At 50.8% G+C, this 113,850-nt stretch carries 96 protein-coding genes; 56 read left to right on the forward strand and 40 right to left on the reverse strand.

What is annotated here, in order from left to right:
- Window positions 1–112: 112 nt before the first annotated feature.
- The 4 genes from I0P70_RS17290 to I0P70_RS17305 form a co-directional block, all read right to left on the reverse strand.
- Window positions 113–556: a hypothetical protein gene (locus tag I0P70_RS17290; RefSeq protein WP_196120412.1), complete on the reverse strand. Its 444-nt coding sequence runs from the start codon at window positions 554–556 to the stop codon at window positions 113–115.
- Between the two features lie 442 nt (window positions 557–998).
- Window positions 999–1,634: a phosphatase PAP2 family protein gene (locus I0P70_RS17295; protein WP_196120413.1), complete on the reverse strand. Its 636-nt coding sequence runs from the start codon at window positions 1,632–1,634 to the stop codon at window positions 999–1,001.
- 53 nt (window positions 1,635–1,687) lie between these two features.
- A complete protein-coding gene (locus I0P70_RS17300) occupies window positions 1,688–3,043 on the reverse strand; it encodes a PAS domain-containing sensor histidine kinase (protein WP_196120414.1) in 1,356 nt (451 codons plus the stop codon).
- Window positions 3,033–4,391 carry a sigma-54 dependent transcriptional regulator gene (locus I0P70_RS17305; protein WP_196120415.1) on the reverse strand — a complete coding sequence of 453 codons (1,359 nt, stop codon included), beginning with the start codon at window positions 4,389–4,391 and terminating at the stop codon, window positions 3,033–3,035. Before I0P70_RS17305 ends, I0P70_RS17300 begins: the two co-directional genes overlap by 11 nt.
- A 288-nt stretch (window positions 4,392–4,679) precedes the next feature.
- On the opposite strand from I0P70_RS17305, the gene I0P70_RS17310 reads away from it, so the two are divergent.
- The 7 genes from I0P70_RS17310 (at window position 4,680) to I0P70_RS17340 (ending at window position 13,502) form a co-directional block, all read left to right on the forward strand.
- The gene (locus tag I0P70_RS17310; RefSeq protein WP_196120416.1) at window positions 4,680–7,106 is read left to right on the forward strand and encodes an ABC transporter permease; all 2,427 of its coding nucleotides are present in this window, start codon (window positions 4,680–4,682) and stop codon (window positions 7,104–7,106) included.
- Window positions 7,107–7,400: 294 nt separating this feature from the next.
- Entirely contained in the window at window positions 7,401–9,851 is a 2,451-nt protein-coding gene (locus I0P70_RS17315) for a TonB-dependent receptor domain-containing protein (protein ID WP_196120417.1), read from the forward strand.
- 178 nt (window positions 9,852–10,029) lie between these two features.
- Window positions 10,030–10,596 (forward strand): RNA polymerase sigma factor, encoded by a 567-nt coding sequence (locus I0P70_RS17320; RefSeq protein WP_196120418.1) that lies wholly within the window; start codon window positions 10,030–10,032, stop codon window positions 10,594–10,596.
- The gene (locus I0P70_RS17325) at window positions 10,593–11,405 is read left to right on the forward strand and encodes a HEAT repeat domain-containing protein (RefSeq protein WP_196120419.1); all 813 of its coding nucleotides are present in this window, start codon (window positions 10,593–10,595) and stop codon (window positions 11,403–11,405) included. Before I0P70_RS17320 ends, I0P70_RS17325 begins: the two co-directional genes overlap by 4 nt.
- A gap of 4 nt (window positions 11,406–11,409) precedes the next feature.
- Window positions 11,410–12,279, forward strand: coding sequence for a DUF4097 family beta strand repeat-containing protein (locus I0P70_RS17330; protein WP_196120420.1), 870 nt, complete (start codon window positions 11,410–11,412; stop codon window positions 12,277–12,279).
- A gap of 45 nt (window positions 12,280–12,324) precedes the next feature.
- A complete protein-coding gene (locus tag I0P70_RS17335) occupies window positions 12,325–13,212 on the forward strand; it encodes a DUF4097 family beta strand repeat-containing protein (RefSeq protein ID WP_196120421.1) in 888 nt (295 codons plus the stop codon).
- 83 nt (window positions 13,213–13,295) lie between these two features.
- Window positions 13,296–13,502 (forward strand): hypothetical protein, encoded by a 207-nt coding sequence (locus I0P70_RS17340; RefSeq protein WP_196120422.1) that lies wholly within the window; start codon window positions 13,296–13,298, stop codon window positions 13,500–13,502.
- A 206-nt stretch (window positions 13,503–13,708) separates the two neighbouring features.
- Here I0P70_RS17340 and I0P70_RS17345 read toward each other — a convergent pair whose 3' ends face one another.
- Window positions 13,709–14,143, reverse strand: coding sequence for a hypothetical protein (locus I0P70_RS17345; RefSeq protein ID WP_196120423.1), 435 nt, complete (start codon window positions 14,141–14,143; stop codon window positions 13,709–13,711).
- Window positions 14,144–14,214: 71 nt separating this feature from the next.
- Between I0P70_RS17345 and tcmP the strand changes: the two genes are divergently transcribed.
- From tcmP to dacB, 4 genes are all read left to right on the forward strand, one after another.
- Entirely contained in the window at window positions 14,215–15,339 is a 1,125-nt protein-coding gene (gene tcmP, locus I0P70_RS17350) for a three-Cys-motif partner protein TcmP (RefSeq protein ID WP_196120424.1), read from the forward strand.
- Window positions 15,340–15,943: 604 nt separating this feature from the next.
- Window positions 15,944–16,507 carry a DUF1543 domain-containing protein gene (locus tag I0P70_RS17355; protein WP_196120425.1) on the forward strand — a complete coding sequence of 188 codons (564 nt, stop codon included), beginning with the start codon at window positions 15,944–15,946 and terminating at the stop codon, window positions 16,505–16,507.
- A gap of 138 nt (window positions 16,508–16,645) precedes the next feature.
- Window positions 16,646–17,395: a hypothetical protein gene (locus I0P70_RS17360; protein WP_196120426.1), complete on the forward strand. Its 750-nt coding sequence runs from the start codon at window positions 16,646–16,648 to the stop codon at window positions 17,393–17,395.
- A 124-nt stretch (window positions 17,396–17,519) separates the two neighbouring features.
- Window positions 17,520–18,914: a D-alanyl-D-alanine carboxypeptidase/D-alanyl-D-alanine-endopeptidase gene (dacB, locus tag I0P70_RS17365; RefSeq protein ID WP_196120427.1), complete on the forward strand. Its 1,395-nt coding sequence runs from the start codon at window positions 17,520–17,522 to the stop codon at window positions 18,912–18,914.
- 90 nt (window positions 18,915–19,004) lie between these two features.
- Here the strand turns inward: dacB and I0P70_RS17370 are convergent, their stop codons facing one another.
- A complete protein-coding gene (locus tag I0P70_RS17370; RefSeq protein ID WP_007660316.1) occupies window positions 19,005–19,343 on the reverse strand; it encodes a hypothetical protein in 339 nt (112 codons plus the stop codon).
- 232 nt (window positions 19,344–19,575) lie between these two features.
- On the opposite strand from I0P70_RS17370, the gene I0P70_RS17375 reads away from it, so the two are divergent.
- Window positions 19,576–20,001, forward strand: coding sequence for a DoxX family protein (locus I0P70_RS17375; protein WP_196120428.1), 426 nt, complete (start codon window positions 19,576–19,578; stop codon window positions 19,999–20,001).
- A gap of 49 nt (window positions 20,002–20,050) precedes the next feature.
- The gene (gene msrB / locus I0P70_RS17380; RefSeq protein WP_196120429.1) at window positions 20,051–20,509 is read left to right on the forward strand and encodes a peptide-methionine (R)-S-oxide reductase MsrB; all 459 of its coding nucleotides are present in this window, start codon (window positions 20,051–20,053) and stop codon (window positions 20,507–20,509) included.
- Between the two features lie 86 nt (window positions 20,510–20,595).
- Here msrB and I0P70_RS17385 read toward each other — a convergent pair whose 3' ends face one another.
- The 6 genes from I0P70_RS17385 to I0P70_RS17410 all read right to left on the reverse strand — a co-directional run bounded on the left by I0P70_RS17385 (window position 20,596) and on the right by I0P70_RS17410 (window position 27,437).
- Window positions 20,596–21,714: a tetratricopeptide repeat protein gene (locus I0P70_RS17385; RefSeq protein ID WP_196120430.1), complete on the reverse strand. Its 1,119-nt coding sequence runs from the start codon at window positions 21,712–21,714 to the stop codon at window positions 20,596–20,598.
- Between the two features lie 68 nt (window positions 21,715–21,782).
- Entirely contained in the window at window positions 21,783–22,244 is a 462-nt protein-coding gene (locus tag I0P70_RS17390) for a tellurite resistance TerB family protein (RefSeq protein WP_196120431.1), read from the reverse strand.
- Window positions 22,245–22,324: 80 nt separating this feature from the next.
- Window positions 22,325–23,128: an alpha/beta hydrolase gene (locus I0P70_RS17395; protein ID WP_230392271.1), complete on the reverse strand. Its 804-nt coding sequence runs from the start codon at window positions 23,126–23,128 to the stop codon at window positions 22,325–22,327.
- 27 nt (window positions 23,129–23,155) lie between these two features.
- Entirely contained in the window at window positions 23,156–25,921 is a 2,766-nt protein-coding gene (locus I0P70_RS17400; RefSeq protein ID WP_196120432.1) for a cation-transporting P-type ATPase, read from the reverse strand.
- A 136-nt stretch (window positions 25,922–26,057) separates the two neighbouring features.
- Window positions 26,058–26,828, reverse strand: a complete 771-nt coding sequence (locus tag I0P70_RS17405; RefSeq protein ID WP_196120433.1) for an SDR family NAD(P)-dependent oxidoreductase — start codon at window positions 26,826–26,828, stop codon at window positions 26,058–26,060.
- Between the two features lie 147 nt (window positions 26,829–26,975).
- Window positions 26,976–27,437, reverse strand: a complete 462-nt coding sequence (locus I0P70_RS17410; protein WP_196120434.1) for a DUF2267 domain-containing protein — start codon at window positions 27,435–27,437, stop codon at window positions 26,976–26,978.
- A gap of 226 nt (window positions 27,438–27,663) precedes the next feature.
- On the opposite strand from I0P70_RS17410, the gene yjjX reads away from it, so the two are divergent.
- A complete protein-coding gene (yjjX, locus tag I0P70_RS17415; RefSeq protein ID WP_196120435.1) occupies window positions 27,664–28,224 on the forward strand; it encodes an inosine/xanthosine triphosphatase in 561 nt (186 codons plus the stop codon).
- Window positions 28,225–28,232: 8 nt separating this feature from the next.
- On the opposite strand, the gene I0P70_RS17420 is transcribed toward yjjX, so the two are convergent.
- Window positions 28,233–29,159 carry a gamma-glutamyl-gamma-aminobutyrate hydrolase family protein gene (locus I0P70_RS17420; protein ID WP_196120436.1) on the reverse strand — a complete coding sequence of 309 codons (927 nt, stop codon included), beginning with the start codon at window positions 29,157–29,159 and terminating at the stop codon, window positions 28,233–28,235.
- On the reverse strand, window positions 29,140–30,150 hold the full coding sequence (locus tag I0P70_RS17425) for an amidoligase family protein (protein ID WP_196120437.1): 1,011 nt from the start codon (window positions 30,148–30,150) through the stop codon (window positions 29,140–29,142). The genes I0P70_RS17420 and I0P70_RS17425 overlap by 20 nt, the downstream gene beginning before the upstream one ends.
- A gap of 276 nt (window positions 30,151–30,426) precedes the next feature.
- Here I0P70_RS17425 and ggt point away from each other — a divergent pair, with 276 nt between their 5' ends.
- The 7 genes from ggt to I0P70_RS17460 all read left to right on the forward strand — a co-directional run bounded on the left by ggt (window position 30,427) and on the right by I0P70_RS17460 (window position 41,078).
- Entirely contained in the window at window positions 30,427–32,019 is a 1,593-nt protein-coding gene (ggt, locus tag I0P70_RS17430; RefSeq protein ID WP_196120505.1) for a gamma-glutamyltransferase, read from the forward strand.
- Window positions 32,020–32,274: 255 nt separating this feature from the next.
- Window positions 32,275–33,351 carry an efflux RND transporter periplasmic adaptor subunit gene (locus I0P70_RS17435; protein ID WP_230392272.1) on the forward strand — a complete coding sequence of 359 codons (1,077 nt, stop codon included), beginning with the start codon at window positions 32,275–32,277 and terminating at the stop codon, window positions 33,349–33,351.
- 2 nt (window positions 33,352–33,353) lie between these two features.
- On the forward strand, window positions 33,354–34,613 hold the full coding sequence (locus I0P70_RS17440) for an FtsX-like permease family protein (RefSeq protein WP_196120438.1): 1,260 nt from the start codon (window positions 33,354–33,356) through the stop codon (window positions 34,611–34,613).
- Between the two features lie 29 nt (window positions 34,614–34,642).
- Window positions 34,643–35,323, forward strand: a complete 681-nt coding sequence (locus tag I0P70_RS17445; RefSeq protein WP_196120507.1) for an ABC transporter ATP-binding protein — start codon at window positions 34,643–34,645, stop codon at window positions 35,321–35,323.
- 147 nt (window positions 35,324–35,470) lie between these two features.
- On the forward strand, window positions 35,471–36,670 hold the full coding sequence (locus I0P70_RS17450; protein WP_196120439.1) for an anhydro-N-acetylmuramic acid kinase: 1,200 nt from the start codon (window positions 35,471–35,473) through the stop codon (window positions 36,668–36,670).
- 52 nt (window positions 36,671–36,722) lie between these two features.
- Window positions 36,723–39,734: a SusC/RagA family TonB-linked outer membrane protein gene (locus I0P70_RS17455; protein WP_196120440.1), complete on the forward strand. Its 3,012-nt coding sequence runs from the start codon at window positions 36,723–36,725 to the stop codon at window positions 39,732–39,734.
- Between the two features lie 27 nt (window positions 39,735–39,761).
- Window positions 39,762–41,078: a RagB/SusD family nutrient uptake outer membrane protein gene (locus I0P70_RS17460; protein WP_196120441.1), complete on the forward strand. Its 1,317-nt coding sequence runs from the start codon at window positions 39,762–39,764 to the stop codon at window positions 41,076–41,078.
- A gap of 83 nt (window positions 41,079–41,161) precedes the next feature.
- On the opposite strand, the gene I0P70_RS17465 is transcribed toward I0P70_RS17460, so the two are convergent.
- Entirely contained in the window at window positions 41,162–41,683 is a 522-nt protein-coding gene (locus I0P70_RS17465) for a hypothetical protein (protein ID WP_196120442.1), read from the reverse strand.
- A 215-nt stretch (window positions 41,684–41,898) separates the two neighbouring features.
- On the opposite strand from I0P70_RS17465, the gene I0P70_RS17470 reads away from it, so the two are divergent.
- Window positions 41,899–42,657, forward strand: a complete 759-nt coding sequence (locus I0P70_RS17470; protein WP_196120443.1) for a hypothetical protein — start codon at window positions 41,899–41,901, stop codon at window positions 42,655–42,657.
- A gap of 12 nt (window positions 42,658–42,669) precedes the next feature.
- On the opposite strand, the gene uvrA is transcribed toward I0P70_RS17470, so the two are convergent.
- Window positions 42,670–45,213, reverse strand: a complete 2,544-nt coding sequence (uvrA, locus tag I0P70_RS17475) for an excinuclease ABC subunit UvrA (RefSeq protein ID WP_196120444.1) — start codon at window positions 45,211–45,213, stop codon at window positions 42,670–42,672.
- Window positions 45,214–45,451: 238 nt separating this feature from the next.
- Between uvrA and I0P70_RS17480 the strand changes: the two genes are divergently transcribed.
- From I0P70_RS17480 to I0P70_RS17490, 3 genes are all read left to right on the forward strand, one after another.
- Window positions 45,452–45,631: a DUF1059 domain-containing protein gene (locus I0P70_RS17480; protein WP_196120445.1), complete on the forward strand. Its 180-nt coding sequence runs from the start codon at window positions 45,452–45,454 to the stop codon at window positions 45,629–45,631.
- Window positions 45,632–45,882: 251 nt separating this feature from the next.
- Window positions 45,883–47,034, forward strand: a complete 1,152-nt coding sequence (locus I0P70_RS17485; RefSeq protein ID WP_007654013.1) for a zinc-dependent alcohol dehydrogenase — start codon at window positions 45,883–45,885, stop codon at window positions 47,032–47,034.
- Window positions 47,035–47,047: 13 nt separating this feature from the next.
- Window positions 47,048–47,536 (forward strand): hypothetical protein, encoded by a 489-nt coding sequence (locus I0P70_RS17490; RefSeq protein ID WP_196120446.1) that lies wholly within the window; start codon window positions 47,048–47,050, stop codon window positions 47,534–47,536.
- A 63-nt stretch (window positions 47,537–47,599) separates the two neighbouring features.
- Here I0P70_RS17490 and I0P70_RS17495 read toward each other — a convergent pair whose 3' ends face one another.
- The 6 genes from I0P70_RS17495 to I0P70_RS17520 all read right to left on the reverse strand — a co-directional run bounded on the left by I0P70_RS17495 (window position 47,600) and on the right by I0P70_RS17520 (window position 56,568).
- Window positions 47,600–47,968 (reverse strand): hypothetical protein, encoded by a 369-nt coding sequence (locus I0P70_RS17495; RefSeq protein ID WP_196120447.1) that lies wholly within the window; start codon window positions 47,966–47,968, stop codon window positions 47,600–47,602.
- 86 nt (window positions 47,969–48,054) lie between these two features.
- Complete coding sequence (locus I0P70_RS17500; protein ID WP_196120448.1) at window positions 48,055–48,885, reverse strand: hypothetical protein; 831 nt, start codon at window positions 48,883–48,885, stop codon at window positions 48,055–48,057.
- 154 nt (window positions 48,886–49,039) lie between these two features.
- The gene (locus tag I0P70_RS17505) at window positions 49,040–50,734 is read right to left on the reverse strand and encodes a murein L,D-transpeptidase (RefSeq protein WP_196120449.1); all 1,695 of its coding nucleotides are present in this window, start codon (window positions 50,732–50,734) and stop codon (window positions 49,040–49,042) included.
- A 56-nt stretch (window positions 50,735–50,790) separates the two neighbouring features.
- Window positions 50,791–52,209, reverse strand: coding sequence for an efflux transporter outer membrane subunit (locus I0P70_RS17510; RefSeq protein WP_196120450.1), 1,419 nt, complete (start codon window positions 52,207–52,209; stop codon window positions 50,791–50,793).
- Between the two features lie 10 nt (window positions 52,210–52,219).
- On the reverse strand, window positions 52,220–55,396 hold the full coding sequence (locus I0P70_RS17515; protein WP_196120451.1) for an efflux RND transporter permease subunit: 3,177 nt from the start codon (window positions 55,394–55,396) through the stop codon (window positions 52,220–52,222).
- A 29-nt stretch (window positions 55,397–55,425) separates the two neighbouring features.
- Window positions 55,426–56,568, reverse strand: a complete 1,143-nt coding sequence (locus I0P70_RS17520; protein WP_196120452.1) for an efflux RND transporter periplasmic adaptor subunit — start codon at window positions 56,566–56,568, stop codon at window positions 55,426–55,428.
- A gap of 548 nt (window positions 56,569–57,116) precedes the next feature.
- Here I0P70_RS17520 and I0P70_RS17525 point away from each other — a divergent pair.
- The 3 genes from I0P70_RS17525 to I0P70_RS17535 all read left to right on the forward strand — a co-directional run bounded on the left by I0P70_RS17525 (window position 57,117) and on the right by I0P70_RS17535 (window position 59,140).
- On the forward strand, window positions 57,117–57,620 hold the full coding sequence (locus I0P70_RS17525) for a hypothetical protein (protein ID WP_196120453.1): 504 nt from the start codon (window positions 57,117–57,119) through the stop codon (window positions 57,618–57,620).
- A 74-nt stretch (window positions 57,621–57,694) separates the two neighbouring features.
- Window positions 57,695–58,417 carry a hypothetical protein gene (locus I0P70_RS17530; protein ID WP_196120454.1) on the forward strand — a complete coding sequence of 241 codons (723 nt, stop codon included), beginning with the start codon at window positions 57,695–57,697 and terminating at the stop codon, window positions 58,415–58,417.
- A 267-nt stretch (window positions 58,418–58,684) separates the two neighbouring features.
- Complete coding sequence (locus tag I0P70_RS17535; protein ID WP_196120455.1) at window positions 58,685–59,140, forward strand: PepSY-like domain-containing protein; 456 nt, start codon at window positions 58,685–58,687, stop codon at window positions 59,138–59,140.
- 94 nt (window positions 59,141–59,234) lie between these two features.
- Here I0P70_RS17535 and I0P70_RS17540 read toward each other — a convergent pair whose 3' ends face one another.
- Complete coding sequence (locus I0P70_RS17540; RefSeq protein ID WP_196120456.1) at window positions 59,235–61,661, reverse strand: outer membrane beta-barrel family protein; 2,427 nt, start codon at window positions 61,659–61,661, stop codon at window positions 59,235–59,237.
- Window positions 61,662–61,973: 312 nt separating this feature from the next.
- On the opposite strand from I0P70_RS17540, the gene I0P70_RS17545 reads away from it, so the two are divergent.
- From I0P70_RS17545 to I0P70_RS17580, 8 genes are all read left to right on the forward strand, one after another.
- Window positions 61,974–62,450 carry a DinB family protein gene (locus I0P70_RS17545; RefSeq protein WP_196120457.1) on the forward strand — a complete coding sequence of 159 codons (477 nt, stop codon included), beginning with the start codon at window positions 61,974–61,976 and terminating at the stop codon, window positions 62,448–62,450.
- 128 nt (window positions 62,451–62,578) lie between these two features.
- Complete coding sequence (locus I0P70_RS17550; RefSeq protein WP_196120458.1) at window positions 62,579–63,346, forward strand: DoxX family membrane protein; 768 nt, start codon at window positions 62,579–62,581, stop codon at window positions 63,344–63,346.
- 105 nt (window positions 63,347–63,451) lie between these two features.
- A complete protein-coding gene (locus I0P70_RS17555) occupies window positions 63,452–63,820 on the forward strand; it encodes a hypothetical protein (protein WP_196120459.1) in 369 nt (122 codons plus the stop codon).
- A gap of 99 nt (window positions 63,821–63,919) precedes the next feature.
- Window positions 63,920–65,281, forward strand: coding sequence for an HTTM domain-containing protein (locus I0P70_RS17560; RefSeq protein WP_196120460.1), 1,362 nt, complete (start codon window positions 63,920–63,922; stop codon window positions 65,279–65,281).
- Between the two features lie 116 nt (window positions 65,282–65,397).
- Window positions 65,398–66,843, forward strand: coding sequence for a S41 family peptidase (locus I0P70_RS17565; RefSeq protein WP_196120461.1), 1,446 nt, complete (start codon window positions 65,398–65,400; stop codon window positions 66,841–66,843).
- Window positions 66,844–66,952: 109 nt separating this feature from the next.
- Window positions 66,953–67,810: an alpha/beta fold hydrolase gene (locus tag I0P70_RS17570; RefSeq protein WP_230392273.1), complete on the forward strand. Its 858-nt coding sequence runs from the start codon at window positions 66,953–66,955 to the stop codon at window positions 67,808–67,810.
- Window positions 67,811–67,932: 122 nt separating this feature from the next.
- Window positions 67,933–68,550, forward strand: a complete 618-nt coding sequence (locus tag I0P70_RS17575; protein WP_196120463.1) for a hypothetical protein — start codon at window positions 67,933–67,935, stop codon at window positions 68,548–68,550.
- A gap of 92 nt (window positions 68,551–68,642) precedes the next feature.
- A complete protein-coding gene (locus tag I0P70_RS17580) occupies window positions 68,643–68,915 on the forward strand; it encodes a hypothetical protein (RefSeq protein WP_196120464.1) in 273 nt (90 codons plus the stop codon).
- A gap of 25 nt (window positions 68,916–68,940) precedes the next feature.
- On the opposite strand, the gene I0P70_RS17585 is transcribed toward I0P70_RS17580, so the two are convergent.
- Complete coding sequence (locus tag I0P70_RS17585; RefSeq protein ID WP_196120465.1) at window positions 68,941–69,891, reverse strand: NADP-dependent oxidoreductase; 951 nt, start codon at window positions 69,889–69,891, stop codon at window positions 68,941–68,943.
- Between the two features lie 259 nt (window positions 69,892–70,150).
- Between I0P70_RS17585 and I0P70_RS17590 the strand changes: the two genes are divergently transcribed.
- Together I0P70_RS17590 and I0P70_RS17595 are read left to right on the forward strand one after the other, a co-directional pair.
- A complete protein-coding gene (locus I0P70_RS17590; RefSeq protein WP_196120466.1) occupies window positions 70,151–72,358 on the forward strand; it encodes an acylase in 2,208 nt (735 codons plus the stop codon).
- Window positions 72,359–72,579: 221 nt separating this feature from the next.
- Window positions 72,580–74,388: a hypothetical protein gene (locus tag I0P70_RS17595; protein ID WP_196120467.1), complete on the forward strand. Its 1,809-nt coding sequence runs from the start codon at window positions 72,580–72,582 to the stop codon at window positions 74,386–74,388.
- Between the two features lie 234 nt (window positions 74,389–74,622).
- Here the strand turns inward: I0P70_RS17595 and I0P70_RS17600 are convergent, their stop codons facing one another.
- Window positions 74,623–75,459, reverse strand: coding sequence for an alpha/beta fold hydrolase (locus I0P70_RS17600; RefSeq protein ID WP_196120468.1), 837 nt, complete (start codon window positions 75,457–75,459; stop codon window positions 74,623–74,625).
- A gap of 233 nt (window positions 75,460–75,692) precedes the next feature.
- Here I0P70_RS17600 and I0P70_RS17605 point away from each other — a divergent pair, with 233 nt between their 5' ends.
- Window positions 75,693–76,310 carry a hypothetical protein gene (locus I0P70_RS17605; RefSeq protein WP_196120469.1) on the forward strand — a complete coding sequence of 206 codons (618 nt, stop codon included), beginning with the start codon at window positions 75,693–75,695 and terminating at the stop codon, window positions 76,308–76,310.
- 120 nt (window positions 76,311–76,430) lie between these two features.
- Window positions 76,431–77,234: a hypothetical protein gene (locus I0P70_RS17610; RefSeq protein WP_196120470.1), complete on the forward strand. Its 804-nt coding sequence runs from the start codon at window positions 76,431–76,433 to the stop codon at window positions 77,232–77,234.
- Between the two features lie 111 nt (window positions 77,235–77,345).
- Here I0P70_RS17610 and I0P70_RS17615 read toward each other — a convergent pair whose 3' ends face one another.
- Window positions 77,346–77,522 carry a hypothetical protein gene (locus I0P70_RS17615; RefSeq protein WP_196120471.1) on the reverse strand — a complete coding sequence of 59 codons (177 nt, stop codon included), beginning with the start codon at window positions 77,520–77,522 and terminating at the stop codon, window positions 77,346–77,348.
- Window positions 77,523–77,630: 108 nt separating this feature from the next.
- Entirely contained in the window at window positions 77,631–78,650 is a 1,020-nt protein-coding gene (locus I0P70_RS17620; RefSeq protein WP_196120472.1) for a proline iminopeptidase-family hydrolase, read from the reverse strand.
- A 195-nt stretch (window positions 78,651–78,845) separates the two neighbouring features.
- On the opposite strand from I0P70_RS17620, the gene I0P70_RS17625 reads away from it, so the two are divergent.
- Window positions 78,846–79,934, forward strand: a complete 1,089-nt coding sequence (locus tag I0P70_RS17625) for a DUF3616 domain-containing protein (RefSeq protein WP_196120473.1) — start codon at window positions 78,846–78,848, stop codon at window positions 79,932–79,934.
- Between the two features lie 77 nt (window positions 79,935–80,011).
- On the opposite strand, the gene I0P70_RS17630 is transcribed toward I0P70_RS17625, so the two are convergent.
- Window positions 80,012–81,337 (reverse strand): DUF2254 domain-containing protein, encoded by a 1,326-nt coding sequence (locus I0P70_RS17630; RefSeq protein WP_196120474.1) that lies wholly within the window; start codon window positions 81,335–81,337, stop codon window positions 80,012–80,014.
- 333 nt (window positions 81,338–81,670) lie between these two features.
- Between I0P70_RS17630 and I0P70_RS17635 the strand changes: the two genes are divergently transcribed.
- The 3 genes from I0P70_RS17635 (at window position 81,671) to I0P70_RS17645 (ending at window position 83,014) form a co-directional block, all read left to right on the forward strand.
- Window positions 81,671–82,015 (forward strand): DUF6152 family protein, encoded by a 345-nt coding sequence (locus tag I0P70_RS17635; RefSeq protein WP_196120475.1) that lies wholly within the window; start codon window positions 81,671–81,673, stop codon window positions 82,013–82,015.
- Window positions 82,016–82,017: 2 nt separating this feature from the next.
- Window positions 82,018–82,503 carry a DUF6644 family protein gene (locus tag I0P70_RS17640; RefSeq protein ID WP_370583252.1) on the forward strand — a complete coding sequence of 162 codons (486 nt, stop codon included), beginning with the start codon at window positions 82,018–82,020 and terminating at the stop codon, window positions 82,501–82,503.
- A gap of 139 nt (window positions 82,504–82,642) precedes the next feature.
- Window positions 82,643–83,014: a hypothetical protein gene (locus I0P70_RS17645; protein WP_196120476.1), complete on the forward strand. Its 372-nt coding sequence runs from the start codon at window positions 82,643–82,645 to the stop codon at window positions 83,012–83,014.
- Window positions 83,015–83,046: 32 nt separating this feature from the next.
- Here I0P70_RS17645 and truA read toward each other — a convergent pair whose 3' ends face one another.
- The 8 genes from truA to I0P70_RS21490 all read right to left on the reverse strand — a co-directional run bounded on the left by truA (window position 83,047) and on the right by I0P70_RS21490 (window position 92,901).
- Entirely contained in the window at window positions 83,047–83,832 is a 786-nt protein-coding gene (truA, locus tag I0P70_RS17650; protein WP_196120477.1) for a tRNA pseudouridine(38-40) synthase TruA, read from the reverse strand.
- Between the two features lie 82 nt (window positions 83,833–83,914).
- Window positions 83,915–85,453 carry an alpha,alpha-trehalase TreF gene (gene treF / locus I0P70_RS17655; protein WP_196120478.1) on the reverse strand — a complete coding sequence of 513 codons (1,539 nt, stop codon included), beginning with the start codon at window positions 85,451–85,453 and terminating at the stop codon, window positions 83,915–83,917.
- A 217-nt stretch (window positions 85,454–85,670) separates the two neighbouring features.
- Window positions 85,671–87,995, reverse strand: coding sequence for a DUF262 domain-containing protein (locus I0P70_RS17660; RefSeq protein WP_196120479.1), 2,325 nt, complete (start codon window positions 87,993–87,995; stop codon window positions 85,671–85,673).
- 3 nt (window positions 87,996–87,998) lie between these two features.
- The gene (locus I0P70_RS17665) at window positions 87,999–89,291 is read right to left on the reverse strand and encodes a putative phage abortive infection protein (protein WP_196120480.1); all 1,293 of its coding nucleotides are present in this window, start codon (window positions 89,289–89,291) and stop codon (window positions 87,999–88,001) included.
- A gap of 333 nt (window positions 89,292–89,624) precedes the next feature.
- The gene (locus tag I0P70_RS17670) at window positions 89,625–89,930 is read right to left on the reverse strand and encodes a hypothetical protein (RefSeq protein WP_196120481.1); all 306 of its coding nucleotides are present in this window, start codon (window positions 89,928–89,930) and stop codon (window positions 89,625–89,627) included.
- A 120-nt stretch (window positions 89,931–90,050) separates the two neighbouring features.
- Entirely contained in the window at window positions 90,051–90,752 is a 702-nt protein-coding gene (locus I0P70_RS17675; RefSeq protein WP_196120482.1) for a hypothetical protein, read from the reverse strand.
- 3 nt (window positions 90,753–90,755) lie between these two features.
- On the reverse strand, window positions 90,756–92,576 hold the full coding sequence (locus tag I0P70_RS17680; protein WP_196120483.1) for a hypothetical protein: 1,821 nt from the start codon (window positions 92,574–92,576) through the stop codon (window positions 90,756–90,758).
- A gap of 193 nt (window positions 92,577–92,769) precedes the next feature.
- Window positions 92,770–92,901 carry a hypothetical protein gene (locus tag I0P70_RS21490; RefSeq protein WP_255531078.1) on the reverse strand — a complete coding sequence of 44 codons (132 nt, stop codon included), beginning with the start codon at window positions 92,899–92,901 and terminating at the stop codon, window positions 92,770–92,772.
- A 235-nt stretch (window positions 92,902–93,136) separates the two neighbouring features.
- Here I0P70_RS21490 and I0P70_RS17685 point away from each other — a divergent pair, with 235 nt between their 5' ends.
- A complete protein-coding gene (locus I0P70_RS17685; protein WP_196120484.1) occupies window positions 93,137–93,976 on the forward strand; it encodes a hypothetical protein in 840 nt (279 codons plus the stop codon).
- Window positions 93,977–94,330: 354 nt separating this feature from the next.
- Here the strand turns inward: I0P70_RS17685 and I0P70_RS17690 are convergent, their stop codons facing one another.
- Window positions 94,331–94,939: a c-type cytochrome gene (locus tag I0P70_RS17690; RefSeq protein ID WP_196120485.1), complete on the reverse strand. Its 609-nt coding sequence runs from the start codon at window positions 94,937–94,939 to the stop codon at window positions 94,331–94,333.
- A 297-nt stretch (window positions 94,940–95,236) separates the two neighbouring features.
- Here I0P70_RS17690 and hrpB point away from each other — a divergent pair, with 297 nt between their 5' ends.
- Window positions 95,237–97,690 carry an ATP-dependent helicase HrpB gene (gene hrpB, locus I0P70_RS17695; protein WP_196120486.1) on the forward strand — a complete coding sequence of 818 codons (2,454 nt, stop codon included), beginning with the start codon at window positions 95,237–95,239 and terminating at the stop codon, window positions 97,688–97,690.
- A 231-nt stretch (window positions 97,691–97,921) separates the two neighbouring features.
- On the opposite strand, the gene I0P70_RS17700 is transcribed toward hrpB, so the two are convergent.
- Together I0P70_RS17700 and I0P70_RS17705 are read right to left on the reverse strand one after the other, a co-directional pair.
- Window positions 97,922–99,397, reverse strand: coding sequence for a sodium:alanine symporter family protein (locus tag I0P70_RS17700; protein ID WP_196120487.1), 1,476 nt, complete (start codon window positions 99,395–99,397; stop codon window positions 97,922–97,924).
- A 305-nt stretch (window positions 99,398–99,702) separates the two neighbouring features.
- Entirely contained in the window at window positions 99,703–100,836 is a 1,134-nt protein-coding gene (locus I0P70_RS17705) for an MFS transporter (protein ID WP_196120488.1), read from the reverse strand.
- Window positions 100,837–101,173: 337 nt separating this feature from the next.
- Between I0P70_RS17705 and I0P70_RS17710 the strand changes: the two genes are divergently transcribed.
- Complete coding sequence (locus tag I0P70_RS17710; RefSeq protein WP_196120489.1) at window positions 101,174–101,464, forward strand: isoamylase early set domain-containing protein; 291 nt, start codon at window positions 101,174–101,176, stop codon at window positions 101,462–101,464.
- 33 nt (window positions 101,465–101,497) lie between these two features.
- Here I0P70_RS17710 and I0P70_RS17715 read toward each other — a convergent pair whose 3' ends face one another.
- Window positions 101,498–101,920: a hypothetical protein gene (locus tag I0P70_RS17715; protein ID WP_230392274.1), complete on the reverse strand. Its 423-nt coding sequence runs from the start codon at window positions 101,918–101,920 to the stop codon at window positions 101,498–101,500.
- 159 nt (window positions 101,921–102,079) lie between these two features.
- On the opposite strand from I0P70_RS17715, the gene I0P70_RS17720 reads away from it, so the two are divergent.
- From I0P70_RS17720 to I0P70_RS17760, 9 genes are all read left to right on the forward strand, one after another.
- Window positions 102,080–102,580, forward strand: coding sequence for a (2Fe-2S)-binding protein (locus I0P70_RS17720; RefSeq protein WP_196120491.1), 501 nt, complete (start codon window positions 102,080–102,082; stop codon window positions 102,578–102,580).
- Window positions 102,577–103,572 (forward strand): xanthine dehydrogenase family protein subunit M, encoded by a 996-nt coding sequence (locus tag I0P70_RS17725; protein WP_196120492.1) that lies wholly within the window; start codon window positions 102,577–102,579, stop codon window positions 103,570–103,572. Before I0P70_RS17720 ends, I0P70_RS17725 begins: the two co-directional genes overlap by 4 nt.
- On the forward strand, window positions 103,569–105,788 hold the full coding sequence (locus I0P70_RS17730; protein ID WP_196120493.1) for a xanthine dehydrogenase family protein molybdopterin-binding subunit: 2,220 nt from the start codon (window positions 103,569–103,571) through the stop codon (window positions 105,786–105,788). Before I0P70_RS17725 ends, I0P70_RS17730 begins: the two co-directional genes overlap by 4 nt.
- Before the next feature lie 827 nt (window positions 105,789–106,615).
- Window positions 106,616–107,794: an XdhC family protein gene (locus I0P70_RS17735; protein ID WP_196120494.1), complete on the forward strand. Its 1,179-nt coding sequence runs from the start codon at window positions 106,616–106,618 to the stop codon at window positions 107,792–107,794.
- Complete coding sequence (locus I0P70_RS17740; RefSeq protein WP_196120495.1) at window positions 107,782–108,387, forward strand: NTP transferase domain-containing protein; 606 nt, start codon at window positions 107,782–107,784, stop codon at window positions 108,385–108,387. The genes I0P70_RS17735 and I0P70_RS17740 overlap by 13 nt, the downstream gene beginning before the upstream one ends.
- 78 nt (window positions 108,388–108,465) lie before the next feature.
- Complete coding sequence (locus I0P70_RS17745) at window positions 108,466–108,927, forward strand: (2Fe-2S)-binding protein (RefSeq protein WP_196120496.1); 462 nt, start codon at window positions 108,466–108,468, stop codon at window positions 108,925–108,927.
- Between the two features lie 3 nt (window positions 108,928–108,930).
- Complete coding sequence (locus I0P70_RS17750; protein WP_196120497.1) at window positions 108,931–111,075, forward strand: xanthine dehydrogenase family protein molybdopterin-binding subunit; 2,145 nt, start codon at window positions 108,931–108,933, stop codon at window positions 111,073–111,075.
- A gap of 412 nt (window positions 111,076–111,487) precedes the next feature.
- A complete protein-coding gene (gene moaA / locus I0P70_RS17755) occupies window positions 111,488–112,468 on the forward strand; it encodes a GTP 3',8-cyclase MoaA (RefSeq protein WP_196120498.1) in 981 nt (326 codons plus the stop codon).
- Between the two features lie 17 nt (window positions 112,469–112,485).
- A complete protein-coding gene (locus I0P70_RS17760) occupies window positions 112,486–113,691 on the forward strand; it encodes a molybdopterin molybdotransferase MoeA (protein ID WP_196120499.1) in 1,206 nt (401 codons plus the stop codon).
- Window positions 113,692–113,850 lie beyond the last annotated feature (159 nt).

Genomic DNA, 113,850 nt, shown 5'->3' on the forward strand with positions numbered 1-113,850 from the left:
TTACATAAGATTTGAACAAGCCGATGATATAGTAATTATGCCAACGGATTTGTGCAGCCGAAGCACGAAGCGTAGCAAGGGTTAAGGCTGAACTGGGTTGTAGGATGTTTTTCTATTTTAATTGTTTGATTTTATCCCACGGCCCCAATCTCGTTACTTCTTTGATAGCCCCGCTAAACAAGTTTGAAGGACCTTGATTATTCATATCGAAGATTCCTTCAAGAATTACATACTGCTGGTTATATCCTTTATACCTTTCTACTGAATCGCCACTTATTCCTTTAGGGAAAAATATCCAGAAGCTATTTTTCAAGATTGATTTTTCAGAGTCTTCCTTGTGCAAGAAGATATTCCGTAAGTACGCTTCGTCATATTGAAAATAGCCGATTACACGCACTTTCTTTTCATGATACTTTTCAGGGGTCGCAATTAAACTGATAATAGACACATTTACTACATCACTTCTTTCTTGTTCCATGTTACCTTCGTTGGCTTGAGCAAAAGTTGTAGAAAATCCCAGTAATGACATCAAAGTCAAAATAAACAGCAACTTCATATTTTTTGTATTATATAACCTACAACTATAGTATAAACGGAAGTCTATTCCGTTTATCGGCCTTATAAGCAAAGGTGGTTTTATCTGCTTAAACACACTTATTTCTGTACACCTTTGCATGATCGCCTTCATAGCGCTTTACTAATATAGTGATTTTACAGAGACTTGACAACTAATCCAATATTTTCCCAGCATAAAGCTAACCGTAGAAGTAAAGCTTATGTAAATCACTTTATTATGGTGAAATAATAGATTTTTTTCAAGGTGTATTGGGCAAGTTATCACGCATGAAACGACTCTGTGTTATGTTCAACTGATGTAAGAAAAGCCTGGAAGCGTTTATAAACGCAACTAAACGTTTCAAAAAACGGATGTTTCAATTAGCAGAGCTGGGCTTGGTCGATTTTCGTCTGACAGGTTGCACCTCAAAGCAATGCTATACCTATCGCACTAGCCTTAAATTCCGACTCCGTCTAAGCAAGGTATAGAACTGTTCCCGGTGTTTCCGAAAGGTGTAAGTAGACAGGAATGCAGCCCCAGATCCGAGAAGCATGGAACCGAGTACATCGCTAGGATAGTGCACGCCTAATGCCAGTCTGGAATAGGCGACGAGCAAGGCCCAGGTCAGTATGAGGCCGCGCAGAGCTGAGTTGCGGAACATCAGTACAAGCACGACGGCTGCCGTAAAGGCAAAAGCTGTATGCCCGGAAGGGAAGGAGGGGCTGCTGGCCTCTGCAATCTGCTCAATCGATTCGTGGGTGATAAAGGGGCGGGGACGATCTACCGTGTATTTCAACAAGCCGATAAACAAAATATTCAAACCCATGGCAAATACATATTGGTAGGCTTTCAACTTGAGCGAAACCATCCTCCTGAAATGCCCCGCCAGGTATAGGCAAAGTGGAACCAGGGCTCCGAGTCCGTAGGCGGTAATTGTTAGGGTGAGTAGCAGGAAGTCCAGGTCTGTTACCCGGTTGCCATTCAGCAGTTGCAGCGTGGCCAGGTCCAGGTTGCCGAAGGTTTCGAAGAGGGTAGTCGTGAGTATGAGCAGTGGCGCCAGATGCAGAAGCAGAAACATGGGTAAGCTTTAATATTTTCAGGTTCTGATTCCTATACGAGTCTTTTAAAATTTCATTGCCCAAAACGGAGCATAAAAGTAGTGCCTTCTCCCGGAACCGATTGTACTTGTATCGTCCCGCGGTGCAACAGCACGATCTGTTTACAAAGGCTCAACCCGATGCCGCTGCCTTGCTTGCGTGTGCTAAAGAAAGGTATAAAGATTTTTTCCTGCACTTCCTGGGACATGCCGATGCCGTTGTCCATGACCTTGATGACCGTTTTCTCATCAGGTGAGGTATAGGCCGCAAGGGTGATTTGTGGAGCTTCCACCGTTTTCACTGCTTCCATGGCATTGACCAGTAGGTTAATCAGCACCTGATCCAGCAGGGTAGGGTCGGCGTGCAGCGTTATGTAGGGGTTAGCCAGATTCGTCTCCAGATGTATCCCCTTTTGCGCCAGGGTCGGGAGCATCAAACGCTGCAGGTTAGCAAAAAGGTCTTTCACGTATACCGTGTCCAGGTTCAGCTTTGTGATCTTGTTCAGGTTACGGTAAGTTTCGGCAAAACGGAGCAGTCCTTCGCTTCGCTGCTTGATCGTGCTTATGCCTACTTCCAGGTCCTCCAAGTCTTCTGCAGTTATACCTGTGGACTGGGTTTCCTGGAGGCGATTTTTGAGGGTGTCTGCAAGGGAGGAAATAGGCGCTACGGAGTTCATAATCTCATGTGTGAGCACATTCAGCAACTTCTGCCAGGCCTGCGATTCTGTCTCGTCCAGTGCTTCGTTCACATTCTGAAAAGCAACCAGCTTATACCTGCTTCCTTCGTTCTGTAATGCCGTAGCGGAAAGCAGGACTTTCGTCGTGTTCTTCTCGAAATGGGAGGTATGCGCCGTCGCGATGCGGGTATGGCCGGGCTCAAGGGCCAATATGGATTCATACAATTCTTTGTCCCGCTTCGACAGGTAATGGATCGTTTTCATGAAGGGCACATGCAGCAACTTCCGGAGCGATTCGTTCATAAGCACCACTTCCCCGTTATCCATATTATAAGACAGAATGCCGGTTTCCACCAGCTCCATCACCTTCTGCAGATTATGATACTGGGTTTCTTTTTCGAGCGTAATGGTCTTAAAAGTGGAGTTAATTTCGTTGAAGCCCTTGCGAAGTGGCTGCAGTTGGGTATAGGCATGGCGTTCATCAAAGTGCCGGGAGAAATCACGGTAGTGCACGGACTCGATAAACTGATTGAACTCCGACTGGGTCTTGCGCAGAAAGCGGAGCAGGTCCACCACCTGGAGCATAAAGACCGGCAGCCAAAATACCAGTGCCTCCGACCAGCCCTTAACGATGACAAAAGCCGGTACGCTCAAGGTCAGAAGCAAGAGCATGACCCTGGCGATCAGCGCCCATTCTAGATTCTTAAAGCCCATACTTGTTCATGCGTCGGTAGAGCGCCGTTCTGGTAATGCCGAGTTCTTTGGCGGTTCGGGTCAGGTTGCCATTGTGTAGCTGCAGCACTTTATTGATGGTCAGCTTCTCGAGCTCCTCCAGGTTGGTGCCGTGCTCTAAGGCTTCGCCAGCAGGTGCCGCTTCTATGGGGGAGAAAAGAATATCATCGGCATCCAGAAGCGCCCCATCGGCCATAATCACCGCTCTTTCAATGGCATACTGCAGTTCCCGCACATTGCCGGGAAAGTGATAGTGCAGCAGTTTATCCTGCGCGGCCTTGCTGAGTTCCGGTACCGGTTTCATGTATTTTTGCGCGTATACCTGTGCAAAGTGCGTGGCCAGCAGCACAATGTCTTTCCCTCTTTTGCGAAGTGGCGGTATCAGGATCTCCACTGTGTTGATGCGGTAGATCAGGTCCTTTCGGAAGCGTGACTCGTTTGCCAGTTCGCTCAACGGTACGTTGGTGGCGCAGAGCAGGCGCACGTCGATGTTCACCGGTTCATTTGCTCCTACCCGAATCACCTGGCGGTTCTGGAGCACACTCAGCAACTTAGACTGCTGATGCAGCGAGATGTTGCCAATTTCATCCAGGAAGATGGTACCGCCCTGTGCCGCTTCAAATCGTCCGGCACGGTCTTCACGGGCGTCGGTAAAAGCGCCTTTTTTGTGGCCGAACAACTCACTCTCGAAGAGCGAATCTGTGAGGGCGCCTACATCTACTTTCACAAAGGGTTTGGCAGCCCGCAGCGATTGCTCATGAATGGCTTTGGCTACCAGTTCCTTACCCGTTCCGTTTTCGCCCAGTATCAGGATGTTGGCGTCGGTGGGAGCTATTTTCTTTATTTTGAGTTTAATGTCCTGCATGACATCCGACTCGCCTAGCAGTTCAAAGTCGCTGGAAGGAATGTTGGTACCTGAGGCCGTTGCTTTGCTGCCATTTACCTTCTGACTTACGGCATTGGTAATGGTGCTGAGCAGTTTCTCGTTATGCCAGGGCTTTACTACAAAGTCAAAGGCGCCTTCTTTCAGGGACCTGATGGCCAGGTCAATGTCGCCATAGGCCGTGATCATAATGACAGCCACCTCCGGACGCAGTTCCTTTATTTTCTGTAGCCAGTATAAACCTTCGTTGCCGGTATGGATGGCGCTCTTGAAGTTCATGTCGAGCAGAATAGCATCGAAGCTATATTGCTTCAGCAAAATGGGGAGCTGTTCGGGGTTCTTTTCCGTCACAATCTCTTTCACCTGTGGCCGGAGCATCAGACGGACAGCCGTGAGCACATCGGCATCATCATCAACAATCAGTATGGAGGCCTTTTTTAACAGCATAAGCAAGTATGATATAGTACCGAAAGAAACTATAATTATGCCATTAATACAACTCGCTGATTACGAAGCTAAAACAGACTTTTCTGTAAATAAAGGCGTGCGATATCGCACACCGGCTGAGCGAAAATGTACGCAATTAAGTTGTTGTTATTAGGTAAGTTATTGGTAATCAATAATATAAATTTATGGCATTTGCTCTGTATTAAAAGCAGCGGACAGGCAGTTCTTTTCTAAAAATTAGAATTGCTGAAGTCATACTATATCGCATCATCCACTAAATTGAGCGTCATGTTCAGGAACTACGTCAAAACCGCTTACCGAAACCTGCTTCGGCACAAAGGCTTTTCCTTCATCAATATAGCTGGCCTGGCCCTGGGTATTACAGCCTGCCTGCTCATTGGCCTGTTTGTGTACGACGAACTGCAGTACGACAAGTTCCTGCCGGAAGGCGAACAGGTATACCGGGTGTATAACGATAAGTCTGCCAAAGAAGCTGGAGAGATGGTGGCACCAGTGCCGCCTACTTTTGCTACTACACTGGAGCAGGATTTCCCGGAAGTAGAGCAGGCCGTGCGTATCTTAATGGTGCAGTTCGATGCCAATAACCTGATAGAGGCCGGAGACAAGCGGATCTATGAGAAAGGCAGGTTTTTCTCCGACCCCGGCTTTTTTGAATTGTTCCAGTTACCCTTTATCTACGGTTCACCCGATAAGGCGCTGGCAGATCCCTCTTCTATCGTGATCTCTGATGAATTTTCGCAGCGGGTGTTTGGGGACACCAACCCTGTAGGCAAGCAGGTATCCGTAAACAAGCTGCCTTACATCGTGCGGGGAGTCTTCAGCACCAAAGAACGATTCCATCTTCCTGTGAATTTTATACACTCGCTGGAATCCGCCGAACTGCCGGCAGAGCGTATGAAGAGCTGGAACTGGCAACAGTTTTATACTTATGTTAAGCTGAAGGATGGGGCCAACCCGCAGTTCCTGCAGACGAAATTCAGGGAGATAGTGGCAAAGCAGCGCAATCCTGATACCAATGAGCCGTATGATTACAAACCGGTCCTGCAGCCGGTCGATGAGGTATACCTGCATTCAGCCAGTTTTAAACACGACCAGGCTATCCGTGGCAACATTACCTATGTCAAAGCGCTGAGTATCATTGCCGTGTTCATTCTGCTGATCGCCTGTTTTAACTTCGTAAACCTGGCTACTGCCAAATCTATGCAGCGGGCAAAAGAGGTAGGTGTGCGGAAATCTATTGGGGCCAGCCGCGGGCAGCTCGTGATGCAGTTTCTGGGCGAAACCCTGCTGCTCACCCTTATCAGCGTGATCTTCTCTGCTGCGCTCACTTCCCTGCTGCTACCTTCGCTCAACGCCTTCACGAGCAAGGAAATGAGCTTCAATATTTTCACAAACCCTGAGCTGTTGTTCCTTTTGCTGGCCCTGACACTGTTGGTTGGATTGCTGGCAGGCTTCTACCCGGCCCTTGTGCTCTCTGGTTTCCAGCCTGTTAAGGTGCTGAAAAGTGCCGTGGTGGTTGACAGCAAGGTTGGCCGGATACAGTGGCTGCGCCACGGACTGATTGTGGTGCAGTTCGCCCTCTCTATTTTCCTCATCATCTGTGCCTTCATCGTTTATCAGCAGGTATCTTATCTTCACAACAAGGATTTAGGTTTTAACAAAGATCAGATCATGTTTTTCCAAATGCGGGGCGAGAACATGTTCGATAATTATGAGACTTTCAAAAATGAGCTGCGGAATGTTCCTGGTATTAAGAATGTATCCATTGGCTATGGCTTCCCGGGCGATGCCACGGCGGGTGACGGAATCATTGTGCCCCGAAACGGGGAGCAGGTGCACCACGGCGTGACGCATCTGATGGTCGACTATGATTACATCAACACCCTGGACGTGGAGGTGGTGTCCGGAAGGCCTTTCTCCAAAGCGCATAGAACCGATGCCGACCATGCTTTCATGATCAATGAGACAGCAGTGCGGGAGCTAGGCTATGGCTCACCTGAGCAAGCGCTGGGCCAGACGCTGCGCTGGAATGTGTGGAACGACTCTGATAAGGATACGCTGAAGGAAGGAAAGATCATCGGCGTAGTAAAAGACTTCCATTTCAAGAGCCTCTACGATAAGGTAGACCCAACAGTGCTGCAGATCTTCCCGGGCGCCAATTGGAAAGTGGCTGTGAAAATAGATGCGCAGCATATTGCAGGTGCCATAGAGCAGGTAGAAAAAGTATGGAACAAATTTGCGCCTGACTACCCGATCGAATACATTTTTATGGACGAGAACTTCGAAAAATTGTACAAGGCCGAAGACAAACTCAAAACGCTGCTCTGGATATTTACAGGCATAGCCATTTTCGTGGCCTGTCTGGGGCTGCTCGGACTGGCTGCCTACGCTGCTGAGCGCAGGAAAAAAGAAATCGGTATACGCAAGGTGCTGGGTGCCGACAACAGCGCCATTGTCGCCCTGCTCTCTAAAGAGTTTTTGGCCTTGATCGTTATATCGGCTCTCATCGCTTTCCCGCTGGCCTGGTACGCTATGCGGAGTTGGCTGCAAGACTTTGCTTATCGCATTGATATGCCGGTATGGGCCTTCTTGCTGGCAGGCATAGCTGCTGCAACGGTAGCACTCATCACCATCAGTTATCAGGCACTGAAGGCAGCCATGGCCAACCCTGTACGTAACCTACGCTTTGATTAACCTGAGGCGCAGCTTATACCTGAGAAAAAGAACAGGAAATTCTGTAACCTTCCTCAAAATTGAAGTTTCCTTCTATGAAGATTATCCGGAGGCTGCTCAGCCCTTAGCAGCTTCTGAAAATAAAACTGGAAATACCTGTAAGGTTTTTGAGACTCGGTCGTCTCCTTTAAGAGGGGGCGCAGTAGCATGTAAGATTAAATTGGTGCCGGATGCAACTGTGCACAGAAAGATGTGTCTTTAGCTTGTACCCCACGCATACAAAGGCGAATAAATAAAATCATAAATCAATAAACTATGAAAAAAAGTGTACTTTTTTTGATGGGATTGCTATGCCTTTTCCTATCCGTTTCAGGTGCCGCGCGGGCGCAGGAAGCAGGTAAAATCACCGGTATTCTTTCCGACTCTCTTACTGGCAAGCCCATTGAGTATGCTACAGTCGCCTTGCTGCAGCCAGGTTCCACACAAGCACTTCAGAGCTCCCTCACCGACGCAACGGGCCGCTTTTCCTTCACGGGTGTGCCTATGGGGAATTACCAACTGGCCATCAGCTTTCTGGGTTATCAGAAGAAGTTCATCAGCCAGATAGCGGTAAGTGCAGCAAAACCAGAGGTAACTGCAGGAATAATCAAACTGGTGCCTACCGCAACCCAACTCAAAGAAGTGACAGTGGAGACGCTTCGACCTACAATCACACAGGAGGCTGACCGCATGGTAGTCAGTATTGAAGGAACGGCGCTGGCAGCTGGAAGAACAGCTTATGATGTGCTGGCCACTTCTCCCGGCGTATACATTGATCAGGAAGGTAACATTCAGCTGAATGGTCGTGCAGGCGTAACCGTGATGCTCGACGGAAAGCTGACCTACCTCTCTGCCCGTGACTTGCGCTCTTTACTCGAAGGTATGGCTGCCGAGAATATTCGTAATATCGAGATCATCACCAACCCATCAGCGAAGTATGATGCGGAAGGTTCATCGGGTATACTGAACATCAACCTGAAAAAGAATACGGTACAAGGTTTGAATGGCAGTGTGTATGCCGGTGGAAACTACAACTTTAAGCAGTATGGCTACAGCACAGGAGCCAGCGTTAATTATAAGACCGGACCGTGGAGTTCTTTCCTGAACCTGGATCAGGCTCGACGTGTTGGAGGGCGTGATGCCACCTTCACCCGTGTGTTCAAAGGAGATGAATCCTCTACCTACTTCGACCAGGTGGCAGATGGCAATTTTGAAGTGGAGGGCCCGCCAGCTGTTCGCCTGGGAACAGACTACAGCTTTAATGATAAGCATAGCGTAGGCGTCATGGGGTACTATGCCACCAATCAGTTGCATGCGGACTTCCTGACAGAAACTTACATTGGTCCTTCGCCTGACCAGCCAACCCAGTTTATAGATGCGGACAATTTCAACCAGAACCGCTTTTCTAACAGAACGGCCAACCTGCATTACATGGGCAAGTATGACACCCTGGGTACGACACTCACCGCCGATCTGGACTTTGTGAAGATCAAGAACAGGGGAGACGCCAACTTCTACAACTACTACTACGATCTTACCGAACCGGGTGCCGTTACGCAGGATTTCCTGTATACCAACACCCCTAACGAGTTCGATATTTATGCTGCCAAAGTAGATTTTACGAAACCACTGGCACAAGGCCGCAGGCTGGAAATAGGAGCAAAGGCCAGCCGGGTGATATCCGACGCCGACTCCCGCTTTTACTTCAATAACAGCGAAACGCTGGTGCTGGACACCAGGCGTACGAACCATTTTGTGTATGACGAGAACATATATGCTGCCTATGTGAATTTCAACACCAAACTGAATGAGCGGTTTAGTTTACAGTCAGGTTTGCGGGCAGAGCAGACACAGTCGAAGGGGGAGTTGCTGACCACGGGGGATGTAACAAAGCGCAGTTACCTCAACTTTTTTCCGAGTTTGTTTCTGCAGCAGAAGGTGAGCGACGACTACCAGATCAACTATAACTACAGCCGCCGCCTGCAGCGCCCTAATTACGGACAGCTCAATCCTTTTTTCGCCTACCGTGACCCTTATACCTATTGGCTGGGAAATCCAAACCTTAAGCCACAGTATACCAACGCGTTCAGCATCTCTCAGGTGTTTAAGAAGACCTATAACCTGACCCTGAGCTATCAGCACACGCAGGATGTCATTGTAGAGTTGGTTGCTATTGATCCCGAAACGGCCACCACCGTGTATTATATCGGCAACGCAGACGACTCCAGAAATCTGAGCCTGACAGCTAATATACCCTATAGCGTCATGAAAAACTGGGAGTCGAACAATACGCTGATCGTGGCTTATAACGAGTACAATGTCGCGGTTGACAATGGACAGACTGTAAACGACCAGGTCTTCTATATGCTACAGTCTAACCATACTATCCTGTTACCTAAAAAAGTAAAGCTGGAGCTGAACGGAGTATACCAGGGGCCTAGTGTGTACGCCCTCTACCGTGCCGATCCTCGCTGGTGGTTAAATGTGGGTGTCAAGAAAAGCTTTATGGATGAGAAACTGGACCTGAGCATCAACGCCAACGATATTTTTGGAACGCAGCATCTCATTATCGGAGCTAGGCTGGGAGAGGGCAACGTGAGTGACTGGGATCAATATTTCCGACAGCGTAACATCGGGTTTACCCTGCGTTACAAGTTTAGCAGAGGCGCTAAAGTAGAAGAGCGCCGCCGCAACAACCTGGAAGAACTGAACCGCACCGGCGGTTGATCGAATTATTGCTTGTTTGTAAAGGTGAGATTAATGGGGCTTTCTGAGCCCCATTATCTTTTGTAGGCAGGCAGTGTTCATCATGTGTATTTATTTTGCTCAAAAATAAGTGCCCGAATGTTGTAACTTTTCCTGAAACCTGAGTTTCTATAGATGAACACCAAAACAACCTGCTCTTTTGGAAATACTGACTGACAATGCTTTGATGCTCCAGGTAAAGTCTGGCGACCTTGACAAGCTCAGCCTGCTTTTTAAGCGGTATGGCAGAAGCCTGTACGGCTTTTATTTCCGCTTCACCCGGAACGCTGAGCTGAGCGAGGATTTGGTGCAGGATGTTTTTGAGCGGGTGCTCAAGTACCGCCATACCTTCCGGGGCGACGGCAAGTTTGTCACCTGGCTGTATCACCTGGCCCGCAACGTGCTGGCCGACCACATTAAAAAGTCAAAGAAAGCCGGCATTTCCACGGATATCGACGAGAAACAGGATGTGCTGGCAGACTTATCGGTGCCGGGAGAAGCGAAGCAGAAAGAAGAGCACCTGCTGCTGATGGAAATGGCCCTCGACAAGTTGAGTCACGACAAGAAGGAACTGCTTCTGTTGAGCAAGCTGCAAGGGGTGAAGTACAAAGACATTGCAGAACTACACAACTGCACTGAGGCAAATGTAAAGGTCCGGGTGTTTCGGGCAATCAACGACCTACGGGAGGTCTTTTTAAAACTACAGGCGAAAGGTATAAGCATATGAACACTGAGCGACACGAAGAACTGATTTTGGATTACCTGACAGGAAACCTGGACGAGATACAACGGAAGGAGTTTGAAACAATGGTAGCATCGGGTGTTATACCTGTTACCGAACTGGAGGCGACACAGGCTGCCTACCAGGCTTTTCATACACTGCCAGAGCCGGAGCCAGGACCTGGACTGGATGCCAAATTCAACCAGCTTTTGGTTGCTGAAAAGCGAAAAGTAACACCTGCGGGGCCAGCTTTTTCCTGGGGAGACCTTTGGCAGCAACTGAATATTTTTCTAAGTCCGGCTAAATTTGCCTATACCCTGGTAATCTTCTTTTCCGGCTTTTTAGTGGCCTGGCTTGCCTTCTCACCAAAGCAGCAACAGCAGCAGGACCCTGATGTGAAAATGCTGGCCTCAGAGTTGAGCCAGATGAAGCAGGTCCTCTTCACGACCCTGATCGATCAGCCTCTGGCGGTGGACAGGCTGCGAGCCGTGAACATCTCACAGGAGATGACGAATGCCGATAGCCGGGTAATCGATGCCTTGTTCAATTCGCTCAACAACGACCCCAACGTAAACGTGCGACTGGCCGCTGTCGAGGCTTTGAAGAGCCATACAGCAAAGCCGGAAGTAAGAGCCGGGCTGATCTTATCGATTAGCCAACAGGACTCACCTATGGTACAGATCGCCCTGGCTGATTTGATGCAGGCCTTGCAGGAGAAAAAAGCGGTACCGCAGCTCCAACAGCTTTTGCAGGATGAAAGCACAAATGATCTGGTGAAAGATAAAATCAAAGAAAGTATAAACGTCTTAATCTAAAACTATGAAAGTCATGAAATCCCTGGTATTACTGTTGGCATTCCTCTGTGTCAGCAGTGAACTGATGGCCCAGAACCAGACCGAAAAGATCGTGAAGGAGTTGAGTTTTAGCCGCAAGTCACCCGGCAATGTGCTTAAGATCGAGAACATCGACGGCTTTGTGCATGTGGAAACGCATAACAGTGACAAGGTGCTGATCGAGGTGGAGCGCATTATCAAACCAAGAACAGCAGACGGCCTGGAAAAGTCGAAAGAGCTGAGTCTGGAATTTGAAGTGAGCGGCGACAGCATCATCAGTTACCTGAAGGCTCCTTACATTCAATCGCACAGAACGGGCTCCTCTAATCGGGGCGTCAACATCACGAAAGAACTCGGGTATAGATTCACGCATAATTTCACGATCAAGGTACCGCAGAATACCAATATCGCCCTCACCACGATCAACAATGGTGACGTGAAGATCAAAGACCTTACCGCCAGTTACATTCATGCTGCAAATGTGAACGGAGCGATTCTGCTGGACAATATTTCGGGAGATGTGGACGCCAAAACAGTGAATGGAAGTGTGGTTGCCAAATACCGTGAAAACCCAAAAAAGCAGGCGAGGCTGGAAACGCTGAACGGCAACGTTGAGTTGCTGTACCGTAAGTCGCTTTCAGCCACCATTAGCTTCAGTGCCTTCAACGGCGACTTCTACACAGACCTGGATGACCTGCAGCAACTGGCCCCGGAAGTGAAGAAAGTAAGTACTCAAAACGGAGCTACTACCACCTACAAACTCGGAAAAGAATCAACTTTTAAAACAGGGGCGGGCACGGCCTTGCTATACCTGAAAACCTTCAACGGAAAAGTAATTGTGAAAGCACAAAGCTAAGCAACCCAGCCTGGCTACATACATTAACTACAACCTAAAGAACCCATGAAACGCAACATGATCATCATGCTATTTCTGATGCTGAGCACCTCTTTGTTTGCTCAGGAAACGCAGGAACTGAAAGTGCCCCTTAGCAAACCTAATGAAATAGGAACCCTGGAAGTGAACCTGGTATTCGGGTCTATTAAAGTGAGCGGCACTAAAACTAAGGAGGTTGTCGTGTTAGCCAAGTCTGGCACAACGCAAAGCAGAATCCGTGAAAATATAGTCGTAAACGTAGGTGCCGATGGCCCTGACTCAGAAGCGGAAAAGAAGCAAGCCCGAAAAGCAGGTCAGTCTGCGGCCGAGACAAGCGGATTGAAGCGGATACCTAACACAAACATGAGCCTGACGGTGACGGAGCAAAATAACAACGTTCAGATTTCAACCGAATCAATTAATAGACCACTGCATCTGGAGATCATGGTTCCAGCTAATTTTAACCTGAAACTGTCGACTGTGAACAATGGAAATATCACGATCAGCAATGTGAATGGTAACCTGGAGCTCTCTAATGTGAATGGCAGCATCGTGCTCGAGAACGTGTCGGGTACGGCTATGGCGAACACTACAAATGGCGCTGTAAAGGCCAATATACTGAAGTGGGATGGCAAATCGCCGATGGCTTTCTCTACTCTGAATGGCAACGTGGATGTGACACTGCCAGCCAACTCAAAATTCAACACTAAACTGAAATCTGACAGGGGAGAGGTGTATACCGACTTTGAGATGACTCGAGATGCTACGCAGAAGCCAACTGGTACCCGCAGCGAGAAAGGGCTTTACCGGGTAAGCACCGCAGACTTTATCACAGGCAAAGTAAACGGAGGCGGACCTGAGATTATGATCAAGAATATGAACGGTAACATCTACCTCAGAAAGGCCTCCAAGTAAGCATCGGCCTCAGGTATAGCTTTTCTGATATTTTCCCATCTATTCGGCTCCTGTTGCCGTAAGCAAAAGAAAAAAGGAAAACTATGAAGACCAATACATCAAAAACCTCTAATCCCTTGAATTATCTGATGGAAAATCCGGGTGATATCATGAACATGGTGAAAAACCCGGGCAAGTACGGCCTGGATACATTTAACGGTCTGGACAACAAACAGAAGCAGTATGTACTCTTTGCTTTGGGCGCTGGCTTGATCGGTTATGGTATTTACCTGGGTATGAATAAAAAGTAAGTGTTTGGACATCAACCTGCTGCGTCGTGTTACGTATAACAGGTATAGACATTATGTTATCGTTCAGACAGGCGTAAACCTGAATTAAAGCTTGTAGAAGCTTTTGGAAGAATTGCTTCCATGTTTGACGGAACATGAAAAGGAAAAACCTGTTTCAAGTATTTCTTGAAACAGGTTTTTCTGTTTTATACCTGAGGTAAGGCAGGCTATTTCTTTTTCTTGCCTGGGCCTTTGCGGGACTGACGGAGTTTGTGCTGCTCTTCTTTCAGCGCTTTAAATTCTTCGTTTGGTAGCGTGACCGTGTACTCCACTGACGAAAGGAAATGCTCCTGTTCCTCCTCGTCGTACATCATCAGCAACGACAGGAACTTGTTTTCATTCAACACATAGTCATCACCCTCTCTGTCATACACATCAAAATCGTACTCGCCTTCCTGCAGGTGCTTTACCGGCTTAAGAGCCAACTGGTCGCCTGTTATCACAATCGGTTCTTCCAGCTCCACTTCCAGGTTAAAAGGCTGGTAATACTTCCCATCCTTCTTGTAGGTTACATATTCGATCTTATCTACCTCAATGACGATACCTGCATTGCGGTCGTCGCGCTTGTTTTTAATATTGAGAATGTTGCCAGTCAGTTTCATGCTGCAAAATTACGCTTATAATTGAAACAAGCCCTAACTTTACCTTTCCATAAAACATTGGGCTATTTTCCATGTCTACTGCCGATACAAACGATTTTTTTATAGAACAACGCAGCAGCGCCGAGATTAAGTCAGAGCTGCTGAACGAATTTTTCAAGGCCTGGTGCAGTGCCCAGTTGCAGGGGCAGCGTTACAAGTCCAACCCGGTGTTGGCCTTTATCGACCTGTACGCAGGCGACGGCAAGCCAGAAGACGGCAAGCCCGCCACGCCTGTGCGGGTGCTTAACAGCATCTTTGGGGCTACGGACAAGTATAACCTGAACAAGGTAGTGCGCACTTTTTTCAACGATGAAAAAAAGACTGTCACTGCCAGGCTAAAGGATAACCTGCAGCAGCTGCCTTACTACGAAGAGTTGCAGCACAAGCCGGTGCTCTTGCATGAAGAAGCCAGCCTGGCCTCACTAGCCAAACTCCTCGGCAACGATGTGCCCACTTTGCTATACCTGGACCCATTCGGTTATGAGTTTTCGCAGCAATTGCTCCTGCAGTCGGTACGTCGCTGGGGACTCGATCTGTTCATGCTTTTCACACCGGCTAAACTAAGGGCCGCTGTGCAGGGAGCCACGGACGACAGCATCATGGCCGATGTGTTTGGCAAAGAGCGTCTGCAGAAGATCCGCGAGTTTTGTGACCGCTACCAGGATGCTGGCCAGCGCGAAGACTTTATGGTTGACCAGTTTGAAGACGTGTTCCGTGAGAAGGATTACAAAACGTTCCGCTTCAAGATCAGTCTACCCAAAAAGAATCAGACGAGTCACTATCTGTTTTTTGTCTCGAAGAATGATGCGCCTTACATGAAAATGAAGGAGCTGATGCTCATGTACAGTGATTACCAGGAAGACGGCGTGCCGCTTTTTGGAGCTAATATCAAGCACCAGCTGTCGCTGTTTCAGGAGCAGTACCGCTACTCGATCAAGAACCTGATCACTGACCTCGCAGGCAAACGTGCGTACTATCACAACCTGCCAATCGACAGTATTTACCGCCATCACAACATCGGAACGAATTACATCCGGGGTAATTATAAAGAAGCACTGGAAGCATTGAAAGCGAAGGGCGTGGTTGAGGCGATTAATCCGGTTTCGCGACAGCCGATGCGGAAGGTGTCGTTTACTTCGATTATTGGGTATAAGTAAGGGGAGGGGCCATCATGCTATGGCGCGAGCGTCCACGCTCTTGTCTATTATGGTAGTGCCTCTGGCCGAGGTATAGGTATAGCAAGTTTGATGTTTCATAGCTTGCCTTAGCCAGGCGGGCACTGTTTGCCCTGGCCGGGCGGGCCTTACTTTTTTCCTTGATGAAAAAAGTAAGCAAAAAAATCAAGACGATTTTAAACTCGCTGACCGCTCAAACACAAAATCGTCATTTTGCGCACCTGGCACTGTGGTCTGTTTCATAGCTAGCGTGCGAGTTAGTCTTGCTATACCTGACAGTGTTACGTGACAGATGCTACAAGGCTTATACCTGTGAGTTTGCAGTAGCAGAAGCTCCCCTCCTTGGATAAGGAGGGGCAGGGGTGGTTGGACCCGGTACAGTAAAGTGCAAGCTACAGCGTTATACCTGAGGATTGGCAGTAGCCCAAAAGCCCCTCTTGGGGATAGGGCCTTCTACAAAGGGAGGGGTAGGGGTGGGTTAATCGTGTACATAAATAAAACCGACGCAGCTATACCTGTAGAACAGATGCTTAAATCAAACAACAGATACTTCATAACTATAACCTCATTCCATAACCAAACACCAATGCAAAACCCTAAACTCTTTATGTTAATGCTGGGCTGTCGTCCGGCAGGACGCAACACGGAGCAGCACGATATGTTCTTTGCCATTGGCGAACAGGTGAAAGACCTGGTGCCGGCTATCAAAGCTTTCTGGTCGGAGGCGAAGGGCAATATTCACGTGGATGCCTGGCGGGAAGTGACGCAGGTAAACGGCTACCAGGTAAAGGTGGTGCCGAAAACAGCTATATCTGAAGCAGATGGATCTGATAAACTTTTCTTCCTGAACCTGGGTGGCTACAAGCCAAATGAATTCGACGAGTTTCATTACAAAATGCTGGCTGTGGCACCAGATCAGGCGGGAGCTGTGAAACAGGCCAAACAAACAGCTTTTTACAAACACACGGGCTTTAAAGGCGCTGCGTCACATATTGATGATAAGTTTGGCGTAGACGTGGACGAGGTGTATCAAGTGAAAGACATCCTGACTCCTGAAGACAAAGAAAGGTATAGCCTGGTGATCACCGCGGATGCGACAGGTCCAGAGGATGATATGCACCTGGGTTATTTCCAACTGCACAAGCTTTAGCAGCAGCCAAGTATAGCCGGTGAGCGCTATGAGTCCTGCTACGGCGCACTGCAAATCCAGCTTGTTAACAGCCACGATTAAACATGCTTTGCGCTGCTGCGTTATGAGAGAGATAATCTAACTCAAAATAATGAAGCTATGAACAGAGACTTTGATCGTAAGGATAACCGACGCAAAAACCACTACGCTGATTTCGACCAGTACGGAAACCCGCGCACCGGCAATACCAACAGCCTGTCCAGACGCGACCCGGAAGGCAGTAATCGCGACCAAAGCAGCGAGCACCGTGGCTATGACAGCCGGGACAGCCGCAGCCGCATGTCGTCTGACGCACGTGCCTACGGCGACTTCAGCGGGGGCACACGCTACGGCGAAGGTGGCAGCACCTATGGTGGTGGATCGGCCTACGGGGATTCGTACTACGGTATGTCAGGTCACGAAGGGCCGCGCTACCGCGATGCCGGCAGAAGTCGTTCAGGAGACGAACGCCACGGCTTTGATGACCGTGACCGGGATGACTACAGCCGCCAGAACTATGGCCGCTCAGGAGGCAACAACTACAGTGGCCGCATGAACGACAACAGCGACACAAGCTACCGTGGCACAGGCAACATCTATGGCAGCCGTCCCGGCCCTGGCTCTACTTACAGTGACCGCGACCGCGACGATAGAGGCTATGACCGGGGCTACCGCGACTTTGGCAGCACTGGCTACGGCTCTACCGGCTACAACAACCGTGACGAAGACCGCATGCGCAGCATCTCCGGAAACTACAGAAATGAAGCTCGTAGAAATAGGGACTCAGATGACAATCGCCGCTACAACAGGGGAGGGCATGAATGGAACTTCGATAGGAGAGACCGTAACTACCGTGACTGGAATGACTAAGTCTGTTACCCTCAGGGTATAAACAGGCCATACATATTGCGCAGCCGCTTTTCCAGAGAGAGAAGCGGCTGCTTTATTTTGCAGATTATTGGGGATAGCCACCGAAAATGCTTATTTTTTGGCTATGAAACGTCCGATTACAAAAGCCGCCCTGCTGCTATCCCTTACGCTGGCGCACACCTTGGCCCTGGCCCAGACCACAACTGCTAAACTGACATCCGCCTTCCAGAAGTTTGAAGCCGACCCACAGTTGCAAAACGGCATCGCGTCGCTCTACGTCATCGATGCTAAAACGGGGCAGGTTGTGTTCGACCGCAACAGCAAAGTCGGATTGGCTCCGGCCTCCACCATGAAGATCATCACCAGCATCAGCGCTTACGAACTGCTGGGCAAAGACTACCGCTACGAAACGAAATTTGCCCTGCGCAAAACCGGCGATAACGCTTCGCTAATGATACAGCCAAGTGGCGACCCGACCTTCGGGAGCTGGCGCTGGCCCCTGACCAAAGAGGGTAATGTGCTGAAAGGGATTACACAGGCCCTGCAGCGCACAGGTATAAAATCGGTGGGAGAGGTAGTCGTGAGTAATGAAGGCTGGAACGAAGAAACTGTGCCCGATGGCTGGATGTGGCAGGACATTGCCAACTATTACGGTGCCGGTCCTGCCAAGCTCAACTGGCGCGAGAACCAGTATGACGTCATCCTGAGATCAGGAAAGCAGATCGGCGACCCGGTGTCGATCGTGAAAACGGTGCCCAACCTCAACGGCTATACCTTGCGCTCCGAACTGACCTCTGCCGCAGCAGGCACGGGCGATAATGCCTATATCTACTTCCCGGTAGGTACCAGTGCGGCCGCCATCCGGGGAACTATACCTGTCAACGAGAGTAGCTTCAAAATATCCGGCGCACTGCCCTCTGGTGCCAATCAGTTTGTGAGCATGCTGGCCGATACGCTCCGAACTTTAGGTATAGGCATGCCGCATCAGGCTATAATGCAGCACAACGGCACGCCGCAGCAGGGCTATACCTTGTTTCATACCGTCACTTCACCGCCCCTGGATAGTGTGGTGTACTGGTTCAACCGCAAGAGCGTGAACCTGTATGGTGAAGCACTTGTGAAAACCATCGCTTACAAGAGCAACGGCACCAGCGACACCCGCAAAGGGCTGGAGCAGATCAGGCAGCACTGGAAGACGCAAGGTATAGCCGAAACCGAATTGGCCATGGTAGACGGCTCGGGCCTGTCGCCGCTCAACCGCGTGACTACCCATGCACAGGTACGGCTGCTTCAGCATGCCCGCCAGCAAAACTGGTACCCTGGTTTCTATGCCTCGTTGCCACAGTTCAACGGCATGAAAATGAAAAGCGGTACCATTCGTGGTGCGAAAGGCTTTACCGGTTATCACAAAGCGAAGGACGGACGCGAGTATGTTTTTGCTTTCGTGGTGAACAACTACAACGGCTCCGCCTCAGCGCTGGTCAAAAAGATGTACCATGTGCTGGACGAGTTGAAGTAAATTAGCTTATTCGAAATACAGGAAAAGCAAAAGCCCCGGCATCTAGATGCCGGGGCTTTTGCTTTGTGACCATTTGGCCCATTTTTAAGGCTAGTGTTTTTCGTTTCCTAGGCCTTCGTTGCTCTTGTGCCCTTTCAGGGTGCTGGCATTCGGCTGATTGTTTCGGAACTCCTTGTCGGTGCTGTCGGCACCACGACTGGTGGTAGTAGGGTTGGCATTAGAGCCTTGCGGGCTGTTTTGCTCGTTCGGATTGTCTTTGCCATGCTTGGCACCGCCACTGCTGCCTTCACGGCTTGGCTTGTTTTCGCCGCGGGTATTGTCCGCTCCGCCTGCCACAGGGCCTGTCTGTTTGCCTTTGCCCAGTCCGCTTACGCCTTCACCTTTTCTTGAATTCGGGTCTTCTGAAATATTTCTATTGTTGTCGCTCATGGTTTGTTTTCTTTTAGATAGAACATATAAATCGACCGAACGCCTGGGCTTCGGTCACTTAGTTGTACGAACTAGCCCCCTGAAAAGGTTGAGAAGGATACCTGCTATAGTCATTAAGCAACTCACTGGCAGGCAGGTATATTTTAACATTAAGCCCCAAAACACGTTAGCTCCTTTTGTAAGTGCTTGTTTAACAGCCTGCTAAGAAAGGCAGGTCTAAATCTCAATAACTATGGAAAGATTTCTAGGACCCTACAGCCCGCAGCTGTATGCCATACTGCGCATCGTTTCAGGTCTGATGTTTGCCATGCACGGCACTCAAAAGCTCTTTGGCTGGCCCGGCGACGGCAATACAGTGGAGCTGGCTTCGATGATGGGAGTGGCCGGTATAGTCGAACTGGTTGCCGGACTTATGATCGCGTTTGGATTCCTGACAGGCTGGGCCGCTTTTATTGCCAGTGGTCAGATGGCGGTTGCCTTCTTCACGGCTCACCTGCCCGAAGGCTGGAATCCGCTGCTCAACAACGGCGAAAAAGCCGTGCTTTACTGCTTTCTGTTTCTGTACATGGCTGCCCGTGGTTCAGGTATCTGGAGTATCGACGCTGCCATGGGAAGAGGTACGAGGCGAGATGCCGACAGGAAGCCCAGCTATACCTGACAGGTCAGAAACGGATTCCACTGGTCAGGTATAGCCGCGTATAAAGAACATGCTACGCTGGAAAGACATCATCTACTACGCCAAATACGGCAATCCTGAACCTTACGAAAAAGTGGAAAAGACGGAGGAGGAGTGGAGGCAAGAGCTGACGGAAGCACAGTACCAGGTGCTCCGCCAGAGAGCAACCGAGCCGCCCTACCGCAATGCCTACTGCCGCTCCTATGAGCCGGGAATCTATACCTGCGCAGGCTGTGGACAAATGCTGTTCAATGCTACAGAAAAGTACCACGCTATTTCCGGCTGGCCCAGTTTCACACAACCGGCCAGGCGGGGAGCTATCCGCTATACCTTCGACGACAGCCATCATATGCAACGCATTGAGGCGATCTGTAATGTGTGCGGAGGCCATCTGGGCCATGTCTTCAACGACGGGCCTGAACCGGGAGGACTGCGCTACTGCATCAACTCAGCGAGTATGGTCAGGCTGCAGGACAGCTGTGAGGGGTAGAAGCTTGCAGGTGCCGGAGCATAACCTGAAGCAGGCAGTGTAGGTATAGCTGATTTTATGTCATCGCTATACCTGATCAGCATACCTTAATTGCACTTATTGTATTTCATTAGCTCCATGGCGTTGCGGTTGCCCAACTGGTGCGCTTTGGTTAGGTCGGTGCAGGCTTTGGCAGTTTGCTTCAGGGCCATATAGCAATAGCCGCGTCCCAGGTATGCGCCAGGTGATTTTGCATCCAGGCTAAGGGCGCGTGTAAAGTCCTTTTCGCCACCGGCATAGTCTTTCACTTTGATTTTCAATTCACCACGTTTCGTATAAAACTCGGCATTTTTGCTGTTAAGGCTGATTGCCTTGTTATAATCTGTCAGGGCTTCCTGCGTCTGGCCGGTTTGGGTATAAGCCATGGCGCGATTGGCATAGGCCTCCGAACGGCTTTTATCCAGCGCAATTACATTCGTCAGATCCTGTATGGCACCCGATGTGTTCCCGCGCATGTGACGGAGCAGGGCCCTGTTGAAGTAAGCATCAGCGTGTGCCGGATCCAGTTTAACTGTGGTGGCATAGTCTGCTTCTGCTGCCGTGTGCTGCGCCAGCTGTTCCAGTGTCAAAGCTCTGTGAAAGTAGGCTTCGGCCGAAGTGGCGTCCAGCTGTATGGCCTTGTCAAAGTGCCGTTTGGCTGCTTCAAAGTCTCCGGCACCATCACTCAGCTTGCCCAGCTCGATGTGGGCTGTGGCAGAAGGGGCCAGTTCAATGCTTTTCAATAGGTGCTGTCGGGCGGGTGCTGTTTTGTTGTCGAGGAGCAGGGCCAGGGCGCACTGGTAGTAGAGGGCTGCATCCTGGGGCGCGAGCCGGATCGCTTTGCCATAGTCATACTGAGCGCCTTCCATGTCCTTCAGGTGCACCTTCACCAGCGCCCTGTTACTGAAACCGTCTTTGCTTCCTGCATTGAGCAGCAAGGCCCGGTCGAGGTCTGTCAGAGCAGCTTCGTATTTTTTGAGATTCAGGTAGGCCAATCCCCGGTTGTAAAACGGCTCAAAGGTAAAGCTGTCGCGGACGATGACGATCGTGTAGGCGGCCACAGCCTCCTGGTAGCGACCGGCGTCAAAGTGCTGGTCTGCTAAAGTAAGCGGTGAGGGGCCCGGGTCCTGGGCATTGGCCTGTATAACAGAAAACAGAAGAAGGAAGCTGAGTAGGATTCGTATCATGCACTGCATTTAAAGTGCACAAAGTAACGAAAAGTGCCGTCAATTCAGCTGCAATTTTTAAGCCTGCTTCAATTGCATTGTTTGTCTTTGTTGAGAACCAGAATCACCCTTACAATTTCCTGCGCTTTCTCCTCATCCAGATCAAGGGCGGAATAAAGGTATTGTATCAGCTCTTCCTCCTTCTCGGTCACCACGCAGTCTGACAGCACCAGTTGGATGGTATGGGCAAACAGGGTCGGGCGGTTTTCCTCAGCTATAAAGTCCACGGAATTGTCGATCAGTACCTTGCTGCCAACCTGGGCGTGAGCATAGAATACGGATCTGCTGTAAGCCATGATGTCGTGCCCCTCAAACAGCTTTCTGTTAGCCAGGGTATGAGCCATCACATCCAGTTCTTCATCTGCTACATCATCGTCCACGGCTACGCAGGCGTGCATGATGGCGATCCAGGCTTCCTGTTCATTTTGTGGGGTGTAGGTATAGGAGTCGGGCACATTGGTCCGACCTGTGGTGTTAAATACTCCTTCCATCTATTCTTTTATAGTTCAGTTATTGAGGTACTTGCTTGGTGATGCATTTGTTTTGTGCGGCTCTGTTTTGAGTGGCCAACTCAAGGCAGTTTTGCCAGTATGCGTTCCACCTCTCGTTTGTAGGCGGGATTCTCATTCATGCCATTGTGCCCCTGTCCTTTAAGCAGCACTAACCGGTCTGTTGGCTTTAGGTGTGCCTTCAACTTTTCAGAGGAGCCCGGATAGATGATCTCGTCTATCATGCCGTGGAAGAGGGCAATAGGGACCTGGACCTGTTGCACGAAGCGGTACGTATCAAACTTATACTTGAGCAGGAAGGTAGGCACAAAGGGATACAGGCTCTGCATCAGATCACCCAAACTATAATAAGGGGCCTGCAGGATCAGAAGCCGGGGCTTGTTTTCGGCTGCCAGTTTCGCCGCAGCGGCTGTCCCTATCGAATAACCAATCACCACGACCTGCTCTTCGCTATACCTGTTCTTCAGGACATCGTAAGCCGTCTGCACGTCTGCATAAAACTGGGATTCACTGCTGATGCTGCCTTCGCTTTTGCCATACCCGCGGTAGTCCAGCACAAACACATCGTAATGCAGGTAAGTGTAGGTTTCGTATACCCATCCCCAGGAGTCCACCGAGCCGGCATTTCCGTGCAGGTAAAATACGAGTCCTTTCGAATCAGGAACTTTAAAAAGCACACTGTGCAGTTTGGTACCGTCACTGGCGGGTATAGTAAGCTCCTCAAACTCCTGCCTGAATCCAAAACGGTAATCGGCGGGTAGTTTTTCCGGAAAGAAGATCAGGTTCTCTTGCTGAAAAGATAAAAAGCCCATAAGCAACAGGTATAGCGAAACCAGTACAATCCCAATGCGAACTAAAGTCTTCAAAGGCTTTGGCTTAGGTATAGCGGCAGCCTAGTTACTGGCCGCCACTTTTTCATTTCGTTTGTTGATGCTAAAACGGATGGTCTTCTCGATGGTCACAATGATCAGCAGTACCACACCGGCTCCGAAGATGCGCAGCAACTGCATTGCATCCAGTGGTGCAGAGCCAAACAGGGTGTTCATGATCGGCAGGTAAATGAACAGTGCCTGAAAGAAGAACATCGCCGCGATACCATAATATACCCACATGTTACTGAAGAAGCCGATCTGGCGCATGGGCCGCACCAGGGAGCGGCAGCTCAGCAGGTAAAAAGACTCCAGCACCACAAACACCGTCGTAGACACAGTGCGGGCCTCTGCTACATCGGTGCCCAGTATACGGCGCTCGTACAGGTACAGGCCAAAGGCGGCGATCAGCAGGAGCGTGCCTACCAGCAAGGTGCGCATGATCAGGTCTCTGGTCAGAATGGGCTCGTTGGTTGGTCGAGGCGGACGGTCCATGATGCCCGGTTCCTTCGGCTCAAAGGCCAGCGTCAGGCCCAGCAATACGGCCGTGGTCATGTTGATCCAGAGCAACTGCACCGGCTGCACCGGCAGCTGTGTACCCAGGATCACAGCGGATAAGATCACAAGACCCTCGCCGAGGTTGGTTGGCAGTGTCCAGACAATGAACTTGGTCAGGTTGTCGAATACGCTGCGGCCTTCCTCCACGGCTCCTTCTATGGAAGAGAAGTTGTCGTCGGTGAGCACCATGTCCGAAGCATCCTTGGCCACGTCGGTTCCGGTGATACCCATGGCTATACCTATATTCGCCTGCTTCAGGGCCGGCCCGTCGTTCACGCCGTCACCGGTCATGGCCACCACATGGTCACGGGCCTGCAGGGCTTTCACAAGTCGCAGCTTCTGATCAGGGGCTACCCGGGCGAATACGGCTGTTTTTTCGGCTATCTCCTCCAGCTCCCGGTCCTCGATCTGCTGCAGTTCCTTTCCGGTGATAGCCTTGAGCCTGCCGTTTTCACGGGTGCCTTCCAACCCGATCTGGCTGGCGATGGCGGAGGCTGTTGCGGCGTGGTCACCGGTGATCATCTTCACATCTATACCTGCCTGCTGGCAAAGTTTCACGGCCTCCACGGCTTCCTTGCGCGGCGGGTCTATCATACCCTGCACCCCAATAAACACCAGGCCGGAGCGCATGTGGTCGTGGTCTATAGTGTTGAGGTCTTCTGCTTCAGCCATGCCAAAGGCCAGCACGCGCAGGCCTTCACCAGCCATTTGCTCTACCTGCTTGTTGATGCCTTCCGTGTCCAGGCGACCGGTCTGTCCATCGGGCAGCAGCATGCTTTCGCTTCTTTCCAGCACGGCTTCCACGGAGCCTTTGAGGTAGATGACGCGTCGTTCTCCTTCGTGCAGGGTGGCCATGTATTGGTGCTCTGACTCAAAGGGAATGACATCTTTGCGGGGCATTTTCTGCTCCAGTTCGCCTCGCTCAAAGCCGGCTTTCTGCGCGGCCACCACCAGTGCTCCCTCAGTCGGGTCGCCTTCGATGGTCCACTGGCCTTCTTTCTCTTTTACTGAACTGTCGTTGCAGAGCAGGCCCGCTATAAGTAGTTGCTCCAGCGCCTTGTTCGTGTTCAGGTCCACTTGCTGTTCTCCTTCCTGTACCTGCCCTTCCGGGCGATAGCCTAGTCCGCTCACGGCGTATACCTTGTCTCCGGCCACGATCTGCTGTACGGTCATTTGGTTTTCGGTGAGCGTGCCGGTCTTGTCTGAGCAGATCACGTTGGTGCTGCCCAGTGTCTCCACCGCCACCAGTTTGCGGATGATCGCCCTTCGTTTGGCCATCTTGGAAACGCCAAGTGCCAGCATGATGGTAACAGCCACAGGCAGACCTTCGGGTATGGCACCTACTGCGAGCGCCACGGCCACCATAAAGGTATCGCCCCAGTCAGCTCCGCGGGTAGTCTCTACAACAAATACTGCTGCGGCCAGCCCCAGAATAACCCAGAGCAGGAGGTGGCTGAATTCCTTGATTTTCTTAGTGAGCGGGGTTTCCAGGGTTTGCGCACTCGAGATCGACTCCTGAATTTTGCCTACTTCGGTCTTGTCACCCGTGCTCACCACCACACCGGTTGCCTGCCCATAGGTCACGACTGTGGAGGCAAAGCCCATCGAGAAGCGGTCGCCCAGCACATCGTCAACCGCTACAGGTGCTGCGTTCTTTTCAACTGCCACGGATTCCCCGGTCAGTGCTGATTCATCCACTTTGATGTCGCGCACATGCACCAGCCGCACATCAGCCGGAAACTTGTCACCGGACTGTACCTGCACGATGTCGCCGGGGACCAACTCCTGTGCGTTAATGTTTTGTTTTTTGCCATCACGGACCACCTGTGCCTTGGCCGTCATGCTGCGGGACAGCGCATCGATGGCAGCAAGCGCCTTGGATTCCTGTATGTACCCAATGATGGCATTGACGAATACGACCCCGAAGATCACAGCCGAGTCGATGTACTCTTCCAGCAGGAGGGTGACTACCGTGGCGACGAGCAGGATGTAAATCAGCGGCTGGTGAAATTGCAACATAAAGCGCACAAAGGCACTCTGCTGCTTTTTGGGCGTCATTACATTGCGTCCGTATTGCTCCTGCCGCTTCTGTACTTCTTTTTCTGTCAGTCCTTTTTTGGGTGATACCTCCAGCAGCTCAAGCGCCTCCTGTGCGTCAAGGCTATGCCAGTCCATATGCTGGTCAGGGTTTAGCGGGCTTTTGCTTACTCTTTTCTGCTCTGTTACACTCATGGTCAGTTTGAAGTTCGTGTTGATGCAGCCAGCGGGGGAATTCCTTTTCCCCCGCTGGCTGCACGTTTAATTCCTATACAAGGTGAGTATCTGAATTAAAATAACGCTTGCTCTCGCTTTGTTGTCATACGGGGAATTACTGGGTGAGGTAGGCTCCATCCACAGCATAGTAGGCACCTGTCACAAAGGAAGCTTTGTCAGAACTGAGCCAGATTACCAGTTCTGCGACCTCTTCGGGCTCTCCCAGGCGACCGATCGGATGCTTGCCTGCCAGGAACTGCAACACTTCCTCGGTCATACCGGCATCGGTCAGCAGCGGCGTTTTGATGAAGGCAGGTCCGATGGCGTTGATACGTATTCCCTTGGCCGCATACTCAATGCCGCCATTCTTGGTGAGCCCCACCACACCGTGTTTGGCGGCCACGTAGGCGGCGGAGTTGGCAAATCCCACCTGACCCAGGATAGAGGAATTGTTCACGATGGCACCGCCGCCCTGCTGCAGCATCTGCCTGATTTGAAAATGCATGCAGTAAAAGACGCTGTTCAGGTTCACGCTAATGACTTTGTTCCAGCCTTCGATGCTCATCTCCCCGATCGGGTTGGCCTCACCGCCTATACCTGCGTTGTTGAAGGCAATATCCAGCCGGCCAAATTTCTCCACGGCCTGCTGCACCATGCGCTCGCAATCTTCCGGCTTCGAAACATCACCCAGCACAAAGATGGCTTCTCCGCCCTGGTCTTCTATCTCCTGCACTACCTGCATGCCCGGTTCTTCGTGAATATCGGACACAACTACTTTGGCCCCTTCCCGGGCGTAGAGGACCGCACTGGATTTGCCGATGCCCGAGGAACCGCCGGTTACAAGGGCTACTTTGCCTGTCAATTGTCTTTGTGATGCTGCTGCCATTCTTTTCAGAGTTTTGAGTTTGAATCTTATTGGGTTGAGTACAAAATTCTACATCAGACCCAAGCAAAAGAATGACCTCGGTCACCATTAAAACCATTAGTTGTCAGTGCTGGGCCCTGTTGATCTGCATGCCACAGTAGGTATACCTTAGCCGCGGTGGCGCTCGGGCGCTGCCGGAAACAGCGGCTTTATGTCTTCTGGCATCTGTGTTGCAATATGCTGCAACTGGCCTTCGGTGAGGTAGCGCATGCTCAGTGAAGTCAGCACCATGGTGATCAGGTCTTCTGTGGACTGTGACCAGTTAAACTGCTGCTCTCCGTGCCTGGCCTGTTCCTGCTTCACGGCATCTTTAAATTCTTCCACATTCTCGAACTGCAGCGGCTGCTCACGGTACTGCCAGTGTTCTGTGTAGATGGCCTTCAGGAACATCGGCAACTGCGACAGCACATGAAAAGACTCACTGATGGCGATTCTGTCCCGAATCGTGTGCAGGACCGCTCTCAGCAGAATGTAAGTCTGTCCTTTTTCTTCCGGATGCCCCAGGTCTGCGGCCAGCTGGTTGATGTACTCATTACCTTCCTGCGCGAATTTTTCAAAATAGTTTGCCATAGCTGTACATAGTTTTATGGTAGCGAAATAGATTTTGCCGGAGGCCTATGTAATTGATAACGCGTAGTAAATGAGGATGTTTGGCAGAGAGGGGAACTATGCATTATACCTATATAAAGCTCATTGAGTAGCGACGGGGGCTATTAGCTGCTCAGCGAAGAATAGATGATTTTTACTTCTGCATTCACTTCACTTCCTTTGTAGCCGAGCAAGTATCATGTACCTGATGAGCAAAACCGAGCAAACCATCGTCGTCTCTTCACGCAATCCTGTCAAAGTAGAGGCTGCCCTCCGGGGTTTCCGCAAAATGTTTCCTGGTGTGCACTTTGAGGCCATACCTGTGTCGGTGCCCTCTGGTGTCGCAGACCAGCCCATGACAGACCATGAGACATTGACAGGTGCCCAGAACAGAGTGAACAATGCCTGTGCGGCACACCCGGAAGCTGATTACTGGATAGGTATAGAAGGCGGAGTGGAGGCGCATGACGACGAACTGGCTGCTTTTGCCTGGGTGGTGGTGCGCTCTGCTACAGGTATAGGTAAGGCCAGGTCCGCTGCTTTTTACCTGCCGGGTATCGTAGCTGCTTTGGTAGGGCAGGGGATGGAACTGGGCGCAGCGGATGATCTGGTGTTCAATAAATCCAACTCAAAGCAGGCATCCGGGGCCATCGGGCTGCTTACTGACAATGCGGTAGATAGGGCGCAACTCTACGAACAAGCCGTCGCGCTGGCACTGGTACGCTTCAAGAACGAAGCGCTATACCTGCAGAAATCGCTGGAACAATAGCCCTACCGCTAGGGTTGGGTATCATCGCACTGCTGTTCCAACTGCTTTTCGGCTTCCAGGGCAGGCTGTGACATGGCAGCCTGCAGATCGCGCTCCTCGATCTGCTGATTAACGAGCCTGGCCTGCTGCACCAGTCCTTTGAATAAACGACGATGTGAGCGACTCTGTGGCAAGTACTCCGGATGCCATTGCACACCGATCATGAACTCCTGCTCCTGGTGTTCTATACCTTGCACAACCTTATTGGGCTCACGGGCCACAATATTCACGAATTCTCCCGCTTCTTTTACCGCCTGGTTGTGCAGCGCATTCACGCGAAGTCGCTGCGTCCCCAGCACCTGTGCGAGCTTACTCCCTGCTTTTATGTGCACTTTTTTCACCGGAAACACACTCGCCGGATTGGGCTCTTCGAGGTAAAAGGTGTTGATGTCCTGGTACAGAGTGCCCCGGAAGTAGACGTTCATCAATTGCGCCCCCCGGCAAATGCCCATCACAGGCAGACCCTTCTGAACGGCCTGATCCAGCAGTTGCAGTTCCAGTTGGTCGCGGGCACGGTCCAATCCAAAGTAAAGTTTGCGGCTCAGCAGCTTGCGCAGCAGAAAAACGGCCGGATAGTAGACCCAACTCACAAAGCGACCCACCCGCTGGAAAATGTTCTTGCGCGGGTGCTGGAGGGTACGCTGCAGGTACTCATCCATCACATGCTCCTGCTCATAGATGGAGGGATCCACGTCAGCGCCTCCGCCTATGATCAGTCCCTGCAGACCATCAGCAGTGCGGGGCCTGGAAGGCGTGATGCGCACGGGCCGGCCCCCGGCAATAAGTACCGAGAGCGCCGTGAAGAACCAGGCGGCCCCGCCTCCTTTGTCTGGTCCGGTAATGCCAATAGTTGGTCTGCCGCGGTGTATTTTATTTTTAGATTTTAGGATAGCCATTCCGTATTCTTTTGATCCATTTGGTTTCAAATCCTAGCAGGGTGTTGGCTTTGAGGTAGCAGTATTCTTTGCTGAGATGCTCTACCATACCCGGGTCGCTTGCCAGTTCCTCCACCCGTACCCAGATGTTCCATTCCTGTGCCAGCGTCCAGTCCGGCTGTGCAATCGAACTGTTGGGCAGTCTGTAATGAAAGGCACTGCGGGCCTTTACCTTGCCCAGCCTGGTAAACTGCATCAGCAGGTCGCCTCTGAGGTAGGCCAGCAGCGGGTACAAGTCCAGCGGGCGGTTCCGGTCGGGGTTGTAGGTATGGTAATCTATGATAAACCCATCCAGATCAGGGGCGTAGCCCGGGTTCAGCACAAGGGTCACGTATTCGATCGGGTAAGGGGCGATAAAGGGGCTGATCTGTCTTGCAAGGTCGGTCCGGCCTTCTTCCAGCAGCCAGGGGTACAGTAGCAGGAAAGCGCGCAGGTAGGTCAGCAGCGTACCGACATCCTGACGGGGAACCTCCACATTGATGTGGGTGCCGAAAGCGTTGGTGAGGAAAGACTGTGTACCCTCTGCATGAAGCTGGTAGAGGGCCTCCCGCAGCTTTTCTATTTCCGCAAGCTCTGTGCAGGGAATGGGCGGACAGGCGATCTCGTTCGGAAACACCTTGCCGACCAGGTTACGGAGTGTTTCCTCTACCTCATCTTCCAGGGTGCCATTCCCGATTTTGACATCCTCGAGGCGCAGATTGAAGGTCTCAAACACTTTTTTGTAGCGCTTCTCCGTCAGCAGCGTCAGGTCAAATTCAATCGTGAAATCACCGAGTCTTGTGTCAGTTACCTTTTGCCTGAAGCGGTTTTCCTTTTGTATAATCCCCCCATACAGCTCCTGAACTAACTGCGCAGAGTCTTCTATGCTCACATTGGTATACTCCAGCTCAAAGCCCACGGTGCGTAGCGTTCCTTTTTCATTGTGCAGTATGGGAGGATGTTTGAATACCATAAGTAAGATTCCTGATAAGTTAATAAAAACGGCTATACAGGTATACGGTTCGGATGCGCCTCTTGCAGCCAGAGATAATCGACCCAAGCAGCCTACAGCCATACCTGCTTCAAAACCCGATGCGATGCAATCGGGTAAAGAATAGGATTCATACACTGAACTAAAGAAAGAGCAGGCTTGACATTCATCAGGATCACCCTAATTCTTGCAATCATCAGTTTCTCGGGCTGCGCAGGCTGGGATACAAACGAAACCGGACTAGTAACTGAAAATGCCATGGTAGTGACAGCGCATCCGTTGGCTTCGGAAGTGGGCGCCGAGATACTGCGGCGCGGCGGCAATGCCGTGGATGCAGCGGTGGCGGTGCAGTTTGCCCTGGCGGTGGTATACCCTGATGCCGGGAACATTGGCGGTGGAGGCTTCCTGGTGCTGCGACAGCAGGATGGGAGCGTAGCTGCACTGGATTACCGGGAAAAAGCACCCGGCAAAGCACACCGTGACATGTACCTGGATGCGCAGGGAAAAGTCATAACAGAGCTAAGCTTCAAGGGGCATCTGGCAGCGGGCGTACCCGGCACAGTCGACGGTATGGTGCAGCTGCACCAGAAGTACGGCAGCATGCCCTGGGCTGAGCTGGTACAACCGGCGGTGGAGCTGGCCGCCAAAGGCTTTCCCCTCACCCGAAAAGAGGCAAAGAAGCTGAACGACGAACAAAGCGATTTTATGAAGTATAATACCCTGCAGCCGGCATTTATTCTCCGGGACCGCTGGCGGAAGGGAGATACGCTACGGCTCAGAGACCTGGCCTATACCTTAGCACGCATCCGGGACCAGGGAAGAGCAGGCTTTTATGAAGGCGAAACAGCAGCACTCATTGTGGCAGAAATGGAACGAGGCGGCGGCATCATTTCAAAAGAGGACCTGGCCGCTTACAGCTCTGTCTGGCGGGAGCCGTTGCGGGGGCAGGTGGGCGATTATCAGGTCATCTCGATGCCGCCTCCCTCCAGCGGGGGCATTGCCCTGCTGCAGCTGCTGAACATTGCTCAAAATTACCCACTGAAAGACTGGGGCTGGAACTCTGCTCAGACCACACACCTGATGGTGGAGGCAGAGCGAAGGGTATACGCTGACCGTGCCCGTCATGTGGGTGACCCGGACTACTATGATGTGCCGGTGGCAGGCCTGCTGGACTCCGTCTATATCCGAGGCCGGATGCAGGGCGTTTCGCTGGACAGAGCCACCGACAGCGATGCAGTGGCAGCAGGTGCTCTGGCCCCTCCCGAAAGCCCGAACACCACGCACTACTCCATCGTCGATGCTCAGGGCAATGCCATTTCGGTGACCACAACGCTCAACAGCAGTTTTGGCTCCAAGGTGTTTGTGGCTGGCGCTGGCTTTCTGCTCAACAACGAGATGGACGATTTCAGCGTGAAGCCAGGGCACCCGAACAGCTACGGCCTGGTGGGAGGGGAGGCCAATGCCATCGCGCCCGGCAAGCGCATGCTCAGCTCCATGACACCCACCATACTCGAAAAGAACGGTCAACTTCACCTGATCATCGGCAGTATGGGCGGCTCCACCATCATCACCACCGTGTACCAGATCATCCTGAACGTGACAGTGCATGACATGCCGATGCAGGGGGCCGTAAACGCCGGTCGCTTTCACCACCAGTGGAAACCCGACTGGATACTCTGTGAGTGGGGAGCACTGGGCTTTGGCACCGGATTGAAGATGTGGTGGAAAGGACACAGAATTGCCCCTAAATCAGGAGGAATAGGCAGGGCGGCAGGTATACTGGTGCGCCCGGATGGCAGATTGGAGGGTGGGGCAGACCCCAGAGGGGATGATGCGGCGGCTGGTTTTTGAGTATCCTTATCTGTCAAAAAGAGACGCTAAAATCAGGGCTGTCAGAAGACGGAACAGGTAGCAGTTTTTTTGAGATAATTTTGAATTAATCTGGCTGACCGGAGTGCATTGCTCTTCTGAATGCCTTACATTTGAAGCGTAACACGAGCCTGCTAAGATAGGCCGGGGATGCGCTTGCAGCGGTCACCATTCTGCTTTCTGGTGAAGCGTGAGTCCGCCTGCAACTATGTCCACTACGCACAAAGAATCAAGACAATGAAACGGTACTTTCAACTGGCCTTTCTGTTGGTCTGCCTTGCCTCCTGCGGCGGGGAAAGGGAAAAGACTCAACCCACGGTGGAGGATATTACAGAGTCTGTCTACGCATCGGGTGTGGTGAAGAGCCGCAACCAATACCAGGTATACCCGGTGGTGAGCGGCATTATTGAAGAGATACTGGTGACCGAAGGAGACACCGTGCAGCAGGGAGAGGTGCTGGTGCGCATCGGCAATGAGGCCGCCCGGCTGAGTACCGAAAACGCCCGCCTGGCCGCAGAGTATGCCCGTGTGAATGCCAATGCTGAAAAACTGGCCGAGCTACAGGAAAATATCGAACTGGCCCGTAGTCGCATGCGCAATGACTCCCTGCTGCTCGTGCGCCAGCGCAACCTGTGGGCCAGCGAGATCGGCACCCGTGTGGAACTGGAGCAACGGGAGCTGGCCTATAAGAACTCTGCTACAGCCTACCGTTCTGCCCGTCTCCGCTACAACGACCTCAAAAGGCAGCTAGATTTTGCTGCGCGTCAGTCCCAGAAAAACCTGCAGATCAGTCAGAGCCAAACCAGCGACTTCACTGTGCGCAGCGAGACCAACGGCAAGGTATACAGCATGCTGCGCGAGAAAGGAGAACTGGTGAGTCCGCAGGTGCCTATTGCCGTGCTGGGCGATGCCGAGGAGTTTATACTCGAGCTGCAGGTGGATGAATACGACATTGCCCGTGTGAAACCCGGACAGCAGGTGCTGCTCAACCTCGACAGCTACCGCGGGCAGGTGTTTGAGGGGCGTATCACCAAAATAAACCCGGCCATGAACGAGCGTACCCGGTCCTTTACCGTGGAGGCCGAATTTGTGACCATGCCTGATGCGCTCTACCCCAACCTGACCACAGAGGCAAACATCGTCATTCAGGCTAAAAAGGATGCCCTCACCATACCCCGTGACTACCTGGTGGACGGTGTCTATGTGCTGCGAGAAAAAGACGAGCGGGTGCCGGTGAAAACCGGCCTGAAAGACTACCAAAAGGTGGAGATAGTAGAAGGGTTGTCAAGAGAAGATGTGATCGTGAAGCCTTAGCGATGAATTTCAGACTGATATTCAGTATTGCAAAATCCATGTTGCTGGCCCGCTGGCGGCAGACGCTGGTGGCTGCCGTGGGGGTGACCTTCAGCATTGCCATGTTTGTGACGCTGCTTGGTTTTATGAACGGCCTCAACGACATGCTCGACAGCCTGATCCTGAACCGTACCCCGCACGTTCGGCTCTACAATGAGATCAAGCCTAGCGAAAACCAGCCGGTGAATGAAGTCGACGAATACAAAAACTCCTACAACTTTATCAGTTCTGTGAAGGCAGGCATCACCCGGCAGGAGATCTACAACAGCGGACCGATCCTACAGACCGTGAAAGCCGATGAGCGGGTGCTTGGCGCTACTCCCAAACTGCTGGCCCAGGTCTTTTACAATGAAGGCACCATTGACATCACCGGCGTGATCAACGGGATAGATGTGGAGGAGGAAAGCCGCCTGTTCAATTTTCAGGAATACGTAACATCCGGCGATGCCATCGATGCAAAAAACGTAGCCAACAGCATCATACTCGGCAAAGGTCTGGCAGAAATACTGGTAGCCGATATAGGCGATGTGGTGCAGGTGACCACGGCACAGGGGGAGCGCTTTCCACTGAAAGTGGTGGGCTATTTCCAGTCAGGTATACAGGAGATCGACAAGGTGCAGAGCTATGCCTCCATCGCTACAACTCAAAAGCTGCTGGGCAAGCCTGCCAACTACATGACCGACATCCAGGTGAAGCTGCATGACCTGGAGCAGGCTCCGGCCGTGGCCCGCGAGTACGCCCGGCTTTTTCAGATAGATGCTGAGGACATTCAGACCGCAAACGCCCAGTTTGAAACAGGCAGCAACGTGCGCTCGCTCATATCCTATGCCGTGGGTGTGACGCTGCTGATCGTGGCGGGCTTCGGCATTTTCAATATCCTCAACATGATGATCTACGAGAAGATGGACTCCATTGCCATACTCAAGGCCACTGGCTTTTCTGGTCGGGATGTGAACCTGGTCTTTCTAGTGATTGCCATGAGCATTGGTTTGTTCGGTGGCATGATGGGACTGCTGTTCGGATTCATATTCTCAGCCATTATCGACAGCATCCCTTTCAACACCTCCGCATTGCCTACCATCACCACTTACCCGGTTAACTACGACCTGATATACTACTTCATTGGCGGGTCCTTTTCGCTCATCACAACATACTTTGCCGGCTTTTTCCCGGCCCGCAAGGCAAGCAAGGTGGACCCGGTTGAGATCATCAGAGGCAAATAGGTATAGGCATGAAAGGCAGAGACGAAAACATGCAGGAAGTCATACTCGGAGCAAGGAATATCAACAAAGCGTTTCATGACCCTGTGACGGTGCAGGTGCTGCGCGATATCACTTTTACGGTAAACAAAGGAGAGTTTGTGTCAGTGATCGGCAAGTCGGGCTGCGGCAAGTCCACGCTACTCTACATCCTCTCCACCATGGATACAGACTATACCGGCGAGTTGTACATCGACAATGAACTCATGTCAGGCCGCCCGGACCCTGAGCTGGCTCGTATCCGAAACGAGAAGATCGGTTTTGTTTTCCAGTTTCACTACCTGCTCAACGAGTTTACGGTGCTGCGCAACGTGATGCTGCCAGGCCTGAAACTGGGCAGGTATAGCGAGCAGGAGGTAGAGCACCGCGCCATGGAGCGGCTTAAAATGCTGGGGATAGACCAGCTTGCCAAACAGTCGGCCTACCGCATTTCGGGAGGGGAAAAGCAGCGGGTAGCCATTGCCCGGGCTCTCATCAACGATCCGCACATCATCATGGGCGACGAGCCTACCGGTAACCTCGACAAGCGTAACAGCGACATCGTTTTCAATATTTTCAAGGAACTCACCGAAGAGCATAACCAGACCCTGCTCATCGTAACCCACGATCCTGAGTTCGCCGAAAACACGCACCGTATCATTGAAATGGAGGACGGGCGGATTATCCGGAGTTAAGAAAACAGGTCAGAGCAAGAGCCTCTTTGTGAATTTCTGCATGATTATGCTGAAATTCGCTCCCATATATATTACCCAAGCCTTATACATTTCGTATGAAGAATCTATGGTTCTTTAGGCTGTTCACACCCTTAGATTAAATTAATTATGAACAAAATGCTGGAGCGACTTTTCAAAGTTGCTGATAAAGAGAAAAGAACCATTATTGGCCTGATGTCAGGTACTTCTTTGGACGGCCTCGATATTGCACTCTGTGAGTTTGAAGGGAATGGTACTCAAACCCGCATGAAGCTGCGTGAATTTGTAACCATGCCCTACGATGAAACTTTTAAACGGGAAGTAAAGGCAGTCTTTTCTAAAAGGGAAGTTGACCTGGAGCGGGTTTGCCTGCTAAACGCCTACATCGGGCGCTTCCACGCCGACCTCATCAACAAAAGCCTGCAGACATGGGGAGTTGAATCTGGTGAGGTGGATGTGATTGCCAGTCACGGACAAACCATTTACCACGCACCGGCTTCGCTGCATGGTGTAGCAGGTATGCCGGATGCGACACTTCAGATCGGCGATGGCGATCATATCGCGATGGGCACAGGCATCATCACCCTAAGCGACTTCCGGCAGAAGCATGTAGCGGCAGGAGGAGAGGGTGCCCCACTGGCGGTGTACGGAGACTACCTGCTCTTTTCGGAACAGGACCAGAACCGGATCATGCTCAACATCGGAGGTATAGCCAACTTCACGTTTCTCCCAGGCGACCTTGACACGAGCCGTATATTCTCGACTGACGTAGGGCCTGGCAACACACTGATGGACGCCTATGTACAGCAGCAATTTCCTGGCACCTACTACGATGCCGACTCCGCCATCGCACTGAAAGGTACTTATAACCAGGCGCTGGTGGCATCTCTCCTTTACCATCCCTTCTTTGAGCAGGACTTCCCTAAAACGACCGGCCCCGAACTGTTCAACCTGTCATACCTGGCAGAGGCACAGCGCAGATCCGATACGGAGCACTTGTCCCCGGAAGATGTGATGGCGAGCCTGAACCGGTTTTCGGCAGTGGCCATTAGTGGGGCACTGACGCGTTCACTCGGTGATGCTGATTTTGAAATTTTCCTGAGTGGCGGCGGTATGCACAATCCACTGCTTATACAGAACATTAAGGCGCTTTTGCCAGGTGCTACTGTGCGTGACACAGCCGAGCTGGGCGTATCGCCGGATGCAAAAGAGGCGGTGCTGTTTGCCACCCTGGCCAACGAGTGCCTGGTGGGAGAGCCTATTCAGTTCGGTCCAGGTAAGAGGCGGGTGCCATCTGTGCTGATGGGGAAAATCAGTTTGCCGGAGTAAATTCTGAACATCAATACATCATAATTATACACAGTACAAAATAAGAGGCACTATGAGAAAAATTTACATGATTGGGAGGGCCTCCGGAAAGGCTGTCCTACTGTGTTTCCTCCTGTTGGTTGCTGCCTGTCAGCTGGCCATCGCCCAGGGTACACGCTACACCATTACGGGTACCGTAACCGATGCCCGCACCAAGTCACCGCTGCCGGGCGTGGTGGTGAAGTTCCAGAACAACAACATCGCCACGGCCACCGATGCAAACGGAGAGTACAACCTGCCAGCAGCTCTACCCCCGGGTAGTTATCAGCTCACGTTCTCGTTCATAGGTTTCAGGCCGGAAGTGCGCCCCATTACCCTCGGCGATCAGCAAACGGTACAGGTAGACGTGCAGATTCGGGAGGATATTGTGGGTTTGGATGAAGTAGTAGTGACAGGAACATCAGTAGCAACCAGCAAAAAACAGCTGGGCAATGCGATTTCCACCGTCTCCGCTGCCTCACTTGAGAATAGCGTAGCCACTTCCGTGGATCAGGCCCTGGCCGGTAAAGTGGCCGGTGCGCAGATCAGTCAGAACTCCGGTAACCCGGCCGGTGGTATTTCCGTGCGTCTGCGGGGTACCAGTACTGTGGTAGGTTCCGGTGACCCGCTTTACATTGTGGACGGGGTGATCATCAACAACAGCTCCCCTGAACTGATCGACCTGGGAGGTTATGCTCAGAACCGATTGGTGGATATCAACCCAAATGATATTGAACGCATTGAGATTCTAAAGGGAGCCGCAGCAGCTGCTATTTATGGATCTCGGGCCAGTAACGGGGTAGTGCAGATTTTTACGAAGCGCGGTGTGGAAGGAGCACCTAAAATTGCGGTTTCTACCCAGTTTCGGGTGAACAGAGTACGTAAGACACTCGATTACAACCAGTACCCTTTCCGTTTTGTAAACAATATCGCCTCCGATCTTACCCAGGAGCCAGTTACGCGGTATGACTTCCAGGACATGATCTTCCGGACAGCTTTGGGCACTGAGAACAATGTGTCTATTTCAGGAGGCAGTGCAAATACACAGTACTACATGAGTGCGAATTTCCTTAGCAACCAGGGTATAGTCGACAATACTACTTTTAAGCGGGGAGGAGCTCGTTTGCGATTAGATCAAACGATAAATAACTGGGTGTCCGTTTCATTAGGAGCCAATTACATACTTAGTGACAGCGAAGAGATTCCAAACGGTGGCTTGAGTGAAGCATATGGTGCCCTGACCGGGTTCATTTTTAGTAACAACTTCATCAACCCGGAGCCAGTCAATGGTATTTACCCTTCTACAGCGCCCACGGCCATCCTGCGTCGTACCAATCCCCTGGAAGCGATCAACCGCTTTGACTTTGGACAGCGCACCACTCGCTTTATTGGCGACTTTCAGCTAAATCTTACGCCAATCAATGGTTTGACTATCAACTATGTCGTTGGTTACGATAACTCCACCCAGATTGCAACAGGCTTTATACCAGTTGGCAACACGACCCCTTCCTATGATGCGGGTTACTCACGCCGAGCCGACCGCACTTCTTATCTGCTCAACAATGACCTGAATGTATCATACCGCACTTTCCTGACCGACTGGCTGGAATCTACAACTGGTATAGGAGGTACAGTTCAGACGGAACAGCACTACACCACGGGTATAACAGGTACACAATTGGGTCCTATTACCCGCACCAGTACAAGCGGTGCAACTGTGGTTTCGAATGATATCCGAGAGGATATTAATATCATGGGATTTTTCGCCCAGCAGACCTTTGGCTTAGGCGACCGTTTCTTCCTGACGGGTGCAGGCCGTTATGATGTATCTTCAGTTTTTGGAGAAGAAGACAGGTGGCAGTTTTATCCGAAAATAAGCGGAAGTTACCTCGTTTCGAATGAGAGTTTCTGGCAGGGGCTCAGTGACATTATTCCCATATTCAAATTGCGCGCATCTTACGGTCAAGCTGGAAACCTCACGGCGATCAGAGCTTTTGACCGCTATACCAATTACAACCCTGTTTCATTGCCGGGTCTCCCCGGTGTTGTACCGTCTACCCAATTGGGAAATGCAGGTATAAAACCAGAGCGGCAGGTCGAAACAGAATTCGGCGCCGATATGAGTTTTCTGGATGGCAGACTAGGGCTGGAGTTTTCTGTCTATAAAAAAGATGTGAAAGACCTACTGCTATTCATTGGTTTGACGCCTTCTTCCGGCTTCCTGAACCAATACGCTAACATTGGCACGATGACGAACAGAGGCTTTGAACTGATGCTAACAGGCGCACCTATTCAGACGGAGCGTGTACGCTGGACCTCGACCCTGATCTACTCCCGCAACCGAAACGAAGTGAACGATATACCTGGTGGCGTATTGCCATTCCCGGGTGGTTTCGGGCAGGTTGCGGCTGTTGACGGTTATCCGCTTGGCTCCTTTTATAGCACCTATTTCGCCCGAAATCCGGACGGCACGCTGCTGCTGACCCCTACCGGTCTGCCACAGCCTGAGCGTGCAGGACGCAACCCCGAAAACGGGCAGCCCATCGGCGCCACAGTTCCTAAAGTAATCGGTGACCCTAACCCCGACTGGACAGGCTCGTGGGTGAACGACATCTCAGTGGGTGAGCGCCTGTCATTCCGCACCCAGTTTGATGCGGTTTACGGTTTCGATGTGTTCAACTTCACGCGCCGTGTAGGTGAGCGCGACCTGTATGGTGGCCTGGCCGGTTATGAACCGGAGCTAAGAGGAGAAGTGCCGAAAGGAACCTCTGCTGCGCTGTTCGGGATATTTGAGAATTACATAGAAGACGGCTCCTTTATCAAATTGAGAGAGGTGTCAGTGGCTTACAGCTTCAAGCCAGCCTTCTTGGGAGGTAATAACGTGCGGCTCAGCCTGGCTGGGCGTAACCTGTTCTCGATTGACGACTACAGTGGCTATGACCCGGAAATAAATGCCGCCGGTCAGACCAACGCCGTGAGGGGCTTTGACTTCGTGGAGGTACCCATCCCTAGAACCTATGCACTGGGACTCAACTTTACCTTCTAATTCTTCTTCAACCTAATGAAAAACAACATGAAAAATATAGCTTCATACTTAAAAGCAGGTTTGCTCTCGGGTTGCCTGCTGCTGTCGAGCGGTTGTGAGCTGGATATACCCAACCCCAACGCTGCCAGTGACATCGAAGTACTAAACTCCCGCGAAGGCATTATCGCCCTTAGTGTGGGGATGCGTCAGTTTTACTCAACATCAGGGCTAGAAGCAGCTTTGCTCTACCCGGGTGTGACAGGCCGGGAGATGAAAGGGGTGGCCACTTTTACAAACGTGCTTGAACTGGAGGCTGGCGGATCGGCCCTGCCAACATTCAATGGTAATGTGCTGGGACTCTGGTCACGCATGCAGCGTGTGATGGTTATGAGTGAGCAGATACTGGAGAACGCTCCCAATATACCAACCCTAACAGGAGGGACGCTGAGCGGTGTGATGGCACATGCGCACCTGTTCAATGCCATGGCGCTCGGCAACCTGATCAACGCATTTGAGCAGGCGAACCTGGAAACCAGCCGAACTGATCGAGTAACTTTCAGCTCGAGAGCTGAGGTATTGGCAGCCGCCATCGCGCATCTGAACGAAGGCATCGCCCTGATAGAGGCTACCCCTCCGTCGCCAGAGTTTGCATCACAGGTAACGGGCACTGCTTTCGATTTGCGCAATACCTTGTATGCGTACAATGCAAGGTATAACCTTTATGCCGGTAATTATGATGCAGCCATTTCCAATGCCGATAAAGTAGACCTGACCAAGCGCTCTGAATTTGTGTACAGCACCTTGAGCCCGAACCCAGTTTACAACACTGTCTTTATACTGGCCTATTTCAGACCGCGTGATCAGTTCGGCTTGCCTGATGCGCTGTTTGAAGAAGGAGATGATCGGTACCCGTTTTACATGACAGAGCCGGGTGCCGATGTGTTAGGAGACCGGGTGATGACACTGGCAGGCTTTTTCAACACGCAAACTTCCAGCATTCCAGCATACCTGCCAGACGAGATGAAATTGATCAAAGCTGAAGCGCTCCTGCGCAACAATGGATCTCTGGACGAAGCTCTGGCGCTGATCAACCAGGTGCGTACACAGACTTCCGGAGACCCCTTTGGTGTGCATGCAGGATTGCCGGCTTACAGTGGTCCGGTGACGAGAGAAGCTTTGCTGTTGGAGGTATATAAACAGCGCTCGGCAGAGCTATACCTGAGCGGGCAGAAGTGGGAGGACAGCCGACGTTTCAATCGTCCGGGACCACCTGATAACCTGTCGGAGCGAAACCGCAATTTCTATCCGTATCCGGATCAGGAGCGTCGCAACAACCCGAACACGCCGGACGACCCTGCTATTTAAAGCATTGCGCTATACCTGTTTCTGATAAAACAAAAACCTCTACTGTTGCAGTAGAGGTTTTTTTATTTGATTAATGTCTGTATTTAAGATTTATGCTGTTGGGCCAACTCCTCCTCAATGGCTGGACTCAGCACCAGCACGAGGTGTTCGGCAAAGGCGGCATTCTCGATTTGCTTGTCACTCATTAATGCGATCAACCCAACCGGCTCACTGTCCTCTGACAGGAAAATGCTGCCCAGGTAGCTGTCGATATTTAACTCCTGTAGCTCCATGTCGCGCGGAAAGTAGCGCTGTACATTATTGGGATAGTAGCAGAAACGCTGGGTCATGACAGCATCGCAAGGAGAGTATTGCAGGGGGTAGGTGATATTGGGCTGCTGCTCCCCATCTTTGAGAAATACGTTTGTTATGACATGGTTGCCATCATAACTTAAGCTGCCGATCAGCACATACTGTACCTGGGTATACGCTGCTATAAAGTCTGCGGCCTGCTGCAGGAAAGACTCGTCGCGCGGCTGCGTGGTAAGCGAGATAGCGGATTCCAGTATCCGGTGCTCATCTTCCCCAAGCGCATAATTCCAATGATGCACGAACCTGTATTCCATCGCACAAAGTAAAGAAAGTAATAATTTACAAATTTATACATTTATACGATATCAGTCCAATAGGTTAAATATCAATTTGGTAAGTACTTATGGTGATGTGTGAATAAATTAATCAGATCAAAGCATTAGATTTTTACAATACTATGTATTCGCTCTGTAAACACTAACTTTGCAATCACATTGTGATTTTCCAGTAAATCATCACGCAGTCAGGAATGAAAAGAACACTTCTCAATAGATCTGGTAGTAAAGTTATATTTTTCTTTTTCGTGCTGGTATTCAGCAGCCAGGCAATGGCGCAGGTTAACTACAAGGGCGGCTCGAATGTGCAGCTACTCTATGGCCGGGATTTGAATCAGTCCGGGCAGCTCGCCACCGTCACACTGGAACATTTTGGTGATCTGGGTGCTTTTGAGCAGTTTGGATTTGCTGATCTCTTCAATAATGCCAGCCTGGCCGCCCCAAACCTATACATGGAGTGGTATCCTAAACTGAGTCTGAGCCGAGCCTCAGGGCGTAGTATAGGTATAGGCCCGATTAGTGATGTGCTGGTAGGAGGCGGTATCAACGTGCTGTTAGGTGGCGAGGAGGATTTCTTTGTCTACACGGCAGGTCCGGCTTTTAAATTCCGCTTGCCCGGCCAGGGACTGCTGCAGCTGGAAACCTACTACTACAAGCAGCACGGAAGTGAGTACAGCGGTACGTACCAGTTCACGCCCAGCTGGGACATTCCTATCCCGCTTTCAGAGCGTCTGCGCTTCCGTTTCAGGGGCTTCATGGATTTCATTGGCGACCGCGGTCCGGGCACCACACAGTACCTGACGCAGCCACAGCTTCATGTGGACTTAGGCAATTTCTGGGACAAACCCGGCAAGGTATACGTCGGCTCGGAGTGGCGCTACTGGCGCAATGTAGTAGGTATAGCGGGACTGGATGAGTCGATCCTGCAGGCGAATGTCCTGTTCGCTTTATAAGAGCTCGATTAATTACCGCTTTGACAGCGCCTTCAAAAAAGGCGCTGTTTTGCTTTCTTTTGATTTGGCGATAAGGGCAGGAGGCCCTGCTGCGACAATATTGCCACCTTCTTCACCGGCACCCGGCCCAATGTCGATCACCCAGTCACTGGCGGCTACTACCCGCATGTCGTGTTCTACCACGATGACCGTGTTGCCAGCATCGACCAAATGGTGAAGCTGGGTCATCAGCTTATCAACATCAGCGGGGTGCAGACCAGTAGTGGGCTCGTCCAGAATGTACAGGGTATTGCCACGCTGAGAGCGCTGCAGTTCGGTGGCCAGTTTGATGCGCTGCGCCTCACCGCCAGACAGCTCCGTGGCCGGCTGTCCAAGTCGCAAATAGCCCAGACCCACCTCGCGGAGCATGGTGAGTGCACGGTGTACGGCTGCCTCTTCCTCAAAAAACTCCCAGGCCGTATCCACTGTCATATTGAGTACTTCGGCGACGTTCTTATCACGATAAGTCACTTCCAGGGTCTTGGCATTGTAGCGTGCGCCGTGGCAAACGGGGCAGGGGGCGTATACGCTCGGCAGAAACAGTAGCTCCACCATCACAAAGCCTTCTCCCAGACAATTCTCGCAGCGTCCTTTGGCTACATTAAAGGAAAAACGCCCGGCATCGTAGCGGCGCTTTTTGGCCAGCGGCGTACTGGCGAAAAGCTTACGGACATGATCAAACAAGCCGGTATAAGTAGCCATGTTGGAGCGCGGTGTTCTGCCGATCGGCTTCTGGTCGACGCGCACTAGCCGTTTGATCTCCTCCATACCTGCTGTGATATGGCCTCCGGTCGTAACAGGTATGTCACGCTCTAATTCGTTGCCTTCCTCTTCCTCTACAGGGAGCTGATGCCCCAGGTGAGCGGCCACCAGTTCCACCAGCACCTGGCTCACCAGGCTGGACTTGCCTGAACCCGATACACCGGTCACGGCTGTGAAGACCCCAAGCGGAAATTCAGCAGATAGACTGTGCAGGTTGTTTCGGCTCACATCGCTAAGCTTGAGCCAGCTTTTTGGAACACGCGGATCAGAGTTGAATCCTTTTGCTTCTCCAAACAAATACTCGCCTGTGCGGGAAGCTTCTACTTGTTGCAAGCCGTCTGTCGGGCCGCTGTACAGGATCTCTCCGCCTTTCTCTCCGGCAGCAGGCCCCACATCCACAATCCAGTCGGCATGGCGGATCACGGCCAGGTCGTGCTCGACTATAAAAAGTGAATTGCCTGCTTTTTTGAGTCCATCGAGGGCACGGAGCAGGGCCACTTTATCGGCGGGGTGCAGACCGGCGGAAGGCTCGTCGAGCGCATAGACCACCCCGAAAAGGTGCGAGTAAAGTTGCGTGGCCAGGCGCAGGCGCTGCAGTTCGCCCGGGGAGAGGGTAGGGGTGCTGCGCTCCAGCGACAAATAACCCAATCCCAGGTCGAGCAGCACCTCTATGCGGGCGCACAGGTCATCGGCAATGCGCTTGGCTACGATGGCCTGCTCCGGGTGCTCAGCCTCGGTGCGGGCATGGCCCGGCTCGGTGCCCTGCGCAAAGGGTTTCAGCACAGCCTGCACCCGTTTCAGCGGCAGCCGCGAAAGCTCTGTGATATCATAGCCGGCAAACTTGACGGACAATGACTCCGGCCGCAGGCGCTTGCCCTGGCAGGTTGGACAGTCGGTGCTGAGCATGTACTGCATCACCCGCTTCTTCATAAGCGGACTGTTGGTGTTGGCGAAGGTATGGAACACGTGCCGGCGGGCGCTGGTAAATGTGCCCATGTAATTAGGCTCTTCCTTACGCTTGAGGGCGCGACGCGTCTCTTCGGGGGTATAGCCAGGGTATACCGGCACGATAGGCTGCTCGTCGGTAAACAAAATCCAGTCGCGGTCTTTTTGCGGCAACTCACGCCAGGGCTTGTCCACGTCGAAACCCATCGTTACCAGGATGTCGCGCTGGTTCTGTCCGCCCCAGGCTGTGGGCCATGCCGCGATCGCCCGCTCCCGAATGGTAAGAGAGTCGTCCGGCACCATCGATTTTTCAGTGACATCATACATGCGCCCCAGACCGTGGCAAGTAGGGCAAGCTCCCTCGGCAGTGTTGGGCGAGAAAGCTTCGGCATAGATAATGGACTGCCCCTCCGGGTAATCGCCGGCCCGGGAGTAGAGCATGCGCAGCAGGTTGGAAAGTGTGGTGACGCTGCCGACCGAGGAGCGGGTAGTGGGTGTGCCGCGTTGCTGCTGCAGGGCCACAGCAGGAGGCAGCCCGTCAATGGCATCCACTTCGGGCACAGCCATTTGATGAAACAGGCGGCGGGCATAAGGCGAGACAGACTCCAGGTAGCGACGCTGCGCCTCGGCATAGAGTGTTCCAAAGGCCAGACTCGACTTACCAGAACCTGACACGCCGGTAAACACAACCAGCGCATCTCGGGGTATCGACAGGTTGATGTTCTTGAGGTTGTGCTCCCGCGCTCCGCGTACTTCCACAAATCCCTTGAACTGCTCTGTTTTAGTCTGATCTTGTTTTGGAGTAACCATGTGCTGTGCTGTAAACTGTCTTGTTGCGAAGGTATAGCATCCCGCCGCAAAACAAAATTGTTGAGTGTACGCATGAATTGACTTTAGGTAAGGTATAGCTACTGCGCAGGCTTCTGATCATAGTCGCATTAAATACCTTTTGTTGGTTATAACTTATTGCAAAACAAGCAGGTATAAACTAATTGGGTTATTTAAGGCAGATGCACTCTCAACAGTTCAGACACTAAACCAATACAACATGAAAACACTAAAATGCAGGGATGTCGGCTTCGATTGTGATGCCGAGGTAAGGGCTAACAGCGAGCAGGAAGTGCTGGCTCAGGCCGGAAAACATGCACACGATGTGCACCACGTAGATGTGACACCTGAGATGGCCGAGCAGATCAAAACCAAGATCAGAGACGACGGCAGACAGTAGTATTACCCATGTAAGGACGTTTTATTTTCAGTATGGCACAGGCAATCGCTTGTGCCATTTTTGTGGCCGGTTATAGTACATAGCACTGGTCCAGATTTGATAAGTATAAAAGCATAGGTATATAGGTATTTCTTTTAAAAATCCAATTTTCGTAACCATTAAGGTATAGAGTAGTATTTATTTAAACATCATTCCGAAGCCTACACAGGCGGAAGAGAAACACAATTTGAATACAAACTGAAAACAAACTTATGCTGGCAATGAACTATCGCGGGCCGCAACGGGTCCGCATTGACGAAAAACCAGAGCCCAAGATTCTGCATCCCCAGGATGCTATCGTGCGTGTGACGCGCTCCTGCATCTGCGGCTCTGACCTCCACCTCTACAATGGCAACGTACCCGATACCCGTGTAGGGATGACTTTCGGACACGAATTTATAGGCGAAGTAACTGAGATCGGCTCTGAAGTACAGAAGCTGAAAGTAGGCGACATGGTCATTGTGCCTTTCAACATCGCCTGTGGCAAATGTCATTTCTGTAAGCAGGGTCTGTTTGGAAACTGCCACGAATCCAACTCGCAGGCCACTGCAGTGGGTGGTATCTTCGGCTACTCACACACAGCAGGTGGATATGACGGCGGACAGGCCGAGTATGTGCGCGTACCCTATGCAGATGTAGGACCAACTGTTATACCTCCAGGAATGGATCCGGATGATGCCGTGCTGCTGACCGACGTAGTACCTACCGGTTACCAGGCTGCCGAAATGGGCGGCATTCAGAAAGGCGATACAGTGGTCATCTTTGGCGCTGGTCCAATCGGTATCATGGCGGCACGCTGCTCCTGGCTCTTTGGAGCTGGCCGCGTGATTGTGATCGACAAACTGGAATACCGACTGGAGTTTGTGCGTAACTATGCCAACTGCGAAGCCTACAACTACGAAGAAATGGATGATCCGGTGGTGTTCGTGAAGAAGACCACGGACTGGATGGGGGCGGACGTGTGCATCGATGCCGTAGGTGCCGAAGCAAGCGGTAACCTGATGCAAACCATCACAGGTCGCAAGCTACTGCTACAGGCTGGTTCTGCTACCGCGGTTCACTGGGCTGTGAACTCGCTCAAGAAAGGTGGTATCTTGTCAATTGTCGGGGTGTATGGCCCTACGGATAACCTCGTGCCAATTGGTAATGTGGTGAACAAGGGCATCACGATACGGGCGAACCAGGCCTCTGTGAAACGTCTGCTGCCGAAGCTGATCGACCATGTGCAGAATGGCGTTATCAACCCGAAACCACTGATCACACACCGTGTACCACTGGAGGACGTGGCCGATGCTTACCACATTTTCTCAGAGAAACTGGATAATTGCATTAAGCCCGTACTTATTCCACCATCAGCCAGATAGAAAGGAGACAATCATGGAAAATAAGACACCAAAAGACTATTCACATATAAAAAACTGGGGCATCGATGCCGATCCGAAAAACGATCCGACCTACCCCATGAAACACCGTACCGACGCGGAGCAGGAAGGCTACAGCTGGGATCGTCCGACGCAGCAGGATATCAACATCGAAGTGCTACATTCTAACGAGCGCCCTAACGTGACAGCTGTGTTCGGCACTTCCATGCCACCAAGCGGCCTCAGCGGTATGATCCGGCGCTTTGCATTCAAGCACAGCGAGAACAGCTACCTGCACTGGCTGCCACTGCTGATGGCAGACCGCGTGAACGTGGTGGAAGGCGTGATTGAGGACTTCTCAAAAGGTACTGTGCCCAACATATTTGCCGAAAAAGGTTGGAAGGCCGACTGGGAACACAATCGCAGTGGCCTGATCCAGAAAGTAGGGGTGCTGGCACTGGTTACGACCGCTGCCGTCGTGCTCCTTACGCGCAAAAAGGATTAGCTGAAGGGTTAGACAATAGCCAAGAAGAAAGGCAGCTACCGCATGGTAGCTGCCTTTCCTGTTTTAGCCGGTAACCGGAAGCTGTACCTGCCCGAGCGCATCGATGATCTCTGCTGCTTTCTCCGGACTGTACTGACTTCGGATCGCGTCTTCGTTTATGACAAAAGCGGGAGCAGCCGGGTCTCCATCGATGGTATAGACCTTGTCTGTTAACTGTTCAGCATCAAGGTTTATATTTTGAACGACCTGACTGATAAGTGACTTGGCACGAGAGTCAAAGGCTGTCCAGATGAGGCGCTCCGGATTTTTACCTTCTTTAAATTTGTCTGGAAACCGGCTCTGCGCTTCCTCTTCAATTGCTTGCGGGTCTAATTCATTTATTTCACATACCTGCTGAAACACAGCCATGTCTCTGTTGATCTGATCTTCCATGGTTTTCTTTTGTCTATTGGTCTACTTACGTAAAGGAGCCATGGAGAGTCGGAACCAAAGGGTGGAAGGGCACAACAGTATACTCCTTAATCCCATTCTACTATGTCGTCATCCTCTTCATCGTCCTCAAGGTATGGCTCATCTGCATCCCAGTCATCTTCTTCCCAATCATCGGTTACGTATACCTCGTCCACCATGTCATCGGCTGCATCCCCCGTTTCTTCTGTCATGCTGTCGTCTGCATTATTTTGTAGAAAGTCCTGCAGCAGAGGTATAGCCGCGAAGCCTGCTTCGGTGAGGGCGATCAGTTCGCCTCGTTGCAGAAAACGGTTGGCTTCGAGTAGTACCTCGTAAATGGGCGTATGGATGTGCTTTGGGATCTTGAACAGCCTCGGGTCGCGCTTGTCGAAAGGCGTGGGTACAGAAGAAGTGTACAGGTATGGCAGCAAGGTTTTAGAACAGCTGATGGCGATGCGGTCGATGCGGTGCTGCTGAAAGTACTCCTGCAGGCGGCCATTGATGTTCTCAAAAAACTCGGCGGTTTCCCCCAGCCGCACCCGTGACCCTGCCCGTGACTTGCCTTTTGTTTTAAGGTACTTGATCTGGCTCTTTCCCTGCTTCTTGCGCACCATATAAGAGCGAAACACTTTATGATTGAGGCAGCGGCCGTTTTCAAAATAACCCATGGCGCAGCTGCCCGACTGTATCAGCAGGATGACATAGTTTATTTTTGCTTCAGGCTGTTCGGTACCTGGCGCGGGCTCGGTGATTGGCAAACGGAAGTAAACCAGTTCATCGCTCGTGTTGTTCAGCAGGGCCAGCCGGTGCTTTTCCGGATCATAGATCGTCTGGCAGTCCGCATCCTGTATGATACGGAGCAGTTCGGACGCTTTATCTTTTGGTATAAATCTGTTCATATCTTGTTGCAGTAGCCAGGTATAATGTAGCCGGCGTTAACACGGCAATGCGAGTCGTAAATATAAACCAATATATTCCCAGGCTGCGTGATATTATTGCTGCAGCCTGCAATCATTACTTTCGGTATTGCTTTGATAGATAAGTTGGAGCGTATCAGAAGAGCTGCTGAGCCAGCGCCTTGTCGTGGTTATACAGATCATCTCTGAAATGAACCGTGCCGTCCTCCTCAACCCATGCTGTGAAATACACCAGGTATACCGGCACATTCTCTTTCAGATTCACGTTAATTTCCTCACGTCCATTCATGGCATTTCGCACACGGCTTCTATCCCAGTCTGGGTTATGCTGGAGCAGGTAGGTAGCCAGTTCGGTAGGTTTTTCTACACGTACGCAGCCATGGCTGAAATCGCGGTCTGTTTCATCAAACAAATGGTTGGCCGGTGTATCGTGCAGGTATACGGAGTACTCATTCGGAAACATAAACTTCACACGGCCCAATGAGTTGTTTGGCCCCGGGCGCTGCCTGATGCGGTAGTCAAAGTTGTGACGTGTCATGTTCGCCCAGTCCACCCGGGATACTGGTACTCGTCTGGCATTAGAACCAAAACTGGTGACCATCTCCATGTTCTGGGTCTCCAGCCAATTCCTGTTGCGTAGCAGTTTAGGCTTTATGTCGGCTTCTACTATGCTGTTGGGTACATTCCAGTAGGGAGCAAACACCAGGTACTGTATCTCGTGGCTGAACACAGGAGTAGAGTGCATTGTCTTTCCGACTACAGCACGCATGCGCATCACTTCCTCGCCGTCTTCCATGACATATACCTTAAAGGCCGGAATGTTCACCATCACGTAGCGCTGCGGGCCCTCCTCGGGTTCCAGACGCTTCGGTAGCCAACGCCAGCGCTCCATGTTCAGCACGAGCTGGTCAATGCGCTCCTCAATGCCAACATTAAGAGCCCGATAGGTCTGCGGCCCCACAACACCATCTACCGACAAGCCATGTCGTTTCTGAAATGCCTCCACGGCTTCTTTTAGCTGCTCGTCATACACATACGCAGCACTATCCTGCGTCCTGATCTGTTGGTCAGGTAAAAGGCGTTTTCGGAGCGATAGGACTACCTCTGCTGTATCATGTTGTTGCACCAGGCCCTGCTCTTCAACCTTTGGCCAGCCGCCCTGTTCCTGTATCTGCTGGTACTGTACCAATACCTCCCGCAGCTTCTGATAGCCTTCGTGCAGTGCCTCAAATTCGTAATAGGGGTAGGTGCTTTCTCTTTCCTGCAGGATGGTTTGCAGTGCTTTGTGCAGCTTGATCTTGTTCTTTTCTATTCCCCATTTGATGGCGGAGTGCTTGTGCGGGTTAACCGTTCCTGTATAAAAGTCTACGGCATAATTAAAGTAAGAGGCCGTTAGTGCCAGGTCAATTTTCTGCTGTTTTTGTGCATCAGGTGTACGCATTTCCTGAAATTCTCTATACATCGCCTGCAGGTCCTTCACCTGATAATCACTGGGGTCCAGGCCTTCGCGATGTGTTTTTTCGAGCACCTGCATCAGTTTTTCTGCCTGTGGTACCAGCTTATCTTCTTTAAACCAGGCCAGTTTGTAGTCCCTGTCCTGGTAAAACTGCTCTACCAGTTGCAGGTGGTGCCTGAAATCCTCTTCATTGCTGATGTACTCGTTTACAAATGCGCTGTCAAGCCGGGGGATATTGGTGTCAGGTGTACCGGAGGTAAGATGAGGGGCAGAGCTTTGAGGCAGCATCTGAGCCGAAGCCAGGATTGGCAGGAATAGCAGTACAAGGTATAGCGTTAATCGTTGTAAAGTGGAATGTATATAATTGTCTTTCATTTGTTCTCTCTGTATAAGTCCGGTTTATCGAAGACCCCGGCACATCAAATCAAAAATTACTCCCATCCGCCACCCAGGGAGCGGTATAGGTCGATCACAGCCATAAAGAGTTCTTTTCGGGCATTGGCCTTGCCAAGCTCCGCTTCCAGCACGCTGCCCTGCGCCGTGATTACTTCCAGGTAAGAAGCATAGCCGGCCATGAACAGATCGTTGGAGGTGCTGACAGCACTTGTCAGTACCTCTGCTTCCTGCTCCCGCAAGGTATAGGCCTGCATGTAGTTCTCCAGTTTCTGCAGGTTGGTAACCACTTCCTGGTAGCCGCTCAGGATGCTTTTCTGATAGGCGTGGAAAGCCTCCTGGTTCAGGGCTGCGCTGCGGTCGAAATCGGTGCGGATCTGGCGCTGTTGAAAAATGGGAGCAGTCAGACCACCTAAAAAGCCAAACACCAGTGACTGCGGCGTGTTGAAAAGGGATGGAAGATGCCGGGTATGAAAACCTGCATAAGGCGTAATGGTAAAAGCCGGTAGGAAGGCAGCCCGGGCGGAGGCCACATCAGCTTTGGCGGCCAGCAACTGTAGTTCTGCCTGGCGTATATCAGGCCTGCGCAGCAGCAGATCAGAAGGCACGCCGGCTTCTACTACATCCGGCAGGTGCTGTGTCATGATGGACTCGCCCCGCGCAATAGGCTGCGGAAAACGGCCCAGCAGCAGGTTCAGTTGGTTTTCCGCTTCTACGATCTGCTGCCGTTTTTCGAAGCCACGGCTCTGGGTACGGAGCAACTGCGCATGAAACTGCTGTACAGCCAACTCGGTTGCGCGGCCACCGATCTTCTGTATCCGGATAATCTCCAGGGCATTTTCCTGCAGCTCAATGTTCCGCTCAATGGTCTCGAGTTCGTTGTCGAGGGCAAGCAGGTCGTAGTACAGTCGGGCCACCTCGGCTACCAGCGAAGTGGTCAGTAGATGCTGCCCCTGTTCTGAGGCCATGAAGCGGAGATAGGCGGCTTTTTTCTGGTTTTTCAATCGGCCCCATAGGTCGACCTCCCAAGTGCTTTGCAGACCTAGAAAATGGTTTTGAGTTTGCGTAACGGTATTGCGGTCGCCGTAAATGGTGCCGTTGAGCTGGTTATTGTAAATGTTCCCCGACCGGGCCCTGAAGCGGGCATCGAGGGAGGGTAGCGTCCGGCCGCTGGCAGCAACATAATTTGCCCTGGCCACTTCGATGCGCTGCACCGCCATCAGCAGGTCCTGATTGTTCTCCAGCGCCTGATCGATCAACTGCACCAGGTGTGGGTCATTGAAAAAATCTCTCCAGGAGATGTTGCCCAGGCTGGTGGAATCGCTGCGCTCGTCAAAGGAGGCAGGCATTTCGGACAGAGTGGGCAGCTCTGGTGGGGCTGCCACCTTGCAACTGCTTACCAAAGCCAGTAGCAGGAAAAAGAGAAGACATTTATAAGTAGATGTTGGTGATAACATAGTCAATAACTTAGTTTTGGGAAACAGGCATTTCCATTTCTTCGGTGACCGGATCTGGCAGTCGCTGCTTGTCCTTCTTTTTAGGTATCATGCTGGCGAATAATACATATAGACCAGGTATGAGAAAAACCCCCACAATCGTCCCGACGATCATACCTCCGGCCGCTGCCGTACCGATGGACCTGTTACCCAAGGCGCCGGCTCCGGTAGCCATACACAGCGGTATCAGACCGGCAGTAAAGGCAAAGGAGGTCATCAGCACGGGGCGTAGCCTGGCGGTAGCGCCCTCTACTGCCGCCTGCAGCACCGACTTTCCTTCCTGCCGCCTTTGCACGGCAAACTCCACAATCAGGATGGCGTTTTTACCCAGCAAACCGATGAGCATGATCAAGGCCACCTGCGCATAAATATTGTTCTGCAGCCCCAGCACATACAGGCCCACGAAGGCACCGAATATACCGGCAGGCAGCGACAGGATAACCGGCAGTGGCAGCAGGAAGCTTTCATACTGAGCGGCCAGAAGCAGGTAGACAAAAGCGAGGCAGATCAGGAAAATGTAAATGGCCTGGTCGCCGGAAAGCACTTCCTGGCGGGTCATGCCATACCAGTCGTAGGTATAGCCGCGGGGCAGTGTTTCGGCCGCTACCCGCTCAATGGCTGCAATAGCGTCACCGCTGCTGTAGCCAGGTGCAGGGCCTCCCTTTACTTTGGCTGAGGTATACATGTTGTGGCGCGAGAGCTGTTCAGGTCCGTAGATGCGCTCCATGCTGATGAAGGTGGAGTAGGGGACCATCTCTCCCTGATCGTTTTTCACCTGCAGCTTCAGCACGTCTTCCGGTCGGGTACGGTAGCGGGGATCTGCCTGCACCATCACATCGTACATCTGCTCGAAGCGTACAAAATCCGATACATACAAACCTCCGACCAGGGTCTGTAGCGTACCCATCGCTTGTTTGATAGTCACACCTTTTTTTGCCGCCATGTCCTGGTCCACATGGATCATGTACTGCGGAAAGTTCGGGTCAAATTCCGCACCGGCGTAACTGATTTCCGGGGCCGCTTTCAAGGCAGCTACAAACTTTTTCGTCACCTCGTCCATGCGCTGCAGATTGCCACTGCCCGTGCGGTCGAGCACCTTCATCTGAAAACCGCTGGAGTTACCGAAGCCAGGTACGGTAGGGGGCATGAAAAACTCGATCTGTGCATCGGTGATGTGCCTGGTTCTTTCCTCAAGTCTGCGTATCGTTTCGTGAATCGGTATGTCACGTTTATTCCACTCCTTCAGATTGACCATGGCCATACCATAAGAGGCTCCCGACAGACCGGTGGAAAGGCTGTAGCCGGCCAAAGAAGAAAAGGATTCTACCTCGTCCATACCTGACACCGACTGGTTGACAAAGTCCAGCACACGCTCGGTACGCTCGACTGTAGCACCTGCCGGAGTGGTGACGTCAACATACACCACACTCTGGTCTTCCGTCGGGATAAAGCCTGTAGGCAAAATACTGTTGATGCCCCAGGTCGCTGCAAAAAACAAGAGCAGCAGGGCCACCGTGATCAGCCTGCGCCCGGCCATGAAAGAGATGCTGTTGCTATACTTCCGGGCAAAGGCATCATAGGCATTGTTGAATTTGCCAAAGAAGCGTTGCATCAGGCTCTTTTTCTTCTTCTTTTCATGATGGGTGTTGCGCAGCATAATAGCACAGAGCGCGGGGGTAAGGGTGAGCGCGTTGACGCCTGATATCGCGATGGCAATGGCCAGCGTAAGCGAGAACTGGCGATAGAATATCCCGACAGGTCCTGACATAAAAGCAACAGGTATAAACACGGCCGACATCACGAGCGTGATGGCGATGATGGCGCCGCCAATCTCCCGCATAGCGGCAAAAGTAGCCTCCCGTGGCGGCAGTCCTTCATTTTCCATTTTGGCGTGCACGGCCTCCACCACCACAATGGCATTATCTACCACAATACCGATAGCCAGCACCAGGGCAAAGAGCGTGAGCAGGTTGAGCGAGAAGCCCATCAGTCCCATAAAAAAGAGGGTACCGATCAGGGCCACCGGGGCGGCCAGTGCAGGTATGAGGGTGGAGCGGAAATCCTGCAGGAAGAGGAACACCACCAGGAAAACCAGCACGAAAGCTTCGAGCAGCGTCATCAGTACGTTCTTGATCGAGGCATCGAGGAAGCGCGAAACGTCATAAGTGATTTTGTAGTCCATACCGGGCGGGAATGAGCTGCTTTTAAGCTCCACCATACGCTCCTTTACCCGGTTGATCACGTCTCGTGCATTCGAGCCGGGTCGCTGGATGATCATGATGGAGGCGGCAGGCTGTCCGTCAGTTTTGGAAATACGGCCATAGTTGAGGTTACCCAGTTCCACATCGGCTACATCCCGCAGCCGAAGCACCGAGCCATCCTCATTTGCCCGGATCACCAGCTTCTGGTACTGCTCCGGCTCGAAGAACTTGCCGGTATAGCGTAGCACATACTGCAGCATCTGGGGTGTTTTGCCAGAGCTTTCACCCACCTGGCCTGGAGCGGCCTCTATGTTCTGGTTTTGAATAGCCTGAATGACGTCGTCGGTGGATAATTTGTAGGCCGTCATGCGGTCAGGTTTGAGCCATACCCGCATCGAGTAATCCTTGGTGCTCATGATCTCCGCAAAGCCCACACCGTCTACCCGGCGCAGTTCCTGCAGAATGTTAAGGTCGGCAAAGTTGTAGATGAATTTCTCGTCCAGTTCCGTATCCTCACTAGTGACGTTGATGTAAAGGAGCAAACCTTCTACCTCTTTTTCTGTGCTCACACCCGCCTTCACTACTTCTTCGGGCAGGTCGTTCACGACGGTCGACACACGGTTCTGCACCTCTACGGCAGCCATATCCGGGTCTGTGCCTGACTCAAAATATACCTTGATACTGGACGTGCCCCTGTTGCTGGATACCGAGGACATGTAGGTCATGCCGGGCACCCCGTTTATGGCTTTCTCGAGCGGTGAGGTAACTGTGTTAGCCACCACGTTAGCATTCGCTCCCCTGAATTTGGCACGCACAGAGACAGAAGGCGGGGCAATATCCGGGAAAAGCGCAATCGGTAAGGTATAGAAGGCCAGTACCCCCAGCAGCGTGATCAGCAGGGAGATAACCAGTGAGAGAATAGGTCTGCGTATAAAAATATCAAACATGTGTTCGTGTTAAGTCTGTCCGTTCTTCATTAAAGGGTTCTGGCAAGCAGGCTGTCCATGCCTACCAGGTTCGGCTTGATTTGCATGCCGGGCTCCACATTCTGTATACCTTCCAGCACGATCCTGTCGCCCGGTTTCAGGCCTGACTCGGCAATGTAAAAGGAAGAGAAGCGGGTGCGGGGCACGAAGCTGCGCATGCTCACCTGGTTCAGGGAGTCCACCAGGAAAACATAGTTCTTGTCCTGTAGCTCAAACACGGCTTTTTGGGGCACCAGCACGGCGTCTTCCACTGCGTTGGAGAGCACGATGTTACCGGTGGCGCCATGCTTCAGGAGTTTGTCCGGGTTGGGGAAGCGGGCCCTGAAGGCGATGGAACCGGTGCCTGACTTAAACTCACTTTCCACCGTTTCGATTTTCCCTTCGTGCTGGTAGGGGGTACCGTCTGCCAGCACCAGTTTCACGTTATTGTTATTTCGGTTGGGGTTATCTTCTTTTGTTTTGATGTACTGCAGGTACTCGTTTTCCGAAACATTAAAGTACACAAATATGGCGTTGATATTAGAGGCGGTCGTGAGGAGAGTTCCCTGTTCAATCAGACTTCCCATGCGGTGCGGAATACGGTCGATGATGCCATCGAAAGGGGCTCTGATGCTGGTATAAGACAATCGGATGGCGGCGTTCTGGGCGGAAGAGCGGGCAGCTCTGATGCGGGAGTTGGCGGCTTCGAGTTTTGCCTGTGCTACGTCTATCTCTGTTTTGGAAATCACGTTCTTCTCAACCAGGAGCCGAAGCCTGTCTATCTCCAGCTTTACGCCCTTCGCTTCTGCCAATGCACTTTGCAGGTTAGCCTGGGCCTTGGCGTGTTCCTCCTTGTACTCATCGTCGCTGATCTGAAACAACAACTGACCTTTCTTCACTTCCTGCCCCTCATCTACCAGCACCTTCTCAAGGAAGCCCGGAACACGCGCCCGCAGTTCTACATTCTGCACCGCCTGTATATCGGCTACATACTCATGCTGCAGCACTGTGTCTTTTGAAATGATCTGGATAACGGGCAGCTCCTGCTTTGCTTTTGTTTCGTCGGCCGCCTGGCTGTTGGCTGAACATGCGGACAGTATGCCGGCGCTGATGATAGAGAGAAAATATGATATGACCTTTCGCGTATTATTCATGGTTTAGTGACACGGTTTCCTGTTTGGCAGAGGAGGCCGCATCAAAACACAGTAGAGGTCAATCCAGGAGATAGGTGCTACCAGAGCGGTAAAAAATCATATTGGAGCTACGCAGGTATAGCATCAGGCGCTCGTGTGGTTGTAATATAATTTTGTTAAGGTCTGGATTGACATAATTAAATAATCAGCCAACCTCTTTATACCAGAAATATTAAAGAGATATTAAAATTAACGGCCTTTTTGCCTCAAATGTTTACCTTTTTTAATATGATTTTCTAAATGAATGATTTTCTGCTTAATGCATGTTAATGGTATTAATTTTATATGTGCCAGTTGTTTTAGAAGATATGCGATCGGTAGCTTATACCTGTTTTATTATATCTTGATAAAGTGCCAGTAGGCTTGTGACTTTAAGGGGTAATTCTGTTAAACTCCGATTCGCTGTTGGTCCATTCAAAAACCAATCGATATTTAATGAAATATAGTGCCAATTAGATGCTTCTTTCCGTATGACAGCATGAAGTGATAGAAAACAGACCGTGCTACACATGAGATGGACGATATGCCTGGTATTGCTCCTCTGTTCCTGCGCTACCCAGCGGCAGGACAGCGCTCCTGTCGCCTCTAAGCCAGGTCTTCCCAAGCTGTATGCCCCGGCAGTATACGCCAAGTCTGATCTCGGTTCACAACGGCTCCAAATACAAACTGGTGGAACTGGTGTACTGAAAGAGCAGCTTGTAGGAACAGAGCAGTCTGCCGGACCGGATGCTTCCGCTCGCGTTGTAGGAGCCTACCCTGTATACAAAGAGATCTTCCGTACTCAAACTGTATACCTGCCTGACACGGTTGCACTTGACTCTTTACACCGTGAATTGCAGATCGAGCAACTGGCCAACCAGGCCATTCGCAAAAGATTGAAGTCTACTGAAGGCGAACGCGATTACTGGCAGGAAAAGAACGAGCAGAAATTCTGGACCCTGATCGCCATGGCTGTCTTTGCCTTTCTTTACATCCTGTTCCGGCTGCTGGCTTCCCGTATCAAAGAATCCTGAGGCATTGCTGCATAACCGTATACCGCTACCCTCGTTTAAAAAAGGAAGTATCATGTTAAAACAAACGAAAAACTATGAACAGACGAGACAGAGATCGCTACGATTACGACAACTATGACCGGGACTACGGCAGCGGCGCCGGTTATAATCGCAACGATGAGCACTATCACAGTGCCCGCAACCTCACCAATGAATTTGAGCAGGAATATCGCAGCCATCACCGCGGCATAGATGATGACCGCTACGGCCGGGGCAGCAGTCGCGATGACAGACGGCATAGCTACCACGAAGGCAATATGGGCGATGCCTATGAGCGTATGCGCGATAGGAGAGGTTCCGACCGCAGTGATTCCAGCTTCCAGATGAACCGTGGAGACCGCGACATGGGCAACCGAAACTACGAAAACCGCTATCGCAGCCAGGGTTGGTCTGACTCAGATTCGTATGGCAGCTCAGGCAGGTATAGCCAGAGAGATGATGACTACAACCGTAGCATAAATAGCCGCGACCGGTTCAGAAGCCAGGACAGCAGCGACCGTATGGGACAGGGACGTGGCAGCCGCATGAGCCAGGATGACTTGCGCGAAGGCTACGGTATTTCGGACTACAGCCAAATGCGCCAGTCTGAAATCCGCTCCAGCAGAGGCATTCCAAATGCGGGTATCACCAGCAGTTTCGAAGATGATTACGGCACCGACTTTGACCGTGACCGCAACTATGGCGTTTCGTCGGGCAATTTTGGAGGCTATGGCGCACAGCGCGGTGGTTATAGACGCGACCGAAACGACCGCTATTAATAGATTTGACTTAAAAACAGCAATGATACAGCAGCCGCTCTCCTTAGGGGAGCGGCTGCTGTTTTTTGGTAATATTGGTTAACAAACTTGTACTGTGTTTCGATAATGGGCAATTAACCAGCTCATTTCAGAACATTCTGGTAGGAGGGTGGTATAAGAAAAGAGGATTTCCAGGGTTGATATATTCTGTTAAGTAAGCGTATGCGAACACAGAATTGTCAACCTGTTTATCTTTTAAACCAATTATAACCTAAACGAAGAAGAGCTATGAAAAAGTTAGTTTTAACCCTGGCGCTGGGATTCGGTATGAGTACCGCCGTATTTGCCCAGGATAATGTGCCGGAACGTGTAAAGACAAGTTTTAACAACAACTACGCCCAGGCGAGCGATGTAGAATGGAAAGCAAAGGATGATACCTATTATGCCAAGTTCGAGATGAACGGCACCGATCATTGGATCATGTACAATGCCGACGGTACCATCAAAAAGCAGGGGCGCGAAATTGAAGTAAACCAGCTTCCTCAGGCAGTGCGAAACACCATTAGCCAGCAGTACGCCAACCGTACCATTGAGAAGGCTAAGACAGTAGAGAAAGACGGCCAGACCAGGTATATGGCTAAGTTGGAAGGCGATGACGAAGACCTGAAAGTGGTGTTCAACGCCGATGGTAGCGTAGAAAAAGAAAAGGATAAAGACAAAGACAAGAACAAGCGAAAATACTAAGGTATAGGCGCAGTCTATAAAACAGAAAAGGGCAACCCGGATGGGCTGCCCTTTTTTATGCCAAAATTTTGCAGGCTATACCTGACGATCGGTACTAGCGACCGCCTTTGTCATCGTTGTTGATCTTTTTGCTGCGCTTGCCGCCGTTGGTATTCATCTGCCCGAAGCGCCACTCGAAAGACAAGCGCACTGAGCGGTTGAAGTTAAAAGAGCGGGACTCGTAGGCGAAGGTAGGGTCGTTGCGCTGCCCGGTCTGTTTCATGCTGCGGTTGAAAGGGTTGTTTACACCCAGTGTGACGCTGGCCTTCTTATCCAAGAACTCACGCTTGGCCGCAAAGCCATACCAGTGCCAGCCTGAGTTGCTGCTCTGCAGGTTCAGCCAGCCGGAGCTATAGTTGCCGTAAGCCTGGAAAGAGTAGTCATTCGGCAGTTTGTAGGTGGTATTCAGGTTCATGCTCCACACTAGTCCGGAGTTGCTCAGGTTGCGTGCCGGACTTTCTACATCAAGGTAGCGCAGGTCAGAGCCACCGCTCATGTTCCAGTTCTTGTTCAGCTGGCCCGACAGGTTCAGGTTCAGTCCATAGATCTTGCGTTGCGCCACGTTTTGCGGCGACAGAATTGATACGCCATTTTCATCAACCTGGGACAGGTACTCAATCGCATTGTCGGTATAGCGCCAGTAGAGCGCCGTGTTGATGTTAAGCCCTTTGTCAGTGCTCATGCTGTGGCCCAGTTCTACGGCGTGGTTCAGTTCAGGATCCAGGTAGGGGTTGCCGGTGCGCAGGTTCAGGGTATCGCTGGCATCTACCCAGGGGTTGAGGTACCAGATAAGCGGCCGCTGGATGCGCTGGGTATAGCTGGCTTTCAGGGTATGCGCCTTTATCCCTTTCGACACCGAGATGCTCGGTATCAGGTTGGTGTACTCGTTGCTCATTTTAGTTTTGGTACTCTCAAAATCTCCTGAGATATCGGTGTGCTCCAGGCGGGCTCCGGCCTTGATGTTCCACTTCGATTTGGTGCTCAGGTGCAGGGAGGTATAGCCCGAGTATACCCGCTGAAAGTAATTGAAATCGTTCGACTGACTTGGGTCAGGCTCCAGCGGACTTACTCCGTCCAGCGATTGCAATACCCTGAACTCACTGCCGATGTCGCGGCGGATGGCCTTGGCACCCACTTCCAGTTTCAGACTGGTGGTGTCGCGGAGGCCGTTCAGCTTAAAAGGATGGGTATAGTCGGTTTGCAGGGTGTATTCCTTGTTCCGACTGAAGTTCTTGCTTTGCTGCCGGAAGGTGAGCTCGTCACCGGAGGTATAGTTCTCGGCCTCGTACTCGTAGTTGTCGGGCATGCGGCTGTACTGCGACAGGATGGAAAGCTCCTGCTCCGGCTTAAAGGTTTTGGTATAGCCCAAATCCAGTTGTCCGTTCCCGTAGGGGTTTGTGTAGCTCCTTTCTGAACGAAAATTCTGGAGCAGGTTGCCATTCGTATCACGGAGCCTGTTCAAAATGGTATTGTCGTTCGGGAAATCTCCACCCCATACGTTGGCCGAAAAGTTGATGCGGCTTGTGGAGTCCGGGTCGTAGTCGATGCTCATTTCGCCGTTGCCTCCAAAACCGGTGTTATCAGCCCAGGTAGTTTGCTCGAAAACAGATATAGGCTCCCCGTTTACCAGGTTGGTGCGCGTACTCTCCATGCTGTATTTGTTGCGGTACTGATAGCCGCTGGCCGAAAGCGAAATACCGAGCTTTTTTTTGCGGTAGTTCAGGTTAGTGCCCAGGTAGCGGTTCAGGTTGCCGGTTGTGACATTGGTGGAGCCGTTGAAGCCCTGCAAGCCCTTTTTGGTGATGATGTTGATTACACCGGCCGAGCCTTCCGCATCGTAACGGGCGCCCGGACTTGTGATCACCTCCACCGACTTGATGTTATCGGCGGGCATCTGGCGGAGCGCCTCAGCCAGGTTGCGGGCCATCATACCGGAAGGCTTGCCGTTCACGAGTACCTTGATGTTGCTGTTGCCGCGCATCTGCACGTTGCCGTCGAGGTTTACGGTAAGCGTAGGCACTTTACGCAATACGTCCGCCGCGTTGCCCCCAGCGTTGGAGACATCCTTTTCAGCATTGTACACCAGTTTGTCGCCTTTGTCTTCCACCAGCGCCTTCATGGCCGTTACTTCTACCGCGGCCAGCATTTTGCTGTCAGAGTTGAGCGGAACTTTACCAAGTTGGAGCACAGGCTGATCGGCTGTCAGTGTGATCGGGAGCTTTTTAGGGCGGTATCCCAGAAAAGTAAGATCCAGGGTATAGCTGCCCAGGGGCAGGTTGGCCAACTCGAATTTGCCTTCACCGTCTGCGGCGGTTCCGGATATTAGTTTGTCGCCGTTTTTGAGTACGGCATTGGCATAGCCGATGGGGGCTGCGGTCAGAGAGTCGCTGAGCACACCGCTCAATTTGCCCGAATGGGCCATCTGTGCCATCGTGCCATTACCAATCAGCAGCAAGAGAATTAAAGTAAATAACTGTTTCATAATTTTATTTTGTGAGGATAGAGTAGGTTAAGTATGGCAAACAGAACCCCGGGTAAAGCCAAAAGCTATACCTGCAGGTGGGTGAATAAGTGTTGAATTGGTGTTTTACTGATGCGAATTTGAACTATAGATGTAGTGCTTATGCCAATGGTTGCCTCTGTGCCTCAAATATTTTTTATTTTTTTCCAGGATGTTGCTCAACACCTTCTAAAACGAGGTATAGCAGGGGAGCCAAACCCAAATCGGTAGAGCCTGCTGCACCCATCTCAACCCGGGACAGGTATAGCAGTATGAGCTTGTAAAAAGAAACCGATGAAAGAGGAAAAACAATTGCGCGATCACCTGGAAAAACTGATGCGGATGGGACAGGCCTATCGACCGATGGATGAGCTGCTGCAGGGGCTAAACCTAACGGAAGCAGGGCGGCAGGTAGAGGAACTGCCCTATACCATCTGGCAATTGCTCGAGCATTTGCGCTTCGCCCAACAAGACATCCTGGACTTTTGCCGCAACCCCGCTTATCAGGAACCCGACTGGCCCGACGATTACTGGCCCGCCGACGTAGCCCCAGCCGATCAGCAAGCTCTGGACCAGACCCTGCAGGCAATCAACCGGGACCTGGAGGCGATGGTACAACTGGTGCAGGATACCGAAAACGATCTCTTTGAACCTATACCACATGGCAATGGACAGACACTCCTGCGCGAAGCCATGCTGGTGGCCGAGCACAATGCCTATCACTTTGGCCAGATCGTGGTGCTGCGGCGTCTGCTGGGTGCTGATCTGTAGGGGGAGGAGGTGCAGCTTATGTTAGCCGTTTTATTTGGGGTGTTGGTCTAATAGATTTTCATCTGAAAGCTGGATTTTTATACTTGAGTATCAAATTGATACCCATTGTAAACCAGCTGTTTAATGCCATGCTTCAAAACAAAGACATCCTGCTGCTCCTGATCCGGCTCTTTCTGGGCTATATCTTTTTTTCGTCTGGTATATGCAAATTGACGGGTGGAGAATTCGGTCAGCTAATCGGGCCGCCCTGGCTGGAGGAGCAGCTGGCGCAGTACGGGCTGGGGCTGTTTGCCAAGGTAGTGGCGGTGAGTCAGGTGCTGTGCGGTACGCTGCTGCTCTCGCAGCGCTTCAGTTTGCTCGGAGCCATCATGCTGGTGCCTATGAACGTGGCCATACTGGCCGTAACAGTTTCGCAGCAGTGGGCCGGCACGCCTTATGTCAATACGGTGATGCTGTTGCTCAACCTGACGCTGTTGTTACTGGAGCGGGACAAATTCCGCTTTCTGTGGCAGGCCAACCGGAGTTATCAGATCAGTCCCTCCGTGACAGACGCCATTGGCCAGAACCTGTACAGCTGGCTGGGGATCGGCCTTTGTCTGCTGACCCTGGCGGCGGCTCCTTTCAATATCTTTTTGACCAATGCATTTGCCTTGCCAGCTTTCGCTGCTTTTGCCGCTACGCTGCTTCGCAGTGAGCTGGTCGTGAAGCTCGACAGAGTGTTGCTGGCATTGCCTTTTGTAGCCATGACGTTTGTCACGATGGGTCTTCGAATCCCACACGTGCTTTGGGGCTTGGGTGGCGTGCTGCTGCTCGAAGGGCTGCTGTTGATGGTGCGACTATACCTGGGCAGAAGGCAGCAGCGCGGTCCGGTAGAAGCTGCCGCCCTGGCGGGCTAAAAAGAAGCGACGGCTATACCTTTACAGCAGGTATAGGCAGCTTTCATCCTGCACGTCTCCTCCTAAATTTCATCCGTAAAATAAGAGGAGGAAGTGGCTTGAAAAATGGAACAGATCCAGCAAGAGGAGCTTGAGATACGAAACCGCAAACTGCTGCTCATCAAAGTAGTGCATACCCTGGTGTGGGTGTTCTACAATGTCGTGATCTTTTACCTGCTCTATGCCGTCATCGCCAACCGGATCGACAGGTGGGTCTGGATCTGCCTGGGCCTCATCGTGCTGGAGGGTCTTGTGCTGCTGGTGTTCAACAAAATGTGTCCTATCACCGTGGTGGCCCGGCGCTATTCGGACTCTACCAAAGATAATTTCGATATTTTCCTGCCTAACTGGCTAGCCAGGTATAATAAAGCGATCTATACCACAATCGTTCTCATCAGTGTGCTTATATTAGCCTACCGTTTGGTGCAGGAGTGATTGGAGAGAGCGTGGCTATACCTGGAGCAGGTAAGCTATGCGGAAAGCGGTGGTCATTCGCAACCTGGCTTCCTCAGAAGTCATACATCCTGAATCGCTATGCAGCAGCTCATCAAGCCGATCGGCATTTACCCGCTGGTTTACTTCCGCATCCTGTTCGGGTTGCTGATGTTCTGCGAAGGTATAGGTGCCGTGCTCATCAACTGGGTGCAGGAGCACTACGTGGAGCCGACCATCCATTTCAACTACATCGGGCTGGAGTGGATCAGGCCGCTGGCCGGCAATGGCATGGTATACCTGTACCTGTTCATGGCGCTGCTGGGCTTCCTGATCATGGTAGGCTGGCGCTATAAGCTCACTTCCTTTCTATTTTTCCTGCTCTTCGGCTACAGCTTTTTCAGCGAAAAGACGCATTACCTCAACCACCACTACCTCATCTGGCTGATCAGCGGACTGATGGTGACCCTGCCCGCCCACCGCAAATATTCCCTGGATGTGCGCAGGCTACCGGAGCTTGAAACGGAGGTGGCCCCGCAGTGGACGCTCTGGCTCTTCCGGGCGCAGCTGGTGCTGGTGTACTTTTACGCCGGAGTGGCCAAACTGCAACCCGACTGGCTGGCCGCCAAATCCATGAGCATCTGGATGTCCGCCAAAACGCATTTTTATGTGATAGGCCCCTACCTGAACACTCCGACTATGATACAACTGGTGGTGTGGGGAGGGCTTTTCTTTGACTTCCTGATCGGCTTTGCCCTGCTCTGGCCGCGCACCCGGATGGTGGCTTTCTGGGTGGCCTTCGCTTTTCACATCTTCAATTCAGCGGTGTTTCATGTAGGGGTTTTTCCATACTTCATGATCGCGGCCAATGTGCTGTTCTTTAGCCCGGAGCAGATCGCCCGCTGGTTTTTCCGGAAAAGGACCTCACCCGAACTTCTGCAGCATGCTCCGCTCAAACAGCCCCGCTGGCAGCTTCGGCTGGGGGCGCAGTTCTGTGTACTATACCTGAGCTTCCAATTGCTCTTTCCGCTGCGGCACTTCTTTATTCCCGGCGACGTGAACTGGACCGAAGAAGGGCACCGCTTCTCCTGGCGCATGATGCTGCGCACCAAGCGCGGGCACGTATACTACCAGGTAAAAGACCCGGCGACAGAGCAAGTGCTATACGTTTCTCCTAACGACTACCTGGTGCGGGAGCAGCTGAAAGAATTGCCTAAGCACCCGGATATGATCTGGCAGTTTGCGCAGTTCCTGAAGCTGGAATTTCAAAAGAAAGGGATAGCCAACCCGGAAGTATATGCCATCTCCCGCCTCAGCTTAAATGGCTACCCGGCGCACCCCATCGTAGACCCTACCGTGGACCTGGCGGCTATACCTTATACCTGGGGTGCCAAAAGTTGGGTAACACCACGGCCCGAGGCAGACGGTTGGCCCTGGGTGAAACAAATCATTTCAGAGAAGTGATCAGCTATACCTGTTTTGCAGAATACCACTGTTATTTATGGGATAATCTATAAATCTGTTTAGCTTTCAGTCTCGGAAGGAGGGAGGGACAGCAAATAAACCACAGAAAAAGCAGCATGAAAAGCAATTTGTATCGAAAACCCATCCAGCTTCTGCTGTTCTTTTTGATGCTGTCAGCACCCGGACGCACGATTGCGCAGCACAAGCCGATCATGTTTGCCGCAACGGATGTGAAAGCCGATATGGCCTATGCTTACGAAACGCTGCAAAAGGCCCATTACAACCTCTACGCCTATGTGAGCAAGCGGGACTATGACGCAGCTTATGACGATTTAGTAAAGTCGATCCGCAAAGACTCCCTCAGCATGCTCGAGACAACCATGCTGATGCAGCGGCTACTGGCGATCGGCAACGTAGGGCATAGCGAGGTGGATTTCCCGGCCGCATCTTATATCACTTACGCCACGCAGGGCGGCACCGTGCTTCCGCTCGAGTTGGCTTTTGAAGATGGCAAAACCTTTGTCCGCAAAAGCTATGTGCCGGATTCCAGCGTACAGGTTGGCGACCAGCTGCTGCAGCTCAACGGCAAACCGGTGCGGAAAATAAAATCTGCGATCCATCCCTACCTGTCAGCCGAGCGGCCCTACTTCAAAGACGCCAAACTCGAGTTCTGGTCTTTTCCACGCTATTACTGGGCTGTATTCGGGCAGCAGGAGGCCTTTAAAGTGAAAGTGAAACATGCGGACGGCAAGCGCAGCACCCATACCCTGGAGCCGATCACCGTGATGGGTTACGAGGCAAGCCGGGGAGGCGAGATCCTGAAAAACGAGCGCTCATTCAAGTATATCGATGATGTCGCCTACCTGCATCCTGGTCCTTTCAGCTCAGCGGAGCCGGACGGGGAGGCACAGTTCAAAGCCTTTGTCGACAGCGCTTTTGCGGACATCAACACCCGGCAGGCCCGCTACCTGATCCTGGACCTGCGCAACAATGCCGGTGGGCACAACACCTTCAGCGAATACCTTATCGCCTATTTCGCAGACAAGCCTTTCCGCTGGTTCTCTGACTTCACCGTCAGGACCAGTGAGGTGCTCAAGACCCAAACCCGCAAGCAATTCCCAAAGGCTATACCTGACGACTATACCCGCCAGATCCTGGAGACTCCTGATGGAGAGACCTTCGCCTACGCCCAAACCATGCAGCAGCCTATGCCGGAGGAACAGCGGTTCAAGGGCAAGGTATACGTGCTCGTCAACCGCCAGTCCTACTCCATGGCTGCCGTGAGTGGAGCGCTCATACAGGACTATGGTTTTGGCGAGATCGTGGGAGAGGAGACCGGCGACACACCGACCCTCTATGCCGCGCAGTTCAGCTTTCAGCTGCCCCGCACCAGTGTAGAGCTCAAAGTACCCAAAGGCTATATCGTGCGGCCAAACGGAAACGAAAAGCTGACCGGCCTCATACCAGATCATCTTGTGCGCGACCACCTGCTCGACGAAGATGACGAAGTGCTGCGCTATACCCTGGACAAACTGATCAGGCCGCTACAGGCAAAGCAATAACATCCGCCTATACCTGGAAATTCAGGGCCAGTGATACCGGTCCGCAGAACCAATTGCTTAGGCAACGGTAAACATGAGGAGTGATCTCTGAACAAAAGATTCCATGCCTATGACCAAGCTGCAACACCACTATTTCGATTTACCGGATGTGCGCCTGCATGCCGTGCGGGCAGGAGACGAGGCTGGCGAGACACTTATGTTTCTGCATGGCTTTCCGGAGCATTGGTATGGCTGGCACCGGCAGCTCGACTTTTTTGCAGCAGCCGGCTACGATGTGGTAGCGCCTGATCAGCGCGGCTATAATTTGAGCAGCAAGCCCAAAGTGGTAAAAGCCTATACCCTGGACAAGCTCACCGGCGACATCGTGCGGCTTATCAGTCAGCTGGGCAAGGAGCAGGTGGTGCTGGTGGGACACGACTGGGGCGGCATGGTGGCCTGGACACTGGCTATGCATTTTCCGCACCTGCTCCGCAAGCTTGTCATCCTAAACATACCCCATCCGGCCATCATGCAGGAGCACCTCCGGAAAAATCCGAAGCAGATGCTCCGCAGCTGGTATGCCGCCTTCTTTCAGCTGCCCCTGCTGCCCGAGCAGGCAGCGCAGGCTTTTGACTTTAAAGCGCTGTCGCAGGCCATGACCGGCACCTCCAGACCTCACACTTTTTCAGAAGAGGACCTGGCCATTTACAAAGAGGGCTGGCAGCAGCCCAACGCCCTCACCAGTATGATCAACTGGTACCGGGCCTTCAGACACAATCCCCTCGACCTCAGCAGTACAATTGAAGTACCCACCCTCATGATCTGGGGCAAAGAAGACACAGCACTAGGCGCTGAGATGGCCGAGCCTAGCATTGCTTTTTGTCCGAAGGGCAGGCTGGTCTTTCTGGACGAGGCAACACACTGGCTGCACCACGAGCAGCCAGACAGAGTGAACCAGGAGATATTGACATTTCTAAGGAACAGTTGATAACTCTGACTGGAGATATACCTTATTGTTAATTGGTGAAAGTGGTTGATTATCAGGTGAAAGTGTGCTCTGTTTATGCCTGGTGACGTATAAATAAGGTGGTGATTTTAAAAGAGCATGCTATGAAGAAAATGTTACGAACCTGGGGGCTACTGGCCTTCGTTTGCTTATGGAGCCTGACGGCCTGTGAGGAAAAGGTCAGCGCCGATCCTGCTGTCGATCTCTCGTTCACATCCGCTGAATTCCTGCTGGATGATCTGGATGCCTTATCAAAGCCGCATCTGCGGGACGGCTGTGATAAAAAACAATTCAACATCCATTCAGTGGCAACCGCGCAGACCGAGCGGCACACGCTCGCTTATATTCTGCCGATGCTGCACCTGCAGGCAAACCAGGCGGGCAGTATCCGGGATTATGCCCAGGAGCACCAGCGTACTACTGCTAGCCCCCGCGGCAGCATCAGCATCATTCACCAGGAGATTCTGATGAAGGCCAATGCCGAGCGCGACATCCTCCTGAAAGCCTATAATGATAACCGCATCAGCTTTGCACAGCTCGAAGAAAGGCTACAGGTACTGCACGAACGGGTAGAAGCGGAGCTTCGTAACCATGAAAGAAAACAGGAGCACATGCAGGTGCTGCGCAGTCAGCGGTCAGCGCTTTTCCAAAACATAGAGGCCGTGCTGGATCGTGAGCAGTTGCACCAGTGGACTAGCTGGAGGCGCAGCATTCCGTCGTAAGTTGCTGCAATGCACTAAACAAAAAACGCTCACAGCTGCTAGCAGCTGTGAGCGTTTTTTACATACTTTGAAGCTTCATGTGATTTAATGCTATGTCCTCAGCCTACAAACCCATCGACCAAAATTACCGCGAGCTGCTCGAAGCACTGGTGGCCAAACGGGCCACCGCCCGGCTGCAGTTCTACTCCGATATCGGCGAGTTTCTGACGCTGCACGCTACCTTGAAAGAACTTGTGAAACGCGGAGAAGAAGAGTACCTGGTACTGACCACCGGCGAAGAGATCCGGCTCGACCGCATTGTGCGGGTTGATGACAAACCCGCGCCGGGTTACGATGAGAGTTTCTTTCAGTGCGATGTCCACTAGTGCTGCTCTCAGGTGTGTTTATACCTTAGGGCACGAGCACGATTTTACCACGGGTGTGCTGCGTCTGAATCTGGCCCAGGGCCTCGACTGTATCTGCTAAGGTATAGGTCTGGCTCACATGTACCTTCAGTTTACCAGACTCGGCATACTCCCGCAGTTTGTCCAGCTGGCTGGCGTTCGGCTCCACAAACACATACTGGAAATCAATAGCAGGATCGAGTCCATCGCCTTGATGCAGGATGGAGACCAGTTTGCCCTTTGGCTTCAGGGCGGCGAGGCTCTGTTGCAGGGTGTCGCCGCTGGCGCAGTCAAAGATCAGGTCCACGCCATCCGGAGCGACCTCTTTGGCAGCTGCACCCACATCCTGGTCTTTGTAATCGATCGTAAAATCAGCTCCCAGTTCTTTCATAAAAGAATGATTCTTCTCGCTGGCTACCCCGATCACGGTGGCGCCACGTGCTTTAGCAAGCTGTATACCTAAGCTGCCCACACCACCGGATCCGCCCAGTATCAATACAGTCTGGTCCTCCTGCAGATTGCCCGCATCAAACATTGACTGATAGGCCGTTAAGCCGACCAGCGGAATGCCGGCCGCTTCTTCAAAGGACATGTTCTGCGGTTTCCTGGCCAGGAAGCTCTCCGGTATGACAATGTACTCGGCAAAGGTGCCATGCTGCACCACGGCGCGGCGGGCGTAGGCGTATACCTCGTCGCCTACTTCAAAACGACGGGCGCTGAAACCTCTGTCCTCTACTATACCTGCCATATCCCAGCCCGGAATGATCGGGAATTCGTAAGGGAGGTAATCCTTCAGATAACCTTCCCGGACGGCCGCATCCACCGGGTTCACACCGGCCGCCTTTATACGCACCAGCACCTCGCCCTCTTTTACTTCCGGCACATCGACTATCCTGATCTTTATTTTGTCAGCACCACCGAACTCATCGTATACCGCTGCCTTCATTTGTTTAGCCATAGTTTGTTTTTATAATTTCGTTTTGGTCTATGCTCTCACTTTTAAGCAAAAGCTCTTCTTGGAGGATAAGCTTATACATACGGCGACTGTCGGGTAAGTTTCCACAGAAGTGCAGGCGCAGGCGCTGGAAAACAGAAACAGTAGCCATCCCAGACTATCCGAATGTTGTCCTTACAGCACGAGGAGCACATCGTTTCTGCGTTTTTCAGAATTATGCTTAAATTGGTAGATCAAATCTCAGCTTATCTACCTTAAAACCATGAACTATCTCTTCAAGCCCCAGGCGTTCCTGCTGCTTTTATTCATCTTCGTTTCTTCCTGCGTTACCAACAGCAAAACCGACACGGCAAACGAGGTGGCGAAGTGGGAAGAGCAGGCTGCCCGTGTTACCATCATGCGCGACGATTTTGGCGTGCCGCACGTCTATGGCAAAACAGATGCCGATGCCGTTTTTGGGCTCTTGTACGCCCAGTGCGAGGACGACTTCAACCGGGTGGAGCGCAACTACATGTGGGCCATCGGTCGACTGGCGGAGGTAGAAGGAGAGGAGCAGCTTTACAGCGACCTGCGTGCCCGTTTGTACATGACAGAGGCAGAAGCCAAGGCTGAATACGAACGCAGCCCGGCGTGGCTGAAGGAGCTGTGCCAGGCCTTTGCAGACGGCATCAACTACTACCTGCATACGCACCCGGAAGTGAAGCCGAAACTGCTCACCCGCTTTGAGCCCTGGATGCCGATGTACTTCAGCGAAGGCTCCATTGGTGGTGACATCGAAAGCGTTTCCACTAAAGGGATTAAAGCCTTTTATGAAGAAGACAGATCGCTTGGATTGAATAGCCACGGGCACGGTCTGGTGCAACCGGCTCTGCTCGAAGAACCAAAAGGCTCCAACGGCTTTGCCATTTCAGGCAAGCACACGGCCTCCGGTGATGCCATGCTGCTGATCAACCCGCATACTTCTTTCTTCTTTAGAGGTGAGGTGCATGCCGTGAGTGAAGAGGGTCTGAATGCCTATGGTGCCGTTACCTGGGGACAGTTTTTCATCTACCAGGGCTTCAACGAAAAGACCGGTTGGATGCACACTTCTGCGTATGCCGATGTGATTGACGAGTTTGAGGAGACCATCGTGCGACAGGATGGCAAGCTGTTTTACCAGTACGGCGAGGAACTGCGCCCCGTGGAAACCCAGGAGGTAAGCCTGGCCTACAAAGACGGTGAGGAGCTGAAGCAGAAGACTTTCACAACCTACCGCACCCACCACGGACCGATTACACATATGAACGGCGACAAGTGGGTAGCCACTGCCTTGATGTGGAAGCCAGTTGATGCGCTGATTCAGTCCTATACCCGCACGAAGAAAAGCAACCTGAAGGAGTTTAACGAGATGATGCAGATGCGCACCAACTCATCTAATGCCACGGTGTACGCCGATGCCGACGGTAACATCGCCTACTACCACGGCAACTTCTTCCCGAAGCGCGATATTTCCTTCGACTACTCCAAACCCGTTGACGGCAGCAACCCGAAAACTGACTGGAACGGACTCCACACCTTGGACGAAACGATCCGCATCATGAATCCACCAAACGGCTGGATCCAGAACTGCAACTCAACGCCTTACACAGCCGCTGCTGAGTACAGCCCCAAAAAAGAAGACTATCCGGTATATATGGCGCCATCGGCTGAAAACTTCCGGGGTGTGCACGCCATTCGTTTGCTCAAAAAAGCTGAGAACCTGACGCTCGATAAACTGATCGAGCTGGCTTATGACCCATACCTGCCGGGCTTCGAAGTGCTGATACCCGGTCTTGTAAAAGCCTACGATGCGCAAAAACCAAATGACCCAAAATTAAAAGCAGCTATCGACGTGATGCGCAACTGGGACTATGCCGTGTCGAAAGAGTCGGTAGCGATGTCGCTAGCGCACTTCTATGCCACCAACCTGCTGCGCGACGGCTCTGCGCCAAAAGGCCATATCATGGAGCGCTTCGACTATTATGCCAACACAGCACCGGCAGCGGAGCGACTGGAGATATTCCAAAAAACCATCGCTGAACTGGAGCAGGACTTCGGTCAGTGGAATACGCCTTGGGGTGAGATCAACCGCTTCCAGCGTCTGACCGGTGACATCAAGCAGCCGTTTAACGATGCGGCTCCGAGTATTCCGATTGGTATGGCATCGGGCAACTGGGGAGCGCTCGCTTCTTATGGTGCTAACCGCTACGATACCAAGCGCCTGTACGGCACCTCCGGCAATAGCTTTGTGGCCGTGGTAGAGTTTGGCGACAAGGTAAAAGCCAAGACTATCCTGGCCGGCGGTCAGAGTGGCGACCCAGCATCCCCGCACTTCAACGACCAGGCCGCCCGCTATGCCAATGTGAACTTTAAGGATGTGGCCTATTATCGTGAAGATGTAGAGAAAAGAGCCAAAGTGACTTACAAGCCGGGGCAACGGGTGAATAAGTAGTAGGTATAAACTGATAAAGTAAAAAGGTCCGGGCTTCATAGTCCGGACCTTTTCTGTTTTGCAAGAATAAAATTCTCACAACTGTACACTTTTCTTATTCTATTCATCCTTTCTATAAAAATAGTCGTAAAAATTATTTTTATAGTCATAATGTTAATTGCTCCACTTTTACTTGATAACATACAGCACGCTGATGATCTAGAAATTCTAACAGTGAAATCATGAACAGGAAATGGAGTACGCTGTCTTTAGGAGCCGCAGTTATACCGGGCTTTTTGCTCTTTACCAGCTTTTTAGACAAGGAGGACAGTCGGCTGGAAGAAATTCCGCCTTACAGTAGCATCCCGATGTGTGGAGGAGGCAGCTCTGATAAACTCGATACACATGGCGCACATCTCAATTGCCATTCACCCGTTACTTCCTATGTAGACCTGCTACCGCCACCGGAGCTGATGGTGGGCATCGGCAGCAGTCATATCCCAATCACTTCCAATTCGAAAGCAGCCCAGCAATACTTCGACCAAGGGCTTTCCATGCTGCACAACTTCTGGGATTTTGAGGCTTATCGCGCCTTTAAACATGCCGCTAGCCTCGATAGTACTGCAGCCATGCCGTACTGGGGTATTGCCATGTCCCTTAATTTCAGTTCTCAGCGTGAGAAAGAATACAAAGCGGCTATAGCCAAAGCCAAAAAGCTAAGTGATAAAGCCTCTGAAAGAGAAAGGCTTTACATTAGGGCGCTGGCCACTTACGACTCCCTGGGCAATGAAAAAGGCGTGGAAGCTTTTAAGTCCGGAATGGAGAAACTGATTTATCGCTATCCTGATGATGTGGAGGCGCAACTGGTGCTGTGGCTGAACGGATTGTCCCGCGGCTATACGCCGGAGATGGCCCCGAAGCAGGATGCACTATATGCCCAGTGGATGCTAGAGAAACTGATGAAGTCGCATCCCGACCACCCGGGCGTGCACCACTACTACATCCACCAGATGGAAAACTGCTGCCCCGACAAAGCCATCGAAAGCGCCGACCGCCTGGCAGCGCTCACACCTAATTCCGGTCATATGGTGCACATGCCCGGACATATTTATTACAGAATAGGGGATTATGAAAAATCACGTGCTTCGTTTATCGCTTCCATGAAAGTGGATTCGGCCTACATGGCCTCGCAGCAAATACAGCAACTGGACAACTGGAATTACATGCACAACCTCCACTACCTGGTGGCCAATTGCACCGAGGAGGGGCGCTACAAAGAAGCCAATTACTGGCATCAGCGCTTGGAGAACATTCCGCCGCCTGCCGATACATTGAAAGACCGCCTGCGTGACCACCGCCGCATGATTTTCAGGCGCGTGGTGTTTTATGGAGCCGACCTGGACCTGCGCTTCGGCAACTGGGACAAAGTAGCCAAGCGCTACAGTAAGCTTACTGATGAGGATTCTGTTTTCGCCACGCTAGGGTATAGCAAAACGTATCGGAATGCGCTGGTACTGTATGCCAAAGGAATGGATGCCATTGAGCGGAAGAAACTGGATATGGCCGCCCAACATGCCGATGCGCTGGATGCCATGCTCTGGCGTGCCAACAAACAGGAAAACGTATCACTGAGCCCTTATTTTGAAAACCGCTTCAATGCCCAGTCGCTAGAGTTGCGGGGCAATTTGCTGGCTGCTAAAGGAGAGACGAAGAAAGCCGTTGCGCTGCTCACGCAGGCCCAGAAGCTGGAGCAGCAGCTGGGCTACCGGGAGCCGCCCTACTATGCGCGTCCTGTTGCCGAGAGCCTGGCCAATGCTTATCTGCTGGCCAGGCAGTACGATAAAGCCCTCGAAACTTACGAAGCGATGCTAAAGGCCAGACCCAACAGCGGCTTTGCTATTTACGGCATTGCGCGGACACACGAACTGGCAGGTAACCAGCAGAAAGCCACGCAGTACTATGCCCGTTTCCGGGAAACCTGGCGCCATGCGGATAAGGATTTGCCCCAAGTCAGAAAAGCGGAAGCCTGGCTGAAGAAGAACCGGACTTAGTTGTAGAAAGTAGATGGCAAAAGAGGTAAATATCAAATTTCTGCATTGCAAATGTGAAATAAGGACCTAGCCTTTTACCGTGAAAAAAGCCAAGGTACCTGAAGACTATGGCAGAAGGTGCGGAAGCAATAAGAGAAGTCTAAATAAACGAAAGGTCCGGGCTGCATAGTCCGGACCTTTCGTTTGGCAATTACTAATTGCTATTGGCTTTATCCTAATCTTAATCAAACCGTCCTACTGCCGCAAGAAGTCAATTATGGCACTGTTCAATTCCTCCTTATGCGTCAGGAACAGGCCGTGCGGGGCTCCTTCTATTTTAATATACTTGTTGTGTCGGATCTCTTTGGAAGATTGGTCACTACTTGTTTCGATCGGCACGATCTGGTCAGCATCGCCATGCACGATCAGCGTTGGCACTGTCACATTGCGCAGCTCAGGGCGGAAGTCGGTATTAGCCCACGACTTGGCTGTTTCGATGGTAGCCCGGGGCGATGCAGCCGAGGCAATGGCCCAGTCATACTTCAGCACCTGCTCTGTGACCGTATCCTTGTAATCGCTGGCGTTGTAGAACTGCTTGCTGAACTCTCCCAGGAAAGTAACCCGCTTCGTTTTAAGCGCCTCCATGATCTCATCCAGCTTGTCTTCGGGCACACCATCCGGGTTGTTCTCTGTTTTCTTCACAATAGGTATAATCGAACTTACCAGCACCGCCTTGTCGATGCGGTCGTTGCCGTACATGCTCAGGTAGCGCACCACTTCACCGCCACCCATCGAGAAGCCCACCAGCACACAATGCCGCAGGTCCAGCTGTTCAATCAGGGCACGCAGGTCTCGTGCCAGGGAAGTGTAATCGTAATTGTGGTAGGGCCGGTCGGAGTCGCCAAAACCGCGACGATCATAGGCGATGCAGCGGAAGCCGGCATCTACAATGGCTTGTACCTGGTTCTCCCACATCTTGTGGCTCAACGGCCAGCCATGGATTAGAATCACGGGCTGTCCATCGCCATAGTCCTGGTAGTTCAGGTATACATTCTCACCCCGCTGGATGTCTTCAGTTTCAATAAAAGGCATAATTTTAAGTTTGTTTTAGTGGTTGTACATTCATTAAGCTCATTGCCCATGGGCGTTTTCTTTTAACTGATTGCAGGGGTAAATGTTCGCTGATAGGCACGCTCAAGTACAATAAATTAGAGGGATTGTGTCTGGTAGAAAGCGCAGGATCTGAAATCCCGTCACCTGATAAATATTCAATTTCCACAGCAATTTTATTTTTCTATCTTGCATAGTAAAATAACTATATACCTATGAACAAACTTAGATTTGTGATGATGTGGTGCCTGATGTTAGGCATTCTGTTTTCGTGTGGTGACAAAGACGAAGATGCATCGCCGGCAACAACAGCGGAACTGGATTACTTCCCTACGACAAAAGGCTCCACCTGGAATTATGGTGGTACCAACCCTTACTCGATTACCGCTACTGGCAACACCAAGGTTATCGACGGGAAAACCTATTCAGAGTTCGAAACAAAGCAGGGAAATGAAACAAGAAAGGCTTATCTGCTGAAAGAAAAAGGCGTGTACACCGGTGTCGGAATGGATCCAACCATCGGGAATATAGCCCTCACATTTCTGAAAGAAGAAACGCCTGCAGGCAAGCCGTGGTACCAGAACAATGTGATGAATGGCATCGACACTAAAACGACCTATACCATCATCGCCAAAGACATGACCAAAACGGTGGAAGGGAAAACCTACAAGAATGTGATCCATGTGCAAGCCAAGACCTCTGTGATTTTCATGGAAATGGAGATTGATTCGGGCGTCGATATGAATTACTTCTGGGCCAAAGGCGTAGGCCTGATCCTGACAGATGCAGGGCAGCACGCCAACATTCCGTTGTTGACCTACGACATCAAGTAAATCTGATGCACTTGCTGAGCTACCTGAAGGTAGGGACTTACGTCAGGATGATTTATGTTAGGGCAGATGGCGAAAGGCCGGTACGAGTAAGTGGTTGGAGTCAGGTATAACACAGCACATATGAAAGCATACCTACGTATTGCTCTTCCCTTTCTGCTCTTGTTCTGGAGCAGCTGCAGTAGCGAAGAAACTGCGCCTGTGGTGGAAGTCCCTCCCTGCCTGCTCATGGAGCAAACTTCTACGCTGACCTACGCTTCCGGCAGCCCCATCAAACCGCAGACTATCACGACGCGGTTAGAGTATAATGACCGGAATGCGCTGGCCGCTATATTCCAGACAGAGTATGCGGGCACCTATTTTGACAGAGCTGATCTGAAGTATAACAAGCAGGGGCAGGTAACAGAGGTTGTCCATAAGAACTACCGGTATGTAAACGAGTACAACGGGCAGGGAAAATTGGCGAAGCAAACGCGGTTTGCCAAACGCATGGGTGACTTCAAGGAAGAGCAACTAGCTTATTATACCTTAAGTTACAACAGTCAGCAGGAACTCGCTGAAGCGCAGCAGTTCAGTATGGATACAGGTAAGCCGGTGCTGGAACTGGTGTGGCGCTATACCTATGATAAGGGTGACCCGGTATACCTGGAGCAGTTGGAGCCTGGCGGTGAGAGCTACTACCATGTGCAGATGACTTACGATATGCATGAAAAGCCCAGCACATCGTATGCCCATACCTATTTTGAGCCCTTGCGCCCGCCGTCTGCACACAACCAGTTGAGCTATACCGTAAGGGAAACAAACCCGAGTTATGCCAGCCACAGCACGACCTATACCTACAACCAAGCCGGCTATCCGGTGACGGCCACTACCCGCTATTCAGATGGGAGGGAAGAGGTCGTGACCTATACCTACATGTGTAAGTGATATGAATCAAAATACCGCATAAGATACTTTGAAGTAAGCTTCCGCACATGAAGCTTATCGTAATTAGGATTGAGCATTAAAAAAGCCCCTGTGTTAGCAGGGGCTTTTTATTTAGTTAACTCGTACGGGGATCAGCTCACGCTCGAAGTATACCAGGTCCTTCTGCGAAGGATTACCATTGACGGTGCAATAGTAAATGCGTTTGAGATACTGTCTGATCGTTAATTTAAGATCCGGATTCACTTTTGCGAACACTTCAGATCCAATAGAGAATTTATTTTCTAACATATCCTAATGTACGCATTTAAATGGGATAACACCGGGTTATTCTGGCCTATTTTACGGAAAGTGCCTTTAGGCCAGATCAGGTAACCAATAAGCATTGTGTTATTCCTTCTATTTACCATCCACCTCTTTCATAAAATCAACCAGGCCCTCAAAATACCTTTGCTGATCATCATAAAAGGCCATGTGACTGCCTTCGGGGCAGTGCAGGTAGCGCCCATTCGGGTATTGAGTGGCCATCCACTCCATGTGTTTCGGGTCCATGGTGTCGTGCTGACCGCCGATGGTGAGCGTAGGCACCTTAATGTTTGGAAGGTCCTGGGAGCGGTCCCAGTTTAGAAGTGAGGCGTTGCCCCGGATGCCGAACTCACTTGGCCCCTGCATCTGCACATAAATGGTCTGGTTCATGTGGTCGAGCATGCGCAGGGCCGGATCCGGCCAGTCCTCCAGCGGCATGCGCAGGGCGTGCTTGGTATAGAAGTGCGGTAGCAGCAGCTCCATGTAGCGCGGGTTCTCAAAGTCGTTGTCGGCTTCTATCTGCTTTATCTCGGCCAGTACCTCGGTAGGCATCTGCGGACCCAGCACCTCGTCGGCATACTTGTTATATTCGGGTACGCTTGACACCATGTTCGAAATGATCAGGCCTTTGAGATGCTGCTGGTACTTAAGCGCGTATTCGTTTGCCAGAATGCCGCCCCAGGAGTGGCCCAGCAGGTAGAAATTGCTTTTGTCGAGTTGCAGCGCCTGGCGCACCTGCTCCACTTCCTCTACAAAGCGGTCGATTTCCCAGAGGCTGGTGTCGTCGGGTTTGTCGCTGTAGTGGGAGCCCAGCTGGTCGTAGTAGTAATACTCAATGCCCTCCTTGGGCAGAAAGCTGTGAAAGCACTCAAATGCCTCGTGCGTGCCGCCCGGTCCGCCATGCAGCAAAAGCAGCTTCATAGTCGGGTTGTTGCCCACCCGTTTCGTCCAGACATAGAACTCGCCTTTTGGGGTATTGATGGTAATCCGGCGGGCTCCACCGCTAAGTTCGTGCTCGGTACCGGCATAGTTGTGGTAATCGGCTACGGAAGTAGTTGAACTGCCGGAATTTTCAGAAGTGGCAGGAGAAAGCTGGCGCAAAAGTGATTTCATGGTTTATCGGTTTAAGGTGAGCGTAAGGAGTATGTACGGTGAATATACACAAAGTATAGCTTCCTGTCACTTGGTATATACTTTAAAATAAGTTAGCTAAAGTTACGTTTGGCTGACTACAGATATAGCAATAGCCGGCACCAACCAGCCTGCGTATGTATACCTGAAAACTAGACGCTATATCTAACAGACACCATGCTTGAGCAAATTAAACTGAGCTTTTCCCCGGACCTGAGCCTGAATGCCGAAGGCAAGCATGTGCGCGACGGCCTTTCCACGGCCATGTTCATTGGCGATAATTTGTGGCTGAGTTGTGATGAGCGCACCACCATCGAGCGCCTCACCCGTCTACCTGACGGCTCCTTCGGAAAGCACCACTCCTTTGATGTGCATGACTACCTGGATCTTCCGGCGCAGGATAAAAGTGAGATAGACATCGAAGGCATGGGCATGGCCGACCATTACCTTTGGCTGGTTGGCTCCCACAGCCTGAAGCGGAAGAAACCGAAGCGGCCTGACTCCTTCAAGAAACAGATAAAACGACTGGCTAAAATTACGAGCGACCCTAACCGCTACCTGCTGGCACGCATCCCCATCCTTCAGGATCCGGCAACAGGAGAGTATACCCTTTACAAAGAAGTGGAAGACCCGGACCGGCCCGGCAAATTGCTGCGTGCTGGGCAATTAAGAGGTGACAAAACCAGCAATATGCTGACTGAATTAATGGAGCAGGACGAGCACATCGCACCTTTTATGAACATCCCCGGCAAAGACAACGGCTTCGATATAGAAGGACTGGCCATACACGGCAGCCGCATTTTTATAGGGCTGCGTGGTCCGGTGCTGCGGGGCTGGGCCATGGTGCTGGAAGTGGAGCCAGAAGAAGACGGGACCGGTATCCTGCAACTGAAGCAGCTGACTAAAGAGAAACCCTACCGAAAACACTTTCTGAACCTGCGGGGCAAAGGTATACGGGAGCTCCGCATTTTCGGGAATGACATGTACCTGCTGGCAGGGCCCACCATGGATCTGGACGGCGTGATTGCTATCTACCGCTGGCGCGATGCCGTGAACGGGGACACAGAGCAGGTAGTACATAACAACGAACTGGAGCGACTTTGCGAGGTACCGCACGGCACAGGCGAGAACACCGGCAAAGACAAAGCGGAAGGCCTCGCTATACTGGATGACCAGCGTATGCTGGTCGTATTCGACAGCCCGACCGATGCCCGTACGGTGGGGGAGCATGATGTGCAGGCAGACGTTTTGCGGATTGTGGAGTAGGTTTGAACTACATTATCAGGTCTGCAGCACAATGCTGAACGAAATCAAAAAAGGATAGCGTAGAGACCTGGTAAAACTCATTTTTCTCTTCTGGCAGCGGGTTCATCGGCCATGTATTTCTCTCTGGCATTCTGAATCAAGGCTTTGATGTAGGCCACGTCTTCCTGGCTTTTCATATCCTGAGCCGAAGCCTCCTCTATTGAATTTAATTCCTTTTCCATAAGCGACCTGTGTTTGTTTTCTTCATCACGCTTGCTCACCTTGGCAATAAGGTCGATGAGCTTTGCCTGCACGGCTACATCCTGCGAAGAATAGGCGCGGATACTGGCTGTGCAAAGGTAAAAGGTTGTCTCGAAAGGTATAGGCGCATAGATGATGGCAGCTGTTCCATCTTCATGCTCCACCACTTTCTGGCCACGTAAGCCCTGAAGTCTGCAAAGCAGGTCCAGCAGGTAGTCAATGGCATGAATAGCTGTGCCCGGATCGTTGATGGCCGGGCTCAGGGCTTTTACCGCAATTTCGGTTAGCTGCTTAAAACTGTAAAAGAAGTTTTCCTTGATATTTTCCTGGTGCCGGAAGATCACGTTCTCTTCCAGTATTTGCTGTATCTTCTGGTTCATCGGTTTATTTATCTTCAGGAAAGGCTCATCCTTGAGCAGATAAGTGCCCTGGTGCACAAGGACCCTCAGCTTCAGCCCCATCTTCCTGGAAACTTTCATAAATTCTTTTGAAGTGACAGTGTCAAAGTAGCCGGAATCCCAGGCTTTCACCAGGTAGAATTTTTCGTCTTCTTTCCAGTCTTCATGGTAGCTTCCACTTTTCAGTTCCCGGTCGAGCACGGCCCTGGTGGTGTGGTATGTGTTGCTGAGAATGTTTCCGATCTGAACCTGGTTGGATATCATGTGAATGAAATAGATGAACGAGATCAGGCAGGCAAAGCCCAGGTACATGCTGATGGCAACTGAAAGCTCAGGCACTTTGGGCCCCTCAGGCATAGTGTTGACATTGCTCAGAACGACGATTATAAAACCTGCCGTACCTATAATAGTGCCCAGGACAATCTGACTGCCTCTTTTGTTGAGCAGGTCCGGCAAGAGCCTGGGAGAGAAGCTCGATGTGACCTGTGTTAGAACGATCATCACCATGGCAAAGGTGAAGGTAACGAGTGTGAGCAGGCCCGTCAGCAAAGACGAGAGCAGGTCGCGGGCAGTATTCTCATCGTCTATCTTCAGGAAGGGCACCTTGTCTATCAGGGAGCCTCCAACTGAGATCCTGTCCAGATAAGTAGTGCTCATGGCCAGCGCATAGAGACCCAGCGAGATCACGATAGGGTAGAAGGCAATACTTGTGGTGACCTGTATATAAGTTTGCTTTACAGCGTATTTTAGTTTAGCAAAGTCCATAGGGTGAGTTGCACAATTGAAGCCATCATTTTTCTTACGAGAGCGTTCGATTTTAGCTTAAAACGGAATACCTGATTACGAATGGCTTTAGCTGAAGTTCGGTCTTGACAGGACTGGCATGATCTCCGGCAAAAATTCTGGGCAGGAGCGCCAACTTCAGAAAATTACTCGGACAGCAGCTTTAAAATGTTGGTGCAGTACGAATGGTGGGGTTACATCCCGCCAGCCGAGTAATGTGCAGGTCACTATACCTTGTTATACACAGCGCTATACCTACACCTTTTTCTGTTTCCTTCGTTTTTACATAAGTGTGTCACCTTCAGTTTTATACCTATGCTGTTACCTGCCAAATTACTCCTGCTTCTATTAATCCCGCTGACTGTGGTGCTACATCACGGTTGGGCAAACTACGACCAGACCAAAACGCTGGACTACACCGGCCAAGTGGAAGAGATCACCTATGAAAACCCGCATGGCATGTTAAAGCTACAGCACGAAAACAAAACCTGGACGGTTGTGCTGGCCCCGCCCAGCCGCATGAATTCCCGTGGCCTGGCAAAGGACATGATCAAGCCTGGTGATAATTTGCGGGTAGTGGGGTATCCGCATAAAGAAGTGAAAGATGAAATGCGGGCAGAGCGGGTCTATGTGGGAGACAAAAAGATAGAACTCCGCTAGCGGTGACCGCCCAACTAGCAGGGCTGCTGCAGGGGCTGGAAGACTCCGCTTTGGCGAGCGCCATCCGGCAATCCACTTGGCTATACCCCTTTCTGGAGATTGTGCACATCCTGGGTATTGTGCTGCTGGTCGGTGCCGCTTTCCTGTTTGATCTGCGCTTGCTGGGGCTTTCCAAAAAGCTGCCTGTCCCGGAGCTGGCCAACCATCTGTTGCCCTGGTCCCGGAGGGGCCTATACCTGATCGTTCCTTCCGGCGTCCTGTTGTTCAGTACCAATGCCATGACGCTGGCCACTGACACTGTTTTTCATATCAAACTGCTCGGCCTGGTGGTAGGTGGTATAAACGCCGGACTTTTTCATCGATACCTCCTTTCTTCTGCACCCGAATGGCCGCATGGCCACACGCCCGGGGCTGCTAAAGCCGTGGCAATATGCTCGGTGGTGGTATGGATGATGGTGATAGCCTGCGGGCGGTTGCTGGCTTATTAATTATGCTTTTGTTTCTTTTGTAGCTGGTTGGCTCCCCCTCTGACACGCGCTGGTAACTCGCGCCAGGAGGGAAGCTAGTCAGAGCATCTGTACCTTGCGGCACGGTAACCGTAAAGCTAGTAAAGCATATAGCAGCATTATGAATCTGACAGTAGGTTGTAAAGTGGAATGGACGGAGTCGGTGTACACGCCTTATACAGAAGGGGAGACATCTGACTTTATCGGGGAGCGGACGATAACCGGTAGGATAACGGCAGAAGGGTATGCGAAGAAAACGAATTACCATTTCTTCACGATCCATGTGTATGGGGCTGAAGGGGTAAATGCGCAGGAGATAGAAGTGAACAGTAAGATCGTCCGGAGGGGTGTGGTGCTATACCCGAAGTGCAGGCTATTGGCGACCCCAGACAACTACGATGAACTGGTAAAGGAAAAAGCAGATCGGAAGGAAAATAGCAGTCCGGTCTGTTATGCCGACTCAAAAGAATTGCGGGAAGGCTTTGAAGATTAAATGGAATCAAGGGCTTATTCGCCGGCCACTAGCTATACCTGCTGGAAGGCAGGAGAGAAGCCAGGGCGGGGCGGAATGTCCAGGAAAGGGTAAGTGACTTTGGACAGGTATAGCCCCTGCGGATAGGCCGGTGTCAGGTGCTTGGGTGCCGTTTCTAGGGCCAGGTAACTTTCGAACTCCTGCAGGCTGAGCGCACCGGTTCCGATTTTCAGAAGTTGGCCCACGATGATGCGGATCATGCGGCTCAAAAACCGGTTGGCCGATATCTGAAAACGCAGCCTGTCCCCTTGCTGGTCCATCAGCCAGCGGGCTTCTGTTACATAGCAAATGGTGCTGTCATGATCTGCCGGCGTAATACAGAAGTTCCTGTAATCGGTGTAAAGCGGGAGCAGGGCAGTAGCCGCCTGCATCGCTTCCAGGTTCATGTTCCGAACCGGGTACAGGGCACTTACATCGTGCAGAAACGGATCTTTGTAGGTATGGATAAAGTAGTCGTAGCTTCTTTGGCTGGCATCGAAGCGGGCATGGGGCAGGCCCTCCACCGGGATGATGTCGAACACGGCGATATCGGGCGGTAGCACTTTGTTCAGCCGGAAAAGCATGTCAAAGTCCCAGGGCTGCGCGACATCCAGGTGAAAAAAGAACTGGCTCGCATGTACCCCCGCATCCGTTCTGCCACAACCCACGATCGCGACGGGCTGCTTCAGAATCTTCTTCAGACACTCTTCTATTACCTGCTGTACCCCAACCCCATAAGGGTGTCGCTGCCAACCGTTGTAGTGCGTGCCGCTATAGCCGATATGAAAGAAGTAACGCAAGGGTTTGCTCAGGTATAGGTGACGGAGGTTTTATCTGCAAGGTAGAAATAAAAAAACAGTTACTATGGTAGCTTAGTCCGAATCAAGGTTGATTCTTCATCCAGGTATAGATGCCGTTCGTCCAGCCAAAGCCATCCTGATTGGGATATTCTCCGCCTCCGGCTTCTGAGCCAGGGTCTACCACGTTGTATTTTTCCATCATCTTGCCGGTTTCTTTAAACACCTGATCGTTCAGGGCAATCCATCGCTTTTTTATTTCTTCGGCAGTATCATCAAACCCATAATGGCGAAGCCCCACATAGCTGAGGTATTGCAGCGGAGCCCAGCCGTTCGGGTAATCCCATTGCTGGCCACTGTAGTGGAGAGAAGAAACCAGGCCGCCCTTTTTTAAAAAGCTGTTGACAATCTGTTCATGTACCTGCTGCGCCTGTTCTTTGCTGGCGATTTTGAAAAACAGCGGAAATATACCTGCCAGTGACATGATGCTCGTGGACTTGTTTGACACGGTATCATAATCCATATAAAAGCCATTGTCCTCGTTCCACAAATAGCGGATCATGGCCTCTTTACGCTTCTCTGCCTTTTGGAGGAAGTAAGCGGAAGGCTCAGAAAAAGAGCTGTGTGCATAGGCATCCGATAAGGTTACTTCCAGATCGTAGAGCAGGCAGTTCAGGTCGACAGGCACGATATCGGTTGTGTGGATGGATTCCATGTTGGTTTCTTCTCTGAACCAACGGCAGCTAAAGTCCCAGCCAGATTCGCAAGCTGCTCTGATATGCCGGTAGAGTGTGCCAGGCTCCACGCCATCCGTGGCTGCATGACGCGCCATTTCCACATCTTCCACATAGGACTCAGGGCGAGGTGCAGTAAGGTCATCCCAGTAGCGGTTCAGGATACTACCGTCTGGCATCAGGACGGCTCTGCGAATACAATCTTCTTTCTCTGAAAGGCGGTAGTACCCGTCCATCCAATAGTTATATTCTTTCTGCATGTGCGGGAGGTACTGCGTCAGCACATCGGGCCCGTCAATTTCAGCCAGCAGCCGGACCATCATGGCAAAGAATGGAGGCTGTGAACGTGTCATGTAATAACTCCGGTTCGCGTTCGGAATATGTCCATAGGCATCAATCAAATAGGCAAAATTATCGACCATGTCCCGGATCAGTTCATGTTCCCCGGCACATTGCAAACCCAGCATGGTAAAGTAGCTGTCCCAGTAATATAAGCCCCTGAATCTTCCGCCCGGCACGATATAGGATTTGGGGACAGGCAGCATGGAGCAGTTGGTTTGCGATTTGCGTGTCAGCAGGGGCCAAAGCTGTGCGATATGCTCCGTCACAGGTAGTTGCTGGTCACTCTCGTAGTCGGTTTGTATAGGGGTGGGAATTTCAAAATATGCACAGACGAAATCCTTCAGATCGAAGTCCTTCTCGTGCTTTTCGATTTCGTACAGACTTAGAATTTCTTCCGGGGCACGCTTGGGAAAACAGTCTGCAAACGTGATGGAATCAGGAAAGACATGATTCATCTGCACGTCGTGAAACAGCGGCCCGAATAACTGATCTGGTGGTAAAATGGCCGGTACTACGCTGTAAATCTGTGGGGGCTCTATCGGTTTCATTTATTCTTGCTTTACCTTATGCAGGAATAACTGGTTTTTAGGTTGAAGTGTTTTGATGATGGAAGGCTTTTAGGGGTGTGTAGAGCCTTCGCTAGAGCGGGCTTGTACTGTTACTCGTGTAGAAGGTATGGGGGATTAAAAAGGTAGGCACGAGCTGCCTGCTCGTGCCTATTAAGGAAATCTAAATTTTAGTTTTTATATAAAAAATCTTTAAGAGTTAGATCGAATAAATATTTGATAATTCTTCCAATTTATGATTAAATGTCTGCATATAATTTGCGTTTACGTCGCTCTCGGATGTATTTCTTAATAATGATAGCAATTCACGAATATTATTAAGGATTTCATAATTATTAGGAGTAAGTACGTCCTCAGGAATTTTATCCAATACTAGCCAGATTACATAAAAATCTTGAAGTGAACGCCTGAATTTTTTACTGTTTTTCACATTAAGGTATTCATTCAATATATCTTTATTAACTGGTTTTCCAAATAAATGAGAAAACTTAATAATTAAATCATTTGTTTTTTTGATACAATCTAAGAAATGGTTTTTTTCTATTGCTACATTATCGAGGTTTATTAAGAAGTCTCCTAATCCTTTTTTATTAAAAAGTCTACAGGTTATTCGATCTTGACGAGGAAAAAATCCTATGACTTTTTCTTGTTTTAGATTACTATAAGATATAAAAGACAGAATGGTAATTAACTCCTCGTTTTCCATCCTATCTGGTTTGTCTATAATTCTTTCTCTTAGGAAGAACCAATCTTTATGAGCCTCTACTACCTCATCCTTAATTTTCTTCACTACCTCTTGATTAACTATAGAATTCCACATCTCGAAAGAGTTATTTCTAATGGGGTATGGTTTATAATTAAGTCTTATAAATAAATCAACAGGATCAAAATCAGGATTTACCGTTTCTTCAATTATGACAAAATCAAGTACAAAATCTAAGATCTTATCCTGAAGGTCTAGAGTTAAACTACTATAGTTACTACCTTCTAGATTAGTTAAAATTCTGAGACCTCTAAGTTTGAAATTATTGTTTTTAGTACTTATAAGTTTACCATCCTCATTCAAATACTGGTTACCCAAAAAGCCTAAAATGGCTAGAAGCCTTTGCTGTCCATCTACTACTTCTTTAATGTTATTAGACCTTTTGTAAATGAAAACAGGAGGTAAGTTTATACCTAAAAGTATACTCTCAATGATTGAAGAAGCCTTTATTTCATTTATCTTTTCTTGTCTTTGGTAGGAAGGTCGTACTAAATATTTATTTGTTTTTAAATCATCTCTAATTTCATCTACAGGAGTTGATATAGGGTTTGGTTTATTTAGCCTTAAAATAGAAAGCTCATCTATAGATTTTGCAGCATCAACTTCGGTTTGTTTCAAATCATCTATTCTTTTCCTAAATCCTTCATCCTTAATATATATATTAAATTTGAATTTAGACAGTTTTTCAAAAAAGCTGGCAGTATCAGAGAATCTTTCAATTATGCTTTTATAATAATGACTTTCAATCTCGGTGTACTTACTTTTATTTTCAGAATAATGAGCTTTAAATTTTTCGATATCAATTTTTAAATCAATATCTTCTTTCCTTAATATTGTGAAAGCCCACAGAATACATTCATTAATCAACTTATTTGTTAAACCAGGAATCTCTGAAAACTCATTATATATATAGAAGACCTTCTCCAGCATTTGAGTAAAATCTTCGAATTCCTTTTGAGGGTCATCTGTGTTCTCTTTTGCAAAATCATAAAGAAGATCAATTATCTCTGTTCTTTCAGAACCTGCATAAGTAGATATTGGAAAGCTATTCAAAATTCTAAATCGCCTGATAAAGTCTACATTCTTAGCAATCAATCCCTTGTTATTTGCTCCTTCTGTTAACTCTTGCTTTGGGAAGAAACACAAATTGAATGCTCTTAAAAAGTTAAAATCAGATTTTAACTTTGTTTTAAAGAGTTCAGAAAATATATCTTTATCATATTTCGCATTATCTAACTCCTCTCGAGTAAGCGGTGTGATTCCAGTATTGTATCTTCTAAATATTTCTTTCTTAATAGTATCAATAATTTGATCATCTAAGTTTGGGTGATTAATCACTTCAAACTCATAAATCCTAATATTAGAATTTAAAAATATCTCCTGATTTTCAGATGATAATTTGTTGAATGAACTCTTATGTAAAATTTTTAATTCTTTTAATCCACTTACATTAAGACGGAAGTCATTTTCTTTAAATCTTTTTAAAGTCTCAAATCTTTGCCTACCATCAATTACTTCAATTTTTTGGCCTGTCTTAAAAAGAATCAAAGGAGGAATCTCTGTACCAAGAATTACACTTTCTATAAAAAAAGTTTGCTTAGTATTATCCCAAACATAATTTCTTTGATAGTATGGACTATAATCAATTCTTTTAAGGTTCCTCTCACTTAAAAGAGTCTTGATAGACATACTTCTTGCATTTATTTTCAATGAATTTTGAAATATATTCCTAAATTCTTTTGCTTTTAGCGTTTTGTCCATCGTCTAGTACTTATCATTTAATAAAGTGATTTTAGCTGTTGTTTCAACCGAAATGCCAAAGGTTATTCGATCATCATCTTCAGTAATATACTTTTTAATTATTGCCTTGTCCTGTTCAAGGTAGGTACTAAAAATAAGCCGATCATGAATTAAGCACAATATAAAATTACTAAACTCGTCTTTGGATAGTTTTATATTATTTTGAGTTAAGTCTTTGTTGCAAATGACCTTAATTTTTATTGAGTCAACTTCAAAATAAATTCCTACTATACAGTCAAAATCTTTAGACACTTCCTCTATTTTATCTGCTACATAAGTGATTTCATATGATTCATTAATATGCTTTGCTAAAAAAGAACTAAACCACTCAGTAAAAAAAACTATTTTGAAGTTTTTTTGAATACTATAATAGTGAGCAAATTCGGGTTTGTAAAATAAAGGGGTATGTTTTAATAAGTTATACTTTAATATTAATGACCTTGCTTTAATTCCATATATAGAATGGGAATTGTAGTATAATAGAAGTTGTTCATAGTCAGTTAATTGGGATCTTAAGATTTTTGAATAAAATGATTTTTCTCTGTCTGTTAACGTTATGCTAGAATCTATGATTTTTATAATTCTATAAAAGGATTTAAAATAATGAGATAGATGGCCTCGATGTTCATCATAAAGCTGAACATATTGCTCTATCATATTATCATGGTGGTCAGTAATTTTGAGCAAATGATTAAAACTTGAGTCCAAGGTTTCATAATGGGTCCTAAAGTAATCCTTGCCGTGTTTGTCTAGATTATTAAGATTGTTTTTTATAGTAAGATAGACATTTAATAGAGAGTAGAAATTTGACTCAAATTGCTGTACCCTTAAGGTACGACTTTGATCTTCATAAACTTTTCGGCTAGATTCTAATTCTTTTCTTTGAAGCTCAAATTCATTTATTTGTTGATTCAACGCATCTACTTGAAGTGCTAAAACTTTCTGGTTAGTCTTAATATCTTTACGCTGCTCTGTTAATGCTATATAAAATAATATAACACCAGCTAAGGCCCAAATTGAACCTATTACACCACCTACAAAGTCACCAAATTGTCCGAATTTTTCCGAATTAATAGGGAGTGAGAGACTTAGGGATGTCAGTTCACCCCATAAAAAGGGGAATACTAATGCAATAATTAATAAAGGTCCAATTAATATTAATAGAAGACTGATTTTCTCATTCCTTAAAATAATTGATGCTTTTCTGTTAAATATTATATAATAATAATATATAGTTCTTCTGAATTTTATAAGCATTTAATTAGATTGAATTTTAATAGAAATCAATACCTATCAATCAAAAATATAAATAAATAAATTAATGTCTATTCTTTCCTGATTTTATCTTTCTTGAATTTTGGTTCTAAAAACAAATAGCATAATTCTCAAATTTTAGCTGATAAGTTCACTTATCTGATTTTCTCCTTGCCAATCAATCCATTAACTAAACGATTTAATAATTTATATCTGTTGCTAGTAAGAAGCTCTCACTAATAACAAAGCAGTTCCGGCACTAAGCGCCCGGGACTGCTTTGTTAAAAGGGTATAGCAGCTCTCTAAATTTTACTGCTTTCTATAGCTACCTATACCTCACCGCTTCCTATTCTTGTTAAAGAAGCTCCACATGACTTCATTGATGTCAATATCGGAGGTCGTATTACCCAAAGGGTAGCCTATGTTAAAGGGTGCACTGCCCGGCCAGGTATGGCCCCCGATTTCGACCGTAGCTAGCGACACGGTAATGCCTTTGTTGTTTACTTCCTGAATCGTGACAGAGGTATTGTCCTTCTTATTCGCATTGAGCATCTTCTTGCTTTCTTTCTGGGAAGGCAATTTATTATGCGTCAGCCAGTAGGTATAAGTAGCCGGAGCCGAGGCATAGCCATGCACTTGCATGACAGAACACCTTTCTGCACATCTCTCAAAACCAGCAAAATTCCACATTGGGCAAGTTGTAGGCGGCTAAAATCATGACCGGACATATTATACTATAATGCCTTCTAGTTGAGAGAATAATTAGAAAAGCAGCACTCCTATACCTGCTGTTACACGTAAGCCTCCCCAGTCCGGGCCGATCTCTTTGTTATTAGCGGAGAGGATCATTCTCTCGTCTTCACGCAGGTGGAAGGGCTTACCATAGTAGAATAAATAGCCCATACTGATCTCTGGCACAAACCTTTTCACAGGATATTTTAAACTTACATAAGGCTTAATTCCGACTCCTATGGCTACCAGCTCATCCTTATCGTGTCCATGATGCTGCTTAATCTGGGAGGTGGTCTCCAGCGTGAGTGCACTGCGTACTGCTGTTACCTCTATACATGCGTACCAATTCAGCTTCCCTTCCCGAATCAGGTATTCTGAAAATGTACCGGCCGATTTGTAACTCACTAATTGATCAGCACGAATACTGCCGGAATAGTCAGCATAGGCCACGCGCCCACCCGTAGAACCTGTCTCCAGCACGATACCCCCTGCATAGCGTTCGCTAATGTTATAGCGGAATTGCAAACCGAACTGGTAATAGGCCGGGAATTCTTCTACAACCTCTAAGCCCAGATCGTTTTGGTACTTAAATCCCTCCTGCACTGTTTTTAGACCCTGCATGCTGAAGGTGCCATACCCTATGCGGGGCATAACGGAAAAAGAAGATTGCGCTATGGCTGGGGCTGCCAAAAGCAGTGCCATCAAAAAAAGTGGTAAGATAAAGCGTGGCATGGTTTAGAGCTGTATAGGGAAATAATAGGATGGAACAATAAGTTTATCCTTGAAGAAACGTAAGGCACTTCTTGAACCAAGCGAACCTGAATTAAGCTCTTTTACTATCCGCCTGTTTTCAATGTCATAGATATAGGTCTTGCCGTTGCCGACAGCCTGCAGGTAACCTGTAGCCGCGTCAATGTCGTAGAGGTGAACGCCGTCTCCGAGTGAGAAAGAACCGATGGACGTGTTGCTCTTGGTACTGTATACCTTAGTGGTGAAAAAGTCATTGTAAATAAAGTAGGGTGCCGTCGGGTGGAAGTATAGGGACGCATAAAGCCCTTTTACCATCTGCTCACGCTTCCAGGTGCCATCCGCCGCTCTCCGGAATACATCATTGTCAACGAATACCGCCTCACCATCTGGGCTAATCGTAAAGGTGCCGCCCTGGGATTTAAATACATGCTGAAGCTCGACTCTGCCCGTCGCCATGTCCACGATGTAAAGGCTGTTGTCTGACTTACTCGGATAGGAGATCAAAGCCAACTTATTGTTATCGCTCACTTTGAAGCCGTAATTAAAGAAATCAGAACCAGGCAATAGTTCATTCAGCTGTACGCTTCTGATGGTCTGGAGCGTCCGTGGGTCCAGCTGCAGCAATACATTGCTAGGCTCCTTTACATAGATGTACTTCACACTGTTCGAGAAGGCTGTGATGTTACTGGCGCGTTGCTTCCGTTGATGGCTGACTTGTAAGGTTCTCGAATCGACCGCAGAAATGGTTTCGCTCACGAGGTCATACAACAGGTTGAGTTCCGGATTGGAAGCATGGAGCTGCATGTTATAGTCCAGGTCGTGCCTGATGCCGTTGCCTGGTATCTGAGCCAGACTGATGAGGCCAGAATTAAAGTAACGGGGATCTATGTAAGGTCCTTTGGGAGACACATAAAACTGGAATTCGAAGCCGATGGTCAACGGAATGTCCCGGAACGTAATAACCGTGTCGGAAACAGTGTTTGTCTTATAATGCAGTGCCGGACCATACACGCTCGATATGGTATAGCTTCCAAAGTTCTTGTAAAAGTCCGTTCCTCTGAAGGTCAGACGCAATACGTCTGTACCCATGTATTCATGGCTCACAAGACCCGGCATATCAGAGGAGAATTCCCGCCGTTCGCTGTCATCGGAAGTAAAGCCTTTGTTGTCCGTAACAGTCACATAATAGGTAGCCGGGCCACCCAGGTAGGTGGTATCGAAAACGGACGTGACATGAGGTGGCAAGGTATAGGAAGCTTTGAAATAACCTTCAGCATCCAGTCGCACCAGCCGGTAGTTTTTAATGTCGCGCCGTTTGTAAGGCTCCCACTCAATGCGAAGGCTGCCGTCAGTTGGCTCTATACTGGTGATCTGGACAGGGGAGGGCGGCGCATTGTCCAGCATCAGCACCCATTTTCTGTATACCTGCATGCTTTCCAATCGAAGCTTGTCGGCCAGGCTATTGGTGCCGGAACTGGTTACCAGCACCAGTTGCAATTCGTGCGGACCGTCACTAAACTGCGTCGTCAGAAGGTCATGGAAAAAAACAGGATTTTCTACGGTGTGGATCACCTTCCCATCCAGCAGGAGTTGGTAACCATAGAAGCTTTTTCCGGGATACTCCAGTTGAAAATGCAGCCTGACCCAATCTTTCGCGAAAATAGTGTCGCTTTTGTCTGCAAGACTGATCTTGAGGTTGTTTTCAGGCGTCGGGTTTACTTCTTTGAAATTATCGCCGGAAGGGGAAAATGTACAGGCACACACCAGGAACAGCAGGCATGCCAGCAGCACGTAAATTTGTTTCATATAACAGGTCAGGTAAAAAAGCCGGCTAAAGGGATAATGATTTTACTACTTTGTGGATACTGATTTTATCGTTGTGGTATACCCGAATGTAGAGCACTCCCTGTAACTGTTGCGAAAGGTATAGCTCATACTGCTTTGCATTGGGTTCGGCAGTTAGCATAAGACTGCCCAGGCGGTCGTACACTTCAAAGCACTATATCACCCCATCAAAAGCAAAATATAGTTTGTCCTGTGCCGGGTTCGGATACAATTTCATTCCTTCGTCATCCGCATCGGCAATGCCAGTCGGAAGCGTTGTGACTAAAGCAGTTAAATTTGTTTTCATATAAGTGCACTACATAACATCAGACAAATATAAGACGAATACAATGAATTATTTATAAGTTATACAAGATTATACCTGGCCTAATTAGCAACAGGTAAGTACTATATTCTTGCTGCCTGTCTGCTTCATTTTATTACATTTGCAAACTGGGACAGGGGCAAGTACATACCAAAACCAAGACGTCCGTCTTCCCCAATTACTGCTTATTATTACTTTACCAATTTTATCCCCTTACATGAAAACAAGTTTACTTTACCTTTTTGTCTGCCTTTTGCTACTGAGTTGTACCAAAGACGAACATGAAGACATCACACCCGAAGAAGAGCCTGAATGCTTCTGCTACCCCTTAGGCTATATTGAGCACAACTCCCCGGTTGGTGGCGAGCCATACAGCCTGGAGCACAAATTTGTGTACAATACCCATAACCAGCCGATCGGCATAAAATACTATTCCAAAGATGAGATGGTGCTGGAAGATACCTATGAATATGACCAGCGCGGTATGGTGGTGCGCGAGAACTGGTACAGTGGCAACAACAGAGAGCTGTCCGGCTACTTTCAACAGGAGTTTAACACAACAGGGCAGCTGCTCAGCTTTACGTATTATGCGCACAATTCCCACACACAGCAAAGCAGGCTTGACCGGAAGAGCACTTTCACTTACAACGACAAAGGCGAGCTAATGACCTTGCGCCATTTCAGGCCGGTGGAAGGCGTCCTGACATTTCACTCATCGACGGATTATACCTACACCAATGGGTTGATGACCCAGACGAAAAGCTATGACAGCAACCACGAACTGACCAAAGTAGTCGAGCTAACCCATGATGCTAAAAAGACCTACATCTACGCGCTGCATCACTACCGTGCCCAGGCCGTAAGCGAAGGGTTTCCGCACCTGCACAATGTGCTTTCTAAAACAGCCACTTCTCCGGATGGTAAAATTATTGAAGCCGAGTCTTATACCCGGAAGCTGACCTATAACGCGCAGGATTATGTAGAAACAATGGTGACAACGTTTGCCGACGGCCGGGTGCAGGAGCGGCGCTTCACCTACAATTGTCCAAAACCGTAATTCAGGTTTAAAGTATCATCTCTCTGGTGATAAGCATAAAGAAGGCAGTTCCGGTAGTAACCAACCGGAACTGCTTTATCTTAAAGGTATAGAGACTCGTCAAATTTCTTGTACCTACCTATACCTCACCGCTTCCTGTTTGTGTAGAAGAAGCTCCACATCACTTCATTGATTTCAATATCGGAAGTCGTATTACCCAACGGGTAGCCTATGTTAAAGGGCGCACCGCCCGGCTAGGTATGGCCTCCGTTTTCGACCGTGACCAGCGACATGGTAATGCCTTTGTAGTTTACTTCCTGGATCGTGACGGAAGTATTGTCCTTCTTGTTCGCATTGATTGTTAAATGAGGAACGCTACTTTCTTTCTGCAGCCGCTACTGGAGGCTGAGGGGGTGGCACAACATTCTTAATAGGCTTTGTAGATTTCAGGTAGGCGAAAACGGCCCTTAATTCCTCGTCCGTCATATTTTTGTACATGTCCCAGGGCATTGGAGGCAACAGCATGCGCGAAGATTCCAGCCCCTTGTGCTTGCCTTGCCTGATCGCTGTGAAAAAATGCTTTTCGGTCCAGTTGCCTATACCGGTCTCATCTGAAGTTAAGTTGGCAGCGTAAGAAATTCCCCAGGGACCCACCCAGGCGGTCAGCGTCTGTGTTACCACCAGACCTTTCTTTTCTACCTCTTCGCGGTTTACATCAGGAGGCGGCAAAGCAGCCGGATGACCGGACAATGCTCTGGAGAAGTCCATTTCTATACCTTTGTCTGTCATTTTTTTAGGCGTATGACAATCGTGGCAGGCGGCAATCGTGACCAGGTGCTCCCCCAGTTTAAGCTGTTCTTTATCTTCTTGCAGTATGGTGTCAAAGCTAGCCTGCTTTGTATCAGGGCGCCCTTTCGAAAACGGTGAAAGAAACAAGATGAACGAGAAGATAACCAGGGAGGTAATAAGTAGTATAGTTTTCATAGCTGTAAGGTTTTGTGTTGAAATTCGTTTGTAAACTGCCTTACCTAATTTACCTATTATCCGGAAGAAGTAGAATCTATAGTGGTATTACCTAGTGAACTGATTCGTGTTTGATGTTAAGGGAAAGATTTAAATGATGAATAATTATTTCCAGGCAGAAAGCACAACCGAAAGCTTAGGTTAGCATATGCACCAAGCCGGGTTTTGAATAGTGATTTATATCCCTCCAACTTTGTGTAACTTTGCTGGCTGGCAGCGAAGTATACCTGTCTGAAGTACAACTATAAATTACAAAACTTGCCTTTTAACCCCTTCTCCATAGACCTCCCCGTTCGGGAAATCATACCTGCCGTCAGAGAACACCTTTCGGCCCAGAATACCCTGATCGTAAACGCTCCTCCGGGAGCCGGTAAAAGCACCTTGCTGCCGCTGGCGATACTTGGTGAGACTTGGCTGAAAGATCAGAAGATCATCATGCTGGAGCCCCGGCGCCTGGCGGCCAAAACCATTGCTGAGCGACTGGCACAACTGCTGGGCGAGGAGGTAGGCCAGACCGTCGGTTACCGCATCCGGTTTGAGAACCGCATATCGGATAAGACCCGCATCGAGGTCGTGACCGAAGGCATCCTAACCCGCATGATCCACAGCGACCGCTCGCTGGCAGGTATAGGCATCGTGATTTTCGACGAGTTTCACGAGCGCAGCATCCACGCCGATGTGGCCATGGCCCTGAGCCGGGAAGCGCAGCATACCTTGCGGCCCGACCTGCGCATTCTGGTGATGTCGGCTACGCTGGATATGCCGCAGCTGACGAGCCTTCTCAAGGCGCCGGCCGTGCAAAGCATGGGGCGGCAGTACCCGATCAACACGATCTATACCGGAGATGCCGACGACCGCATGCTGCCCGAAATGACAGCCCGTGTGGTGCAGCAGGCAGCCAAAGAGCAGGAGGGAGATATCCTCGTGTTCCTGCCCGGAGAAAACGATATCCGCAAAGTAGAAATACTCTTGCGCAAACAACTGCGTGGGGTGCAGATCCACCCGCTGTTTGGCATGCTGCCCTTCGGCAAGCAGTACGCCGCCATCATGCCCGACCGCGAAGGCAGACGCAAAGTCGTGCTGGCTACCAGCATCGCCGAAACCAGCTTAACCATAGAAGGCGTGTCGGTGGTGGTGGATACGGGCTTCGGCAAAACGTCCCGCTTCGATCCGAAATCCGGTTTGTCGCGCCTCGAAACAGCGCGCATCTCCAAAGACGCCGCCGACCAGCGTGCCGGTCGCGCCGGTCGTTTGGGTCCGGGCACGGCTTACCGTATGTGGAGCAAAACCACGCAGGAGCGCATGGCCCCGCACCGCACCCCCGAGATCATGGAAGCCGACCTGGCCAACCTGGTGCTCGACATGGCGCAGTGGGGCATCATGGACATCCGCAGCCTGACCTGGCTCAACCCGCCCCCCCGTGCCGCCCTGCAATACGCCACCGAGATGCTGCACCAGCTGCAGGCGCTGGAGAACGGCCGCATCACCGAGCATGGCAAGAAAATGCACGCGCTGCCGTGCCACCCGCGTATCGCGCACATGCTGCTCAAAGCCGAGGAAACCGACCAGGTAGCCCTGGCCAGTGATATTGCCGCTATCCTGGAAGAGCGCGATCCGCTGGACCGCAATGCCGGCATCGATATTAACTTAAGAATAGAAGCCCTCCGCAGGTATAGGCGCGAGCAGGGGCAAGGCAAGCGCTTTGCCAAGATCGAAAAGATCGCCCGCTCGTACCGCCAGCTGTTCAGCATAGAGCCCGAGAACGGTAACTTTGACGACTACGAAACCGGCGTGCTGCTCACGCATTGCTACCCGGAGCGCATCGCCTACGCCCGCCCCGGCAACAACGCGCAGTTTCAACTGGCCAGTGGGCAGTATGCCTCGGCTGGTCACCGCGACGATCTGGCGCACGAGCCCTGGCTGGCCATTGCCCACCTGCACGCCGGTACGGGCGACAATCCGGGCCGCATCTTCCTGGCTTCGCCACTCAATCCCCGCGACCTGGCCCCGCTTGTGAAGCAAAAGGAGGTATACCACTGGGACGTGAACGATGGCGAACTGACCGCCTCGATGGACACCCGCATCGGCAGCATCGTGCTCCAAATCAAACCGCTACCAGCACCCGACGAGAAGCACCGCGTACCGGCCATGTCCGAAGCCATCAAACAGGAAGGCGAGCACCTGCTGGACTTCAACTATGAAGTAAGGCAGTGGCAAAACCGCGTGCTGAGCCTGCGCAAGTGGCGCCCCTCCGAGTTCTGGCCCGACGTGAGCACCAGCACTTTGCTGATGACGAACTGGGATTGGCTGAAGTCCTACCTCTTCGACATCGAGCACCCCGACGAACTGATGGAGCTGGAGCTGCAGCCGATCTTGGAAGCCAAATACCTGAACGAGGAGCAGCGTGCCCGCCTGGAGGCGCTGGCCCCCTCCAGCATCACTTTACCGGACGGTTCGGATATTGACCTGTATTATCACGCCGATGGCAGTCAGCCGAAGCTGGAGATCCGGCTGCAGGATGTGCTGGACTGGGAGGAAAGCCCGACCGTCGACGAAGGCGAGATGACGGTGGAACTGGCTCTGCTCAGCCCGGAGTTAAAGCCAATCACGACCGTATCGGACCTGGTCAGTTTCTGGAAAGGAAACTACCGCGTGATTAAGCGGCAGCTGGAGGTGGTGTTTCCGGAGGTGAAATGGGAGAGAGAATCGTAGGGACAGGTCGCGACCTGTCCGCACGCATTGTGATCGGTCGCTGTGATTTGCATGGCATCTCCGGTTTACCATCATATAGCTTCATATAAAAATTACCTGTGCACGATTCGGACAGGTCGCGACCTGTCCCTACAAACCACATGTACACCCTGCAAACTTGATATACCCCATAACAAAAGAGACGCCTTCATAGCGTCTCTTTTTTATTTTCTATACCTCTTGTCTCTGTCTCTACACCGCTTTCAATTCTCTCTCGTCCAGCGCTTCAGGTTCGTCAGCGCCGATGGCTTTATTCCAGTCTCCGGCGTTCTTTATACCTAGTTTCTCCGGGTCAAAGGTTGGGTCGAGGCCGGCTTTGCGCTGGGCCAGGTAATCCTGCAGGGTGCGTAAGGCAGGCTTGCGCAGCAGGAAGATGGCGATCACGTTGAGCCATGCCATGATGCCCACGCCGATGTCGCCCAGCATCCAGGCGGATTCTGCTGTCTTCACAGAGCCGTAGAAGGTAGCGGCTAGTATAAACAGGCGAAGCGCCCAGAGCATCCACTGTTTGTTTTTGGTGTTCAGGTAGCTCAGGTTGGTTTCGGCAATGTAGTAGTAGGCCATGATGGTGGTAAAGGCAAAGAAGAACAGCGAAATGGCGATAAAGCCACTACCCAGCGCCGGGAAGTGGGAGCTCACAGCCAACTGCGTATACTCAGGTCCGAATGGCACACCCGGCAGGTTTTCTACCAGAAAGCCTCCCTCCGGATTGACCACATTGTATTGCCCTGTAAACAGGATCATGAGGGCCGTAGCCGTACAAACAAAAAGCGTATCCACGTAAACAGAGAAGGCCTGCACCAGGCCCTGCTTGGCAGGATGGCTTACCTCAGCCGCTGCAGCCGCATGTGGCGCGGTACCCTGGCCAGCTTCGTTAGAATAGATGCCACGCTTCACACCCCACGAAATGGCCATACCAAACACACCGGCAAAAGCGGGCTCCAGATCAAATGCAGAACTGATGATAAGGCTGAACACGGCAGGAACTTCCGAAATATTCATCAGAATGATCACTACCGACATCAGGATATAGGCACCCGCCATAAACGGTACCACCACCTGTGCCACGTTGCCGATGCGCTTCACACCCCCTATAATAATAAGGGCCAGCAGCAAGGTTACGGCGCCACCGGTATAGGCAACCGGTATCTGGAAAGCATTGCTGATACCGGAGGCAATGCTATTGCTCTGCACACCCGGCAGGAACAGGGCCATGCTGATAATGGTCGCGACAGCAAACAACACTGCGTACCATTTCACGCCAAGTCCTTTTTCGATGTAGAAGGCTGGACCACCTCTGTACTGGCCATTTTTTACCTGCTTATAGATCTGACCCAGTGTGGCTTCTATAAAGGCAGACGAGCTACCCAGAAAAGCGATCACCCACATCCAGAACACAGCACCCGGACCGCCCATGGCAATGGCCGTGGCCACACCGGCAATATTACCCGTGCCCACACGACCGGCAATGGCGACGGTAAAGGCCTGAAAGGAACTGATGCCTTTGTTCGAGGACTGCCCCCGGAAGAGCAGACGCAGCATTTCGCGGAGGTAGCGAATCTGCAGAAATTTGGTGGCAATGGAGAAGTATACACCTGCCCCAAGGCAAAGTATGATAAGTGCATTGCTCCAGACGATGTCGTTTACCGAGCTGATGAAATTTTCCATGGAGAGAAGGTGGGCTTTAATCTTGTCAAGTATAGTTTGAAACCCTGTTTTTATATAACGAAAGGTTTCTGCACTTTAAATTAAACAGAAATTTTCAGAAGTGAAGAGTTTACCCAGGCTTATTCTTTCCGCCACATGTAGGTTTTAAGTAGAATTGGCTGAATGTAAGGGCGAAAGCAAACCCCGTGCTGATCGATTTACCAAATAAAAAAAGAGCCTAAGCCAAAGCCCAGACTCCCTTTTAACAATCATTGCTTAATAAAGCGTTGTAGATAACAGCCTTACCTAGGGCCTCAAACCCAGACTTACCTTTCCAGCCGGAAGAACTTTCTGGAAATCGGGATCAGCATGGCACCGGCCAGGGCGAAGGTGACGAAAGCGAACTTGAGGTTAAAGGCGTGAGCCAGGTATCCGATGAGCGGCGGGCCCATGAGCATACCCACAATGCCGAACGTCACGATCATGGAGATGGCGATGCCAGGTGAATACTTTTTGGAAGCGCCCGCCAGCGTGTACGTCATGGGTATAACCGACGCGGTCCCGAAGCCTACGAGTGAGAAGCCGATCATGGCAGGCCAGAAACTCGGAAACAGAATGGCCAATGCTATACCTGAGAAAATAAGGCTGGCGCTGAGCACGTAGGTTTTCTCCATCCCGATCTTCTCGATGATCCGATCTGATACAAACCGGGAAAGCGCCATAAACGACATAAAAATGAGGTAGCCTGCTGTAAAGACCTCTTCGCCCACTACCTGCTGGAAGTAAATGCCGCTCCAGTCGAACATGCCGCCTTCGCACACGGCTGCAAAAAACACGAGCAGCCCCAGGTATAGGATGTAGGGATCGGGCTTGCCAAGCGTGAGCTTATTACCCGTCGTGGAGCGGTCGTTGCGCAGCAGGTAGGGGAAGGCTCCCAGCACGATCAGCGTCGTGGTGATAGAGACGGCTACCAGATGCGGTACGATCGATATGCCGAACGACACCAGCAGTGTGGTAAAGCCAACGCCCACAATGCCGCCCGTGCTCCAGAGGCCGTGGAAGGCTCCGTTTATTTTGCGGTCGTAGAGTTTCTGCAGCGTAATGGCCTGGGTGTTGATGGCAATGTTAAACACGCGCATACTCAGCGAAAACAGGAATAAGGCCACCACCAGGGCAAATGGTGTGGCGGCAATTCCGATCAGTGAGAGCGAAGCAGCATTCATCACCATGGCCACGATCAGGGGGAAACGGCTGTCAAATCTGGTGACAAGCCAGCTCGACAGAGGCAAGCCGATCAGCGAGCTTACCGGCATGGTCAGCAGGATGCTGCCCAGTTCGGCCTCGTTCAGGTGAAGCTTTGAAACGATAGTGGGGATGCGGGAAGCCCAGCTTGAAAAGTTAAAGCCGGAAAGAAAGAAAAAAAGACTAAGCGAAAGCCTGTTCGTGGTGATAGAATGCATTGCGGTAAAATAAAGACGCAAGTTGGTAAAAAGTAAAGCCTTTAGATACGTTTATTCTTTCTTTTCAATGAAAGGTACTTGCAAGTTCAGTCGTTCTTCTGTTGACCAGATCAGTATGCAATGCTGAGAGCCTAGTTAATCTCTATGCTAAAATGATCGGGGCTTTGGAAGGAGGATCTATACCTGAACTGGGACTTTAGGATAGCCTGGTGAAACTCAAAACATTAACAAATCTTGCCAGGAAAGAGTACATGTTATTGTTGGCAGGAAAATGCAACACCTTCCGGCACTGATTCGCTTTGGCAACCATACGTCACAGAAAAAAAACAAAAGAAGGATGATTCAGAAAACATACCTGAAAACAAAAGACCAGTGTAAAGTTAAATTCACGATCAGCATCGAAAATGCGGATAGAGTGGAGATCCTTGGCCTGAATAACGACTGGAACACGCCGATCAAAATGAGCAAGAAAAAAGGCGGTGTATTTGAGTGTGTGCAGACGCTGCCGCGCCATACACAGCACGAATTCAAGTACCTGGTAAACGGTACCGACTGGCGTAACGATCCGGATGCTGATGGGGAGGCGCCCAACGAGTATGGCGGCACCAACACCTTACTAGTGCTCTAGTCGCCGTTCCCAGCGAGAGCAAATACTTTTAATTTAATTGCTTATACCTGAGATGTAGGAGGCTATTTCCTGCTCTTTTTCCTGCATGTGCTCGTAGGCAAACTTCTGCAGCACATCGCAGGAAACTTTGTCGAGCACGCCGATAATTCGCGCTTCACTGATCACTTCCTGGTTCCAGTCAGAGGCGATGACCATAATGGCCTGTCCGTTGTATGGACTGAGATCCAGCAAATCGGCAGTCAGGTTAGGCGATGGCCATTTGCCTGCTGCCAGGCTATACAAACCTGGTTCCCAGCGGGGTGGGTCATTTTTAAGATCCGGCACTGGCTTAAAATAGCCTTCATCCACAGGCCCTATAAACAGCACGTTCGCTTTGCTGAGCGTAGGCGGTACGAGCATCTTGGGGGCGGGCAATACAGTGCCGGCTTCTTCCAGCGTATCTTCAGGTTCATCCATGCCTATACATACTACCACACTTTGCAGATAGTTGCCCTGCGCCATTTAGGGCCAACATAAGGAGGAAAGGAGCGTAAAGCTAAGCTGTTCATTTCGCTCACCTGACTGGCAAAATTTCTTATGGAAGACAGCCGGTTGGTCATTTAATCTCCTTCTGCTATGGAAAAAGAAAATCCCCCATTACCACCGCTGCAACCAGTCACGCTCCGCATCAACGGCAAAGAACAGCGCCTGGAGCTGGCTCCCTGGACTTCCCTTCTTGATGCCCTGCGGGAGCACCTGCACCTGACCGGTACCAAAAAAGGCTGTGACCACGGCCAGTGCGGTGCCTGCACCGTGCTTGTCGACGGCAAGCGCATCAACTCCTGCCTGACACTGGCCATGATGCAGGAAGACAAAGAGATCACAACGGTCGAAGGACTGGCCAAAGATGGCGAACTGCATCCGGTGCAGCAGGCCTTCATCGACAACGATGCGTTCCAGTGTGGCTATTGCACGCCGGGGCAGATCTGTTCGGTGATCGGGCTGGTGAATGAAGGAAAAGCCAAAACGATGGACGATATACGAGACCTGATGAGCGGAAATGTGTGCCGTTGTGGTGCCTATGTGAACATCGTAAAAGTAGTGCAGGAAGCACTGGAAAGGAGCGATGCCAGATGAGACCATTCACCTATACCCGGGCCACGGATGTGAACAGCGCCGTACAGGAAATCACCAGACATGAAAAGGCCAAATTCGTAGCAGGCGGCACCAATCTGCTTGACCTGATGAAGATCGATGTAATGGCCCCGCAGCACCTGGTGGACATCACCCGCATTGCTCTTAACACCATTGAAGCAACAGCAGACGGCGGTTTGAGGCTGGGTGCGCTGGTCACGAACAACGACACAGCTTACCACGAACAGGTAGAGAAACGCTATCCGCTAATCTCACACGCAATACTGGCAGGAGCGACCGGACAATTGCGGAACATGGCCACCGACGGCGGCAACCTCCTGCAGCGCACCCGCTGCTATTACTTCTACGACACCCAAACGCCCTGCAACAAGCGTGAGCCCGGCTCTGGCTGTTCGGCCATTAAAGGCTATAACCGCGACCTGGCCATACTGGGAACGAGCGAGCACTGCATCGCTACCCATCCATCGGATATGTGTGTAGCCCTTGCTGCGCTGGAGGCAAGCATCAACGTAACCGGACCAAAGGGCGAGCGAACCATACCTATTGCCGACTTCCACCGGCTCCCCGGCGATACCCCGCACATTGACACCAACCTGCAGGAGGACGAGATCATCACCTCCATCGATCTGCCGGCCAAAGGCTTTGCGGAGCACTATACCTACCTCAAGCTCCGCGACCGCGCCTCCTATGCATTTGCCATCGTATCAGTAGCCGCTGCCCTGGACCTGGACGGCGACACGATCAAGGAAGCCCGCATTGCCCTGGGTGGCGTGGCGCACAAGCCCTGGCGAAAACCAGAGGCCGAAGCTATGCTCCAGGGGCAACAGGCGACACGTGAGAACTTCCGCAAAGTAGCAGAGGCTTACCTGGAAGGAGCGAAGGGTTACGGCGATAATGATTATAAAATAGAGCTGGCGAAGCGGGCCATTGTGCGGGCGCTGGAGCAGGCTTTTAACAAGGAGGGTGCAGCATGAAAACAGATCAGATAGGAAAAGAAAGAAACCGGGTAGATGGCAAAGCCAAGGTAACCGGCGAAGCAAAATATGCAGCTGAGTTTGAGGCCGAAAACCTGGCTTATGGCGTGGTGGTGAGCAGCGGCATTGCCAAAGGCAAGATCAAAAGCATCGACGCCAGCAAAGCCCTGGCGCTGGACGGCGTACTGCAGGTATTCACACACGAAAACCGCCCCGGCTACATGTGGCTTGACAAAAACTACAAAGACGATGATGCGCCTCCGGGTTCCCCTTTCCGTCCGCTTTATGACAACGAAGTGCAGTTCAGCATGCAGCCCATTGCGCTGGTAGTAGCCGAAACTTTTGAGTTGGCCAGGTATGCGGCCATGCTGGTAGAAGTGGCCTACGAAACAGCCGAACACGACACTGACTTTGATGCTAACCTCGAGCAGGCGTATGAACCGGAAGAATACAAAGCCTCAGAACCACCCAAGCCCCGCGGCGATGTAGACAAAGCGCTGGCTGAGGCAAGTGCCCGTATCGAACAAACCTACACCCATCCGGCAGAGCACCATAACCCGATGGAGATGCATGCGAGTACGGCCGTGTGGGAAGGCGACGGGAAACTGACGGTCTACGATAAGATACAGGGCGTGCAGAACAGTCAGCAGTACATTGCCAGCGCATTTGGTATGTCGCAGGACGAGGTGCGCGTGATCTCGCCATTTGTGGGGGGAGCCTTTGGTTCGGGTTTGCGTCCGCAGTACCAGCTTTTCCTGGCCGTGTTGGCAGCCCGTGAACTGCAACGTTCGGTGCGTGTGGTGATGACGCGTCAGCAGATGTTCTCCTTCGGTCACCGCCCCAAAACCCTGCAGCGCTTTAAGTTGGGCGCGGATGCCGATGGAAAGTTGCAGGCGCTACAGCAGGAGGTATACGGCGAGACTTCCCGCTTCGAAGACTACAGCGAAGACGTCGTGCTCTGGCCAGGTGTACTCTATCCATGCGACAACACCAAGCTGACGCACAAACTGGTAGGGCTGGACGTTTATACCCCGCTCGACATGCGTGCCCCCGGCGGCACTACCGGCATCTACGCTCTCGAGTGCGCTATAGATGAACTGGCCTACGAAGCAGGTGTAGATCCGCTGGAGTTCCGAAAGAAAAATTACTCCGAGAAAGACCAGAATGAAGACAAGCCATTTTCGAGCAAAGAACTGCGGGAGTGTTACCGGCAGGGAGCTGAGAAGTTTGGCTGGTCGAAACGCAAAATGGAGCCACGCTCTATGAAAGACGGCCACCAGCTGATCGGCTGGGGAATGGCGCAGGGTGCCTGGGAAGCGAACCAAGCCGAGGCAAGCGCCAAGGCCGTGCTCAGCAAAGACGGTAAGCTCACCGTCAGCAGCGCCACCGCCGACATTGGTACCGGTACCTACACCGTCATGACCCAAATTGCAGCTGAAGCACTGGGTCTGTCATTGGAGGATGTAACGTTCAAGCTGGGAGATTCTGATCTGCCGAAAGCGCCTTTGGAAGGTGGCTCGAAGACTGTTGCAACAGTAGGTTCCGCCGTGAAAAAAGCCTGTGAACAGGTACAGGAAAAACTACTAAAACTGGCCCAAGAGCAGTCGAATTCGCCACTGGCTGAAACAAAGCTGGAAGATGTAGAATTCTCAGAGGGGCGGATCAGCCTGAAGCGAGATGCCTCTAAAAGCATGCAGTTGCAGGACCTGTTACAGCACAGCGAAAACGGCAGCCTGGAAGGAGAGGTCTCCACCAAGCCATCCGATGAATCGAAGGAATACGCCCGCTACGCGCACTCTGCCGTATTCGCCGAAGTGAAAGTAGACGAAGATCTGGGTACTGTGAAAGTCACCCGTGTGGTAACAGCCGTAGCCGGTGGCCGCATTGTCAACCCTAAAACCGCCCGCAGCCAGATATTAGGCGGCATGGTCTGGGGTATGGGCGTCGCCCTGCACGAGCACACCGTAATGGACAATCACCTCGGCCGCTTTATCAACCACGACCTCGACAAATACCATGTGCCGGTTAATGCCGACGTGCAGGAAATGGAGGTGATCTTTGTAGAGGAGGAGGATGAAGTAGTGAATCCGCTAGGTGTAAAAGGCCTTGGTGAGATCGGGGTGGTTGGTGTAGCGCCTGCGATTGCCAATGCGATCTTTCATGCTACTGGTAAGAGGGTAAGGGAATTGCCGATTACAATGGATAAGTTGTTGTGATTTTTTTTTGCCTGACCGGCGGGCCTTTGTTTATGGCGCGAGCGTCTTCGCTCGTGTCTACTATGGTGGGGCCTCTGGCCCAGGTGTAACTGTACTTTTATAGGTATAGCAACCTGTTTTGTTTCATTGCTTCGCCTGTGCGGCGGGCAGGGTATGCCCTGGCCGGGCGGGCCTTACTTTTTGTCTTGACACAAAAAGTAAGCAAAAAAGTCAAGACGCTCCAAACTCGCTGAACGCTCGAACAGTGGAGCGCCGCAAAGGTGCACCTGGCACTGAGTTCTGTTTCATAGCTTCCGTGCGAGTTAGTTTTTCAATGCGTGTCAGCGGTATGTGTAGTATTTAAACTGGAACTACGATACTTATACCCTCGAACTGGCAGTTACTCAAGCCCACTTGTGGGTAGGAGCGCTCTTTAAAGAGAGGGGTTGGAAATGACAATCATTCACAGGCTCCTCTCTTGATAGAAGAGCCGTTTGATACAGCTTTTTTGTCATTCTGAAAGAATCTTGGTTGTAAATAGCATATGCCAATCATCTTTCTGACCAGGTTTCTTTCAGAATGACAGTGATATTTGAGTAAGCTTTTTAGAATGAAACTACGCTGCTCTTGAAAGGGGCAGGTGATGTTAATCGTGCACAGCACCATCCCCTGTTTTAGGGGAGGGATGGGGTGACCAAGCATCTGTAAAAATCCTGTAAATCCGTGGGGTAGGGGCCCTCTTAAATCCTGAAAATCCTGATTCAGACAAGAAGCTCCATTAAACTAAAACCCTCCAAAAAAGTCTCAAATTTCGTAACTTGTCATCTTTAACAGCACACTAACACGACATGAAAGAACTGCAGGATATCGTAGGGGCGTATGAAGTTGCGCGGCAGGAGGGGAAGCAGGTGGCGCTGGCGACGGTGGTGCAGGTGCAGGGCTCCTCGTACAGGCGACCGGGTGCGCGTATGCTGGTGACAGAGGATGGGCAGTTGACTGGTGCAATCAGCGGGGGCTGCCTCGAAGGAGATGCGCTGCGCAAAGCCCGACTCGTGATGCATGAGCAGCAATCTATGCTAGTGACCTATGATACCACTGATGAAGATGATGCGCAGCTGGGTGTGGGCCTAGGCTGCAATGGCATTATTCAGATTCTGATCGAGCCGATTAATCCAAATGATCCGGCAAATCCAATCGCTTTCTTTAAAACTTTCCTGAGCAGTCGGCAGTCGGCGGTAATCGTGACGCTTTTCTCGCTGGAAGACCGCACGAGTTTGCAGCCAGGTACCTGTTTGTTTATACCTGAGAAAGGAGCTGTAGCCGGAACATGCACGGATGCCATGCTGCAGGAAGCCCTGCTAATCGATGCGCAACAGGTGCTGACGCAGCGGGAGTCAATCACCAAGACTTATATGACCGACGCAGGCCCTCTGACAGGCTTCGTGGAACTGTTGCAACCGGCTGTATCACTAGTGGTGGTAGGGGCTGGTAATGACGCTATACCTTTGGTAAACATGGCCGTGATACTAGGCTGGCAGGTGACGGTCGTGGACGGTCGTGCGAACTATGCCAAGGCAAGTCGTTTTCCGGCTGCGCAACAGGTGCTCGTGGCAAAGCCGGAGCAAGTACTGACGCAGCTTATACCGGACGAACAAACGGTTTTCGTGCTGATGACGCACAACTATAACTACGATCTCGCTATGCTGCGCCAGCTTATGCCTTTGTCTATACCTTACATTGGTTCACTAGGCCCGAAAAAGAAACTGGAGCGTATGCTGGCAGAACTGCAGGACGAGGGGATGGAGGTCACCGAAGAAATGCGGCAGCGGGTATACGGTCCGACGGGGCTGGAGATCGGTGCTGAAACTTCCGAGGAGATTGCCATTTCCATTCTGGCTGAAATTAAGGCGGTGCTGGCCAATAAGACTGGTGGATTCCTACGCGATAAACCGGGTGCTATTCATGATCGTGGCCAGGAAAATTTGGAACTGGGCAAACAGACAAGTGTATCCGGATGTTTTCTGTAAGCGGACTGGTCATATTGGCAGCAGGTGCTTCCACACGATTAGGCCAACCAAAGCAATTGTTGCACTACCAGGGCAAGAGTCTTTTGCAACGTGCTGCGCAGGTAGCTACGGAAGCTGGTTTTTCGCCTGTGGTCGTGGTATTGGGGGCGCGTGCAGAAAAACTTATACCTGAACTTACCGACTTGCCTGTTACAACTGTGCAGAACCCGGACTGGCAGGAAGGAATGGCATCTTCTATTCGTGTAGGGCTAGAGGAACTATTGAAATTAAAACCTACGCTAGACGACGTTACTTTTATGGTGTGCGACCAGCCTTTCGTGGATGCGGATGTGCTGAAGCGACTAATGCAGGCAAAACAGGATGGTCGGAGCGGTATTATAGCCAGCGCCTACCAGGAAACACTGGGTACACCAGTGCTTTTTGACAAGATTTATTTTCCAGAACTACTGGCACTGGAAGGGCAGGAGGGAGCCAAGAAGATCATTATGAAACATCCGTCTGCGGTCAGCTCGCTGCGCTTTGAGGCTGGTGCTATCGACATTGACACAGCAGCAGACTACGCGGCACTGCTACAGACAGATTTGCCAGATTAACCAGATTTAAAGCGGGGGTGCTTATTTCCCGCTCCATATAATTTCCTAACTTAGAGTTCAAAATTTCAGATTAGAAAGATGGCGACATACAAACTGCAAATCAATGGCCGAAGCTATGAGGTCGATGTAGAGCCAGACACCCCGCTGCTGTGGGTGCTGCGCGATAACTTGGGACTGGTAGGCACCAAGTATGGCTGCGGCATCGCGCAGTGCGGTGCTTGTACCGTACATGTCAACGGTAATGCGATGCGCTCCTGCGTGTACCCGGTTTCCGCCGCTGCTACTGCCAAAATCACCACGATCGAAGGATTGTCTGAAGCAGGCGACCATCCGGTACAGTTGGCCTGGGACGAAGTGGATGTGGCCCAGTGCGGTTACTGCCAGGCTGGTCAGATCATGACGGCTACCGCTCTGCTCAACAAGAACCAGAAGCCAAGCGCTGAAGAAATAGATAATGCCATGAACGGCAATATTTGCCGCTGTGGCACCTACCACCGTATTCGGGAAGCTGTTGCATTAGCCGCCACTAAACTAAAATAAGCCATGTCAGAACTAACACAGGAAAGCAGACGCAATTTCATGAAGCTGTTCGCCGTGGCGGGTGGCGGTCTTGTATTGGGTTTTAACTCGACCAGCTCTATTGCTTCGGGCTTAGGCTTGATCGACGGATCGAACCTGCCGGCAGCTGCCATCGATTTCAACAGCTATCTTTCCATTTCCCCGGATAACATCATCACTATTTTGTCGCCGAATCCGGAACTGGGACAGAACATCAAAACTTCTTTCCCGATGATCGTGGCAGAGGAACTGGATGCCGACTGGACCAAAGTGAAAGTGGTGCAGGCACCCCTGGATACAAACAAATTTGAACGCCAGGTAACAGGTGGTAGTGGTGCGGTACCGCATTCCTGGGAACGTCTTCGCAAAGCCGGTGCCACTGCCCGTCAGATGCTGATGGAAGCTGCAGCCAAGCGCTGGAACGTAGCGGCTAACTCGCTGACTACGGAAAACGGCATGGTGGTACATACTGCCAGCGGCCGCAAATTGAACTATGGCGAACTGGCTACGGAAGCCTCTAAGGTACCGGTGCCGAAGGATGTGAAGCTGAAGGACAACAAAGATTTCAAGTTGATCGGTACGGCCGTTCGCAACGTCGACAACCACGAAATGATCACTGGCAAGCCACTTTACGGGCTGGATGTGTACAAAGAAGGGATGCTCTTCGCCATGATCCAACGTCCGGAGGCTTTTGGTATGAAACTGAAGTCAGTGGATGCCGCCAAAGCCAAAGCGATGCCAGGTATAGTGGATGTAGTATCATTTGGTAACAATGTGGCCGTGGTCGGCAAATCGACCTGGCAGGTGATGAAGGCCCGCAAAGAACTGAAAGTTGCTTACGAACCAGATGGTACCCTGGAAAGCTCTTCCGACCATGACCGTTTGTTCAAAGAATTGCTGAACAGCAAAGAAGCCTCTGTTCGTCGGAAGGATGGCGACGTGGACGCAGCCTTCAAGAATGCGGCAAAAGTGATCAAAAGCGAGTACCAGTGTCCGTTCCTGTCGCACAGCCCGATGGAGCCGATGAACTTCTTTGCGCACGTGCGTCCGGATGGCGTAGAGCTGGCTGGTCCAACCCAAACCCCGCAGCGTGCCCGCGACATGGTGGCGAAACTTTTAGACATAGCCCCTGAGAAGATCACGCTGGAGCTGACCCGCCTGGGTGGAGGTTTCGGTCGCCGACTCAGCGCCGACTATGTGCTGGAGGCAGCTGAACTTTCAAGCATCATCAAAGCACCTGTAAAGGTGATCTGGAGCCGGGAGGATGACATGTCCGGCGGTACTTACCGCCCGGCGGTGCGCTACCGTTTTGAGGCCGCGCTCGATGCCAAAGGCAACATGATAGGTTACAAGCTACGTGGTGTTGGCATCAACTCCGGCAACCCAACGCGAGAAGACAACTTCCCATCCGGCACTGTTGCTAATCTCCTGATTGACTCGGTAGAGCATAAATCACCGATCACGACGGGACCGTGGCGTGCCCCGATCACGAACTTCCTGGCCTTTGCCGAGCAGGCATTTCTTGACGAGGTGGCCCAAGCCGCAAAGAAAGATCCGGTACAGTTCCGCTTGGAATTGCTAGATAAAGCTAAAAAAGCGCCGGTAGGTGAGATTAAATACGACATCGACCGCATGCGTGGCGTGATCGAACTGGCCGCTGAGAAATCGAACTGGGGCAAGAAGAAAGGCGTGCACCAGGGCTTCAGCGTTTACTTCTCGCACCGCTCCTATGTGGCGCAGGTGGCCGAAGTGAAGCTGGTGAAATCAGTGCCGGTGGTTGAGAAGGTATACGCCGCGGCTGACTGTGGCATTGTGGTAAACCTGAGTGGTGCTTACCAGCAGGTACGCGGCGGTATTGTCGACGGTCTGGGCCACGCTATGTACAGCAAACTCTCCTTCAAAGATGGAGCAGTAGAGCAGAAGAACTTCAACAATTACCGCCTGATCAGGCTAAAAGAAGTGCCGGAAATTGACGTGCATTTCGTCAACAACGGTATCGACCCGACCGGCTTAGGTGAGCCAGCACTACCACCTACAGGTGGAGCAGTGGCCAACGCCATCTTTAAGGCAACTGGCAAGCGACTTCGTAACCAGCCGTTTATGGAGCAGGTGGAGTTTAAGAGTGCGTAGATTAAGATAGGTGAAATAGAATCACACCCTCGCTCGCGTCCCGCGATTGTGAGCTATTCAGTGGCGTCCCGCCACTTGTACCGATAGGTACAAAAAAAGCGGCCAGAGTCCGCCCGATAGCTCACACTCGCGGGACGCGAGCGAGGGAAAGTTCCTAGGTTATTCCCTACCTAAGAGCAGGAGCGTTTTATACTAAGAAATAAAACCCACTGTCATTCTGAAAGAAACTTGTTTGACAGGAGGTTAAGCAGTAGCTACTTGCGGTGGTAGGGGCCCTCTTTACCAAGATCCTTAGAGGATGACAAATAAGTTGAATGAAACAGCCCTGTTTTTGAGAGGGGGAGTGAGTTTAACCTCCTGCAGAAGCATCCAAATCAAAACAACCGCAGCAGATAACGAGTAAAGAGTAAGCATGTTGGTAGACAGACACGGAAGGAAGATCAACTATTTGAGACTGGCGGTGACCGACAGGTGCAATCTGCGTTGCTTTTATTGCATGCCGGAGCAGGGGCTGGACTGGCTTTCGCGGAGCGAGGTGATGACATACGAGGAGATGCTCCTCATTAGTCAGGTGATGCTGCGCATGGGAATTGAAAAGATTCGCATCACAGGGGGCGAGCCTTTTGTGCGCAAAGATTTCATGCCTTTCCTGACGAAGCTCTCCCAATTGCAGGGGCTCCAGCAGCTGACGCTTACCACCAACGGTGTGCTCACAGCCCCCTTCGTGCCGGAGCTGAAGAAGATAGGTATACAAAGCGTCAACCTCAGCCTCGACACACTCGATCCGAATCGATTCTTCGCCATTACCCGACGTGATGTACTGCCGGCCGTGCTCGAAACACTCGATGCTTTACTCCTGCATGGAATTGAAGTGAAGATCAATGCCGTGGTGATGGAAGGAAAAAATACCGAGGATATCCTGCCGCTGGTAGAGCTCACCAAAAACCATCCGGTAAGTGTGCGTTTTATTGAAGAGATGCCTTTCAACGGTGGCGAAAGTCACTACACTACACTCACCTGGGACCACTTTCGCATTTTGGATAAGATCAAAGAGCAATACCCAACCATTACAAAGACGATCGATCCGCCGCACTCTACCTCGTACAATTACCAGATACCGGGGCACAAGGGTAGCGTGGGTATCATTGCAGCTTATACCCGTTCTTTCTGCGGTACCTGCAACCGCATCCGACTCACGCCACAGGGCGAGCTCAAGACCTGTCTCTACGGCGACAGTGTGCTGAACGTAAAGGACTTGATGCGCAGCGGTATGTCGGAGCAACAATTACAGCAGGCACTTAACCAGGCCATCAGTTTGAAAGAAAAAGACGGTTGGGAGGCTGAGAAAAACAGCCAGTCGCTGCATACCTCCATGGCCAGTATAGGAGGCTGATCTAAACTACCAGAAACATGATTTCAGTACAAGAAGCGGAACCCATCATACAGGCCCAAGTCAGAGACTTTGGCACCGAGCAACTGCCTTTCGAAAAGGCGCTGGGCAGGGTGCTGGCCGAAGACCTGCGCACCGACCGCGACTTGCCGCCCTTCAACCGGGTCGCCATGGACGGCATTGCCATCCGCTACGAAGCCTTTGCAGCAGGCACCCGCACCTTCCGCATCAAAGGCACGCAGGCGGCGGGAGATAGTCCGATTGAGATCAGTGCTTCTGATGAGTGCGTGGAGATCATGACCGGCGCGGCGCTACCTCCTTCAGTGGATACTGTCATCCGCTACGAAGACCTGGAGCTGCAAGACGGGCAGGCAAAGGTTAAGGTCGATATACTGCAAAAGGGGCAGAGTATTCATATTCAAGGCAAGGACCGAAAGCAAGGAGAGGTGGTGGCAGCCGCCAATCAGGTCATCACCGCAGCCTTGATAGGCATGGCAGCAGCGGTGGGCGCAACAGAACTGACCGTCAAAAAACTTCCTCGAACAGTGGTGATCTCGACAGGCGATGAATTGGTGGATGTGGAGGCAACTCCCTCACCTTTCCAGATTAGACGCTCGAACAGTTACATGGTGAAAGCGGCTTTAGAGAAATATGGTCTTGTGGCTGATCAATTGCATATAGCGGATGATCAAAGCCAATTAAAAATGCAGCTGCAGGACTGCCTGGAGCGCTATGATGTGTTGATCTTGAGCGGGGGTATTTCGATGGGTAAATTCGACTACATACCGCAGGTGCTGGAAGAACTAGCCGTAGAGAAGTTGTTTCATAAAGTGCAGCAGCGGCCGGGCAAGCCTTTCTGGTTTGGGGCGCATGCAGGAGGAGCAGTTGTGTTTGCCTTGCCAGGCAATCCGGGATCGACTTTTATGTGCCTGCACCGCTATTTTATGCCTTGCCTGCAGACTTGTTTAGGTATAGCCAAAACGGGTATGTATGCTGCCCTTAACACTGACTTCAGCTTCCAGCCACGGCTGCAATACTTTCTGCAAGTAACGTTGCGTATCAGTGAGCAGGGCCTATTGGTGGCTACGCCTCTGGAAGGCAACGGCTCTGGTGACTTTTCAAATCTGATTGAAGCGGATGCTTTTCTGGAGTTACCGGCGGAGCGGAGTGATTTTAAGAAAGGGGAGGTATACCGGGTATGGCCGTTTAAGGGATTAGGGGTATAGGTAAAGCAGTTGCAGGTATAGCAACTTGAGTTGTTTCATTGCTTCGCCTATGCGGCGGGCACTGTTTGCCCTGGCCGGGCGGGCCTTACTTTTTTCCTTGATGAAAAAAGTAAGCAAAAAAATCAAGACGCTCCAAACTCGCTGAACGCTCAAACAGTG

The organism is Pontibacter sp. FD36, from assembly GCF_015686655.1.
Lineage (GTDB): Bacteria > Bacteroidota > Bacteroidia > Cytophagales > Hymenobacteraceae > Pontibacter.

What these genes read in the sequence shown, in the direction of transcription:
- I0P70_RS17305 (WP_196120415.1), bottom strand. Translation starts at nt 4,391, where the DNA reads ATGCTGTTAAAAAAGGCCTCCATACTGATTGTTGATGATGATGCCGAT.
- I0P70_RS17580 (WP_196120464.1), top strand. Translation starts at nt 68,643, where the DNA reads ATGTCCTCAGCCTACAAACCCATCGACCAAAATTACCGCGAGCTGCTC.
- I0P70_RS17590 (WP_196120466.1), top strand. Translation starts at nt 70,151, where the DNA reads ATGAACTATCTCTTCAAGCCCCAGGCGTTCCTGCTGCTTTTATTCATC.
- I0P70_RS17520 (WP_196120452.1), bottom strand. Translation starts at nt 56,568, where the DNA reads ATGAATAATACGCGAAAGGTCATATCATATTTTCTCTCTATCATCAGC.
- I0P70_RS17690 (WP_196120485.1), bottom strand. Translation starts at nt 94,939, where the DNA reads ATGAAAACTATACTACTTATTACCTCCCTGGTTATCTTCTCGTTCATC.
- I0P70_RS17465 (WP_196120442.1), bottom strand. Translation starts at nt 41,683, where the DNA reads ATGGAATACAGGTTCGTGCATCATTGGAATTATGCGCTTGGGGAAGAT.
- I0P70_RS17665 (WP_196120480.1), bottom strand. Translation starts at nt 89,291, where the DNA reads ATGCTTATAAAATTCAGAAGAACTATATATTATTATTATATAATATTT.
- I0P70_RS17300 (WP_196120414.1), bottom strand. Translation starts at nt 3,043, where the DNA reads ATGGGCTTTAAGAATCTAGAATGGGCGCTGATCGCCAGGGTCATGCTC.
- I0P70_RS17705 (WP_196120488.1), bottom strand. Translation starts at nt 100,836, where the DNA reads ATGCATTCTATCACCACGAACAGGCTTTCGCTTAGTCTTTTTTTCTTT.
- I0P70_RS17575 (WP_196120463.1), top strand. Translation starts at nt 67,933, where the DNA reads ATGAAGAAAATGTTACGAACCTGGGGGCTACTGGCCTTCGTTTGCTTA.
- I0P70_RS17680 (WP_196120483.1), bottom strand. Translation starts at nt 92,576, where the DNA reads ATGAAACAAATTTACGTGCTGCTGGCATGCCTGCTGTTCCTGGTGTGT.
- I0P70_RS17425 (WP_196120437.1), bottom strand. Translation starts at nt 30,150, where the DNA reads ATGGTATTCAAACATCCTCCCATACTGCACAATGAAAAAGGAACGCTA.
- I0P70_RS17370 (WP_007660316.1), bottom strand. Translation starts at nt 19,343, where the DNA reads ATGAGCGACAACAATAGAAATATTTCAGAAGACCCGAATTCAAGAAAA.
- I0P70_RS17760 (WP_196120499.1), top strand. Translation starts at nt 112,486, where the DNA reads ATGATTTCAGTACAAGAAGCGGAACCCATCATACAGGCCCAAGTCAGA.
- tcmP (WP_196120424.1), top strand. Translation starts at nt 14,215, where the DNA reads ATGTCTACTGCCGATACAAACGATTTTTTTATAGAACAACGCAGCAGC.
- I0P70_RS17390 (WP_196120431.1), bottom strand. Translation starts at nt 22,244, where the DNA reads ATGGAAGGAGTATTTAACACCACAGGTCGGACCAATGTGCCCGACTCC.
- I0P70_RS17340 (WP_196120422.1), top strand. Translation starts at nt 13,296, where the DNA reads ATGAAGACCAATACATCAAAAACCTCTAATCCCTTGAATTATCTGATG.
- I0P70_RS17715 (WP_230392274.1), bottom strand. Translation starts at nt 101,920, where the DNA reads ATGGATGAACCTGAAGATACGCTGGAAGAAGCCGGCACTGTATTGCCC.
- msrB (WP_196120429.1), top strand. Translation starts at nt 20,051, where the DNA reads ATGCTACGCTGGAAAGACATCATCTACTACGCCAAATACGGCAATCCT.
- I0P70_RS17510 (WP_196120450.1), bottom strand. Translation starts at nt 52,209, where the DNA reads ATGTTATCACCAACATCTACTTATAAATGTCTTCTCTTTTTCCTGCTA.
- I0P70_RS17615 (WP_196120471.1), bottom strand. Translation starts at nt 77,522, where the DNA reads ATGTTAGAAAATAAATTCTCTATTGGATCTGAAGTGTTCGCAAAAGTG.
- I0P70_RS17720 (WP_196120491.1), top strand. Translation starts at nt 102,080, where the DNA reads ATGGAAAAAGAAAATCCCCCATTACCACCGCTGCAACCAGTCACGCTC.
- I0P70_RS17730 (WP_196120493.1), top strand. Translation starts at nt 103,569, where the DNA reads ATGAAAACAGATCAGATAGGAAAAGAAAGAAACCGGGTAGATGGCAAA.
- I0P70_RS17600 (WP_196120468.1), bottom strand. Translation starts at nt 75,459, where the DNA reads ATGCCTTTTATTGAAACTGAAGACATCCAGCGGGGTGAGAATGTATAC.
- I0P70_RS17545 (WP_196120457.1), top strand. Translation starts at nt 61,974, where the DNA reads ATGAAAGAGGAAAAACAATTGCGCGATCACCTGGAAAAACTGATGCGG.
- moaA (WP_196120498.1), top strand. Translation starts at nt 111,488, where the DNA reads ATGTTGGTAGACAGACACGGAAGGAAGATCAACTATTTGAGACTGGCG.
- I0P70_RS17420 (WP_196120436.1), bottom strand. Translation starts at nt 29,159, where the DNA reads ATGGCTATCCTAAAATCTAAAAATAAAATACACCGCGGCAGACCAACT.
- I0P70_RS17485 (WP_007654013.1), top strand. Translation starts at nt 45,883, where the DNA reads ATGCTGGCAATGAACTATCGCGGGCCGCAACGGGTCCGCATTGACGAA.
- I0P70_RS17440 (WP_196120438.1), top strand. Translation starts at nt 33,354, where the DNA reads ATGAATTTCAGACTGATATTCAGTATTGCAAAATCCATGTTGCTGGCC.
- I0P70_RS17335 (WP_196120421.1), top strand. Translation starts at nt 12,325, where the DNA reads ATGAAACGCAACATGATCATCATGCTATTTCTGATGCTGAGCACCTCT.
- yjjX (WP_196120435.1), top strand. Translation starts at nt 27,664, where the DNA reads ATGAGCAAAACCGAGCAAACCATCGTCGTCTCTTCACGCAATCCTGTC.
- I0P70_RS17620 (WP_196120472.1), bottom strand. Translation starts at nt 78,650, where the DNA reads ATGAAATCACTTTTGCGCCAGCTTTCTCCTGCCACTTCTGAAAATTCC.
- I0P70_RS17685 (WP_196120484.1), top strand. Translation starts at nt 93,137, where the DNA reads ATGAAAACAAGTTTACTTTACCTTTTTGTCTGCCTTTTGCTACTGAGT.
- I0P70_RS17480 (WP_196120445.1), top strand. Translation starts at nt 45,452, where the DNA reads ATGAAAACACTAAAATGCAGGGATGTCGGCTTCGATTGTGATGCCGAG.
- I0P70_RS17445 (WP_196120507.1), top strand. Translation starts at nt 34,643, where the DNA reads ATGCAGGAAGTCATACTCGGAGCAAGGAATATCAACAAAGCGTTTCAT.
- I0P70_RS17530 (WP_196120454.1), top strand. Translation starts at nt 57,695, where the DNA reads ATGAACAGACGAGACAGAGATCGCTACGATTACGACAACTATGACCGG.
- uvrA (WP_196120444.1), bottom strand. Translation starts at nt 45,213, where the DNA reads ATGGTTACTCCAAAACAAGATCAGACTAAAACAGAGCAGTTCAAGGGA.
- I0P70_RS17585 (WP_196120465.1), bottom strand. Translation starts at nt 69,891, where the DNA reads ATGGCTAAACAAATGAAGGCAGCGGTATACGATGAGTTCGGTGGTGCT.
- I0P70_RS17330 (WP_196120420.1), top strand. Translation starts at nt 11,410, where the DNA reads ATGAAAGTCATGAAATCCCTGGTATTACTGTTGGCATTCCTCTGTGTC.
- I0P70_RS17470 (WP_196120443.1), top strand. Translation starts at nt 41,899, where the DNA reads ATGAAAAGAACACTTCTCAATAGATCTGGTAGTAAAGTTATATTTTTC.
- I0P70_RS17500 (WP_196120448.1), bottom strand. Translation starts at nt 48,885, where the DNA reads ATGAACAGATTTATACCAAAAGATAAAGCGTCCGAACTGCTCCGTATC.
- I0P70_RS17315 (WP_196120417.1), top strand. Translation starts at nt 7,401, where the DNA reads ATGAAAAAAAGTGTACTTTTTTTGATGGGATTGCTATGCCTTTTCCTA.
- I0P70_RS17455 (WP_196120440.1), top strand. Translation starts at nt 36,723, where the DNA reads ATGAGAAAAATTTACATGATTGGGAGGGCCTCCGGAAAGGCTGTCCTA.
- I0P70_RS17410 (WP_196120434.1), bottom strand. Translation starts at nt 27,437, where the DNA reads ATGGCAAACTATTTTGAAAAATTCGCGCAGGAAGGTAATGAGTACATC.
- I0P70_RS17385 (WP_196120430.1), bottom strand. Translation starts at nt 21,714, where the DNA reads ATGATACGAATCCTACTCAGCTTCCTTCTTCTGTTTTCTGTTATACAG.
- I0P70_RS17345 (WP_196120423.1), bottom strand. Translation starts at nt 14,143, where the DNA reads ATGAAACTGACTGGCAACATTCTCAATATTAAAAACAAGCGCGACGAC.
- I0P70_RS17355 (WP_196120425.1), top strand. Translation starts at nt 15,944, where the DNA reads ATGCAAAACCCTAAACTCTTTATGTTAATGCTGGGCTGTCGTCCGGCA.
- I0P70_RS17750 (WP_196120497.1), top strand. Translation starts at nt 108,931, where the DNA reads ATGTCAGAACTAACACAGGAAAGCAGACGCAATTTCATGAAGCTGTTC.
- I0P70_RS17450 (WP_196120439.1), top strand. Translation starts at nt 35,471, where the DNA reads ATGAACAAAATGCTGGAGCGACTTTTCAAAGTTGCTGATAAAGAGAAA.
- I0P70_RS17675 (WP_196120482.1), bottom strand. Translation starts at nt 90,752, where the DNA reads ATGCCACGCTTTATCTTACCACTTTTTTTGATGGCACTGCTTTTGGCA.
- I0P70_RS17515 (WP_196120451.1), bottom strand. Translation starts at nt 55,396, where the DNA reads ATGTTTGATATTTTTATACGCAGACCTATTCTCTCACTGGTTATCTCC.
- I0P70_RS17400 (WP_196120432.1), bottom strand. Translation starts at nt 25,921, where the DNA reads ATGAGTGTAACAGAGCAGAAAAGAGTAAGCAAAAGCCCGCTAAACCCT.
- I0P70_RS17605 (WP_196120469.1), top strand. Translation starts at nt 75,693, where the DNA reads ATGAACAAACTTAGATTTGTGATGATGTGGTGCCTGATGTTAGGCATT.
- I0P70_RS17645 (WP_196120476.1), top strand. Translation starts at nt 82,643, where the DNA reads ATGAATCTGACAGTAGGTTGTAAAGTGGAATGGACGGAGTCGGTGTAC.
- I0P70_RS17540 (WP_196120456.1), bottom strand. Translation starts at nt 61,661, where the DNA reads ATGAAACAGTTATTTACTTTAATTCTCTTGCTGCTGATTGGTAATGGC.
- I0P70_RS17290 (WP_196120412.1), bottom strand. Translation starts at nt 556, where the DNA reads ATGAAGTTGCTGTTTATTTTGACTTTGATGTCATTACTGGGATTTTCT.
- I0P70_RS17495 (WP_196120447.1), bottom strand. Translation starts at nt 47,968, where the DNA reads ATGGAAGATCAGATCAACAGAGACATGGCTGTGTTTCAGCAGGTATGT.
- I0P70_RS17490 (WP_196120446.1), top strand. Translation starts at nt 47,048, where the DNA reads ATGGAAAATAAGACACCAAAAGACTATTCACATATAAAAAACTGGGGC.
- I0P70_RS17635 (WP_196120475.1), top strand. Translation starts at nt 81,671, where the DNA reads ATGCTGTTACCTGCCAAATTACTCCTGCTTCTATTAATCCCGCTGACT.
- I0P70_RS17595 (WP_196120467.1), top strand. Translation starts at nt 72,580, where the DNA reads ATGAACAGGAAATGGAGTACGCTGTCTTTAGGAGCCGCAGTTATACCG.
- I0P70_RS17550 (WP_196120458.1), top strand. Translation starts at nt 62,579, where the DNA reads ATGCTTCAAAACAAAGACATCCTGCTGCTCCTGATCCGGCTCTTTCTG.
- I0P70_RS17505 (WP_196120449.1), bottom strand. Translation starts at nt 50,734, where the DNA reads ATGAAAGACAATTATATACATTCCACTTTACAACGATTAACGCTATAC.
- I0P70_RS17460 (WP_196120441.1), top strand. Translation starts at nt 39,762, where the DNA reads ATGAAAAATATAGCTTCATACTTAAAAGCAGGTTTGCTCTCGGGTTGC.
- ggt (WP_196120505.1), top strand. Translation starts at nt 30,427, where the DNA reads ATGGTAGTGACAGCGCATCCGTTGGCTTCGGAAGTGGGCGCCGAGATA.
- I0P70_RS17360 (WP_196120426.1), top strand. Translation starts at nt 16,646, where the DNA reads ATGAACAGAGACTTTGATCGTAAGGATAACCGACGCAAAAACCACTAC.
- dacB (WP_196120427.1), top strand. Translation starts at nt 17,520, where the DNA reads ATGAAACGTCCGATTACAAAAGCCGCCCTGCTGCTATCCCTTACGCTG.
- I0P70_RS17560 (WP_196120460.1), top strand. Translation starts at nt 63,920, where the DNA reads ATGCAGCAGCTCATCAAGCCGATCGGCATTTACCCGCTGGTTTACTTC.
- I0P70_RS17555 (WP_196120459.1), top strand. Translation starts at nt 63,452, where the DNA reads ATGGAACAGATCCAGCAAGAGGAGCTTGAGATACGAAACCGCAAACTG.
- I0P70_RS17735 (WP_196120494.1), top strand. Translation starts at nt 106,616, where the DNA reads ATGAAAGAACTGCAGGATATCGTAGGGGCGTATGAAGTTGCGCGGCAG.
- I0P70_RS17405 (WP_196120433.1), bottom strand. Translation starts at nt 26,828, where the DNA reads ATGGCAGCAGCATCACAAAGACAATTGACAGGCAAAGTAGCCCTTGTA.
- I0P70_RS17325 (WP_196120419.1), top strand. Translation starts at nt 10,593, where the DNA reads ATGAACACTGAGCGACACGAAGAACTGATTTTGGATTACCTGACAGGA.
- I0P70_RS17670 (WP_196120481.1), bottom strand. Translation starts at nt 89,930, where the DNA reads ATGCAAGTGCATGGCTATGCCTCGGCTCCGGCTACTTATACCTACTGG.
- I0P70_RS17570 (WP_230392273.1), top strand. Translation starts at nt 66,953, where the DNA reads ATGACCAAGCTGCAACACCACTATTTCGATTTACCGGATGTGCGCCTG.
- I0P70_RS17740 (WP_196120495.1), top strand. Translation starts at nt 107,782, where the DNA reads ATGTTTTCTGTAAGCGGACTGGTCATATTGGCAGCAGGTGCTTCCACA.
- I0P70_RS17310 (WP_196120416.1), top strand. Translation starts at nt 4,680, where the DNA reads ATGTTCAGGAACTACGTCAAAACCGCTTACCGAAACCTGCTTCGGCAC.
- I0P70_RS17700 (WP_196120487.1), bottom strand. Translation starts at nt 99,397, where the DNA reads ATGGAAAATTTCATCAGCTCGGTAAACGACATCGTCTGGAGCAATGCA.
- I0P70_RS17435 (WP_230392272.1), top strand. Translation starts at nt 32,275, where the DNA reads ATGAAACGGTACTTTCAACTGGCCTTTCTGTTGGTCTGCCTTGCCTCC.
- I0P70_RS17295 (WP_196120413.1), bottom strand. Translation starts at nt 1,634, where the DNA reads ATGTTTCTGCTTCTGCATCTGGCGCCACTGCTCATACTCACGACTACC.
- I0P70_RS17375 (WP_196120428.1), top strand. Translation starts at nt 19,576, where the DNA reads ATGGAAAGATTTCTAGGACCCTACAGCCCGCAGCTGTATGCCATACTG.
- treF (WP_196120478.1), bottom strand. Translation starts at nt 85,453, where the DNA reads ATGAAACCGATAGAGCCCCCACAGATTTACAGCGTAGTACCGGCCATT.
- I0P70_RS17660 (WP_196120479.1), bottom strand. Translation starts at nt 87,995, where the DNA reads ATGGACAAAACGCTAAAAGCAAAAGAATTTAGGAATATATTTCAAAAT.
- I0P70_RS17710 (WP_196120489.1), top strand. Translation starts at nt 101,174, where the DNA reads ATGATTCAGAAAACATACCTGAAAACAAAAGACCAGTGTAAAGTTAAA.
- I0P70_RS17610 (WP_196120470.1), top strand. Translation starts at nt 76,431, where the DNA reads ATGAAAGCATACCTACGTATTGCTCTTCCCTTTCTGCTCTTGTTCTGG.
- I0P70_RS17625 (WP_196120473.1), top strand. Translation starts at nt 78,846, where the DNA reads ATGCTTGAGCAAATTAAACTGAGCTTTTCCCCGGACCTGAGCCTGAAT.
- I0P70_RS17565 (WP_196120461.1), top strand. Translation starts at nt 65,398, where the DNA reads ATGAAAAGCAATTTGTATCGAAAACCCATCCAGCTTCTGCTGTTCTTT.
- I0P70_RS21490 (WP_255531078.1), bottom strand. Translation starts at nt 92,901, where the DNA reads ATGAAAACAAATTTAACTGCTTTAGTCACAACGCTTCCGACTGGCATT.
- I0P70_RS17630 (WP_196120474.1), bottom strand. Translation starts at nt 81,337, where the DNA reads ATGGACTTTGCTAAACTAAAATACGCTGTAAAGCAAACTTATATACAG.
- I0P70_RS17525 (WP_196120453.1), top strand. Translation starts at nt 57,117, where the DNA reads ATGAGATGGACGATATGCCTGGTATTGCTCCTCTGTTCCTGCGCTACC.
- I0P70_RS17745 (WP_196120496.1), top strand. Translation starts at nt 108,466, where the DNA reads ATGGCGACATACAAACTGCAAATCAATGGCCGAAGCTATGAGGTCGAT.
- I0P70_RS17725 (WP_196120492.1), top strand. Translation starts at nt 102,577, where the DNA reads ATGAGACCATTCACCTATACCCGGGCCACGGATGTGAACAGCGCCGTA.
- I0P70_RS17535 (WP_196120455.1), top strand. Translation starts at nt 58,685, where the DNA reads ATGAAAAAGTTAGTTTTAACCCTGGCGCTGGGATTCGGTATGAGTACC.